95 protein-coding genes and 2 pseudogenes (1 of these 97 running past the window's edge) are annotated in these 115,343 nt (G+C 72.2%); 54 read left to right on the plus strand and 43 right to left on the minus strand.

The features are described 5' to 3' along the window. Positions 1-208: 208 nt before the first annotated feature. Positions 209-1,009 carry an alpha/beta fold hydrolase gene (locus tag K1X13_RS07265; RefSeq protein WP_221024266.1) on the minus strand — a complete coding sequence of 267 codons (801 nt, stop codon included), beginning with the start codon at positions 1,007-1,009 and terminating at the stop codon, positions 209-211. A 273-nt stretch (positions 1,010-1,282) separates the two neighbouring features. On the opposite strand from K1X13_RS07265, the gene K1X13_RS07270 reads away from it, so the two are divergent. Continuing rightward, positions 1,283-2,398, plus strand: a complete 1,116-nt coding sequence (locus K1X13_RS07270; RefSeq protein WP_221024267.1) for a DNA glycosylase AlkZ-like family protein — start codon at positions 1,283-1,285, stop codon at positions 2,396-2,398. Between the two features lie 514 nt (positions 2,399-2,912). Then, a complete protein-coding gene (locus tag K1X13_RS07275) occupies positions 2,913-3,326 on the plus strand; it encodes a hypothetical protein (protein ID WP_225914545.1) in 414 nt (137 codons plus the stop codon). On the opposite strand, the gene K1X13_RS07280 is transcribed toward K1X13_RS07275, so the two are convergent. From K1X13_RS07280 to K1X13_RS07305, 6 genes are all read right to left on the minus strand, one after another. After that, the gene (locus tag K1X13_RS07280; RefSeq protein ID WP_221024269.1) at positions 3,271-3,714 is read right to left on the minus strand and encodes a VOC family protein; all 444 of its coding nucleotides are present in this window, start codon (positions 3,712-3,714) and stop codon (positions 3,271-3,273) included. The genes K1X13_RS07275 and K1X13_RS07280 overlap by 56 nt on opposite strands. A 64-nt stretch (positions 3,715-3,778) precedes the next feature. Next, entirely contained in the window at positions 3,779-4,570 is a 792-nt protein-coding gene (locus K1X13_RS07285; protein ID WP_221024270.1) for an SRPBCC family protein, read from the minus strand. Continuing rightward, entirely contained in the window at positions 4,567-5,145 is a 579-nt protein-coding gene (locus K1X13_RS07290) for an ArsR/SmtB family transcription factor (RefSeq protein ID WP_221024271.1), read from the minus strand. Before K1X13_RS07290 ends, K1X13_RS07285 begins: the two co-directional genes overlap by 4 nt. A gap of 70 nt (positions 5,146-5,215) precedes the next feature. Further along, positions 5,216-6,175 (minus strand): prenyltransferase/squalene oxidase repeat-containing protein, encoded by a 960-nt coding sequence (locus tag K1X13_RS07295; protein ID WP_221024272.1) that lies wholly within the window; start codon positions 6,173-6,175, stop codon positions 5,216-5,218. 139 nt (positions 6,176-6,314) lie between these two features. Further along, on the minus strand, positions 6,315-6,551 hold the full coding sequence (locus K1X13_RS07300) for a DUF3099 domain-containing protein (RefSeq protein ID WP_221024273.1): 237 nt from the start codon (positions 6,549-6,551) through the stop codon (positions 6,315-6,317). Positions 6,552-6,850: 299 nt separating this feature from the next. Then, positions 6,851-8,215: a UDP-glucose dehydrogenase family protein gene (locus K1X13_RS07305; protein ID WP_221024274.1), complete on the minus strand. Its 1,365-nt coding sequence runs from the start codon at positions 8,213-8,215 to the stop codon at positions 6,851-6,853. Between the two features lie 325 nt (positions 8,216-8,540). Here K1X13_RS07305 and K1X13_RS07310 point away from each other — a divergent pair, with 325 nt between their 5' ends. Further along, the gene (locus K1X13_RS07310) at positions 8,541-9,503 is read left to right on the plus strand and encodes a UDP-glucuronic acid decarboxylase family protein (protein ID WP_221024275.1); all 963 of its coding nucleotides are present in this window, start codon (positions 8,541-8,543) and stop codon (positions 9,501-9,503) included. Between the two features lie 76 nt (positions 9,504-9,579). On the opposite strand, the gene K1X13_RS07315 is transcribed toward K1X13_RS07310, so the two are convergent. The 9 genes from K1X13_RS07315 to K1X13_RS07355 all read right to left on the minus strand — a co-directional run bounded on the left by K1X13_RS07315 (position 9,580) and on the right by K1X13_RS07355 (position 22,588). Further along, a complete protein-coding gene (locus tag K1X13_RS07315) occupies positions 9,580-10,539 on the minus strand; it encodes a phosphotransferase family protein (RefSeq protein WP_221024276.1) in 960 nt (319 codons plus the stop codon). Next, positions 10,539-13,292: an ABC transporter transmembrane domain-containing protein gene (locus K1X13_RS07320; protein ID WP_221024277.1), complete on the minus strand. Its 2,754-nt coding sequence runs from the start codon at positions 13,290-13,292 to the stop codon at positions 10,539-10,541. Before K1X13_RS07320 ends, K1X13_RS07315 begins: the two co-directional genes overlap by 1 nt. Next, a complete protein-coding gene (locus tag K1X13_RS07325) occupies positions 13,289-15,934 on the minus strand; it encodes a glycosyltransferase (RefSeq protein ID WP_308249444.1) in 2,646 nt (881 codons plus the stop codon). The genes K1X13_RS07320 and K1X13_RS07325 overlap by 4 nt, the downstream gene beginning before the upstream one ends. 98 nt (positions 15,935-16,032) lie before the next feature. Beyond that, positions 16,033-17,592 (minus strand): class I adenylate-forming enzyme family protein, encoded by a 1,560-nt coding sequence (locus tag K1X13_RS07330; RefSeq protein WP_221024279.1) that lies wholly within the window; start codon positions 17,590-17,592, stop codon positions 16,033-16,035. Beyond that, on the minus strand, positions 17,589-18,761 hold the full coding sequence (locus K1X13_RS07335) for an acetyl-CoA acetyltransferase (RefSeq protein ID WP_221024280.1): 1,173 nt from the start codon (positions 18,759-18,761) through the stop codon (positions 17,589-17,591). Before K1X13_RS07335 ends, K1X13_RS07330 begins: the two co-directional genes overlap by 4 nt. A gap of 3 nt (positions 18,762-18,764) precedes the next feature. Beyond that, entirely contained in the window at positions 18,765-19,616 is an 852-nt protein-coding gene (locus tag K1X13_RS07340; protein ID WP_221024281.1) for an SDR family NAD(P)-dependent oxidoreductase, read from the minus strand. Between the two features lie 39 nt (positions 19,617-19,655). After that, positions 19,656-20,954, minus strand: a complete 1,299-nt coding sequence (locus tag K1X13_RS07345) for an MFS transporter (RefSeq protein WP_221024282.1) — start codon at positions 20,952-20,954, stop codon at positions 19,656-19,658. A 181-nt stretch (positions 20,955-21,135) separates the two neighbouring features. Next, complete coding sequence (locus K1X13_RS07350) at positions 21,136-22,299, minus strand: PucR family transcriptional regulator (protein ID WP_221024283.1); 1,164 nt, start codon at positions 22,297-22,299, stop codon at positions 21,136-21,138. Positions 22,300-22,366: 67 nt separating this feature from the next. Next, positions 22,367-22,588 (minus strand): hypothetical protein, encoded by a 222-nt coding sequence (locus K1X13_RS07355; RefSeq protein WP_221024284.1) that lies wholly within the window; start codon positions 22,586-22,588, stop codon positions 22,367-22,369. Between the two features lie 121 nt (positions 22,589-22,709). Between K1X13_RS07355 and K1X13_RS07360 the strand changes: the two genes are divergently transcribed. From K1X13_RS07360 to xylB, 9 genes are all read left to right on the plus strand, one after another. Further along, positions 22,710-23,684, plus strand: coding sequence for an alkaline phosphatase family protein (locus K1X13_RS07360; RefSeq protein ID WP_308249445.1), 975 nt, complete (start codon positions 22,710-22,712; stop codon positions 23,682-23,684). Between the two features lie 255 nt (positions 23,685-23,939). Further along, positions 23,940-24,701, plus strand: a complete 762-nt coding sequence (locus K1X13_RS07365) for a DeoR/GlpR family DNA-binding transcription regulator (RefSeq protein ID WP_221024285.1) — start codon at positions 23,940-23,942, stop codon at positions 24,699-24,701. A gap of 66 nt (positions 24,702-24,767) precedes the next feature. After that, positions 24,768-26,141: an ABC transporter substrate-binding protein gene (locus tag K1X13_RS07370; protein ID WP_308249446.1), complete on the plus strand. Its 1,374-nt coding sequence runs from the start codon at positions 24,768-24,770 to the stop codon at positions 26,139-26,141. Between the two features lie 86 nt (positions 26,142-26,227). Next, the gene (locus K1X13_RS07375) at positions 26,228-27,208 is read left to right on the plus strand and encodes a carbohydrate ABC transporter permease (protein WP_221024286.1); all 981 of its coding nucleotides are present in this window, start codon (positions 26,228-26,230) and stop codon (positions 27,206-27,208) included. Continuing rightward, positions 27,205-28,098 carry a carbohydrate ABC transporter permease gene (locus tag K1X13_RS07380; protein ID WP_221024287.1) on the plus strand — a complete coding sequence of 298 codons (894 nt, stop codon included), beginning with the start codon at positions 27,205-27,207 and terminating at the stop codon, positions 28,096-28,098. Before K1X13_RS07375 ends, K1X13_RS07380 begins: the two co-directional genes overlap by 4 nt. A 54-nt stretch (positions 28,099-28,152) precedes the next feature. After that, complete coding sequence (locus K1X13_RS07385; RefSeq protein ID WP_221024288.1) at positions 28,153-29,166, plus strand: NAD(P)-dependent alcohol dehydrogenase; 1,014 nt, start codon at positions 28,153-28,155, stop codon at positions 29,164-29,166. Between the two features lie 28 nt (positions 29,167-29,194). Next, on the plus strand, positions 29,195-30,670 hold the full coding sequence (locus K1X13_RS07390) for a mannitol dehydrogenase family protein (RefSeq protein WP_221024289.1): 1,476 nt from the start codon (positions 29,195-29,197) through the stop codon (positions 30,668-30,670). Continuing rightward, positions 30,667-31,716, plus strand: coding sequence for a zinc-dependent alcohol dehydrogenase family protein (locus tag K1X13_RS07395; RefSeq protein ID WP_308249447.1), 1,050 nt, complete (start codon positions 30,667-30,669; stop codon positions 31,714-31,716). Before K1X13_RS07390 ends, K1X13_RS07395 begins: the two co-directional genes overlap by 4 nt. Positions 31,717-31,788: 72 nt before the next feature. Next, a complete protein-coding gene (gene xylB, locus K1X13_RS07400; protein ID WP_221024290.1) occupies positions 31,789-33,234 on the plus strand; it encodes a xylulokinase in 1,446 nt (481 codons plus the stop codon). Positions 33,235-33,253: 19 nt separating this feature from the next. Here xylB and fahA read toward each other — a convergent pair whose 3' ends face one another. Next, positions 33,254-34,498, minus strand: coding sequence for a fumarylacetoacetase (gene fahA / locus K1X13_RS07405; RefSeq protein WP_308249448.1), 1,245 nt, complete (start codon positions 34,496-34,498; stop codon positions 33,254-33,256). Between the two features lie 77 nt (positions 34,499-34,575). Here fahA and K1X13_RS07410 point away from each other — a divergent pair, with 77 nt between their 5' ends. The 8 genes from K1X13_RS07410 (at position 34,576) to K1X13_RS07445 (ending at position 45,921) form a co-directional block, all read left to right on the plus strand. After that, positions 34,576-35,808 carry a homogentisate 1,2-dioxygenase gene (locus K1X13_RS07410; protein WP_221024292.1) on the plus strand — a complete coding sequence of 411 codons (1,233 nt, stop codon included), beginning with the start codon at positions 34,576-34,578 and terminating at the stop codon, positions 35,806-35,808. Between the two features lie 73 nt (positions 35,809-35,881). Further along, positions 35,882-37,192 carry an ATP-binding protein gene (locus tag K1X13_RS07415; RefSeq protein WP_221024293.1) on the plus strand — a complete coding sequence of 437 codons (1,311 nt, stop codon included), beginning with the start codon at positions 35,882-35,884 and terminating at the stop codon, positions 37,190-37,192. 266 nt (positions 37,193-37,458) lie between these two features. Then, positions 37,459-39,063, plus strand: a complete 1,605-nt coding sequence (gene aceB / locus K1X13_RS07420) for a malate synthase A (protein ID WP_221024294.1) — start codon at positions 37,459-37,461, stop codon at positions 39,061-39,063. A 6-nt stretch (positions 39,064-39,069) separates the two neighbouring features. Next, the gene (locus K1X13_RS07425) at positions 39,070-40,626 is read left to right on the plus strand and encodes an FAD-linked oxidase C-terminal domain-containing protein (protein WP_221024295.1); all 1,557 of its coding nucleotides are present in this window, start codon (positions 39,070-39,072) and stop codon (positions 40,624-40,626) included. Next, on the plus strand, positions 40,626-41,894 hold the full coding sequence (locus tag K1X13_RS07430; protein WP_221024296.1) for an FAD-binding oxidoreductase: 1,269 nt from the start codon (positions 40,626-40,628) through the stop codon (positions 41,892-41,894). Before K1X13_RS07425 ends, K1X13_RS07430 begins: the two co-directional genes overlap by 1 nt. Beyond that, entirely contained in the window at positions 41,895-43,289 is a 1,395-nt protein-coding gene (gene glcF, locus K1X13_RS07435) for a glycolate oxidase subunit GlcF (RefSeq protein WP_225914546.1), read from the plus strand. Positions 43,290-43,330: 41 nt separating this feature from the next. Continuing rightward, positions 43,331-45,088, plus strand: a complete 1,758-nt coding sequence (locus tag K1X13_RS07440) for an L-lactate permease (protein ID WP_221024297.1) — start codon at positions 43,331-43,333, stop codon at positions 45,086-45,088. Between the two features lie 20 nt (positions 45,089-45,108). Then, positions 45,109-45,921, plus strand: coding sequence for an IclR family transcriptional regulator (locus K1X13_RS07445; protein WP_221024298.1), 813 nt, complete (start codon positions 45,109-45,111; stop codon positions 45,919-45,921). Between the two features lie 55 nt (positions 45,922-45,976). Here the strand turns inward: K1X13_RS07445 and K1X13_RS07450 are convergent, their stop codons facing one another. Then, a complete protein-coding gene (locus tag K1X13_RS07450; RefSeq protein WP_221024299.1) occupies positions 45,977-47,077 on the minus strand; it encodes an adenosine deaminase in 1,101 nt (366 codons plus the stop codon). Between the two features lie 96 nt (positions 47,078-47,173). Here K1X13_RS07450 and K1X13_RS07455 point away from each other — a divergent pair, with 96 nt between their 5' ends. Both K1X13_RS07455 and K1X13_RS07460 read left to right on the plus strand, forming a co-directional pair. Then, positions 47,174-49,543 carry an FdhF/YdeP family oxidoreductase gene (locus tag K1X13_RS07455; RefSeq protein ID WP_221024300.1) on the plus strand — a complete coding sequence of 790 codons (2,370 nt, stop codon included), beginning with the start codon at positions 47,174-47,176 and terminating at the stop codon, positions 49,541-49,543. A 205-nt stretch (positions 49,544-49,748) separates the two neighbouring features. Beyond that, positions 49,749-51,119 carry an HNH endonuclease signature motif containing protein gene (locus K1X13_RS07460; RefSeq protein ID WP_221024301.1) on the plus strand — a complete coding sequence of 457 codons (1,371 nt, stop codon included), beginning with the start codon at positions 49,749-49,751 and terminating at the stop codon, positions 51,117-51,119. Between the two features lie 148 nt (positions 51,120-51,267). On the opposite strand, the gene K1X13_RS19890 is transcribed toward K1X13_RS07460, so the two are convergent. The 12 genes from K1X13_RS19890 to K1X13_RS07515 all read right to left on the minus strand — a co-directional run bounded on the left by K1X13_RS19890 (position 51,268) and on the right by K1X13_RS07515 (position 64,785). Continuing rightward, complete coding sequence (locus K1X13_RS19890; RefSeq protein WP_443678911.1) at positions 51,268-51,369, minus strand: MFS transporter small subunit; 102 nt, start codon at positions 51,367-51,369, stop codon at positions 51,268-51,270. Between the two features lie 2 nt (positions 51,370-51,371). Beyond that, positions 51,372-52,775, minus strand: a complete 1,404-nt coding sequence (locus K1X13_RS07465; protein ID WP_221024302.1) for an OFA family MFS transporter — start codon at positions 52,773-52,775, stop codon at positions 51,372-51,374. Positions 52,776-52,880: 105 nt separating this feature from the next. Continuing rightward, complete coding sequence (locus tag K1X13_RS07470; protein ID WP_221024303.1) at positions 52,881-53,060, minus strand: hypothetical protein; 180 nt, start codon at positions 53,058-53,060, stop codon at positions 52,881-52,883. A 4-nt stretch (positions 53,061-53,064) separates the two neighbouring features. Beyond that, on the minus strand, positions 53,065-53,427 hold the full coding sequence (locus K1X13_RS07475) for a hypothetical protein (protein ID WP_221024304.1): 363 nt from the start codon (positions 53,425-53,427) through the stop codon (positions 53,065-53,067). Then, positions 53,424-55,229, minus strand: coding sequence for a hypothetical protein (locus K1X13_RS07480; RefSeq protein ID WP_221024305.1), 1,806 nt, complete (start codon positions 55,227-55,229; stop codon positions 53,424-53,426). Before K1X13_RS07480 ends, K1X13_RS07475 begins: the two co-directional genes overlap by 4 nt. Positions 55,230-55,251: 22 nt before the next feature. After that, positions 55,252-57,672, minus strand: coding sequence for a phosphotransferase (locus K1X13_RS07485; RefSeq protein WP_221024306.1), 2,421 nt, complete (start codon positions 57,670-57,672; stop codon positions 55,252-55,254). Between the two features lie 3 nt (positions 57,673-57,675). After that, positions 57,676-58,518: a glycoside hydrolase family 16 protein gene (locus tag K1X13_RS07490; protein ID WP_221024307.1), complete on the minus strand. Its 843-nt coding sequence runs from the start codon at positions 58,516-58,518 to the stop codon at positions 57,676-57,678. After that, entirely contained in the window at positions 58,511-59,599 is a 1,089-nt protein-coding gene (locus K1X13_RS07495; RefSeq protein ID WP_221024308.1) for a GNAT family N-acetyltransferase, read from the minus strand. The genes K1X13_RS07490 and K1X13_RS07495 overlap by 8 nt, the downstream gene beginning before the upstream one ends. Continuing rightward, complete coding sequence (locus K1X13_RS07500; protein WP_221024309.1) at positions 59,596-60,411, minus strand: polysaccharide deacetylase family protein; 816 nt, start codon at positions 60,409-60,411, stop codon at positions 59,596-59,598. Before K1X13_RS07500 ends, K1X13_RS07495 begins: the two co-directional genes overlap by 4 nt. Next, positions 60,408-62,756 carry a glycosyltransferase family 2 protein gene (locus K1X13_RS19630; protein WP_221024310.1) on the minus strand — a complete coding sequence of 783 codons (2,349 nt, stop codon included), beginning with the start codon at positions 62,754-62,756 and terminating at the stop codon, positions 60,408-60,410. The genes K1X13_RS07500 and K1X13_RS19630 overlap by 4 nt, the downstream gene beginning before the upstream one ends. Then, the gene (locus tag K1X13_RS07510) at positions 62,753-63,661 is read right to left on the minus strand and encodes a glycosyltransferase family 2 protein (protein ID WP_221024311.1); all 909 of its coding nucleotides are present in this window, start codon (positions 63,659-63,661) and stop codon (positions 62,753-62,755) included. Before K1X13_RS07510 ends, K1X13_RS19630 begins: the two co-directional genes overlap by 4 nt. A 533-nt stretch (positions 63,662-64,194) precedes the next feature. Continuing rightward, the gene (locus tag K1X13_RS07515; RefSeq protein WP_221024312.1) at positions 64,195-64,785 is read right to left on the minus strand and encodes a TetR/AcrR family transcriptional regulator; all 591 of its coding nucleotides are present in this window, start codon (positions 64,783-64,785) and stop codon (positions 64,195-64,197) included. 122 nt (positions 64,786-64,907) lie between these two features. On the opposite strand from K1X13_RS07515, the gene K1X13_RS07520 reads away from it, so the two are divergent. From K1X13_RS07520 to K1X13_RS07570, 11 genes are all read left to right on the plus strand, one after another. Then, entirely contained in the window at positions 64,908-66,053 is a 1,146-nt protein-coding gene (locus tag K1X13_RS07520) for an acyl-CoA dehydrogenase family protein (RefSeq protein ID WP_221024313.1), read from the plus strand. A gap of 47 nt (positions 66,054-66,100) precedes the next feature. Further along, entirely contained in the window at positions 66,101-67,318 is a 1,218-nt protein-coding gene (locus K1X13_RS07525) for an acetyl-CoA C-acetyltransferase (RefSeq protein ID WP_221024314.1), read from the plus strand. Continuing rightward, positions 67,315-68,070, plus strand: coding sequence for an SDR family oxidoreductase (locus K1X13_RS07530; RefSeq protein WP_221024315.1), 756 nt, complete (start codon positions 67,315-67,317; stop codon positions 68,068-68,070). The genes K1X13_RS07525 and K1X13_RS07530 overlap by 4 nt, the downstream gene beginning before the upstream one ends. Position 68,071: 1 nt before the next feature. Then, the gene (locus K1X13_RS07535) at positions 68,072-68,860 is read left to right on the plus strand and encodes an SDR family oxidoreductase (RefSeq protein ID WP_221024316.1); all 789 of its coding nucleotides are present in this window, start codon (positions 68,072-68,074) and stop codon (positions 68,858-68,860) included. Positions 68,861-68,933: 73 nt separating this feature from the next. Beyond that, a complete protein-coding gene (fabG, locus tag K1X13_RS07540; protein ID WP_221024317.1) occupies positions 68,934-69,695 on the plus strand; it encodes a 3-oxoacyl-ACP reductase FabG in 762 nt (253 codons plus the stop codon). After that, a complete protein-coding gene (locus tag K1X13_RS07545; protein WP_221024318.1) occupies positions 69,692-70,144 on the plus strand; it encodes a MaoC family dehydratase in 453 nt (150 codons plus the stop codon). The genes fabG and K1X13_RS07545 overlap by 4 nt, the downstream gene beginning before the upstream one ends. Beyond that, positions 70,144-71,187 (plus strand): phosphotransferase family protein, encoded by a 1,044-nt coding sequence (locus K1X13_RS07550; protein ID WP_221024319.1) that lies wholly within the window; start codon positions 70,144-70,146, stop codon positions 71,185-71,187. The genes K1X13_RS07545 and K1X13_RS07550 overlap by 1 nt, the downstream gene beginning before the upstream one ends. Further along, positions 71,187-72,416: an acyl-CoA dehydrogenase family protein gene (locus tag K1X13_RS07555; protein WP_221024320.1), complete on the plus strand. Its 1,230-nt coding sequence runs from the start codon at positions 71,187-71,189 to the stop codon at positions 72,414-72,416. The genes K1X13_RS07550 and K1X13_RS07555 overlap by 1 nt, the downstream gene beginning before the upstream one ends. Further along, positions 72,413-73,615, plus strand: a complete 1,203-nt coding sequence (locus K1X13_RS07560; RefSeq protein WP_221024321.1) for an acyl-CoA dehydrogenase family protein — start codon at positions 72,413-72,415, stop codon at positions 73,613-73,615. The genes K1X13_RS07555 and K1X13_RS07560 overlap by 4 nt, the downstream gene beginning before the upstream one ends. Positions 73,616-73,692: 77 nt before the next feature. Further along, complete coding sequence (locus K1X13_RS07565) at positions 73,693-74,817, plus strand: acyl-CoA dehydrogenase family protein (RefSeq protein ID WP_308249449.1); 1,125 nt, start codon at positions 73,693-73,695, stop codon at positions 74,815-74,817. A 285-nt stretch (positions 74,818-75,102) separates the two neighbouring features. Next, positions 75,103-76,371 carry an HNH endonuclease signature motif containing protein gene (locus K1X13_RS07570; RefSeq protein WP_221024323.1) on the plus strand — a complete coding sequence of 423 codons (1,269 nt, stop codon included), beginning with the start codon at positions 75,103-75,105 and terminating at the stop codon, positions 76,369-76,371. Between the two features lie 110 nt (positions 76,372-76,481). Here the strand turns inward: K1X13_RS07570 and K1X13_RS07575 are convergent, their stop codons facing one another. Then, on the minus strand, positions 76,482-77,108 hold the full coding sequence (locus tag K1X13_RS07575; RefSeq protein ID WP_221024324.1) for a TetR/AcrR family transcriptional regulator: 627 nt from the start codon (positions 77,106-77,108) through the stop codon (positions 76,482-76,484). Positions 77,109-77,251: 143 nt separating this feature from the next. Between K1X13_RS07575 and K1X13_RS07580 the strand changes: the two genes are divergently transcribed. From K1X13_RS07580 to lipP1, 3 genes are read left to right on the plus strand one after another with little or no spacing between them, the layout of a single operon-like run. Further along, the gene (locus tag K1X13_RS07580; protein WP_221024325.1) at positions 77,252-78,403 is read left to right on the plus strand and encodes an acyl-CoA dehydrogenase family protein; all 1,152 of its coding nucleotides are present in this window, start codon (positions 77,252-77,254) and stop codon (positions 78,401-78,403) included. Between the two features lie 35 nt (positions 78,404-78,438). Beyond that, positions 78,439-79,683, plus strand: a complete 1,245-nt coding sequence (locus K1X13_RS07585) for an acyl-CoA dehydrogenase family protein (RefSeq protein ID WP_221024326.1) — start codon at positions 78,439-78,441, stop codon at positions 79,681-79,683. A gap of 27 nt (positions 79,684-79,710) precedes the next feature. Then, positions 79,711-80,649: a LipP1 family hormone-sensitive lipase gene (gene lipP1, locus K1X13_RS07590; RefSeq protein ID WP_221024327.1), complete on the plus strand. Its 939-nt coding sequence runs from the start codon at positions 79,711-79,713 to the stop codon at positions 80,647-80,649. Positions 80,650-80,655: 6 nt separating this feature from the next. Here lipP1 and K1X13_RS07595 read toward each other — a convergent pair whose 3' ends face one another. Then, positions 80,656-81,927, minus strand: coding sequence for a PucR family transcriptional regulator (locus K1X13_RS07595; RefSeq protein WP_221024328.1), 1,272 nt, complete (start codon positions 81,925-81,927; stop codon positions 80,656-80,658). 155 nt (positions 81,928-82,082) lie between these two features. Between K1X13_RS07595 and K1X13_RS07600 the strand changes: the two genes are divergently transcribed. The 7 genes from K1X13_RS07600 (at position 82,083) to K1X13_RS07630 (ending at position 89,922) form a co-directional block, all read left to right on the plus strand. Then, positions 82,083-82,970 carry an ABC transporter ATP-binding protein gene (locus tag K1X13_RS07600; RefSeq protein WP_308249450.1) on the plus strand — a complete coding sequence of 296 codons (888 nt, stop codon included), beginning with the start codon at positions 82,083-82,085 and terminating at the stop codon, positions 82,968-82,970. Positions 82,971-82,973: 3 nt separating this feature from the next. Beyond that, entirely contained in the window at positions 82,974-83,678 is a 705-nt protein-coding gene (locus K1X13_RS07605) for an ABC transporter ATP-binding protein (protein WP_221024329.1), read from the plus strand. 25 nt (positions 83,679-83,703) lie between these two features. Beyond that, a complete protein-coding gene (locus K1X13_RS07610) occupies positions 83,704-84,582 on the plus strand; it encodes a branched-chain amino acid ABC transporter permease (protein WP_221024330.1) in 879 nt (292 codons plus the stop codon). A gap of 1 nt (position 84,583) precedes the next feature. Continuing rightward, complete coding sequence (locus tag K1X13_RS07615) at positions 84,584-85,636, plus strand: branched-chain amino acid ABC transporter permease (protein ID WP_221024331.1); 1,053 nt, start codon at positions 84,584-84,586, stop codon at positions 85,634-85,636. Positions 85,637-85,710: 74 nt separating this feature from the next. Next, complete coding sequence (locus K1X13_RS07620; RefSeq protein WP_221024332.1) at positions 85,711-87,054, plus strand: ABC transporter substrate-binding protein; 1,344 nt, start codon at positions 85,711-85,713, stop codon at positions 87,052-87,054. 166 nt (positions 87,055-87,220) lie between these two features. Continuing rightward, complete coding sequence (locus K1X13_RS07625) at positions 87,221-88,750, plus strand: long-chain-fatty-acid--CoA ligase (protein WP_221024333.1); 1,530 nt, start codon at positions 87,221-87,223, stop codon at positions 88,748-88,750. Further along, positions 88,741-89,922, plus strand: a complete 1,182-nt coding sequence (locus K1X13_RS07630) for an acyl-CoA dehydrogenase family protein (protein WP_221024334.1) — start codon at positions 88,741-88,743, stop codon at positions 89,920-89,922. The genes K1X13_RS07625 and K1X13_RS07630 overlap by 10 nt, the downstream gene beginning before the upstream one ends. 328 nt (positions 89,923-90,250) lie before the next feature. Here K1X13_RS07630 and K1X13_RS07635 read toward each other — a convergent pair whose 3' ends face one another. Beyond that, positions 90,251-91,333 (minus strand): ABC transporter ATP-binding protein, encoded by a 1,083-nt coding sequence (locus K1X13_RS07635; RefSeq protein WP_221024335.1) that lies wholly within the window; start codon positions 91,331-91,333, stop codon positions 90,251-90,253. Between the two features lie 332 nt (positions 91,334-91,665). On the opposite strand from K1X13_RS07635, the gene K1X13_RS07640 reads away from it, so the two are divergent. Both K1X13_RS07640 and pgm read left to right on the plus strand, forming a co-directional pair. After that, positions 91,666-91,926, plus strand: coding sequence for a hypothetical protein (locus tag K1X13_RS07640; RefSeq protein ID WP_221024336.1), 261 nt, complete (start codon positions 91,666-91,668; stop codon positions 91,924-91,926). Between the two features lie 71 nt (positions 91,927-91,997). Continuing rightward, a complete protein-coding gene (gene pgm / locus K1X13_RS07645; protein ID WP_221024337.1) occupies positions 91,998-93,644 on the plus strand; it encodes a phosphoglucomutase (alpha-D-glucose-1,6-bisphosphate-dependent) in 1,647 nt (548 codons plus the stop codon). 69 nt (positions 93,645-93,713) lie between these two features. Here pgm and mmuM read toward each other — a convergent pair whose 3' ends face one another. From mmuM to zwf, 4 genes are all read right to left on the minus strand, one after another. Next, positions 93,714-94,625 carry a homocysteine S-methyltransferase gene (mmuM, locus tag K1X13_RS07650; RefSeq protein ID WP_308249451.1) on the minus strand — a complete coding sequence of 304 codons (912 nt, stop codon included), beginning with the start codon at positions 94,623-94,625 and terminating at the stop codon, positions 93,714-93,716. A 92-nt stretch (positions 94,626-94,717) separates the two neighbouring features. Next, complete coding sequence (gene eda / locus K1X13_RS07655; protein ID WP_221024338.1) at positions 94,718-95,359, minus strand: bifunctional 4-hydroxy-2-oxoglutarate aldolase/2-dehydro-3-deoxy-phosphogluconate aldolase; 642 nt, start codon at positions 95,357-95,359, stop codon at positions 94,718-94,720. Then, on the minus strand, positions 95,352-97,223 hold the full coding sequence (gene edd, locus K1X13_RS07660; protein ID WP_225914548.1) for a phosphogluconate dehydratase: 1,872 nt from the start codon (positions 97,221-97,223) through the stop codon (positions 95,352-95,354). Before edd ends, eda begins: the two co-directional genes overlap by 8 nt. Next, positions 97,223-98,698, minus strand: coding sequence for a glucose-6-phosphate dehydrogenase (zwf, locus tag K1X13_RS07665; RefSeq protein ID WP_221024339.1), 1,476 nt, complete (start codon positions 98,696-98,698; stop codon positions 97,223-97,225). Before zwf ends, edd begins: the two co-directional genes overlap by 1 nt. A 141-nt stretch (positions 98,699-98,839) precedes the next feature. On the opposite strand from zwf, the pseudogene K1X13_RS07670 reads away from it, so the two are divergent. Then, positions 98,840-99,922 (plus strand): annotated as a pseudogene (locus K1X13_RS07670) (ROK family transcriptional regulator); the annotation flags it as partial. A gap of 168 nt (positions 99,923-100,090) precedes the next feature. Here the strand turns inward: K1X13_RS07670 and K1X13_RS07675 are convergent. Beyond that, a pseudogene (locus tag K1X13_RS07675) lies at positions 100,091-101,698 on the minus strand (NAD-dependent succinate-semialdehyde dehydrogenase); the annotation flags it as partial. On the opposite strand from K1X13_RS07675, the gene K1X13_RS07680 reads away from it, so the two are divergent. Continuing rightward, the gene (locus K1X13_RS07680; RefSeq protein WP_221024340.1) at positions 101,697-102,359 is read left to right on the plus strand and encodes a YceI family protein; all 663 of its coding nucleotides are present in this window, start codon (positions 101,697-101,699) and stop codon (positions 102,357-102,359) included. The pseudogene K1X13_RS07675 and the gene K1X13_RS07680 overlap by 2 nt on opposite strands. Positions 102,360-102,451: 92 nt before the next feature. Here the strand turns inward: K1X13_RS07680 and K1X13_RS07685 are convergent, their stop codons facing one another. After that, positions 102,452-103,078, minus strand: coding sequence for a TetR/AcrR family transcriptional regulator (locus tag K1X13_RS07685; RefSeq protein ID WP_221024341.1), 627 nt, complete (start codon positions 103,076-103,078; stop codon positions 102,452-102,454). Between the two features lie 119 nt (positions 103,079-103,197). Between K1X13_RS07685 and K1X13_RS07690 the strand changes: the two genes are divergently transcribed. From K1X13_RS07690 to K1X13_RS07705, 4 genes are all read left to right on the plus strand, one after another. Continuing rightward, positions 103,198-105,909, plus strand: coding sequence for an MMPL family transporter (locus tag K1X13_RS07690; protein WP_221024342.1), 2,712 nt, complete (start codon positions 103,198-103,200; stop codon positions 105,907-105,909). Continuing rightward, positions 105,906-107,960, plus strand: a complete 2,055-nt coding sequence (locus K1X13_RS19635; RefSeq protein ID WP_221024343.1) for a YhgE/Pip domain-containing protein — start codon at positions 105,906-105,908, stop codon at positions 107,958-107,960. Before K1X13_RS07690 ends, K1X13_RS19635 begins: the two co-directional genes overlap by 4 nt. A 207-nt stretch (positions 107,961-108,167) precedes the next feature. Then, a complete protein-coding gene (locus tag K1X13_RS07700; RefSeq protein ID WP_221024344.1) occupies positions 108,168-108,374 on the plus strand; it encodes a hypothetical protein in 207 nt (68 codons plus the stop codon). A 114-nt stretch (positions 108,375-108,488) separates the two neighbouring features. Beyond that, positions 108,489-108,875, plus strand: coding sequence for a VOC family protein (locus tag K1X13_RS07705; protein ID WP_221024345.1), 387 nt, complete (start codon positions 108,489-108,491; stop codon positions 108,873-108,875). 34 nt (positions 108,876-108,909) lie between these two features. Here the strand turns inward: K1X13_RS07705 and K1X13_RS07710 are convergent, their stop codons facing one another. The 4 genes from K1X13_RS07710 to K1X13_RS07725 all read right to left on the minus strand — a co-directional run bounded on the left by K1X13_RS07710 (position 108,910) and on the right by K1X13_RS07725 (position 112,485). After that, the gene (locus K1X13_RS07710; protein ID WP_221024346.1) at positions 108,910-109,920 is read right to left on the minus strand and encodes a magnesium transporter; all 1,011 of its coding nucleotides are present in this window, start codon (positions 109,918-109,920) and stop codon (positions 108,910-108,912) included. A gap of 90 nt (positions 109,921-110,010) precedes the next feature. Continuing rightward, complete coding sequence (locus K1X13_RS07715) at positions 110,011-110,373, minus strand: hypothetical protein (protein ID WP_221024347.1); 363 nt, start codon at positions 110,371-110,373, stop codon at positions 110,011-110,013. 307 nt (positions 110,374-110,680) lie between these two features. After that, entirely contained in the window at positions 110,681-111,349 is a 669-nt protein-coding gene (locus tag K1X13_RS07720; RefSeq protein ID WP_221024348.1) for an FMN reductase, read from the minus strand. Further along, entirely contained in the window at positions 111,346-112,485 is a 1,140-nt protein-coding gene (locus K1X13_RS07725) for an LLM class flavin-dependent oxidoreductase (RefSeq protein WP_221024349.1), read from the minus strand. The genes K1X13_RS07720 and K1X13_RS07725 overlap by 4 nt, the downstream gene beginning before the upstream one ends. Before the next feature lie 125 nt (positions 112,486-112,610). Between K1X13_RS07725 and folP the strand changes: the two genes are divergently transcribed. From folP to K1X13_RS07740, 3 genes are all read left to right on the plus strand, one after another. Further along, positions 112,611-113,471: a dihydropteroate synthase gene (gene folP / locus K1X13_RS07730; protein ID WP_308249452.1), complete on the plus strand. Its 861-nt coding sequence runs from the start codon at positions 112,611-112,613 to the stop codon at positions 113,469-113,471. 185 nt (positions 113,472-113,656) lie between these two features. After that, a complete protein-coding gene (locus K1X13_RS07735) occupies positions 113,657-114,985 on the plus strand; it encodes an MFS transporter (protein WP_308249453.1) in 1,329 nt (442 codons plus the stop codon). A gap of 99 nt (positions 114,986-115,084) precedes the next feature. Further along, on the plus strand, positions 115,085-115,343 hold the start of the coding sequence (locus K1X13_RS07740; protein WP_221024352.1) for a class III extradiol ring-cleavage dioxygenase family protein. The gene runs 437 nt beyond the window's last position; 259 of the gene's 696 nt are visible here — the first part of the coding sequence; its start codon is at positions 115,085-115,087; its stop codon lies beyond the right edge, outside the window.

Below are 115,343 nucleotides of genomic sequence, written 5' to 3' on the forward strand. Positions count from 1 at the left end.
GGATTTGTTAACAGCACCGGCCGCAGTCAGGAGCCGAGGTCCAAGCGGCTCCACTCCGCATCACTGCAGTCCAACCATCGCGCCTGCGCACTATGGGTCCCCACGCGCCGGCAGGTGGCGGAAAGGCGCACTTCCCGTCTGCTCTGCAAGTTCCCTCAACGCGGCAGGTCCGGGCGATTGAAGCCTTGGGACGGTCGCCCGGTGCTCGCTACCCGGGATGAGGCGCGTGGGCTCGACAGAATTCGCGCACGGCGTCGTTCACTCGCTCGGGTCGCTCGAGATTGCTCAGGTGGCCTGCGTCCTCGATCACGACGAGTCTCGTGTCCGCTATCGCCTCCTCGAACTGGTGGGCGACGGTGAGCGGCGAGCGCGCATCCAACTGTCCCCAGATCAGCAGCGTGGGCACGGATACGTGACGCAGTAGGTCGCTCAGGTCGGCCTCGGCCATGATGGCCAGCTGGCGCCCGAGGGTGGCGGGTCGGACGTCGGCGGCGATGGCGGAAAGCAGCGGCACCAGCCTCGGTGGCGGATCGGTGGCGAAGAGTCCAGGGAGCGTGGGGTCGAAGTGCTCGTGCGGCGCGGCGAGCATCTGGCGCGCGCCGGCAACCCGCGCTTCGACCTCGTCTGCGGGCAGCGATCCCTTCCAGCCGGCGTAGGTGTCGATCATGATCAGGGTGGCGACGCAGGTCGGGTGGCGACGGTAGAGCTCGAGCACCACGGTGCCACCCCAGGACAGGCCGGCGATGTGCGCGGGCCCGAGCCCAAGCGCTTCGATGAGTGCTGCGAGCACGTCCGCAAAGCCTGTCAGCCCGAAGTCCTCCGGCAGGTCTGACGACCGGCCAGCCCCTGGTTCGTCCCATGCCACAACCGTGAACTCGTCGGCCAAACCGGCAAGCTGTGGTTGCCAGATGCGGCTGTCCTCAGCTGCACCGTGGACAAAGACCAGGGGCGGCCCGGCACCGACCCGCTGGTAGGCGATCTCGAGCCCGCCCGCCTCGACAAACTCCACCATCGAACGGTACTCCGCAGAGCCCCGATGCGTGGTTCCCCGCAGCGAGGCCATTGCGACATCAGGAGGCCCGTCGGAACGCCCGCCTCGGAGGCACGACCGCGCGATCACCAGCATGACAACCAGGTCCGCGAAAAGTCTGCATGGTCGGCAGGCGCCGGTATGACGCGAGGTCAGGGTTCAGGGCTGAGTCGCCGTCGTGGCTCAGGGTATGAAAGACCTGCCAACACTCAGAGGACGCCTATCGTCCGGAATCGGTGCGAGGCTGTGGGCATGACCACTTCGACCGACTTCTCGGTCACTTGGAGCCAGGCGCTGGCCTGGCGGTTGGAGCGACACCTGCTCGACCCGGTCGGGTCCGAGTCGGTGGCCGACGTCGTACGCCGGCTCGGTGCGGTGCTGTCGATGGATGAGTCCCTCGCCGAGCTCGCCGTGCGGACCCGTCGTACGAGGTCGCGGTCCGGCGAGCTTGCGAAGGCGCTGGCGGACGGGACAGTGATCAAGGCGTTCGCGTTCCGCGGGTCGATGCACTACCTCTCGCCCGAGGACGGCGGCATCTACCTCGCGCTCCGATCGGCCGGGCGGCAGTGGGAGTTGCCGAGCTGGGTGGAGTACTACCGGCTCAACGCATCTGACTGGCCCGACTTCCGGGCGGCCGTGCGCGAGGCGCTTAGCGATGGGCCGTTGACCATCTTCGAGCTCGGTGACGTGCTGACGAGACACCGCGCGTACCGGCACCTGAAACCGGTCTTCGACGAGGGCGCGGGCACGCTGGTCAAGCCGCTGACGTGGCAAGGGGACATGAGCTTCGGGCCACCCCGCGACGGGCAGCACACGTTCCAGCGCCTCGACCTCAACCCGAGGTGGACGGGCGTCCCCGACCTCGACGACGCGGGTCCTCGGGCCATCACGGCTTACCTCCGGATCTACGGACCGGCGACGTGCGACCACATCCACTACTGGCTCGGCAACGGCCTGAGTGCCGGCCGCAAACGGCTCAACGGCTGGCTGTCTGAGCTCCGCGACCAGCTGGTCGCGGTCGACGTCGAGGGCACCACGGCGTACGTCGTTGGCGAGGATGTCGACTCCATCGTCGCCGCGCGGCCCTCGAACGCGGTGCGGTTCCTTCCGGGGCACGACCAGTGGGTGATGGGACCCGGCACCAAGGACGTCCACGTCACCCCGCAGTCCCAACGGGTTCTCGTCACCCGCAAGGCCAACTTGGTGATCGTCGGCGGTGTCGTCTGCGGGACATGGGTGCGGAAGGGCGACGAGCTCATGGTCGTCTGGCGCGACGAGCGGCGGCGACCCGAGCGGGCCATCGAGCAGGAGGTCGAGCGACTGGCCGTCATCCTCGGCCGCGACCTGCACCTGAGACTGACCTCGTAGCTGCCATCGAAGTGTCACCGGCTCCTGGTCACTTGACTGCCCGAGAGTGTTTGCGGCGGTGCTCGTCTCCAGCAGCGCGCTAGCGATGCCCGTCTAGCAGAACCGGACGCCGGTCGCGGTGACCAGTGCGGGGAGACGAGACTGCCGGAGAGGGAAGTGCGGTTGGGGGGACTCTGTCCGGTAGGTGGCGGAGTGACGCACCCATTGGTAGTGCCTGTAATCACCTGCTGCGGGGACCTGACAGCCAAACGCGAAAGGACCATCACGGGCCCCGCCGTGCATCAGAATCTGTAGTTGTGGTTAAGGGAAAGCGACGAGTTCCAGCACCGTCCGTCGAACAGGGGTCAACCCATCCGGGATGAGGCGGTGGCTGCTCGGCGGCCACAGGGTTGACTCTGGAACCGATCGCTGCGTTGCTCGACCTGACCCTGAAGGGAAGCCTGCTGTGACGACGAAGAGTGACTTTAGTGAGGACGAGTGGTCCCGAATCGTGCGGGCACCGTTGGTGGCCGGGATGGCGATCACGCTCGCCGACCCCGGCGGCCCCATCGAGGCCACGAAGGAAACGGTCGCGACGCTCAAGAGCTCTACGAACCCTCCGAGCCGTGAGCAACTGCTAGCCGAGGTGGCCCTTGAGATTCAAGCCATGACGCAGCAGAAGCGGAGTCCGCTCAGCGGGTACCGACCCGCGGCGGACGGGCCTCCCGCGGGGGTGCAGGTGCTTGAGGAACTGCGCGCCGTGCAGACACTGGTCGCCGCCAAGGCGCAACCCGACGAAGCAGCAGCGTTCGGGCAGTGGCTGGTCGCCGCTGCGCGGGCCGCGGCCGATGCCGCTAAGGAAGGCGGTTTCATGGGGTTCGGCGCACAGCAGGTCAGCGACCGCGAGGAGGCCATGCTGAACCAGGTCCGCACGGCCGTTTCCGGGTGACCCTCCCGTAGGTGAGCTTGTACACGTCCCCATAGGTCGCCACGCCGCGCAGTGGGCGGCAGCCGTGCCTCGCGGCGATCTCGAGGGCTTCGTCGATGTCGTCGACCGAGAAAGCCACGCGGTGCATGCCGATCTCGTTAGGGCGGTGGGCTCGGTCTCGATCGCGTCGGGGTGGATGTACTCGAAGAGCTCGAGACGACCGTTGCCGTCTGGCGTCTGGAGCATGGGCGATGTTGGCGTGGTTGCCGTCGAGGCCGACGGCTGTGTCGGTCCACTCTCCACTGACCGTGTCACGGCCGAGGACGGTAAGCCCGAGGTCGGTGAAGAAGGCGATCGTCGCTTCGAGGTCGCGGACGGCGATCCCGACGTTCTCGAACTTGATGGGCATGCGTTGCCTCTTACCCAGCCAGCGCGATTCGCTCAGGTCAGCTGGCGGCTGGTTCTGCCGCGGGTCAGGCCGGGACTGAGATCCCCTGCAGCCAGGCCTGCCAGGCCGGCTCTTCGCGCCGCACGTAGTCCGCTGCGTCTGCGGAGAACAGGTACGCCCGTACGCCCGCCGTCGCCTTGCCGCCGCCCTCGTCCCACGCGAAGACGCTGAGCATCCCGGGCACCGGCGCGGTGAGCCGGACCAGCGTCTGCCGCTCGTCGACGCGCTCGACCGTGCCGGTGGCGCCGCGCACCTCGACCGTCGCGCCCTCGTCGCCCAGCCCGAGTGCGTCGTGCAGGGTCGACCAGAGCGCCTCCGCGTCGCCGGGGTGGGAGGCGGTGACCTCCAGGTGTGTGGCCTCCTGGCCGGGGAAGTGCGACAGGTAGAGGCGCAGGTTGTCGAAGAACGGCATCCAGCCGGGGCCCATGGTGTCCCAGAACTCCGACTCCCAGGCGGCGCCGGTCCCGAAGCCGCTGCTGGTGACGCGCACGACGCAGGTGCCACCGGACTGTGCCTCGACGAGGAACTCCGACGTCAGCGGGCTGAGCGCATCCGGGTCCTTGCCCATGAGGGCGGCCCAGTCCTCCTCGTAGACGAGGCGGCGCGGCGGCTCCCATGCGGTGACCCGGCCGTCCGAGCCCATCTCGGGGCCCATGGTGAAGTGCAGGGAGCCGCCCTCGCGCTCCTCCATGTCGGTCGGCGCGAACCAGGCGCTCATGCCCTTGGCGGTGGCGATGGCTTGCCAGACCTGCTCCGGGGTGCCCGGGACCTCGACGCTGAACTCCAGGCGGTACGGGACGTTCGGGGTCGTGCTCATGTGCTCTCCTCAGGAAGTGGGTGGGCGGCGACGAGGAGCCGGTGCGGGCGCCCGTCGTCGTGGTGGTAGCGAGCGGCCAGGTCGAGCACCGCGGCGGTCAGGTCGTCCGCGAAGGCGGCCCGGTCGGCGGCCGAGCGGAAGCCGATCTGCGTGTCGATGGTCAGCGTCGGCAGGCGCTTGCCGGACGCGCCGGCCCGGCGCGCCAGGGCGCCGACCTCGCGCACAAGCCGACCGGCCAGCGCGACGAGGTAGCCCGCCGACAAGTGGTCGGCGTTGGCGTCCGGGTCGGCCGCGGCCGCGCTGAGGGCCGCCGGCGACACGACGTACGACGCCGCCGACGCCTGCAGCACCCGCTCGGTGATGCCCCCGTGCCGGCGCTCTCCGGACAGCGCCACCAGGCCGTGCGCCTCGAGCGCCTTGAGGTGGTAGTTGACCTTCTGGCGCGTGATGCCGACTCTGGCGGCGAGCCCGGCGGCGGAGGCCGGGACGGCCAGCTCGCCGAGCAGCCGGGCCCGGACTGGATCCAGCGCGGCGGCGGCTGCCTCCGCGCTTTCGATGACCTCGACGTCCTGCATATCGCCACCATGCTCTTGACTAGAAAAGTTGTCAAGGGTGCTTGTGGCCACGGCGGTGATGAGGACGGCGTCACTGAGTGAGGTTCACCCGACCGGCCGCGGCGAGGACCCGCAAGGCATTCAGGGTCACCATCAGGTTGGGTTCGCCGGCGCCACCCCAGTCGACTACCTCGGGAGGCTTCCTGCTGTCGCCCGTGCGCCACCACTGTGCCTGCGCGTTCCACCGTCCGTCCGGCCTGCGCTTCTTCTCGAGCAGGTCCAAGGCATCGGCTGCCCGCGGGTCGCCGCACCGGCCCCCGCGCGCGATGACGATCAGGGCGGAGAGCACGTCGTAGTGCCAGTACGACGGGTAGGGCATCGCCAGCCAACGGGCATTGATCGGCTTGTCCGTGCCGCCCCGCCGAAACACCCGATGCTGGAGGAACAGCTCAACGGCCAGCTCTGCGGCCTCGCGGGCACCGGCGTGACCGGTGGTCGTGGCGTACTCCTGCAGGCCCCAGGCTGTGCGCAGCGACTCGTGGAACGACGACCGGTGCCCGTCGGCCTGGTTGTCGCAGTTCCATCCGCCGTCTGGCCACTGCCAGGAGATGATGGCCTCGGCAAGTCGTCGGGTGCGTTCGTCTCCTGCGAGTCCGAGCCGCGTACACGCGCCGAGCGCGTTGCCATGGACGCTGGCGTGCGAACGCGGCAGCCCGTTGACCACCCGTGGCGGGTTCCTCAGACCGTTGACGACCCAGGCGAGGACATGTTCAGCGGCGGCTGCGACGCGCGGGTCGCTGACCGGCGCCGCGAGCTCGGCCAACGAGACCAACCGCCAATGCGCGCCGGTCCACTTGCGGTACGGATCGCCTCCGAACCCGCCGTCCTCCTGCTGCCCGGCAAGCAACGCCGACTGCCACGGCCCGGCCGTGGGGGCTGCTAGGCCAGAAAGCGAGTCTTCTCCCAGCAGATCGCGACGGGCCAGGTATCGCACCGACGGCTCCTCCGCCGTGAGCAGCCACGCCAACGCGTCCGCAGTCTCGGTGTCCACGGCGGCAGACTGTCAGATCACTCGACCGGTGGGGCCCACTGCTGACGAGTCCGCGGCGACCCCCCATCCGAAACGGTGCTCATCGCGAAAGCGTCGGAAAGGGGCACCTTGCAAGCGGCGCTCGAAGGTCGGGCGTTCGTTAGTGGTCCTCGCCCCAGTTGGCGATCAGTACGGCCACCGGCGGAAGCACCGCGGCGACGACAGACATGGCGACAGCCGCTGTCGTGGACCACAGCCGGACCACGTTCCACGCCAGCACAATCAGTGCCAGACAGGTGCCCATCAGGGCGAAGTACCAGCGTTGGCGGCGACGCAGGCGCGCGCCCTGCGCCTCGGCGACGTCGCTGACGGAAAGGCGCCGGCGGTCTCGTCTCATCACTCCTACCTTGCCACTCTGCCATGCCCGCCTCCACCAGAACTGGGAGCGGATGGCACTTCGACAGGAGCACGGGCGCCGGCATGGTGAAGCGGTGGGTGACGGCGCGGCGTGGGGAAACCGTGCGGAAATGGGACGGGGGAGCGGTGAACCCACAGGTCAACGAGTGGGCATCGGCGTTCGGTAGATCCGTCGGTGTATACCGACGCAGGTTCGAATCCTGCACCCTGCCACACACACGAAGGGCCCTGACCAGCGCAAGACGCGGGTCGGGGCCTTCGTCCTCGCCGGTGGCGGCGTCAGGGTGCAGGCGCGAGTACGTCTGGTCCGACGCGGTGGCCGTTGTTCCGGGCGCCCAGGGAGCGGAAGGACCAGCCGGCCCTCCGCCAGCGCTCGGCATCGAGCGTGTTGCGGGCGTCCAGGATCCGGGGCTCCGCCACGAGGGCGTGCAGCCGGTGCGGGTCCAAGGACGCGAACTCCGTCCACTCGGTGAGGTGCAGCACCAGGTGTGCTCCGTCGACGGCGGCCTCGACGTCGTCGACGTAGGTGAGGGCAGGGACGACCCTGGCGGCCGTGACGTTCGCACGCGGGTCGTACACGGCCACGTCCGCACCCTGCAGGTGCAGCCGCGCCGCGACGTCGAGCGCCGGTGAGTCGCGTACGTCGTCGGTGTCGGGCTTGAACGCCGCACCCAGGACGGCGACCCGTCGGGCGAGCACGCTGCCCCGGCACTCCTCGAGTGCCAGGGCCACCGTCCGCTGACGCCGCCTGGTGTTGATCCTGTCCACGTGGTCGAGGAAGGCGAACGCCTCCTCCGCGCCGACGTCGGCAGCGCTCGCGGTCAGGGCGCGGAGGTCCTTGGGCAGGCAACCCCCTCCGAACCCCAGCCCGGGGGCGAGGTAGCGGTGGCCTATCCGCAGGTCGTAGCCGAGGGCCTTCGTGAGGGCCAGCACGTCCCCTCCGGCGGCCTCGCAGAGCTCGGCCAGTGCGTTGGCGAAGGAGAGCTTCGTCGCCAGGAACGCGTTGGCGGCCAGCTTCACCAGCTCGGAGGTCGCGGGATCGGTGACGACCACCGGTACGTCGGCGTCCAGGAGGCCCCGGTAGATGCCCCGGAGCGTCCTCTCCGCCGCGGTCGACGTCAGCCCGAAGACGAGCCGGTCGGGCGTCAGCGTGTCGTCGACCGCGTGCCCCTCACGCGTGAACTCCGGGCTCCACGCCACCTCCACCGCGACCCCGGGCGGAGCCAGCCGGTCACAGAGCTCGCCCAGCTGCGCGGCGGTGCCGACGGGCACCGTGGACTTTCCCACCACGAGCGTCGCCCGGGTCAGGCGGGGCACGAGGTCCGCGACGGCGGAGAAGACGTGACTCGTGTCCGCAGCGGCTCCGTCCGGTCGCTGCGGTGTCCCGACGCAGACGAAGTGCACGTCGGCGTGGTCGGCGAGCTCGGCGAGGTCGGTCGTGAACCGGAGCCGGCCGGAGGAGGTGTGCCGGTACAGGAGGTCGGCCAACCGCGGCTCGAAGAACGGGAGAACACCGGCGTCGAGCGCCTTCACCTTGGCGGCGTCGACGTCGGCTGCCACCACGTCGTGCCCGAGCTCGGCCAGACAGGCCGCCTGGGTCGCGCCGAGGTACCCCGCGCCGATGACTCCGAGGCGTGCGCCCATCCGAAGACCCCCTCCGTGCTCTGTGAAGAGCCGGCGACCACCCGGGAAGGGTTGGTCGGGTGAGCACGTCTGCCCGAGCACCGTGCAGTGTCACCTCGAGTATCGGACGGCGGGGTCCGTGCCCTCAACCCGCGCGCATGACCATCTGTCGAACGACCCGAGCGGTTCACCCGGACACCGCCGATCCGGGTGGCGACGGCACCTCGCTCCCGGCTGCGTGGGTGGGCTCACACGGTCGCGCGGGCGCGGCACCATGACGCGGATGGGCGGTGGTCCTGACACGACGGCTGCGCTGTACTTGGGGTAGCCACACTCTGGGGGGGGCATGACTGGGAAACGCATGGTGGTCACGGGAGGGGCGGGGTTCCTCGGGTCGCACCTTTGTGAGCGGCTGCTCGAGGACGGCCACGCGGTGCTCTGCGTCGACAACTTCCTGACCGGGGTGCCGGACAACGTCGGCCACCTCCTCGGCGACGACGGGTTCGTGCTCCGACGCGTGGACGTGAGTGAGCCGATCCACGTCGACGGTCCGGTCGATGCCGTGCTCCACCTGGCCTCGCCCGCCTCGCCCGTCGACTACCTCCGGCTGCCGATCCACACCCTGAGGGCGGGCTCTCTCGGAACGTTGAACGCCCTGGAGCTCGCCGCGGAGAAGCACGCCCGGTTCCTTCTGGCGTCCACTTCGGAGACGTACGGCGACCCGCAGGTGCACCCGCAGCCGGAGACCTACTGGGGCAACGTCAACCCCGTCGGGCCGAGGTCGGTCTACGACGAGGCCAAGCGCTTCGCCGAGGCGTCGACCGCGGCGTACCGCAGGAGCATGGGTGTGAACACGGGGATCGTCCGCATCTTCAACACCTACGGTCCGAGGATGCGGCCGCACGACGGGCGGGCGATCCCGACGTTCATCGACCAGGCACTCGCCGGCCGGCCGCTGACCGTGGCCGGCGACGGCTCGCAGACGAGGTCCGTGTGCTACGTCGACGACCTGATAGACGGGCTCGTGCGGATGCTCGACGCCGACCACCCGGGGCCCGTCAACATCGGCAACCCTCACGAGCTGACGGTCCTCGAGCTCGCGGAGACGGTCCTCGAGCTCACCGGGTCGCGATCCGAGATCTGCTACGTGCCCCGTCCCGTCGACGACCCCGTCCTCCGACGGCCCGACATCACGGTCGCGCGTACCGCCCTGGGCTGGGAGCCGGAAGTGGGGCTCACGGACGGGCTGCTGCGCACGATCGCGTGGTTCCGGGACTGCTCCGCGGTCCTCCAGGCGGCGGCACGGTAGCCACCGGGCCAAGCCGCAGACGAACTTGCCTGTCGGTCCACGAGTGGCGCCGACCCAAGATCCTGCAGAAGCGAGCCTAAGGAAGGAAGCCCAGCCGCGCGCCGATCGTGCGAAGCTCCTCGAAGCGCCACTGAATCGAGTCGCGAGGCGTTGACCGGACCGCGATCCAGCGGAAGTGGAGATAGAGGCGTGCCATGTCCAGTCTCGACTGGGAGTCGGAGGGTGGCCCGGCAGGCCAGCGCGCATGGGCATATGCGGCGCAACAGGCTTCCACGACGTCTGGCTGCCATCGCTCGACGAGGCTGGCGAGATCGATCTCGCCGGCCGCCAGGGCAGTCGACTCCCAGTCGATCGGTCGGATGTCTCCCTCGTGCACGAGCACGTTCCGGGGGTAGAACTCCCCGTGTATGGGAACAAGCTCTCCCTCCGTCAGGAGGTCGAGCGAGCGTTCGAACCCCTCCTTGATCGGCTCCAGCTGAGCGTCGTGAGGTCCGGCACGGGCAACGGAGTCCGCTGCGCGCTGCGACCAGCCGAGGTAGTAGTCGTGTCCATGCCGTCTGGCCAGCGAACGCGGCGGCTCCAGTCGCCGTTGTGTGACGAGCAGCTGGAACTCCGCGATCCACACCGCGGTCCGCAGCAGGGACAGCCGCCAGTCCCGGGTCTCGTTGACCCGGAGGGCGTCGTCCAGGTACTCGATGACAAGCAGGGCGTGGTTCCCCGTTCCGTCGGTCCACGCCCCGTAGAAGCGTGGTGTCGAAACGCCCGCTCGAGCGAGTAGCTGCCGGTAGACCTCCGCCTCGTAGGCGACGCCGAGTCGGTGCCCGTGGGAGCCGTCGCTCGCGCCGGACTCGTGCTTGCAGAAGAGGCGCACGACCTGCTTGTCGGCCAGCCGGCACGTCACGATCTCGGCCGGGAACGTAGCTACATACGCGTTGGGTCGCCGGTCGAGGACGAGTGCCTCGGCGTCACCGAGCGCGACGCGAAGGCGGTGATTGAGCGTCCTCAGGTCCGGCAGCTGGGCTGCGGTGCCCGTCATCAGACCTCCATGCCCAGGACACGCATCGACTCACCCAGGTGGCGACGGTAGTCGCCGATCCTGCGAACACCGCGATACGGCCATGCCGTGCACAACCCGCTGCATTCCCAGTCGATCGACGCCACCAGGCGGAAGATCCGCCCGACCGTGAAGGCGAGCCTGGCGTGCTCACCTGCGGATCTGCCGCCAGGAAGCTGATCGAGTATCCACGGGATCTCCTCCCAGCGGTTCTCGACCGCAAACTCCTCCAGGTCCGGGACCGGCACCCCCCACCCCGCGGTCTCCCAGTCGAAGGCGACGAACTGAGGCTCCCCGGAGAGTCTGCGAATCCGGGCGTTCTTGGGGACGAGATCGCCGTGGACGAGGCCCGGCCGGAGACCCTCGAGCGGGGCACCGGCGATGTCCCACTGGTGCTCCAACAGCAGGCAGCGCTCCACGGCAGCCGACAGCCGCGATCTTCCTTCCGGGTCGATCCTGGGGTTTCCCTGCGCCTTCGACATCGCCTCGATCACGCTGCCCAGACGGCTGCGGTAATGAGCAGGTCCGCGGTCGGGCAGCACCAGGTCGAGGCGCATCTCGGAGGTGGCCGAGTGGAGGGCTCCCAGCCAGCGTGCTGCGAGCCCACGGTGCTCGAAGGTCGCGGGGGTGTAGACATCTCCGTCCACGTCTTCCATGAACAGCCAGCACTGGTCCTCGTCGTGGGCGGGGACGACCCCGTAGAAAGCCGGGCCGCAGCCAGGAACCGCGGGGAGGACGTGCTCGTACACGACTGGCTCGACCGCAGCTGCGGAGAGGCGCTTGGCGATGACGTCGCGTCCGCCCGGACCACAGCCGTGGAGGCAGCAGACCTCGGGCTCGTCGTGGTGCCTCTTCAGCACCTCCACGCGCCTCGGCAGCGGTGACCTCGTCCCGAGACCCCTCCAGGCGTCGGCGACATCCGCGAAGAGATCCGGAGCGGCGGGCTCGCTGACGTCGCCGCTCTTGACGACGCGGGCACGTCCTGACGACACCCCGTCGGTCATGCGGGCAACCCGGCCTCCGGCGAGCTCGATCCGCTGGTCGCACCCCTCGAGCGTGCCCAGCCGGTGCGCGATCAGGAAGGTGGTGCGCCCCTCCATGAGCCGGTACATCGCCTCCATGATCGCCTTCTCGGTGCGGACGTCGACCGCGCTGGTCGGCTCGTCGAGGACGAGCACCGGGGCGTCCTTGAGGAAGGCCCGTGCCAAGGAGATGCGCTGGCGCTCACCGCCGGAGAGGCGCACGCCGCGCTCGCCGACGAGGGTGTCGAAACCGTCCGGCAGGGCCGCGATGAAGTCGTGGGCTCCGGCGGCGGCGGCAGCAGCGGTGATCTCCTCGAACGACGCCTCCGGCCGTGCGTAGGCGATGTTCTCGCCGATGCTCGTCGAGAACAGCAGCGGCTCCTGCAGGACGACGGCGAACTGCCTGCGCAGGTCGACGAGGCGATAGTCACGCAGGTCGACGTCGTCGAGGAGGATCCGCCCCTCGGTGGGGTCGTAGAAGCGGTTGAGCAGGCTCACCAGTGTGGTCTTGCCGGCCCCGGTGGCTCCGGACACGCCCACGCGCATGCCGGGCCGGACGTGCAGCGAGACGTTCTCCAGGACGGGACGCTGGGCGTCGTACCCGAAGGAGACGCCGTCGAGGACGAGGTCGCCGCGCGCGCGGACCAGCGCACGTGCCCCGGGGCGCTCCCGCACGTCGGGCTGCTCGTCGAGCACGGCGAAGGCACGCTCCGCGCTCGCGAGGTGGCCCTGCAGCGAGCCCGCCTTCTTGCTCATGGTCCGCAACGGTGAGTACAGCTGGGCGAGGTAGGACATGACGAGGACGAGCTCGCCGACGGTGATCACACCTGCCTGCACGTGCAGTGCGCCCACGAAGAGGACCACGGCACTGCCCACGGCGGTCGTGAGGCCGACCAGGAGCGCGTAGCGGCCCGACACCACGGCGTAGTGGACGCGCGCCCACATCCCCTCGTGGAACCTCCGGGTGAACCGCTGCTCCTCGTGCTCCTCCTGACCGAAGGCCTGCACCACCCGGGTCGCCGCGAGCGTCTCCTGGGCCATGGACATCGCCCCGCTCTCCAGGCGCTTGACGCGCCGCGACTGGGTGCGGAGCCGGGCACGGTAACGCCAGGACACGGCGAGGAGGACCGGGGAGACGGCGACCGCGACGAGCGCCAGCTGCCAGTCGATCACCGCGGTCACGTAGAGCATCGACACGAGGGTGAACGTCGCGGTCAGGAACGACGGGATCGAGTCCACGGCGATCTGCTGCACGGCGAGGGCGTCGTACTGGATCCGGTACGTGGAGTCGCTCGTCCCTCTCAGGTCGTGGTAGGAGACGGAGAGCCGCTGCAGATGGCGGAACAGGCGGGTACGGAAGTCGAGCAGCAGCCGCTCACCGGTGAGGGCGCGGACGACCGCGGTGCCGAGGCTCTGCAGCTGCGTGAGCAGCGCAACGGTCACGAACAGCAGGGAGGCGGCGAGGAGGAGCGCCGTGTCGGAGCCGGCCGGGAGGACCGGCTCGAGGACCGGCGGCACGGGCTGGGCGCCGAGCACGCTGTCGACCACGATCTTGAGGGGCACCGGGGCGAGCAGCGCGAGCGGCACGGCCAGCATGCTCAGCGCGTAGAGGCCCGCGATCCACAGCCGGTAGGGCCGCAGCTCCCGCCCCAGGCGTCGGAGGAGCTGACGCTCGCCGTACGACGTCCCGCCCTCGCGCCGCGCGCCGGTCATCGTCCCAGGCCTCCCGGTGCGGCGTCACCGGCGTCACCACCGGTGCCCTTGGGAGTCGTGGCCGGCACCCGGACCGCGGCGACGGCGACGGCGGTGGCCCGTCCGCACTCGACGGCGAGGCGCAGCGCCACCGCGGTGAGCAGGACCGCCAGGACGCCCGTGGCGACGACGGCCCCGCCGGCCGCGGTCACCGCCGCCAACCCGGCGAGCGCGACGCACAGGACGACGGCGGTCCCGGAGCAGCGCGGCCACGCCAGGTAGCGGGTCAGCTGGCGTCCGCCGCCGTGCTCCTCCACCGCGATCCGCAGGCGTGCCGCCCCGAGCAGGCCGCCGCCCACGTGCAGGTCCCACCGGTCGAAGTCACCACCCCGGTGGAACGCGGCGCCGGCGGAGCGGAGCGCATCCTCGACCCGGCGCACCCACGCGTCCGGCGGCTCCCCGTGCTCGCTCCAGACCTCGAGCGAACGCCGTCGCGGCAGCGTCGGGCTCCGGCCGCCACGAGCGCGCCAGGGGGTCAGGCCGTGCCTGACGCGTCCGTCCAGCCGGGCGACCGGCTGCGCGAGGTAGAGCCCGGCGACGAGGGCGCGCAGGCGCAGCGTCTCCCAGCGCGAACGGGGAGCGGTGGGGAACCGCGCCCGTGCGGCGCCGCGGACCGCCTGCGTCAGGAGCGGCGCCAGACACGCGGCGAGGACGGGCAGGGCCAGGAACAGCGGCGGCCAGGTGACCCCCAGCAGGGAGACCGCGGCGAGCGCGGCGATCCCCAGGTACCACTCGGGCATCAGGGGGAGCGAGGCGAGAGTCCCGTCCGCCGGACGGTAGAGCTGCTGGAAGGGGCTGCTGCCCCAGGTGCCGTAGTACACCCGCCAGCGACGCGGAGGCGGGAGGTTCACACCGCGCCCGTACAGCCGACCGCTCCAGGCCAGGTGACCGGGAGCGTTGTACCGCTCGGGCCACTTGCGCTCGAGCAGCGCCTCGGCCCGGCCGTAGCCGCGCTGCTGCCGCCAGTACATCCGCAGCGAGTTGCGCCGGTGGTGCCACACGACGGCGGCGGGGTTGAAGCCCAGCGTCCAGCCGCGCTCCTGCAGTCGCCAGCAGAGGTCGACGTCGTCGCCGGCGGTCCGGAACCGCGGGTCGAAACCGCCGACCGCCTCGAGGCACTCCCGGCGGAAGGCCATGTTGCAGCCGGGGATGTGCTCGGCCTCCCGGTCCGAAAGCAGCACGTGGACCGGACCGCCGGGCGCGTTCGCCACGCAGTCCGCGATCGCGCCGTCGCCCGCGGGCGGGAGGTTGGGGCCGCCGACGCCGGCGTGGTCGGTCGTGCGGAACGTGAGCGCGAGCAGGGTCAGCCAGTCCGGGTCCGGCCGGGCGTCGTCGTCGGTGTAGGCGACGACGTCACCGGTCGCCGCGGTGAGGCCGGTGTTCCGTGCGGCGCTCAGGCCGCGGTTCTCGGTGCTGATCACCCGGTACGGGTACGCGGCGGCGATCGCGGCCGTCCCGTCCGTGGACCCGTCGTCGACCACGATCACCTCGTAGTCCGGGTAGTCGAGCTTCAGCAGGCCGTCGAGGCAGTCGCGCACGGTCGCCTCGCCGTTGTAGGTGCACACCACCACCGACATCCGGGGCCAGTCGGCGCCGGGCGCGGGCGGCATCCGGGCGAACGCCGCGCTCACCGATGCCAGCGCGGGCTTCGGTCGCCGGTCGCGCGTCGTCAGGCCGAAGTCCCAGTCCTCGATGTCGTGACCGCCGCGGTGCCACTCGTCGGTCCAGCCGAAGACGAAGGCGCCGGCGCAGCCCGCATCCGCCGCGGTCTCGACCTGCCAGCGCAGCACGCGGGCCTGCTCGTCGAGGCCGTGACGGCGGCTGTCGAGCCCGATCTCGGCCATGACCAGGGGGGAGTCACCGGCGAGGTTCTGCAGCCGCGCGAGGTAGGCCTCCAACGGCTGCCGGTCCTCGAGGTAGACGTTGAACGTGGCCAGGTCGAGGAACGGCAGCTCCAGGTACTCCGTGGTGGGGAAGTTGACGTAGGTGACGAGGCCACCCGGGTCCTCCTCCTTCGTCGCCACGTAGAGCCGCTCCAGGAACCGCTCGACCGGGCGGCGGCCGTGCCAGCGCACGATCGAGGCGGGGATCTCGTTGCCGACCGTGTAGCAGAGGATCGCGGGATGGCCGGCGCACGTCCGGACCATGTCGCGCACCCGGTCCTCGATCGCGCGAGCGCGGGCCCGGTCGTCCAGGAAGGTCACGTGCTGCTCCCACGGCAGACCGACCATCACCCGCAGGCCGTGGGCGGCGGCGCTGTCGAGCACCCACCGGGGCGGGACGACGTAGGTCCGGACCGCGTTCATCCCGTGCGCGGCGATCGCGGCGAAGTCCGCCTCGACCACCTCCGGCAGGGGGAACTCGCAGCCCTCGTCGCGCGGCCTGAAGGTTCCGTAGGTCACGCCCCGGGCATAGAACTTGTCCTCCCCGTCGAAGAGGAACTTCCCCCGGACGGAGAGGCGCGGCAGGAGGTCGTCCCCTGACCGTGGTCGGGGAGGTGACGACCCGAACATCCCCATGACAGCGCGGCCCCCTCGTGCATCGGCGACACCGGCGTCGCTGCCGGACGACCCGACGCAACCCGCAGCCCCATGCCTCCCCATTGGATCGTCCGGGAGGGCCTCACCGGAATGGCTCAGGGGGAGCCTCGATGCCGGGCGGACGGATGGCCCGACCTGACCCCCGGCGACGCGCGAACGGGTCAGCCGGCCATGGCCTGCCACGCCTCCCGGAGAGCCTTCTTGTCGACCTTGCCGTAGACGGTGAGCGGCAGCTGGTCGACCTGGTGGACGGCCTTGGGTCGCTTGTACGCCGACAGCGAGCCGCGGCACTGACGCGTCACCTCGGTCTCGTCGAGCGTCACGCCCTCGGAGGCGACCACGAACGCCACGACCGCCTCGCCCCAGTCGGGATGAGGTACGCCGACGACGGCGGCCTGCGCGACGCCCTCGACCTCACGGAGGGCGGCCTCGACCTCGCTGCAGTAGACGTTCATCCCGCCGGTGATGATCATGTCGTTCTTGCGGTCCAGCAGGTAGAGGTAGCGCTCCTCGTCGAGGTAGCCGATGTCACCGGTGCGCAGCCAGCCGTCCTGGAGCGTGCGGGCGGTCGCCTCGGGCAGGCCGTGGTAGCCGCTCATCGTGTAGGCGGTACGCGCGACGACCTCGCCCTCGGCGCCGGCCGGGCAGTCCCGGCCGTCCTCGTCGACGATGCGGACCTCGGCCATCGCAGTGGGCTGGCCGCAGCTGCGCAGCCGGTGCCGGTGCTGCTCGTCGGTGACGTGCGCCTCGCGGGTGAGCCTCGTGATGAAGTTGGGCGCCTCCGACTGACCGTAGAGCTGCATGAAGACGGGACCGAACCGGTCGAGCCCCTCCGCGAGCCTCTCCGGCGACATCGGCGCGGCGCCGTACAGGATCGTGCGCAGCGACGACAGGTCCCAAGCTCCCTCGGCGGCCCGGTCCAGCAGGCGGTAGATCATCGTCGGCACCATGAACAGGAAGCTCACCCCCTCCTCGGTCACCGCGCGCAGCACCGCGGTGGCGTCGAAGCCCCGCTCCACGTGGCTGACCGCCCCGGCCAGCAACGCCGTCTGGAGCAGGAAGCCCGCGCTGTGCGGCAGCGGCGAGGAGAGCAGCAACCGCTCCTCGGAGCGGATCTCGGTCTCGATGCGGTGCGCGAGCAGGTTCAGCGCGAGCTGCTGCTGCAGGTGTACGACGCCCTTGGGACGTCCCGTCGTCCCGCCCGTGTAGAGCATCAGCCCCACGTCGGTCGCGGAGACCTCGACCGCGGGCGGGTCTTCCGACCGTCCGGCCAGGGCGGTGGACCACGGCAGGGCGTCCGGAGGTGGCGCCTCGTCGGCGTCGAGCGCGACCACCGTGCGCAGTGCCTCTCCCGCGCGCAGACAGGACATCGCGACGTCGAGCTGCGAGCTGGACGCCACGGCGACGACGGCCCCGCTGTCGCGGAGGATGTAGGTGGCCTCGCCGGGCGAGAGCATGTCGTTGAGCGGCACCTTCGCTGCGCCGAGCTTGACGACCGCGAGGTCGGCGACCACGTACTCGGCGCAGTTGGACATCATCAGCGCCACCGGCGTCCCCGGTGCGACACCGAGGGCGAGCAGGGCGTGGGCAAGCCGGTTGGCCGCCCGGTCGAGGTCGCCGTAGGTCCAGGCGGTCCCGTCCACGACGACCGCGGGGCGCGCGGCGTGCTTGGCCAGGGCCCCGGCCATGAGGGTCTGCAGGGTCAGGGGGAGGTCGTTCATCGCAGCCGTTCCAGGATGCTCGCGTAGTTGGCGACGGCGGTGCCGCCCATGTTGAAGACGCCGGCCCGGGTGGCATCGGGGACCTGCATCGCGCCCGCGGCCCCGGTGAGCTGCATCGCGGCGAGGACGTGCTGGGACACGCCGGTGGCGCCGATCGGGTGGCCCTTCGACTTCAGGCCGCCGGACGGGTTCACCGGCAGCTTCCCGTCCCGGTGCGCCCAGCCCTCCTCGACCACGACCCGCCCCTCGCCGGGGGCGCACAGCCCGAGCATCTCGTACTCGATGAGCTCGGCGATCGTGAAGCAGTCGTGGATCTCGAGCAGGTCGAGGTCCCACACGGTGGCCCCGGCGGTGGCCAGCGCGCTCTGCCAGGCCCGGCGGCCGGCCTCGAACACGACGGGGTCGCGCCGCGACAGCGGCAGGTAGTCGTTGCGCTGGGCGATCGCCCGGACCGCGACGGCCGGTGCCTCCGCCGGAGCCGCGCCCGCGCGGGTCAGCACGAGGGCGGCCGCCCCGTCGGAGATCGGGGAGCAGTCGGTGCGCCGGAGCGGGCCGGCCACCACGGGGTTGCGGTCGGAGACGGTGTCGCAGAACTCGACGCCGAGGTCCTTGCGGAGCTGTGCGAACGGGTTGTGCACGCCGTGCCGGTGGTTCTTCGCGGCGATTTCGGCGAGCACGGTTCCGTGGTCGCCGTACCGGGCGAAGTAGGCCTCGGCGATGCGCGCGAAGATCTCGGCGAAGCCGACCGGTGAGTCGGACCCGGCGCGGTCGTAGTCCGCCCCGAGCAGCGCCCGCCCCGCGGTGCGCGGGTCGCCGTCGGTCATCTTCTCGACACCGACGACGAGCACGGTCCGGGCGTCTCCCGCCGCGATGGCGCGCACGCCCTGGAGCACGGCGGCCGACCCGGTGGCGCAGGCGTTCTCGACGCGGGTGGCCGGCGTGAACCGGAGGTCGTCGTCGGCCTGCAGGACCAGCGAGGAGGAGAAGGTGAGCGGGCTGAGCCCCCCGTTGTAGTGGCCCAGCACGATCTCGTCGACGTCGGCCGGCGCGAGGCCGGCGTGAGCGATCGCGTCACGCGCGACGGTGGTGACCAGGGACTCCACCGTCTCACCGGTCAGACGGCCGAACGGGGTGTGCGACCAGCCGATCATGTCGGCACGGCGTTCCACGGGTCAGCTCCCGTCGACCGGAGCGGTGACGCTCATCGAGTCGGTCATCGGGATCACGGCGGCCAGCCCGCCGTCGACGGGGATGTTCGTCCCGCTGATGAACCGCGCCCGGTCACTGGCCAGGAACCGGACCAGCTCGCCGACGTCCCACCCGCTGCCCTCGACCCCGCCGGCGCCGACCGGGGCGACGTTGCGGCGCCGGACGCGGTCCTCCTCGCTCAGCCCCTGGGAGTGGACCATCGGCGTGTGCAGGAAGCCCGGCACCAGGGCGTTGACCCGGATCCCCTCGGGGCCGTGCATCGCGGCCATCGCACGGGTGAGGTTGGTGACGGCACCCTTGGTGGCGCTGTAGATGACCGAGGGGTGCGCGCCGAGGACGCCGGCGATCGACGAGGTGTTGATGATCGACCCGCCGCCCCGCTTCCGCATGTGTGGGATGACGAAGCGGGACATCAGCACCATCGAGGTGACGTTGATGTCGAAGCAGCGGTCCCAGGCGTCCAGGTCCACGTCGACGACCGAGCCGCTGGGGCCGACGATCCCGACGTTGTTGAACAGCACGTCCACACCGCCCCACGCGTCGACCACCGCCGCGACGACCGCCTCGCAGTCCTCTACCCGGGACACGTCCGCGGGCAGCACGAGGCACTCGCCGCCGGCACCTTCGACCAGCTCGCGGGTCTCGGTCATGTTCTCGGCGACCGAGTCGACGAGCGCGACCTTCATGCCGGACTGGGCGAGCAGGACGGCGGCCGCACGGCCGTTGCCGATGCCCGAGGCGCGGGAGCCGGCGCCGGCGATGATGGCGACCTTGCCGGCGAGGTCGTCGGGGCGGGCCTGTTCAGGGGCGTTCATGGGATTCCTTCCGTGGTTCGGTCGGGGCGCGGGAGCGGTCTAACGGGGGAGGGGCTCGCCGTGGGTCTCGCGGAGGCTGAGGTAGGTCAGCAGGGACACGGCGGCGCAGGCCACGAGGTACCAGCCGAAGAGGGCGCCGTGGCCCGAGCTCTGCAGCCAGGTCGCGATGTAGGGTCCGGTGCCGCCGAAGACCGCCATCGCGATGTTGTAGGGCAGGCCGATGCCGGTCGCCCGGACGCGGGCGGGGAACAGCTCCGACATCACCGCGGCGGACACCGAGGACCACCCCGACAGCAGGGCGAGGCCGATGCACTGGATCAGCAGCAGGCTCCAGACGCTGGAGCTGAGCCCGTTCAGCATCGGCACGGTGCCGACCACGAAGCCGAGCGCGAAGACGATCAGCGTGGGCTTGCGGCCCACCTTGTCGGAGATGGTGCCGGTGATCGGCTGGAGCAGGGTGAAGAACACCAGGGAGACCGAGGAGACGACGAGGGCCTGGGTCTTGTCGAAGCCGACGCTGATCGCGGCGTACGTCGGCAGGAAGACGGCCCACACGTAGAACAGCACCGCGGGTGCCATGGTGATCCCGATGACCTGCAGGCTCTCCCGCGGGTGGGCCTTGAGGAACTCGAACGGGCTGGGACGGCGCACGCGGCCGCTGCGGATGTCCTCGGCCACCGTCGAGGTCTCCTGGGCGTGACGGCGGATCCACAGGCCCACCGCCCCGGCCAGCGCGCCCATGAGGAACGGCACGCGCCAGCCCCACGAGCTCATCGCCTCGTCGCTGAGCGAGGAGGCGAGCGCCGCGGCGGTACCGATCGCGGCCAGGTTGCCGGTCATCGCGCCGATGTAGATGAAGCTGGAGAACAGTCCGCGCCGGTTGGCCGGTGCGGACTCCACCAGGAAGACCGAGGCGGCGCCGAGCTCACCGCCGGTTGACAGGCCCTGCACCAGCCGCGCGACGACGAGGAGGAGCGGGGCCAGCAGGCCGACCTGGGCGTACGTCGGGGAGAGCCCGATCGTCAGGTTCGCGGCGCCCATCATTGTGATGGACAGGGTGAGGGCGGCCTTGCGCCCACGCCGGTCGGCGACCGCGCCCATGACGAGCCCGCCCACCGGGCGCATCAGGAAGCCCGCGGCGAACACGGCCAGGGCAGACAGCAGGGGCACCATGCTCGAGGCGTCGCTCGCGGGGAAGAACTGCCCCGCGAAGTAGACCGCGAGGATCGAGTAGGCGTACCAGTCGAACCACTCGACGATCTGGCCGACCGTCGCGGCGACGAGCTGCCGGCCGCGGTGGGTGACGGTGGGCGCGACGGTTTCTTGCACAGCGGACATGTGGGATCACACTCTCGGGAGGAGCGGGCCTTGCCGGTGGCCCGGTTGCCGGTCCCCGGCAATGCCTCGGTGGCACGGGCGCAGACGCCCTGCGCTGGGGTTGCCCACAACCATGCAGTGTGACCCGCATTACCGTCGACGGCTGAACCACCAACGCTGTGCCTGATCTCGTTGGAGGTTCCTACAGCGGAACGGGGCCGGTGTCCACGTCACCGACCTCGAGTGCCCACAGCAGCTCGGCGACCACCTCGGTGGACTCCAGCGTCCTGCCGGTGAGGTCGGCGAACCGTCGCAGCCGGTAGCGGAGCGTGTTGGGGTGCAGCACGAGCGCCTCGGCGGTACGGGTGATGCTCTGGCCGTGGGCGAGGTACGCGCGCAGGGTCTCCTCCAGGACGGCGCCGAAGTCCCCCGCGGCGCGCAGCGGCGTGAGGTACCGGTCGCGGAGGAACCGGGTCACCTCGGGAGCGGTGGCCGCGGCGAGCCGCCAGGTCAGGTCCTCGAGCCCGAAGACGCCACTGGGGTGCAGCCGGTGCGCCACCTCGCACGCCTGGCTCGCGGTGCGGAACGACGCCGCCACGTCGCGCAGCGAGCCGAACGGCCCGATCCCGACCACGTGGGCGCCGTCGTCGGTGGGCCGCCTCGCCACGATCCCCACGCACTCGCCGCCGTCCACGGCGACGAGGGCGGAGCGGTCGGGCAGGCTGCCGCTGCGCTCGAGCTCGCGCCGCACCCGCTCCGCCGTCCCGGGCTCGACCAGGCAGCGGACTGCGGCGTACGGCCCCTCGGGGTCCAGCCGGTACGTGGCGAGGTCGGACGCCGACTCGGCGACTCCGAGACGCCCCCGCAGCATCGCGCGGACGTAGTCGGTGCGGCGCTGGGCGTCCTGGAGGGCGCTGTCGAGGTCGAACGCGTGGTAGGCGGTGATCACGCGGGTGGTGAACGCGTCACCGACCACCCACAGCAGCCGGGAGCCGGCCAGCGCCGTGTCGGTGGGTATGCCCTCCTCGAAGCAGATCTCCACGAACCGCTCCTGGATCAGTCCGATCGAGACCCGGAAGGCACGGATGATCTCCTCCACCGGGATGCCATGGGCGAACCGCTCCCGGGTGGTCTGCTCGGCCTCGGCCAGCTCGCCGGCCACAGGAGGCCGGCCGGACCGGAGGGCGCGGACCGCGATCGTGAGGTTCCGGCGGACCGACACCTCGAGGTCCGCGGGGTCGACGGTGGCGTAGGAGTCCAGCTCGTCGAGGACGCGGGAGATCGTCACCGGGGTGAGCTGGGCGATGTCCTGGTCGAGCCGGACGACGACGGACTCCGGGATCTCGACCGGGCCACGGTCTGGCATGGCACTCCTCGTGGCGTCGAAGGTCGCGTCGATCGTAGGCGCCACGAGGAGGTCACGCCGCGGTGCGTCAGGTCAGGTTCTTCACCCGGTTCAGCATCGGGATGCTCGGGAACTCGTCGGAGCGGACCCGGCCGAGCAGCTCCTCGACGTAGGCCGGCACGTCGTCGGGGGTGAGCAGCTCCTCGATCATGTCGAGCATCGTCGACGAGGGGTACTGGTCCGCCTGCAGCTTCTGCATCAGCGTCTCGAGCATCTGAGCGCGGACGTCGTACCTGTCCTGGTTCGGCATGGGCCCTCCCTGTTTCCGGTCGTAAAGGAAGAGGTACCGCGCGCGGGCCGCGCTAAACGCTGTCCCCCTCACCGGTCGCGCGGGCGGTGTCCCTCGGGACCACGCTGCCACACTGGCGGGTGTGCGGGTAGCGAGGGCGCGGGAGGGCAGGTCGACGGGACCTGCTGGTCTCGACCGGTCCCGGCGGTACGGCGCCGGGCGGCTCCGGCTGCCGGCCGCAGGGCTGGTCGCGGGCCTCGTCCTCGCACTGCTCGGCGCGTGCGGCGCCACGACCCCCACCGCACCCGGCCCGCGCCCCACCACCCGGCCCGCGCAGGGCTCGGTGACCAAGGTGCTGGTGTTCGTCGAGGAGAACCACACCCTCGACCAGATGCGCGCGCAGATGCCCTACACGTACCGGCTGGCGACGCGGTTCGGGTACGCCGACCACTACTACGCCCTGGCCCACCCGTCGCTGCCGAACTACCTCGCGATCGTCGGTGGCCGACAGTACGGCGTCACCGACGACGACCCGCCGGCCGCCCACCCGCTGCGTGGCCCCTCCGTCTTCGGGCAGGCCCTCGCCCACGGGAGGACCGCCGCCGTCTACGCCGACGGGATGCCGGAGAGCTGCGCGCTGGAGGACGGCGGCGACGCGTACGCGGTCCGCCACAACCCGTGGGCGTACTTCGTGGACGAGCGGGCCGGGTGCGAGAAGCACGACGTGCCGGTGGGCGAGCTCGCGGACGCGATCGCGGAGCAGGCGCTGCCGAACGTCGGCCTGGTGGTGCCCAACAAGTGCCACGACGCGCACGACTGCGACCTCGCGGTGGCCGACGCGTGGTTCCGGGGGTGGATGGAGAAGATCATGGCCGGCCCCGACTGGCGGTCCGGCCGTCTCGCGGTCGTGCTCACCGCCGACGAGGACGACATGTCACGGGACAACCTGGTGCTCACCGTGGTCGCCCATCCCTCGCTGCGGGGGAAGGTGGTCAGCGAGCCGCTCGACCACTACGCGCTGACCCGCTTCCTCGAGGACGTGGCGGGGGCGCCGTACCTCGGGAACGCCCGGACGGCGACGTCGCTCGGCGACGCGTTCGGCCTCCCCGTCGGGTGACGTCTGCGGCAGCTGAGGTGTCCGGCCTCACGCCCACTCGGGCACCACTCGGGCTCCGATTGCGCCCATACGGGCACGCGAACCTGGTCATGCCCGGCTGAACGAGCCGAGAATGGCCGTGAACCGGGCGCCACTCAGGCGTCCGTACGAGGCCACTCGGGCTCGCCTGAGTCCTTGCCCTGCGCCAGAGTGACTAGTGGCGCCTGTCACACCGGAACGACCGGGAGACCTGGTCGTGTCGAGGGGAGTCGAGTCGTGGAAGCTGCCGAGCGTCAGGACCAGATCCTGCTCCGAGCCCGTGCGGACGGGCGGGTCGACGTCGGCAAGCTCGCGGTGGACCTGGGGGTGGCGGCCGAGACGGTACGGCGTGACCTGCGCCAGCTCGTGGACCGGGGCGTCCTGCAGCGGGTGCACGGCGGCGCCTACCCCGTCGAGAGCGCAGGCTTCGAGACCAACATCGCCCACCGGTCCTCCTCCCTGATCGCCGAGAAGCGCCGGATCGGGGCCGCGGCGGCGGAGCGCCTGCACGGCGCGGAGACGGTCTACATCGACGAGGGGGTCACCCCGCAGTTCGTCGCGGAGGCGCTCCCACCGGAGGTCCGGCTCACCGTGGTCACCTCGTCCCTGCTCGCGGCCACGGCGCTCGCCGAGTCGCCGTCGGTCACCGTGCTGCTGCTCGGAGGGCGGCTGCGCGGCCGGACGATGGCGACCGTGGACCACTGGGCCACCCAGATGCTCGGCGAGCTGGTCATCGACCTTGCCTACCTCGGCGCCAACGGGATCTCGCGCGAGCACGGCCTGACCACCCCGGACCCCGCCGTCGCCGCGGTGAAGAGCCAGGTGGTCGCACGCGCCCGACGGAAGGTCTTCGTCGGGCTGCACACCAAGTTCGGCGTCTCCAGCTTCTGCAGGTTCGCGCAGGTCGCGGACTTCGAGGCGCTGGTGACGGACACAGGTCTCAGCGCCGGCGAGGCACACAGGTTCGCGGTGCTCGGCCCCCAGGTCATCCGGGCCTAGAGGTCCGCCCGGAGAACGTCAGTCCACGTCGGGCCCCGGCCCGGCACTGAATCGGAGGTAGCAGTGGTGAAGAAAACGAGGCAGAGGGCCACCCTCGCGCTGGCGTTCCCGGTCGTCGCCGCCCTGGCGATGTCCGGCTGTGCCGGCGCCGGCGGCGGAGGGGGCGGCGGCGAGGGTGGCGGGGAAGGCGACTCCATCAACGTGCTGATGGTCGGCAACCCGCAGATGGTCGACATCGAGAAGCTGACCGAGGACACCTTCACCAAGGACACCGGGATCCAGGTCAACTACACGATCCTTCCCGAGAACGAGCTGCGCGACAAGGTGACCCAGGACATCGCGACGCAGGCCGGCCAGTACGACGTGGCGACCATCGGCGCCTACGAGGTCCCGATCTGGTCGGAGAACGACTGGCTGCACGAGCTCGACTCCTACGCCGACGCCGACAAGTCCTTCGACAAGGACGACCTGCTCGACCCGATCGTGCAGTCCCTGTCCAGCGAGGACGGCACCCTCTACGGATTGCCGTTCTACGGCGAGTCGTCCTTCCTGATGTACCGCGAGGACGTCTTGAAGAAGGAGGGCATCACGATGCCCGAGCGGCCCACCTGGGACGAGGTCGCCGACATCGCGGCCAAGGTCGACGGGGCCGAGCCGGGCATGAAGGGGATCTGCCTGCGCGGCCTCCCCGGCTGGGGCGAGATGTTCGCGCCGCTCACCACGGTGGTCAACACCTTCGGTGGCACCTGGTTCACCGAGGACTGGCAGGCGCAGGTGAACGCCCCCGAGTTCAAGGAGGCGACCAACTTCTACGTCGACCTGGTCCGGGCGCACGGCGAGCCGGGCGCTGCCCAGGCGGGCTTCACCGAGTGCCTCAACGCGATGAGCCAGGGCAAGGTGGCGATGTGGTACGACGCCACCTCCGCCGCCGGGTCGCTGGAGGACCCCGAGGTCAGCAAGGTCGCGGGCAAGGTCGGCTACGTCTTCGCGCCGGTCAAGGAGACCGAGAGCTCGGGCTGGCTGTGGGCCTGGGCCTGGGCGATGCCGAAGACCACGCAGAACGCCGACGCGGCCGCCAAGTTCATGCTGTGGGCCTCGAGCAAGGAGTACGAGGAGCTCGTCGGCAAGGAGCTCGGCTGGGCCCGGGTCCCCGCGGGCAAGCGGGAGAGCACCTACGAGATCCCGGAGTACAAGAAGGCCGCTGAGGCCTTCGGCGAGATGACGTTGAAGTCGATCCAGGAGGCGAAGCCCACCGACCCCGGTGTGCAGCCGCGTCCCACGGTCGGCGTTCAGTTCGTCGCGATCCCGGAGTTCCAGGACCTCGGCACCAAGGTCTCCCAGGACATCGCCGCGGCCATGACCGGCCGGGGCACGGTCGACGAGGCCCTCGACAAGGGGCAGCAGCTCGCAGAGGAAGTGGCGTCGGAGTACGCCAACTAGCAACCTCGCCGGGGTGGCCTCCGCAGGGTGGCCACCCCGGTCCCCGGGCACGTCGTCGCCGGCGTCGTGCCGTACCTGGAGGAACCATGACTGCACTCGCGCCGGACACCGAGCCGGCTGTACGCCAGCAGGAGCCACGCTCCGCGAAGGAGAAGTGGCGGCTGAGGGGGCCCCTGCTCCCCGCCCTGATCTTCACGATCATCATCACCCAGATCCCGTTCCTGGTGACGATCGCGATCTCCACGCTGAACTGGAACGTCCTCCAGCCCGGCGACAAGAGCTTCCTCGGGCTCGGCTACTACGAGTCCTTCGCCGGCCTGGACAACTACGTCACGGTCTTCACCGACGCGCGGCTGCGCACCGCGGTGGTCAACACGATCACGCTGACCGTCTCGGTGGTGGTCTTCAGCCTGCTGCTCGGGCTGGCCCTGGCGATCCTGCTCGACAAGAAGTTCCCCGGACGGGGCCTGGCGCGCACCCTGCTGATCGCGCCGTTCCTGGTGATGCCCGTGGCCTCGGCGCTGATCTGGAAGCACGCGCTGTACAACCCGGACTACGGCCTGTTCAACGGAGTCCTGAACTGGATCTGGCAGCTTTTCGGAGCCGAGCAGGGGCCGACCATCGACTGGGTGTCGTCCTTCCCGATGCCGGCGGTGATCGCCGCGCTGGTGTGGCAGTGGACGCCGTTCATGATGCTGATCCTGCTCGCCGGCCTGCAGTCCCAGCCCGGTGACGTCCTGGAGGCCGCCCGCATCGACCGGGCCGGCAGCTTCCAGACCTTCCGGTTCATCACGCTGCCGCACCTGCGCCAGTACATCGAGCTGTCGGCGCTCCTCGGCTCCATCTACGTCGTGCAGACCTTCGACGCGATCTTCACCATCACCCAGGGCGGCCCGGGGGCGGCGACCACCAACCTGCCCTACGAGATCTACCTGACCATGTTCCGCAAGTACGAGTACGGCGAGGCGGCCGCGGCCGGTGTCGTGGTCGTGATCGGCACCATCATCGTGGCCACCTTCGCGCTGCGCGTGATCTCGTCACTGTTCAAGGAGGAGGTCTCCCGATGACCGCCGTACTCGAGAACCGCTCGTCGACGACCCAGCCGCCCGCGACCCGGCGTCGCCGGCGCAAGGCCAAGGACGACACCGCAGCCTCCGCCGGAGTGCTGTGGGCGATCGGCGCCTGGGTCCTGACCCTGGTGTTCTTCGCCCCGGTCGCGTGGATGGTGCTCACCTCACTCCACAACGAGTCCGACGCCGCGACCAACCCACCGTCGGTCTTCGCGCCGGTCTCGATGGACAACTACGCGGCGCTCTTCGACCGCGGCGTGACGCCGTACCTGATCAACTCCGCGACCGCGAGCATCATCTCCACGCTGCTGGTGCTGCTGCTCGCGGTCCCGGCGGCCTACGCGCTGTCGATCAAGCCGGTCGAGAAGTGGACCGACGTGATGTTCTTCTTCCTGTCCACGAAGTTCCTGCCGCCGATCGCCGCGCTGCTGCCGATCTACCTGATCGTCAAGGACATCGGGATGCTCGACAACGTGTTCACGCTGGTCGTCCTCTACACGTCGATGAACCTGCCGATCGCGGTGTGGATGATGCAGTCCTTCCTCGCGGAGGTCCCCAAGGAGATCCTCGAGGCCGCCGAGGTCGACGGTGCCGGGCTGCTCCGGACCCTGGTGAGCATCGTCGCGCCGGTGGCCGCGCCGGGCCTCGCGGCCACCGCCCTGATCTGCTTCATCTTCAGCTGGAACGAGTTCATGTTCGCGGTGAACCTGACCGCGGTGCGCGCCGCGACGGCGCCGATCTTCCTGGTCGGCTTCATCTCCAGCCAGGGACTGTTCCTGGCGAAGCTGTGCGCCGCCGCGACCCTGGTCTCCCTCCCGGTGCTGATCGCCGGCTTCGCCGCCCAGGACAAGCTCGTCCGGGGTCTGTCCCTGGGTGCGGTCAAGTAGCCCGCACGGCTCGAGCGCGCCGGCCCTCACCGGCCGGCGCGGAAGGAGGGATCCATGCGTGTCAGCGTGCTGCGCGGAGCCGGGGACCTGCTGGTCGAGGAGCGGCCGGACCCGGCCCCCGGACCGCACGAGGTGCTCGTGCGGGTGGCGTCCGTGGGGGTCTGCGGCTCCGACGTCCACTACTTCGAGCACGGCCGGATCGGCAGCTACACCGTCGACTCGCCGCTGGTGCTCGGGCACGAGCCCTCCGGGGTGGTGGTGGACGTCGGTGCGGCGGTGACCCGGCTGTCGGTCGGGCAGCGGGTCTCGCTCGAGCCGGGCGTCCCCGACTTCTCCTGCGCCCAGTGCCTGGCCGGCCGGTACAACCTCTGCGAGGGGATGCGGTTCTTCGCGACCCCGCCGTACGACGGAGCCTTCGCCGAGATGGTCACCTCGCACGAGCTGTTCGCCCACCCGGTGCCGGACTCGCTGAGCGACGACGCGGCCGCGCTGCTCGAGCCGCTCTCGGTCGGACTGTGGGCGTGCCGCCAGGGCGGGGTGAGCGCGGGGTCCCGGGTGCTCGTGACCGGGGCCGGCCCGGTCGGCCTGGTCGCCGCCCAGGCCGCCCTCGCCCTCGGTGCCGCCGAGGTGACCGTCACCGACGTGAACCCGCACCGGCTCGCCCTCGCCCGGGAGCTGGGTGCCACCGGCACCGTCGACGTGGGCAGCACCCGCCTGGCCGAGGCCGGGGTCGAGCCGGACGTGCTGCTCGAGTGCTCGGGCCACCCGGTGGCCACGGTGGAGGCGATCCGCACCGTCGCCCGCGCGGGCCGGGTGGTCCTGGTCGGCATGGGCGGCGACGAGCTCGCGCTGCCGGCGAGTCGGGTCCAGGAGTACGAGCTCACCGTCACCGGCACCTTCCGCTACGCCCACACCTGGCCCGCGGCGATCGCGCTCGCCGCCTCCGGCCGGGTCCAGCTCGACCGCCTGGTCACCGGCCACTACGGCCTCGACCAGGTCCGCGAGGCGCTGACGGTCGCCAGGACCGACCCGCACGCCATCAAGCCCGTCGTCCGGCCCGGGGCCTGACGCCCCGTTCACCAGCACGGAGATGCTCATGAGGAACCTCGAGACGAAGACACTGGCCGAGATCGGCGCGGACCTCCCCGTGCCGTCGTACGACCGCGACCGCGTGCGCACCGGGATCGTGCACTTCGGGGTCGGCGGCTTCCACCGCGCGCACCAGGCGATGTACGTCGACGCGCTGATGAACCGGGGCACGGCGATGGACTGGGGCATCACCGGGGTGGGGGTGCTGCCGCAGGACAGGCGCATGCACGAGGTGATGAGCGCCCAGGACTGCCTCTACACGCTGGTGGTCAAGCACCCCGACGGGAGGCTCGAGCCGCGGGTGGTCGGTTCGCTCGTCGAGTACCTCTTCGCGCCCGACGACCCCGAGGCCGTGCTGCGGCGGCTCGTCGACCCGGCCACCCGGATCGTGTCGCTGACCATCACCGAGGGCGGCTACCACGTCAACCAGGTCACCGGGGAGTTCGACGCCGACGACCCCCACATCCAGGCCGACCTGCGGCCCGGCGCGCTGCCGAGCACCACGTTCGGCTTCGTCACCGAGGCGCTCGCCCGGCGGCGGGACGCAGGGACCGACCCGTTCGTGGTGATGTCGTGCGACAACATCCAGGGCAACGGCGAGGTCGCGCACAAGATGATCGGCGCCTTCGCCCGGCTCAAGGACCCCGGGCTCGCGGACTGGCTCGAGGAGCACGTGGTCTTCCCGAGCTCGATGGTCGACCGGATCACCCCGGTGACCACCGACGCCGACCGGGCGCTGCTCGCGGAGCAGTTCGACGTCCAGGACGGCTGGCCGGTGGTGTGCGAGCCGTTCACCCAATGGGTGCTCGAGGACCGGTTCCCGCACGGCCGTCCGCCGTGGGAGGAGGTCGGCGTGCAGGTCGTGCCGGACGTCGAGCCCTACGAGCTGATGAAGCTCCGGCTGCTCAACGCCAGCCACCAGGCGATGTGCTACCTCGGCTACCTCAGCGGCTACCGGTACGCGCACGAGGTGTGCGCCGACCCGCTGTTCACGGGGTTCCTGCTCGGCTACATGGACGAGGAGGGGACGCCGTCCCTGGCGCCGGTGCCGGGGGTGGACCTCGACGCGTACAAGAGGCAGCTCGTCGAGCGGTTCGCCAACGCCGAGATCCGCGACACCCTCGCCCGGCTGTGCGCGGAGAGCTCGGACCGGATCCCGAAGTGGCTGCTGCCGGTGGTGCGTCACCAGCTCGCGACCGGCGGTGAGATCCGCCGGTCGGCGCTCGTGGTCGCCAGCTGGGCGCGCTACGCCGAGGGCGTCGACGAGGAGGGCGAGCCGATCGACGTGGTCGACCGGCGCCGCGACGCGGTGACGGCCCGGGCCGCGCAGCAGCGCGAGGACCCGCTGGCGTTCCTCCGTGACCGGGACCTGTTCGGGGACCTCGCCGAGGACGCGCGGTTCACCACGGAGTACCTCGCGGCCCTGGAGTCCCTGCACGCCCACGGCGCCCACGCCACGCTGGAGCGGTGGGAGACGGCGTGACCGCGACGATGCGCAGCGTGGTGCTGCCCGGGAACAGCACCGTGGAGCACGTCACCCGCGACGTCCCCGAGCCCGGGCACGGGCAGGTGCTCCTGGCGATGAAGGCGTCCTCGATCTGCGGCAGCGACATCCGGGCGATCTACCGCGAGCACCTCGGTCGCGGGCCCGAGGCCTACCAGGGCGTGGTCGCCGGCCACGAGCCCAGCGGCGAGGTCGTCGCGGTCGGCCCGGGCTGCCACCGGCTCACCCCCGGCGACCGGGTCGTGGTCTACCACATCGCCGGCTGCGGGATGTGCGAGGAGTGTCGTCGCGGCTACCTGATCGGCTGCACCGACCCCTCCCGCGCCGCCTACGGCTGGCAGCGCGACGGGGGGCACGCGGAGTACCTCCTGGCCGAGGAGCGCACCTGCCTGCTGCTGCCCGAGGAGCTGTCGTACGTCGACGGCGCCCTCGTGTCCTGCGGGTACGGCACGGCCTACGAGGCGCTGCACAAGCTCGACGTCTCCGGCCGGGACACCCTACTGGTGACCGGGCTCGGTCCGGTGGGGCTGGCCGCCGCGCAGCTGGCCCGGGCGATGGGGGCGGGGCCGATCGTCGGCACCGACGTGGTCCGGGAGCGGCTCGACGTCGCGGTCGAGCTCGGGCTCGTCGACGAGGCACTGCCCGCGGACGGCGCCGCCGACGAGCGGCTCACCCGGTTCACCGACGGTCGGGGGTTCAGCGCCACGCTTGACGCGTCCGGTAGCGCCGCGGCCCGGCACCTCGCCCTGTCCCACACCGCGCGCTGGGGCCGGTGCGCCTTCGTCGGCGAGGGCGGTGAGGTCTCCTTCGACGTGTCGCACCTGCTGATCCACAAGCAGGTCACGCTGCACGGCTCGTGGGTCACCTCGATCGGGCACATGGAGGACCTGCTCGGCCACCTGGCCCGGTGGGAGGTGCACCCCGAGGACATCGTCACCCACCGGTTCGGCCTCGCCGACGCCGCGGCGGCCTACGATCACGCCGACCGGGGAACCACCGGGAAGGTCTGCATCGTCTTCCCGTGACCGGCCCGGGTCCGACCCCGGAGCGACACCGTGAACACGCCCGCCACCGGGCGCACCAGGAAGGAGCCGGCCATGCCGTCAGGGCAGCAGGACCGCACCCTCGTCGCGGGGGTGGACTCCTCGACGCAGTCGACCAAGGTCGTCGTGTGCGACGCGGCCACGGGGGAGGTGCTGCGCGAGGGTCGCGCCGCGCACCCCGAGGGCACCGAGGTGCATCCCGACCGCTGGTGGGACGCCTACCGCGAGGCCACGGCGGGCGGGCTGCTCGACGGGGTGGCCGCGGTCGGGGTCGGCGGGCAGCAGCACGGGATGGTCGCGCTCGACGAGGCCGGGGACGTCGTACGCCCGGCGCTGCTGTGGAACGACGTGCGCTCCGCGCAGGCGGGTCGGGACCTGGTCGCCGAGCTCGGCGGCCCCGAGGCGTGGGCCGACGCGGTCGGGCTGGTGCCGGTGGCCAGCTTCACCGTCACCAAGCTCCGCTGGCTGGCCGAGCACGAGCCGCACCACGCCGCCCGGGTGGCCGAGGTGGTGCTCCCGCACGACTGGCTGACCGCGAAGATCCTCGGCGACGGCAGCCTGGCCCCCGGGCGTACGTCGACCGACCGCGGCGACGCCTCCGGCACCGGCTACTGGTCCCCGGCCACCGGGAAGTACCGCGAGGACCTGCTCGAGCTGGCCTTCGGGCGGGTGGTGCGCACCCCGCGCGTCCTCGGCCCCGCCGAGCCCGCCGGGGTCACCGACGCGGGGATGCTGGTCTCCGCCGGCACCGGCGACAACATGGCCGCCGGCCTCGGGCTCGGCCTGGAAGCCGGCGATGTCGTGGTCTCGCTGGGCACCAGCGGCACCGTGTTCGGCGTGCACACCGAACCCACCGCGGACGCCACCGGCACGGTCGCCGGCTTCGCGGACGCCACCGGACGGTTCCTGCCACTGGTCTGCACCCTCAACGCCGCGCGCGTGCTCAGCGCCGCTGCGAGCATGCTCGGCACCGACCTGGCAGGTGTGGAGCGGCTCGCCCTCGAGGCCGGGCACGGCGCCGGCGGGCTGACCCTGCTGCCGTACCTCGACGGCGAGCGGACCCCCGACCTGCCGCACGCCGCCGGCACGCTCGGCGGGATCCGCCGCGGCAACGCCACTCCGGGCAACCTCGCGCGCGCCGCGGTCGAGGGCATGCTCTGCGGTCTCGCCGACGGCCTCGACGTGCTCCGCGAGCAGGGCCTCGACGTGCACCGGGTCTTCATGATCGGCGGGGCAGCCCGCTCCGCCGCGGTGCAGCAGGTGGCGCCGGACCTGTTCGGGGTCCCGGTCCTGGTGCCGGAGCCGGGGGAGTACGTCGCGCTCGGCGCCGCCCGGCAGGCGGCCTGGGCGCTGGCCACCCACGACGGGCGGCCCGGGCTGCCGCACTGGGAACGCTCCGCCGCCGTGGTCGCCGACCCCACCGACCGGGCCGCCGGGGCCGAGGTCCGTGCCGCGTACCGCGCGCTGCGGGAGAGCACCCACCCGGAGACCCGGGCGTAGCCGCGGGCGCCGGGGAGCGCTACCGCGCGGCCGGGAGGACGGTGCCGCGAACCTCGCCCAGGCCGATCCGGCCATAGGCGCCGGGCGCGGTGTAGCGCAGCACCACCTCGTCCCCGTCCTCGAGGAAGGTGCGCTCCGCACCGGCCACGGTGAACGGCTCGCGGCCGCCCCAGGAGAGCTCGAGCAGGGAGCCGCGCTGGCCGCGTTCGGGCCCGCTGATCGTGCCCGACGCGAACAGGTCCCCGGTGCGCAGGGAGGCGCCGTTGACGGTCATGTGGGCGAGCATCTGCGCGGGGGACCAGTACATCGAGGAGTACGGCGGCGTCGCGACGACCTCGCCGTTGAGCTCCACCTCGACGGCGATGTCGTAGCCGGCGCGGTCGCCGACCCGGAGGTACTCCAACGGCTCGGGGTCCTGGCCCGGCAGGTCGACCCGGGCGTGCTCGAGCGCGGCGAGCGGGGTCACCCACGCGGAGACCGAGGTCGCGAAGGACTTGCCCAGGAACGGGCCGAGCGGCACGTACTCCCAGGCCTGGACGTCGCGCGCGGACCAGTCGTTGAGGCCGACCACGCCGAACACGTGCTCGGCGAACGCGCCGGTGGGGACCTGCTCGCCGAGCGCGCTCGGGCGGCCGACCACGAAGCCGAGCTCGGCCTCGATGTCGAGCCGGGTCGAGGGGCCGTAGGTCGGGGTGTCCGCGTCGGGGGCCTTGCGCTGGCCGCGCGGGCGCCGTACTTCGGTGCCCGAGACCACCACCGTGCCCGCCCGGCCGTGGTAGCCGACGGGCAGGTGCCGCCAGTTCGGCAGCAGCGGCTCGGCGTCGGGACGGAAGATCCTCCCGACGTTGCTCGCGTGGTCCAGCGAGCAGTAGAAGTCCACGTAGTCCGCGACCTCGAAGGGCAGGTGGAGGGCGACCTCGGCCAGCGGCACCAGGGCCGGCTCCACGAGGGAGCGCTCGGACTCGCTGCCGAGGATCTCCACCAGCCAGGCCCGCACGTCCGCCCAGGTGCGGGGACCGGCGGCGAGGAACGGGTTCAGCGTGCCGGCCTCGAAGAGGTGCGCCGCCTCGAGCATGTCGCCGGCCGCGGCCGGTGCCAGGTCGAGCACGAAGTCGCCGACGCGGACGCCGACCCGGGGGTCCTCGTCCGGCAGCGAGAAGACGCCGTACGGCAGGTTGTCGAGGTCGAACAGGGAGCCGGCGGCACCGTCGACCCAGGTCGTCGGGCGGGCTCCGGGAGCGGGGGTGGGTGCGGTGGTTGACACCCTCCCCACCCTAACGCAGACTCGATCCAGAAACGGACGCATCTGTCCGTTAATCGAAACCCGGAGAGAACCGCGCGATGGCTCACTACCAGCAGGTCGGCACCGTCCCCGCCAAGCGGCACGTGCAGTTCCGCGACGACGACGGCGCCCTGCACTACGAGGAGCTGATGGGGGAGGAGGGCTTCTCCTCCGACTCCTCCCTGCTCTACCACCGCGGCGTCCCGTCGGCGATCGTCGACTCCCGGGTGTGGGAGCTGCCCGACCTCGCCACGACGCCCAACCACCCGCTCAAGCCGCGGCACCTCAGGCTGCACACCCTCTTCGGCGGTTCGGCCGGCGACCTCGACGTGGTCCAGGGCCGTCGGCTCGTGCTCGGCAACGGCGACGTGCGGATCTCCTACGTGGTCGCCGGCGCCCCGTCGCCGTACTACCGCAACGCGGTCGGCGACGAGTGCGTGTACGTCGAGTCCGGGCAGGGTGTCGTGGAGACGGTGTTCGGCGCCCTGACCTTCCGCACCGGCGACTACGTCGTGATCCCGCGGGCGACCACGCACCGCTGGCTGCCCGAGGGGGAGGTGCGGGCGTACGTCGTCGAGGCGAACAGCCACATCGCGCCGCCGAAGCGCTACCTCTCCCGCTACGGCCAGTTCCTCGAGCACGCGCCGTACTGCGAGCGCGACCTCACCGTGCCGGCCTACCCGCTGCTCGTGGAGGGCGCCGACGTCGAGGTCCTCGTCAAGCACCGGGGGAACGGCGCCGCCGGCCTGGTGGGCACGCGGATGGTCTACGCGACGCACCCGTTCGACGTGGTCGGCTGGGACGGCTGCCTCTACCCGTACACGTTCAACGTCGAGGACTTCGAGCCGATCACCGGGCGGATCCACCAGCCGCCGCCGGTGCACCAGGTCTTCGAGGGGCACAACTTCGTGATCTGCAACTTCGTGCCGCGCAAGGTCGACTACCACCCGCTCTCGGTGCCCGTGCCGTACTACCACTCGAACGTCGACAGCGACGAGGTGATGTTCTACGTCGGCGGCGACTACGAGGCGCGCAAGGGGTCGGGCATCGGCATCGGGTCGATCTCGCTGCACCCGGGCGGCTACGCCCACGGCCCGCAGCCCTCGGCGATCGAGGCCTCGCTCGGCGTGGAGCGCTTCGAGGAGCTCGCGGTCATGGTCGACACCTTCCGCCCGCTGGAGCTCGGGGAGGGCGGGCTCGCCGCCGAGGACCCGGCGTACGCCTGGACCTGGTCCGGCCGCGGACCGGCGGACGGGGGCGACGGCGGTCCGGCGGTCTACTCGAACAGCTGAGGCAGATGTCCGTTTCGTCCGACATGCCCGGACGGAGGGACTGCTTCCGGTCTCGGAACCCTAGACTCCGCACGTGACCGTGGACGACCGCCGCGACTCCTTCGTGACGCGCCTGCCTCCGCACCCGTCCAGCGTGCGGCGGGCGCGCATGCTGGTGCGCCAGGGACTCGCCGCGGCCGGCCGGGAGGAGCTGAGCGACGCCGCGGAGCTCGCCGTCAGCGAGGTGGTCACCAACGCCCTCGTCCACGCGGGAACGTCGATCGACGTCGCCGTCCGGGTCGTCAGCGGCGGGGTGCGCGTCGAGGTGCGCGACGGCAGCCGGCACGCACCGGCACCGCGCCGCTACGCACCCACGGCCGGCACCGGGCGGGGCCTGATGCTGCTCGAGGAGATGGTCGACACCTGGGGCGTGGTCGCCCAGGAGCGCGGCAAGACCGTCTGGTTCCAGCTCGACTCCCACGGCGAGCAGGCCGGTGACGTCGCCCCGGAGCAGGCGGGTGGCAGCGCGCCGCGGCCCCCCGGAACCGAGGCGGTCCAGCTCTTCGCCTTCCCGCTGCTGCTGCACCACGCCTGGCACCAGCACGCGGAGTCGCTTCTGCGCGAGTACCTCCTCGCCAGCCTGGACCCCGAGGGCGGGCCGGGTGCGGCCGCCGAGGGCCCCGACCCGATCCAGGTGCACGCCGACGCCAGCGAGGCGCTGGCCGTGCTGAGCGAGCACGTCCCGCGTCCCGACGTCGGTGACGACCCCGGCTCCGTGATGAGCACGGCGATGGAGCCGGACGTGTCGTGCCCCCTGGTGTCCCTGCCGGTCCAGCGGGGAGCGGCGGCGCACTTCGAGACCCTCGACCGCGCCCTCGACCAGGCCCTGCTGATGGCGGACGACGGCCTCCTCCTGACCGCGCCCACGCAGCCCGAGGTCCGGATGCTGCGCCGGTGGATCTGCGCCCAGGTGCGGACCCAGCTCGCCGGCGGGGAGGCGGAGCCGTTCTCGGTGGCGGACCAGGCGCCGCCGGAGGCGCGGCACCCGCTCGTCTTCGACACCGCCGCGGTCGACGGCTCCGCGGACCCGGTGGTCGCGGCCGACGACGCCAACCGGATCGTGGCGGTCAGCGACCCGGCGCTGGAGATCCTCGGGTACGACGACCGCAGCGAGCTCGTGGGCCTGCGCCTCGTCGCGATCATCCCCGACCGCTACCGGCAGGCCCACCTGGCCGGCTTCACGCTGCACTTCCTCACCGGCCGGGCCCCGCTGCTCGGCGCCACGGTCGCCGTACCCGTGCGCCGTCGCGACGGCAGCGAGCGGCCGGTGGAGCTGACCCTCACCTCGCACCGCGCGCCGCACGGGCGGACCGTCTTCCTCGGCGACCTCCGACCGGCGCAGTAGGGCGCGGACCGGCCGCCCGCTGCACGACGGTCGGCTCCGAGGTCTCGTCCCCCGACAGGGCGGCGGAGGTGTTCTCCGCCTGTCCGCGCGACCCCGCGCTGCTGTCCCTCGGTTACCCGGGTGTTCCGTGGGGCTGTCGAAAAAGTGAACGCACACCCATTGCGATCACCCACCAAGCGGCCCTAGTGTTCCATGAGTCAGAACTTGCATTCCACGATATGGAAACGATCCCGTTCTGGGACACCACTCGCAGCGAGGGAGCGCGCATGGACACGCCTGAGGGCATCGAGATCACCGGCCCCATGAACGATCGGTTCGACGAGATCCTGAGCCCGCGGGCGCTGGAGCTGGTCGGCCTGCTGCACCGCGAGCTCGACGGCCGTCGGCGCGAGCTCCTCGCCCAGCGCGGCAAGCGGATCGAGGAGTTCGCCGCCGGCGGCACCCTGGACTTCCTCGAGGAGACCAGGCGCATCCGCGAGGACGACTCCTGGAAGGTCGCCGAGCCCGCCCCGGGCCTGGTCGACCGCCGGGTCGAGATCACCGGGCCCACCGACCGGAAGATGACGATCAACGCCCTCAACTCGGGCGCGAAGGTCTGGCTCGCCGACCACGAGGACGCGAACACCCCGCTGTGGGAGAACGTCATCGGCGGCCAGCTGAACCTCCGCGACGCGATCGACGGCACGATCGACTTCACCAGCCCCGAGGGCAAGAGCTACGCGCTGCGCGACGACGTCGAGCACGCCACGATCGTGGTCCGGCCGCGCGGCTGGCACCTGCCCGAGAAGCACATCCTCGTCGACGGTCAGCAGACCTCCGGCGGCCTCGTCGACTTCGCGCTGTACCTCGTCACGTCCGGCCAGAAGCAGATCGACCGCGGGATGGGCCCGTACTTCTACCTGCCGAAGATGGAGTCCCACCGCGAGGCGCGGCTGTGGAACGACGCCTTCAACCTCGCCCAGGACTTCCTCGGCATCCCGCGCGGGACGATCCGCGCCACCGTGCTGATCGAGACCTACCCGGCCGCGTTCGAGATGGAGGAGATCCTCTACGAGCTCCGCGAGCACTCCGCGGGCCTCAACGCCGGCCGCTGGGACTACATGTTCAGCGTGATCAAGAGCTTCCGCACCCGCGGCAAGGAGTTCCTGCTGCCCGACCGGAACTCGGTCACGATGACGGTGCCGTTCATGCGCGCCTACACCGAGCTGCTCGTGCGCACCTGCCACAAGCGCGGCGCGCACGCCATCGGCGGGATGGCGGCGTTCATCCCCAGCAAGGACCCCGAGATCAACGAGGCCGCCTTCGCCAAGGTCAAGGACGACAAGACCCGCGAGGCCAACGACGGGTTCGACGGCTCCTGGGTCGCGCACCCCGGCATGGTCGAGGTGTGCCGCGAGGCGTTCACCGCGGTCCTCGGCGACCGGCCGAACCAGATCGACAAGCTGCGCGAGGACGTGAGCGTCACCGCGGCGCAGCTGCTCGACGTCGCCTCCACGCCCGGCGAGGTCACCGAGGAGGGCCTGCGCGCCAACATCAGCGTGGGCATCCAGTACCTCGAGTCGTGGCTGCGCGGCTCCGGTGCGGTCGGCATCAACAACCTGATGGAGGACGCCGCCACCGCGGAGATCTCCCGCAGCCAGGTGTGGCAGTGGCTGCACAACGACGTGGAGCTCTCCAACGGCCACCGGGTCACCCGCGAGCTCGTCGAGAGCATCATCGAGTCCGAGATGGCCTCGATCCGCGAGCGGGTCGGCGAGGACGCGTTCGCGTCGGGCCGCTGGGACGACGCCCGGGCCACCTTCACGGAGATGGCGCTGGCTGACGAGTATCCCGACTTCCTCACGCTGCCGGCGTACGAGCGGATGCCCTGATCCGCGATGAGTGGCACGCACGGGACGAACCGGACCGCGGGTCCGGAGACGGGGCCGGTCCCGCCGGAGGCCACCCAGGCCACCGGTGAGACCGGGGACCGGGACCGGGCCCTCGCCGCGGTCACGCAGCGGGCCCGCGAGGTGGTCCCCGAGCCCGGGGTGATCACCGACCACGCGCGGCTGCGCACCTACGAGTGCGACGGCCTGGCCCACTACAAGGTCACCCCGGGACTGGTGGTGATCCCGGAGACGGTCGACCAGCTCGCCGCCGTCGTCCGCGCCTGCGCCGAGCACCAGCTGCCCTTCGTGGCCCGCGGTGCCGGCACCGGCCTGTCCGGAGGGGCGCTGCCCCGCGCGGACGGAGTCCTCGTGGTGACCTCACGGATGCGGACGATCCGGGAGGTACGGCGCGAGGACCAGCGTGCCGTCGTGGAGCCCGGGGTGATCAACCTCGACGTGACCCGGGCGGCGGCCCCGCACGGCTACTACTACGCGCCCGACCCGTCGAGCCAGCAGATCTGCTCGATCGGCGGCAACGTCGCGGAGAACTCCGGCGGCGCGCACTGCCTCAAGTACGGCTTCACCACCAACCACGTCCTGGGCGCCGAGCTGGTCACCCCGGACGGCGACGTGGTCCAGCTCGGCGGCGCCGCGCCCGACGCCCCCGGCTACGACCTGCTCGGTGCGGTGGTCGGCTCCGAGGGGACCCTCGGCATCGTCACCGCGGCCACGGTCCGGCTGGTGCGTGCGCCGGAGGAGGTCCGCACGATCCTCGCCGGCTTCGCCTCCACCGACCACGCGGGTGCGGCCACGTCGGCGATCATCGGCGCCGGGATCGTGCCGGCGGCCATCGAGATGATGGACGCCCTCGCGATCGAGGCGGCCGAGGAGGCCGTGCACTGCAACTACCCGGCCGGCGCCGGGGCGGTTCTGGTGATCGAGCTGGACGGCGCGGCGGTGGAGGTGGAGCACGAGTTCGGCGAGGTCGAGCGGCTCTGCCGGGAGCACGAGGCGTTCGAGCTCCGGGTCGCCACCGACCCGGCCGAGCGCGCGCTGATCTGGAAGGGCCGCAAGTCCGCGTTCGCCGCGGTCGGGCGGATCAGCCCGGACTACATCGTGCAGGACGGCGTGATCCCGCGGACCGCGCTGCCCGAGGTGCTGCGCGCCATCGCGGACCTCTCGGAGTCCTCCGGGGTCCGGGTCGCCAACGTGTTCCACGCCGGCGACGGGAACCTGCACCCGCTGGTGCTCTTCGACGAGTCGGTCGAGGGTGCGGGGGAGGCGGCCGAGAAGGTCAGCGGCGCCATCCTCGACCTGTGCATCGGCCACGGCGGATCGATCACCGGCGAGCACGGGGTCGGCATCGACAAGGCGGCCTACATGCCGCGCATGTTCAACGACGAGGACCTCGACACCATGCAGCTGGTCCGCTGCGCCTTCGACCCGAACAGCATCTCCAACCCCGGCAAGGTCTTCCCGACGCCGCGGCTGTGTGGCGAGGTGCCCGGGAAGCGCAAGGGCGTGCACCCGCTGCAGGAGTCCGGTCTGGCGGAGGTGTTCTGATGGCAGCGACCACCACGGTGGACGAGGCGGCGAGGCAGGCGCTCGCGTCCGCGTGCGAGCGGGTCGAGGACGCGACCGCGGCGGACGAGGTCGACGGGGTTGCCCCGGGGCTGGTGGCCCACCCGGGCTCGACCGCGCAGGTCGCGGAGGTGATGCGTGCGGCCGCCGGCCACGGGCTCACCGTCGTGGCCCGCGGACGCGGTACCAAGACCACCTGGGGCCTACCGCCCGCGAGGGCCGACCTGGTCGTGGACCTCAGCGGGATGGACCAGGTGCTCGACCACGCGGCGGGGGACCTGATCGTCGAGGCCCAGGCCGGCACCCGGCTCAGCGACGTCCAGCAGGCCGTCGCGGGGGCCCGGCAGCGGCTCGCGATCGACGAGACCGTGTCCGGCGCCAGCGTCGGCGGCACCCTCGCCGCCGGTACCAGCGGCCCCGGCCGGCTGGCCACCGGCACCATGCGCGACCTGCTCATCGGGGTCACCGTGGTGCGCGCCGACGGCGTGGTGGCCAAGGCCGGCGGCCGGGTGGTCAAGAACGTGGCCGGCTACGACGTCGGCAAGCTCGTGCACGGCTCCTTCGGCACCCTCGCCGTGGTCACCGAGGCGCTGTTCCGGCTGCACCCGCTGCCCGCGGCCCGCAGCTTCGTCTCCGTCCCGGTCGAGGACGCCGCCCACGCGCACCGGCTGACCCAGTCGGTGGTGCACGCCCAGGTCGTGCCCGGCGCGCTCGAGGTGGACATCCCCGCCGACGGCCCCGGCACGCTGACCGTCCTGCTCGAGGGCATCGTCGAGGGGGTGCTCGGCCGGACCTCGTCCACGCTCGACCTCCTCGGCCCGGCCGCGGCGGTGTCCGACGACGCCCCGGACGGCTGGGCCTCCTACCCGTGGCCGGTGGACGCCGCCGGCGACGAGCGGGCCACCGCGCTCAAGCTCACCTTCGCCCTGTCCGGGCTCGCCGACGTGCTCGAGGCGGCCCGCGACGCGGGCACCCCGGTGCACGTCCGCGGCTCCGCGGGCACCGGCGTGGTGTACGGCGCCGTACCCGCCGGCACCGACGTGGCCGCGGTGTCCGTGGCGGTCGACCGGCTGCGCGCGACCTGCACCAGCCACGGCGGCAGCCTCGTCGTGCTCGACGCCCCCGCCGCGGTGAAGCAGGCCGTGGACGTGTGGGGCCCCATCCCGGCCATCGACCTGATGCGCCGCGTCAAGGACCGGTTCGACCCAGACCACCGTCTCGCTTCGGGCCGGTTCGTGGGAGGTATCTGAATGACACAGCACGCACAGCAGCAGCCCAGCGCCGGCCCCCCGGCCGACGGCGGGTCGGTGAGTCTCGGGATGCCCTCGCTCATGGGCGCCTTCGACGACCACAACCCGCCGGACGCCGCCCTCGTCGGCGACTGCGTGCACTGCGGGTTCTGCCTGCCGACCTGCCCCACCTACGTGCTGTGGGGCGAGGAGATGGACTCCCCGCGCGGGCGCATCTACCTGATGAAGGAGGGCCTCGAGGGCGAGCCGATGTCGGACTCGATGGTCCAGCACTGGGACGCCTGCCTGGGCTGCATGGCCTGCGTGACCGCCTGTCCCTCCGGCGTGCAGTACGACAAGCTGATCGAGTCGACCCGCGCGCAGGTCGAGCGGCGCCACGAGCGCGACGGCAAGGACAAGGCGCTGCGCGGGCTGATCTTCTCGATCTTCCCGCACCCGAAGCGGCTGCGGCTGCTGCGCGGACCGCTGCGCGGCTACCAGAAGCTCGGGCTCGACCGCCTCGTCCGGCGGACCGGCCTGCTGGAGCGGATGGCGCCCCAGCTCGCCGCGATGGAGGGCCTCGCGCCCCGCCTCGGGCGGCCCGAGCCGCTGCCGCCGCGGATCGAGGCCACCGGCACCCGACGCGCGGTGGTCGGCCTGCTCACCGGGTGCGTGCAGGGCGCCTTCTTCCCCGGCGTGAACTCCGCCACCGCCCGCGTCCTCCGGGCGGAGGGCTGCGAGATCGTCGTACCCCCCTCGCAGGGGTGCTGCGGCGCGCTGTCCGTGCACAACGGCCGGGAGGCCGAGGCGCAGAAGTACGCCCGGTCGGTGATCGACGCCTTCGACGACGCCGACGTCGAGTACATCGTGGTCAACGCCGCCGGCTGCGGGTCGACGATGAAGGAGTACGCCGACCTGCTCGCCGACGACGCGCGGTACGCCGAGCGGGCGAAGGCCTTCGCGGAGAAGGTGCGCGACGTCTCGGAGATCCTCGCCGAGCTCGGTCCGGTCGCCCCGCGGCACCCGCTGCCGATGAGCGTGGCCTACCACGACGCCTGCCACCTCGCGCACGCCCAGGGCGTGCGCAGCCAGCCGCGGCAGCTGCTCACGGGCATCCCCGGCCTGGAGCTGCGCGAGATCGCCGAGGGAGAGCTGTGCTGCGGCTCGGCGGGCATCTACAACATCCTCAACCCGGAACCGGCCCGCGAGCTCGGTGACCGGAAGGCCGCCAACATCGTGGCGACCGGGGCCGAGGTCCTGGTCACCGCGAACCCCGGGTGCCTGATGCAGGTCACCTCCGCCATCGAACGCTCCGGACACCCGATGGGCATGGCCCACACGATCGAGGTGCTCGACGCGTCCATTCGTGGGCTGCCCGCCCACGAGCTCACCGCAGCAGCACAGCACCGCCCGTAGGAAGCACCCGTCACGCTCCACTCACAACCCGAGGTAGAGGCATGTTCCAGCAGATCCTTGACCCGGTCGGTGGGTCGCTCGTACTGAGCGCCCTCTCAGCGGCCATCCCACTCGTCACGTTGTTCATCCTCCTCGGAGGACTGCGCATGAAGGCCTGGATGGCCGGGCTCATCTCGCTCGCGGTCGCGCTGTTCGTGGCGGTGGTCCTGTTCGAGATGCCGTTCGGGCAGGCCCTGCTCGCCGGCAGTGAGGGCGCCGCGTTCGGCTTCTTCCCGATCCTGTGGATCGTGATCAACGCGATCTGGGTCTACAACCTCACCGTGGAGACCGGGCACTTCGGGGTGCTGCGCCGCTCGTTCGAGCTGGTCAGCCCGGACCACCGGATCCAGGCGATCATCATCGCGTTCTGCTTCGGCGCGCTGCTCGAGGCCCTGGCCGGCTTCGGCACGCCGGTGGCGATCACCGTGGTGATGCTGCTCGCGCTCGGCTTCGAGCCGATCAAGGCGGCGGCGGTGGCGCTGATCGCGAACACCGCACCGGTCGCCTTCGGTGCGCTGGCCACTCCGATCGTCACGCTGGCCGAGGTGACCTCGGGCGTCAACAACGACCCGCGGCTCAACATCGACACCCTCGGTGGCATGGTCGGCCGGCAGACGCCGATCCTCGCGGTGATCGTGCCGCTGGTGCTGGTCCTCGTGGTCGACGGCAAGCGTGGCCTGCGCCAGACCTGGCTGCCCGCCCTGGTCGCCGGTCTCTCCTTCGGTGTCGCGCAGTTCGTGGCGGCCAACTACATCTCGGTCCCGCTGACCGACATCGTGGCCTCGCTGGTCGCCGCCGCTGCCGTGGTCGGCCTGCTCCGGGTGTGGAAGCCCGCCGAGGCGATCACCACCGCCGAGACCGAGACGACCGGTGCCGCCGGAGGTGCCGGCGGTGTCGGCGCCGAGTCGACCGTGGGCGGCCAGGCCACCCGGCACGCTGCCGCGAACGCGCCCGGTGGGACCTCCCGGACGGGTTCCGGCACGGGCGCCGGCACCGACGGCCCGGTCAGGGACGGCCGCGGCGAGGTCGCGAAGGCCTACGCGCCGTACCTGGTGATCATCGCGATCTTCTCGATCGCCAACATCCCCGCGGTCAAGGAGGCCCTCGCCCAGGAGCCGTGGACCTTCGCGTTCGCGTGGCCCGGGCTCGAGGTCGCGAACTCCGCCGGTGAGCCGCTCGCGTCCACGACGTTCAACTTCAACTGGTTCCCGGCCGCCGGAACCCTGATGATCTTCGCCGGCATCATCACCGCGCTGATCCTCAAGATCTCCCCGGCCCGTGCACTCAAGACGTACGCCGCGACGTACCACGAGCTGCGCTGGGCGATCGTCACGGTGATGGCGGTCCTCGCCCTGGCCTACGTGATGAACCTGTCCGGCCAGACCACGACGCTGGGTGTCTGGCTCGCCGGGACCGGCGGCCTGTTCGTGCTGCTCTCGCCGATCCTCGGCTGGATCGGGGTCGCGGTGACCGGCTCGGACACCTCCGCGAACGCGCTCTTCGGCGCTCTCCAGGTGCAGACCGCGGCCCAGGCCGGGCTCGACCCGGTCCTGCTCGCCGCGGCGAACTCCTCGGGTGGCGTGATGGGCAAGATGGTCAGCCCGCAGAACCTCGCCATCGCGGCGGCCGCGGTGGGCATGGCGGGCCGGGAGGGTGACATCTTCCGCAGGGTGCTGGGATGGAGCCTGGTGCTGCTGGCGTTGATGTGCCTGATCGTCTTCCTGCAGTCGACGCCCGTGCTCGGGTGGATGGTTCCCTAGCGAGGTCAGAGGTGGCGGACATGGACGGAGCTGCAGAGGTCGCGGACGCGCGCGTTCGCGCCCCGGGCTCCGTCCAGTCCGTCGACCGGGCCCTCGACGTGCTCGAGACCCTCGCCGGGTCCGACGCGCCGATGGGCGTGGGCGAGGTGGCGGAGCTGACCGGGCTGCCGCAGGGCACCGCCCACCGGCTGCTCCGCAGCCTCCAGGCCCGCGGCTACGTCCGCCACGACATCTCCCGCAAGTACTCCGTCGGCTCCGCGGCGCTGCGCCTCGGCGAGGCGGCCCAGCGGTCCCTGGCGCGCACGGCGCGCCCCTATCTCAACGAGCTCGTCGCCCTGTCCGGGGAGACCGCCAACCTCGCGGTCCTCGAGGGCGACGACGTCGTCTACGTGGCGCAGGTGCCCTCGCCGCACACGCTCCGGATGTTCGCGGAGGTCGGCCGGCACGTCCCGCCGCACTCCACGGCGGTCGGCAAGGTGCTGCTCGCCGCGCTGCCGCAGGAGCGGGCGATCGGGCTGGTGCGCCGTACCGGCCTGCCGCGCTACACCGAGCACACGATCACGAGGGTGGCCGACTTCACCGCCGAGCTCGAGCGCACCCGCGAGCGCGGCTGGGCCGCGGACGAGGGGGAGCAGGAGATCGGCGTGCGGTGCGTCGCGGTGCCGGTCGGCGAGGGCCGCAAGGTGACCGCGGCGCTGTCTCTGTCCGGGCCGGCGGAGCGGTTCGCCGGGTCGGCCGAGCCGGGCCTGGTCGAGCAGATGGTCGCCGTGGCGCAGGCGTTCGCCGCCAGCCTCGCCGGCGCGGAGGCGCGGGCGGCCACCGGGCCCGCCTGACTGGTTCCGCCCGGCGTGGAGGTTCGGCCGCCGGTCCGCGGACCGCGGAGGGGGCTCAGGCGCCGGTGCTGCCGATGCTGCTGCCTGCGGCCCCGCCGGCGGTGGTGCCCGTGGTGTGCGCGACGAGGTAGCCGTCGATCTCGGCCGACAGCGCGGCCTTGCCGGCGTCGTCCATGAACGACGCGTCCACCGCGTTGTGGGCGAGCCCGGCGATGCCGGCCTCGTCGAGGTCGAGCAGCCGGGCGGCGATCTCGTACTCCCGGTTGAGGTGGGTGCCGAACATCGGCGGGTCGTCGCTGTTGACGGTGACGGTGACGCCGGCCTGCACCATGGCCCGGATCGGGTGCACGTCGAGGTGCTCCACGGCCCGGGTGGCGATGTTGGAGGTGGGGCAGACCTCGAGCGGGATGCCGTGCGCGGCGAGGTGCTCGAGCAGCGCGGGGTCCTGCGCCGCGGAGGTGCCGTGGCCGATCCGCTCGGCGCCGAGGTCGTTCAGCGCGTCCCAGACGGTCTGCGGACCGGTGGTCTCCCCGGCGTGGGGGACGCTGCGCAGCCCGGCGGCCCGGGCCTGGTCGAAGTACGGCTTGAACTGCGGCCGCGGCACCCCGATCTCGGGGCCGCCGAGGCCGAACCCGACCAGGGAGGACGGGCCGTGGTCGAGCGCCGCGCGCAGGGTGCCCTCGGCGGCGGGCAGGCCGGACTCGCCGGGGATGTCGAAGATCCACTGGAGCGCGATGCCGTGGTCCCGCTCGGCGGCCACCCGGGCGTCCTCGATGGCCTCGACGAACAGCTCCGGCGCGATCCCGCGCAGCTCGGACGTGTACGGCGTCATGGTGAGCTCGGCGTACCGGATGTTCTGGCCGGCCATCTCGCGCGCGACCTCGTAGGTGAGCCGTCGTACGTCCTCGCCGTCCACGATCAGGTCGACCACCGACAGGTAGACCTCGACGAAGTGCGCGAAGTCACGGAAGGCGAAGTACTCCGCGAGCGCGGCGGGGTCGCTGGGGACCCGGCCGGGGTGGCGCGCGGCGAGCTTCGCGACGGTCTCGGGCGAGGCGGAGCCGACGTGGTGCACGTGGAGCTCGGCCTTCGGCAGGCCGGCGATGAACGCGGCGTACGGTGAGGGGGAGTGCGGCGTCTGGTTCGTCGAGACCATGGGGCACAGTGTGCAGCATGGTGCCCGGCGGGGTTTGAGTCGCCGTGGTTGAGGCACTAGGAAGTACTCAGAAGACGGAACCGCTCGGAGGCACCGATGACCACGCACGCACCCAGGGAAGACATCGACGAGGCAGACGTCGAGGTCAAGAAGCCGAAGCGTGCCGCAGCCGGCGCCACCGCCGTCGCGGTCTCGATGAAGCGGGCGATCAGCCAGATGGGCGTTTCGCGCACCGCCCGGACCCTGCTGCGGCTGAACCAGGCAGAGGGCTTCGACTGCCAGGGCTGCGCGTGGCCCGACCCCGACCCGTCGCACCGGCACACCGCCGAGTTCTGCGAGAACGGCGCCAAGGCGGTCACCGAGGAGGCCACGAAGCGCCGCGTCGACCCGGCGTTCTTCCGGCAGCACTCGGTCCGCGAGCTCGCGGACCGCACCGACTACTGGCTGGGGCAGCAGGGCCGGATCACCGAGCCGATGGTGCTCCGTGAGGGCGCCACCCACTACGAGCCGATCTCGTGGGACGACGCGTTCGGGCTGGTCGCGGGCCACCTGAACGGGCTCGCCAGCCCCGACGAGGCGCTGTTCTACACGTCGGGACGCACTTCCAACGAGGCGGCATTCGCCTACCAGCTCTTCGTGCGCGCCTACGGCACGAACAACATGCCCGACTGTTCGAACATGTGCCACGAGTCGACCTCGATCGCTCTCGCCGAGGTGATCGGCATCGGCAAGGGCAGCGTGTCGCTGCAGGACGTGCACGAGGCGAAGCTGATCGTCGTGATCGGGCAGAACCCCGGCACGAACCACCCCCGGATGCTCACCGCGCTCGAGCAGGCCAAGAAGAACGGCGCGAAGATCCTCGCGGTGAACCCGCTGAAGGAAGCGGGGCTGATCAAGTTCAACAACCCGCAGAAGCCGGCCGGCCTGATCGGCCACGGCACCGAGCTCGCCGACGAGTTCCTCCCGGTCCGGATCAACGGGGACCTCGCGCTGTTCCAGGCGATCGGCCACCTGCTGCTGCAGACCGGCCACGTCGACCACGACTTCGTTCAGCGGCACACCACCGGCTTCGACGAGTGGGCCGACAGCCTCAAGGAGCTCGACTGGGCGGCGGTGGAGCGGGCCACGGGCCTGAGCCGCGAGCAGATCGAGATGGCCGCGCAGATGTTCCGCGACTCCGACGCGACGGTCATCTGCTGGGCGATGGGCATCACCCAGCACCGCAACGCGGTGGCCACGATCAAGGAGATCACCAACGTCGCCCTCATGCAGGGCAACATCGGCAAGCCCGGCGCCGGCCTCTGCCCGGTCCGCGGGCACTCCAACGTGCAGGGCGACCGCACGATGGGGATCTGGGAGCGTCCGCCGCAGCACTTCCTCGACGCGATCCAGGCGGAGTTCGGGTTCGACCCGCCGCGCGAGCACGGGCTCGACACCGTCGAGTCGATCCGGGCGCTGCGCGACGGCAAGGCGAAGGTCTTCATCGCGATGGGCGGGAACTTCACGGCCGCCGCGCCGGACACCGACGTGACCGAGCAGGCGATGCGCAACGCCGACCTCACGGTGCAGGTGTCGACGAAGCTCAACCGCTCCCACGTCGTACCGGGCAAGTCCGCGCTGATCCTCCCGGCTCTAGGCCGCAGCGAGAAGGACATGACCGGCGGGCGCGAGCAGCGGGTCACCGTCGAGGACTCCATGTCCGCGGTGCACGCCTCCAGGGGGCCGCTCAAGCCGGCCAGCAAGCACCTGCGCAGCGAGGTGGACATCGTCTGCTCGCTCGCGCTGGCCACGCTGGGCGACCGCTACGACATCCCGTGGGAGTCGTTCCGTTCCGACTACACCGAGATCCGCCGCCGGATCAGCCGCGTGGTGCCGGGCTGCGAGGCGTACGACGAGAAGGTGGACCGTCCCGGTGGGTTCGTGCTGCCGCACCCGCCGCGTGACACGCGGACCTTCCCGACCAAGGAGGGCGCGGCGGTCTTCACGGTGAGCCCGCTCGACATCCTCCATGTGCCCGAGGGGCGGCTGCTGCTTCAGACGCTGCGCTCGCACGACCAGTTCAACACCACGATCTACGGGCTCGACGACCGCTACCGCGGCGTCTCCGGCGGGCGTCGTGTGGTCTTCCTGCACCCCGCCGACATCGACATGCTGGGGCTGGAGGTCGACCAGTTCGTCGACCTGGTCAGCGAGTGGGAGGACGGCTCCGAGCGCAAGGCCAACGGCTTCCGGGTGATCTCCTACGACCAGCCGAGGGGCTGCGCCGCGGCGTACTACCCGGAGACGAACCCGCTGATCCCGCTGGACTCCACCGCGATCGGCAGCAACTGCCCCACGTCGAAGTCGGTCATCGTGCGGCTGATCCCGGCCGACGAGACGCCGGGCGGGGCGATCTCGGGAGCCGGTGGTTCGCTCGGCAAGGACGAGGGGCACAAGTCCCGGGTGGCGCCGAACCAGCTGAGCTGACGGTCCGTCGGTCCTCGCGTCGGGTTTGCGGCGGGGCCCGGGAAGCCTCCGCCGAAGGGCGGCCGAGCACGTGCTCGGCCGCCCTTCGGCGTCTGTCGGAGCGTCCGCTCGCCTGGGCGCGGAGCTGCCGCCGGAGCTGCAGCGATTCCTTGCGTCCTTGTCCTCTCTCGGAGAACTGTCGGTGGTCGGCTCTAGACTCGAACACATGTTCGACACACTCGGAGGACTCGACCCGGCCGCGGTGGTAGACCGTGCGGTGGCCCGGCGGCGTGCCGCGGATGCGGCGGAGGCGGAGCTGTTGGGGTTGGCCGCGCACTGGGCGGACCTGCACCCGGTGCCGGCCGGGGACGGGTCGCCGGACCGGGTCCGGGTGCCGGGGATGGAGCGGTCGATGCGGTTGGCCGGACCCGGGACGCCGGAGGTGGCGGAGTTCGCGGCCGCGGAGCTGGCCTCGGCACTGGGCCTGTCGACCGCGGCCGGGCAGCTGCTGGTCGGCGACGCGTTGGAGCTGCGGCACCGGCTGCCGCGGTTGTGGGCGGCGGTGGCGACCGGGACGCTGCCGGCGTGGCGGGCCCGGCTGCTCGCACAGCGCACCCGGTGCCTGCCGGTGGAGGCCGCGGGCTGGGTGGACGCGCAGGTGGTCGGGTTCGCGCACAAGATCGGCACCGCCCGGGTGGTCGCCCTGGTCGAGGCCGCGCTGCTCCGGTTCGACCCCGAGCAGGCCGAACGGCGGGCGCTGGCGGCCGCGGAGCGGCGCGGGGTGTGGGTCGGCGACGAGATGACCGACGGGACCCGGTCGATCCGGATCGAGGCCGACGCACTGGACGCGGCCGCGTTCGGGGCCACGATCGGCCGAATCGCCGACGTGCTCGGCGCGCTCGGCGACGACGACCTGGCCGACGTGCGCCGGGCGAAGGCGGTCGGCGTGATCGCCGACCCCCAGAGCACCCTGGACCTGCTCAGCGGCCCCGGGCCCCAGGCCGACCAGGAAGAGAACCCGGGCGCTCTCGACACCGCGCGGACCGCCTCTCGCCGCCGCGGCGGCCGGGCGGCGCGGGTGGTGCTCTACGTGCACCTGCACGCCGACGCCCTCCGGTTCCACGGTGCCCCCGCGACCGAGGCCGGACGGGGCGGGGCGGTCGGCCGGGTCGAGGGTCTCGGGGCGGTCACCGTGCAGCAGATCCGGGACTGGGTCGGCCGGACCGACGTCACCATCACCCCGGTCCTCGACCTCGGCGACCGGGCGAGCGTGGACGCCTACGAGGTCCCGGACCGGATGCGGGAGACGGTGCTGCTGCGCAGCCCGTGCTGCCCGTTTCCCTGGTGCAACAACCTCACTCGCCGCAAGGACCTCGACCACGTCCGGCCCTACCTGCCGCCCAGTGCCGGCGGACCACCGGGGCAGACCACCCCGGGCAACCTCGCCCCGCTGTGCCGGCGACATCACCGGCTGAAGACCCACGGCGGCTGGAGCTACACCCAACCCGAACCCGGCACCTACCTGTGGCGCTCACCCCACGGCCGCCGCTACCGCGTCGACCACACCGGCACCGCACCCCTCGACCACACCGCCTGACCGCGAACCCACGCCACGGGGCGGCGGAGCCTGCCCTCCACCGCCCAGCCGGCCCGACCCTGAAGCCCAAGACCTGGTCGGGCATGCAGAAGGGGCGGCGGAGCATGTGCTCCGCCGCCCCTTCGTGGGGAGCGATTGCGCCCGGGCGTCAGCCCGCGAAGAGCGTGCTCGCCTTGCGGACGGTCTCGAAGAGGCCGTACGCCAGCGGCAGGCCGACGAGCGCCCAGCTGGCTGCGATACGTGCGGTCATGGTCAGCTCCTCACGCCGGCAGCGGCCGGCTCGGGCTCGGTCTCGGTCTTCGGCTCGTGGTGCTTCTCGCTGACCGGCTTCACCATCAGGTTGGCGAGGAACCCGACCGCGAGCAGGCACACCATGGTGAGCAGCGCCGGGCGGTACGCCTCGGCCGTGAGCTCGCCGGGGGTGCCCTGCGCATCGAGGAAGGCGTTCACGATGAGCGGCCCGGCGACACCGGCGGCCGACCACGCGGTCAGCAGGCGGCCGTGGATCGCGCCGACCTGGAAGGTACCGAAGAGGTCGCGCAGGTACGCCGGGACCGTCGAGAACCCACCGCCGTAGAACGACAGGATCACGAACGCCAGCAGCACGAACAGCGCCGTGGACGTCTGGCCGATCAGGGCCAGCGTGATGTACGCCGCCATCCCGACGCCGAGGTAGACCATGTAGATCGGCTTGCGGCCGATGTGGTCCGAGGTGGTCGACCACGCGAAGCGGCCCGCCATGTTCCCGATCGACAGGACGCCGACGAAGCCGCCGGCGACCGTGGCGCTGACGGCAGAGGTGCCGCCCTCACGGAAGAAGTCCTGGATCATCGGAGCGGCCTGCTCGAGGATGCCGATGCCCGCGGTCACGTTGCAGAACAGCACGGTCCACAGCAGCCAGAACTGCGGCGTCCTGATCGCGTTGTTCGCGGAGACGTTCGCGGTGGTGACCATCGCCCGCTCCTTGAGCTGGGCGGGATCGAAGCCCTCGGGCTTCCAGTCGTCGGCGGGGACCCGGACGGTCGCGGCCCCGAACATCATGAACACGAAGTAGACCGCCGCCAGCGTCAGGAAGAGCATGGCGACCGCGGAGCCGCTGGCGACCGAGGTCGGGTCGGTGGCGTCGTACGACGGGTCGTAGAGCGCCATGAGCCGCGAGCTCAGCGGGCTCGCCACGAGCGCACCGCCGCCGAAGCCCATGATCGCCATGCCGGTCGCCAGACCCGGACGGTCCGGGAACCACTTGATCAGCGTGGAGACGGGGGAGATGTAGCCGATACCGAGGCCGATACCGCCGATGACGCCGTATCCGAGGTAGACCAGCCACAGCTGGTGGGTGCTGATGCCGAGCGCACCGATCAGGAAGCCGGAGCACCAGAAGACCGCGGAGACGACCATCGCCGCGCGCGGGCCGTTGCGGTCGACCCAGGTGCCGAAGAACGCGGCCGACAGGCCGAGCATGACGATCGCGATCGAGAAGATCACGCCGATCGCGGTGAGGCTGGTGTCGAAGTGGGCCACGAGCGCGTTCTTGTACACGCTGGTGGCGTAGACCTGGCCGATGCAGAGATGAACCGCGAGCGCGGCGGGTGGGATCAGCCAGCGGCTGTACCCCGGGCCGGCGACGATGCGCTGCCGGCTGAGGATGGACGACATACGGGCTCCTCGGGAGTGGTGTGCGTTGGGTCACGGTGCCCAAAGTGGTGGATTTTTACACCACAACCAACCACGCCCGGGGGACCCTGCCCCGCCCGGGGCTCCTCAGCCCGAGACCATCTCCAGCACCCGCAGCAGGAAGATCACCGCCACCAGCGCGCTCAAGGTGGTCACCACCGACGGCAGCCGCTCCTCCCACGCCGCCTGAGGTGTCGCGTGGTGGGCGCGCAGCAGCGTCTGCACGACCAGGACACCGACGAGCGCGATGACGGGAAGCGACTCCATCGCCCTACCTCCCCCGCTCCACGACGGCCGGCCGGAACACCCCGGCGACGACCAGCTGTACGGCGGCGCCGCCCACCGTGACCACGGAGAGCGCCAGCAGACCTCCCAGCGGCGACCACATGTCGGTGAAGACCATGACCTGCCCCACCACCACCCCGAGCCCGATGCTGACCGCCGCGCCCAGCGCCAGCTCCAGCAGCGGGCTCCCCACCCGCAGCAACGGCACGAACGCCATCCCGGGGCAGACCAGCAGGAACCAGCCCACCAGCAGCGGCTGGAGCGGCGCCCCGAACCCGGCCACCACGCTGGTGACGGCCAGCAGCGCGGAGAGCGGCGCGAGCACCGCCCACGCCGAGGGCCGGCTCATCGGGCACCACCCGTGGCCGTCGGTTCGCCGCTCTCGACGAGCTGGGTCCGCAGGACGAAGACGCTGGCGTCCTCGTTGTGGAGGACGGCCCGGAACGCGCGTGACTTCAACAGGGCCTCCTCGATCGACTGGAGCCCGCCGCCGGGCATCTCGCCGAGGGCCTCGGTCTCGGCCTTCTGGGAGCGGGTGATGACCAGGTACGACGCCGCGTAGGAGGAGTCGCCCATCCAGCGTCGGAGCACCCGGACCGGGTGCTGCACCATCTCGAGCCGGTCCTCCTCGGCCTCCCGGGCGATCGGCACGTAGGTGAACCGGTCGTAGTTCTCGAACTGCGCGGGGTAGTTGCGCGAGCCCTCCACGAGGAGGGTGCCGGGCGGCGCCACGTCGTACACGTACTCGGCGGCGGCCACCTCGCGCTCGGTGAAGTGGTACTGCCGGTCGTTGCCGAACAGCGAGAACAGCAGACCGACCATCAGTGCGAGGCTGACGCCCAGCAGCACCCGCATGCGGTGCGGCGTGACCACGGAGCTGGGTGGCCACAGGAGCGCGGCGGCGAAGAAGGCCAGGCCCGGCAGCGCGAACAGGTACGCCCGGAACAGGATCTCGTGTCCGTACGGGCTGAACATGACGATCGTGAACGGCACCGCCGCGAGGAAGAACGCCGTGTAGCCGCGGTGCCCCCGCCGCAGTCGCGCGATGACCCCGGCCCCGGCGAGCAGCACCACCGCCACGGTCTGGGCCCGGCTCATCATCGACACCAGGAGCTGGCCGGTGCTGATCGCGTCGTACTGGATCAGGGTGCCCTCGACGTTCTCGTCCACCGCGCCGATCGCGGCGAGCGCCTCCGTGAGGGTGGTCTCGGTGAACGGCGCGGCGACGTACAGCAGCCAGCCGCCCACCAGCACCGTGACCAGCAGCGGGAGGGTGGTGGCGTTGGTGCGCTGAGTCAGCACCAGCACGGTCACCGTCAGGAGCGTCACGACCGGGGTCAGCTGGTGCGTGCTGACGATGCAGAACAGCAGCAGCAGGACCACGCCCATCAGCCCTGCGCGCCGGGCGGGGGTGGTCACCGCGTGGGTCACGCCCGCGGCCGGGCGCCCCGGGAACCAGTGCACCAGCAGTGCCACCACGAGCAGGTACCACGCGTAGCTGATCGCCTGCGGGGACCAGTAGCCCTGGCCCACCCAGTTGCCGAGCACGAAGATCCAGGCGGCCACGGCCACCGTCCGCGGGTCGTCGGTGAGCCCGCGCAGCAGCGCCACCACCGCGGCGACGGTGAGCAGGTTGAAGAAGACCTCCGCCCAGGCGGCGTAGCTCATCGCGGAGTCCAGCCCGGCGAGGTCGGTGAGCATGGCGTTGAAGGCGAAGAAGCCGGGCCAGCTGTGGTAGACGGTGAGGACGTCGATGAACGGGTCCACCCCGCCCGTCCGGTCGATGTAGTCGACGATCCCGGCGTGCTTCCAGGCCCAGGAGTACCGCGCCGTGTCGTACACCAGCGGCGGGGTCAGGTAGACCATCAGCGTGAGCGCCAGCGGGTACGCCGTGAGCAGCCGTGCGCCCGTCCCGGGGACCCGGAGCAGCGCCAGGCCGAAGCTCAGGGCCAGCGCGGCCAGGGCGACGAAGGCGGTCACCGGCAGCACCGACACCAGGCCGAGGTCGGTCATCTCCCCGGGGTCGACGCGGGACAGCGACCAGAACCACAGCGCCATCACGGCCGCGATCTCGGCGAAGGCGGTGACCGTGGCCCGGTCCGGTGTTCCTCGCGCGTGGCGTCCCGCCGGCTCGGCGTCCGTCGAGGTCACGATGGCCATCTCGTCTCCCGCGTCATGCCGAGCTGGTCGTGGACTCCTGGGGCGGGCTGCCCCACGGGGCCCAGGCGAGCCCGGGATGACCGGCCTGGTCGAGCTGGTCGAGCTGGTCGAGCACCACGTCCACGTTGCGCGCGGCCCACACCGAGCGCGGAGCGTAGTGGTCGGTCTTGGCGACGATCCCGCTGACGTGGTGCAGCCAGGTGAGCAGCACCAGCACCGGGTCGTCGAGTGGGTCTCCGGTCGGCTCGGCCGCCTGGTTCCCCGGCTGTACGGCGCCCGCCGCCCCGTCCCGCGCCCGGGGCAGCAGGTCGCACACCAGGTCGCCGAGCTCGCGGCCCTCGGTCAGCATCCGGACGGTCAGCAGGAGGTGGACGACGTCGACCTGGGGCAGTCCGGTGGACGTCGCGCGCTCCCAGTCCACCAGCCCGCACACCTGCCGGCCGTCGGTGGAGAGCAGCACGTTGCCGGGCGCGAGGTCGCCGTGCACCCAGCCGACGCTGACCTCCCGGCCCTCGAGCCCGGCCCGGAGCACGTCGCGCAGCCGGTCCAGGGCGGCGGGGATCGACCGTCCGGCGTCGGTGTACCAGCCGGCCAGGACCGCGACCGGCTCGTCCACCCAGGCACGGAGCAGCGGATCGTCGACGCGGGCCGCCCTGCCCGTGCTCGTGTGCAGCGTCGCGGCCGACGCCAGGAGGGACGCCACCCCCGCGTCGCGGGCGGCGGAGCCCAGCACCGCGCGGCCGTCCTCGCCCGGCAGCAGCTCCTCGACCACGACCAGGTCGCCCCGGGCGGTGCGGGCGCTCCCCAGCCGGCGCGGCAGCACGCACGTCCACGCCCCGAGCCGCGGGTCGCCGGCCAGGGTGTCCACGACCCCGCCGGTGTGGGTGAGCGCCTCGGTGCCCGCGGGGGTCCGGGCGTACTTCAGCAGCGCCGCGGGGGAGCCGGCGCCGAGCAGCGCGACGGACACGTCGCCCACCGTCGTCACCACGCGCAGCACCCGCCACGCCGGGTCCAGCCCGAGAGCCCGGGCGACGGCGGGGTAGTCGGAGCGCAGCAGCCGGAGCTCCCGGCGCCGGCGCACCCGCTCCCGGACACCGCGGACCGGGCGCACCAGCCGGGTCAGCAGGCGCGCGTCGAGGTGAGGCAGCCACAGCGGCAGCAGCACGGTGAGGAGCACGCCCGTGGCGGCGACCGCCTGGGTGAGCAGCCAGGCCACACCGATCCCGGCCAGGCCGTAGGTCTCCAGCAGCAGAGCGCTCAGCGCGAGCGCTCCGACGTTGACCACCAGCGTCACCACGACGAGCCGCAGCATCCGGCCCTGCACCCGCTCCACCGCGCTGTAGACCACGATCACCGCCGACGGGATCGCCGACAGGGCCAGCAGCCGGAGGACCGTGGTGGCGCCCTCGGCGTACTGGGGCCCGAAGACCCGCATCATCAGGGGTGCGAGGAGCACCGTGGCGGCGACGAGCGGCGCGAGCAGCACCCCGGTCTGTACGGCGGCGCGGTAGCTGTACTCACCGAGCCGGGCCGGCTCCGTCGCCCCCTCGACCAGCAGGGAGGTCGCCATGCCCCGGCTGACCAGGTAGAGCGTGTAGGAGATGCTCCACGCGATCGAGAAGTACGCCGCCTCCGCGTCCCCGGAGAGCTCCAGCACCAGGATCGGCAGGGCACTGATCAGCCCGGTCCCGGCCAGCGCCACGACGTAGTCGGCCGCGACGAAGCGGGCGATGGGGCGCACCGCGACCGACGCCCGCGCGGGCGCGGCGTCCGCCACCCGGCCGGCCACCAGCCGACGGAACATCAGCACGTTGCCGACCACGAGCAGCGGGACCATGGACACCGTCCAGGCGAGGAAGATCCCGGTCCGCATCGCCACCACCGCGGGCAGGAGCAGGACCAGCAGCTTGACGGCGCCGAAGACGGTGTTCTTGCCGAGGACCCAGCTCGAGCGGCGCAGCCCCGAGAGCGCGCCGTCCTGGAGGACGAAGAGCGACCACAGCGCCAGCGCCAGCATGAACCAGGCGGACAGGCGGGGGTCGCGGCTCACGAACGCGAGCTCGGGCGACCACCGCGCGGTCCCCGCGAGGAACACCAGCCCGACCACGACCGACATCCCCACGCTCGCCAGGTAGCAGCCGAGGATCACCCGCCCGGTGCGCCGACCGGCACCGGGCAGGAACCGGTTCAGCACGTTGGACAGGTTTAGCTGCGAGATCGTCGAGAGCAGGGTCAGCGCCGCGATCAGGGCGGCGTTCACCCCCACCGTGCCGACGTCGTACCTTCGTGCCGCGACCACCCAGAACGCCATGCCGAGGACCGCGGCGCTCCCGGAGTTGAGCACGAGCGCGTAGCCGTTGCGGATCAGCGGGTGGCGCAGGTGGCGCAGCAGGCGCACGCGCAGGCCGGCCGGCGGGTTCCTCGGTGTGGCCATGGCTCACGGCCTGCGTTTCCACACACGCACGTAGTCCACCACCATGGCGGCGGGGAACTCCGTGGCCGCGGTCGGCGGTCCCGGCCAGTCCCCGCCGACGGCGAGGTTGAAGATGAGGTACATCCGCTCGTCCGGGACGTACCGCTCCCGCTTGAAGGTCCACATCCGGCGCCCGTCGACGTACCAGACGAGCTGCTCGGGGGACCAGTCCAGGGTGTAGCGGTGCCACGTCGCGGTGGTGTCAGGGAGGCGTAGTCCGTCGCCGGGATTGCGCTCCCGGCCGTGCTCGTCGGTGAAGTGGAAGTGCGCGCGCACGAGCCGCGGCGTGTGCCCGAGCACCTCGACGACGTCGATCTCGGGATCGGACCGGTGGCTCACGGGCAGCATCCACATCGCCGGCCAGAGCCCCTGGCCCTCGGGCAGCCGCATCCGCGTCTCGACCCGGCCGTACCGGAACCCGAACCGCGGCGGCTTCGACAGCCGGTCGGTACTGCGGCCGGTCGTGACCATGCCGGAGGTGAAGGGGTAGATGCGCCCGTCCGAGCCGCGCACCGCCTGCCGGCGGGCGGTCAGGCGCAGCACGCCGTCGTCGACGCTCACGTTGCCCCTGCGGTACCACTGCCGCTCGTTGTTGCCGCTGTTGGTGCAGCCGTCGTCGTCCCACCAGTAGCAGGTCGTCCACCGGCCGCGGTCGAGGCTCGACCGGTCGAACTCGTCGCCGAAGACCTTCCGCCAGCCGGCCATGGCGTCGGTGGGCTCGCTCTCGGGGACGAGGCAGCTGGTGAGGCCGGCCGCGAGGACCAGGGCCACCAGCACCCCGAGCAGGCGGAGCGACGGCCTACGCACCGCGGAACCCGATCACGCGTTTGACCGCACCGCGCAGCGCGGCGTCGGCGCGGGTGAGCGGCAGCCGCTCCACCCAGTACTCCGCGTACGGCGTCGCGACCGCGCCGAACCGGCTCTTGAACTGCGACAGGCCGTCGGAGTCCCCGGACTCGCCCATGTGGTAGCTGGCGCAGCCGGCCCGGCAGGCGTCCTCGATGGCCACCTTGTGCAGCAGCCGGTTGGCCTGGGAGGGGCCGGCCAGCTCGGGGTCCATGGCGCCGCGGGTGTAGTGCGCGTTGCGGCCGCGGAGCACCAGGATCGCGGCGGCCGGCTTCCCCTGGTACCAGGCCACCGACACGCGGCACCCCTCGCCCATCAGGTCCGCGATGGTCGCGAACTTGTGCAGCGGGTCCCGCCGGTGCAGCCGCAGGTGCGCGAGCCGGGAGGGCTCGTGCTGGTGCTCGGCCCACCGGTCGGTGGACATCTCCAGCAGGCGGTAGAGCTCCGGCAGCAGCCGCCCGGTCGTGTCCGTCTCGACCTCGACGCCGAGCTGCTCGGCCCGGCGGACCTGGGTCCGGGTCTGGGAGCGGAACCGCTCCCGCCAGACCACGTCGAACCCTCCGCTCAGGTCGAGGACGTGCGCGCAGGCCGGCCGGGTGGAGACACCCGTCCGGCCCCGTGCGGCCCGGGCCCAGGCCTCCGCGTGCTGCGGGTTGGGCCGTACGTGGATGCGCAGTGCCGGTTCTCCCCGGAGGTCGTCGAGCACCGTCGCGACCAGGCCGGGTGTCACCTCCCGGTCGGAGAGGAGTCCGCCGAAGCCCCAGCCGTTCGGCATCGACTCGCGGCCCGCGGCGTGCGGGGGCCGGTGCGCCCGCCGGGCCAGGGGCAGCAGCGCGCTGCCCCCGTCGGCGGTGCGGTAGAGGCGGCTCGCGTCGACGTACCCGCCGTTGGTGCAGAGGGCGTCGAGCCACTCCGGGGACTGGGTGGGCATCGCCTGCGGGTCGGCGGCGACCAGCTCCCGCCAAGCCGACCGCGGCGCGGGGGAGACGACGGTGGGCGGAGCCCGCCCGACGCCGGTGGTGGCGTGCCGTGTGGTGCTCATGCGTGCCGCCCCTCTCGGGCGCCGGGCGAGACCGCGTGCACGCCACGGCGGACCGCACGCCACGCGCCCGTCCGCCAGCGAGACGGGTACGGCGCCTGGGGGAGGCCGTGACCCTGCAGCAGCCGGTCGAGCTCGGGCACGGTGGTGTCCGCGTGGACGATGATCCGGGCGAGGCCGAACACGTCGTCCTCGGTGGAGGACATGGCGTGACGGACCGCCGCGGCCGAACAGAAACCCGCGTCCACGACCTGCTGACGCACCCGCGGCCCGTGGTAGCCGTGCGGGTAGGCGAAGCTGCGCATCGGCCGCTGAAGGTGGTCCTCCAGCACGCGCCGGCTTCGGACGATCTGGTCCCTCGCGGCGCGCTTCCCGATCTCGTCGAGCTTGGGGTGGGTGTGGCTGTGGGCGCCGACCTCCACGCCGCGCTCGGCGACGTCCTGGAGCTCGGCCCACGTCAGCATCCGCCGGTCGCCCTCGCCCTCGCGCTCCAGCCACCGTGCGGTGCGCCCGACGTACCCGGAGGTGACGTAGAGCGTGGCGGGGAACCCGTGCCGCTCGAGGACGGGGAGCGCCGCGGTGTGGAAGTCGGCGAACCCGTCGTCGAAGGTGACCAGCACCGGCTTCTCCGGCAGGGCGGGTCCGTGGCCGGTGGCCGCGCCCTCGAGCCGGCTCACCGTGACTGGCCGGTAGCCCTCCGCCGCGAGGTGGTCCATGTGCGCGGCGAACAGCGCCGGGCTGACCGTCCAGGGACGGAAGCGAGGCGAGGCCTCGTCGGCGATGCTGTGGTACAGCAGGATCGGCACACGGCTCATCGGGTGCTCGCCGCCTTCGCGCGGCGTGCGTCCTGGGCGCCCCGGGCGTAGGCGAGGGGGCCCTGGGCGACGCCGAGCAGCCGCAGCCGCAGCAGCTCCCGCCGGCGGGCGGACGGGTCCTCGGACCCGTCCACGTCCTCGCCGGAGCGTGCAGCCCCGGACCCGGTCAGCAGGTGCCGTACGGCGCGGGGTCCGAGCCGGACGAAGTCCACGAGCACCGACGGCCGCCGTACCGCAAGCCGGGTGAGGTACGCCGACAGCCCCGCCCCGTAGTCGAGGGCCTGGGCGCGCACGGCCTCGAGCTCGCGCCGGTGGTGGTGGTGGTGGTGCACGATCGCCGCTGGCTCGTAGACCAGCGCGTACCCCGCCAGGATCACGTCGACGAAGGCGGCCAGGTCGTCGCCGCCCCGGCCGCGGCTGCCGGCCCCGAGCGCGGGGTCGAAGCCGCCGAGCTCGCGCAGCACGGAGGTGCGGAAGGCCATGTTGGCGCCGGAGCCGAGGCTGCCCGCGGTGTAGGGGAAGAGCGGGTCCGCCGGCCGCGAGCCGTCCAGGTTGAACCGGCGCCGCTCGAAGCCCTTCCCGAAGTCGCCCTGCTCCTCGATCAGCGCCTGCGCGACGGTCTCCAGCTCGGCGGGCCAGATCAGGCCGGTCACGCAGCCGACGTCGTCCGCCGCGGCGAGCTGCGCCACCAGCGCGCGGACCCAGCCGGGGTCCACGACCACGTCGTCGTCGGTGAACGCGACGACCGGGTTGTGCACGAGGCTCAACCCGGTGTTGTGGGCGCGCGCGAGCCCCGGTACGTCGTCGCGCACGTACCGCACCTGTGGGTAGCGCCGTGTCACCACGTCGTAGGTGGCCGACGAGCTCGGGGCGTTGTCCACGACGACCACGTCCAGGTCCGGGTAGCCGGTGGCGAGGACGGAGTCCAGGCAACGGCACAGCGCCTCGGGCCGGTCATGGGTCGCGATCACCACCGACGCCGCGAGCCCGCCCGGCATCGCCGCGCCCGCAGCCGTCTCGTCGGGGGAGGACTCCCCGGGTGCGGCTGCGGCCTGGAAACGGGCGCGGATGGGGGTCAGCTCCCTGGCGCCAAGACCACCCGCGACGAGATCGGTGTCCAGCACACCCACGGGCCGGCCGCCCTGACGCACCAGGACACGGCCACGCTCGTAGGTGCGGCCGGTCTCGAGGTCCACCTGAGGCGCGACCGGCCGCGGGTCGGTGAGCTCGAGCTCGACGAGGCGCACCGGTCGGAACGGCCGGGTCGGCCCGTCGGCGTCGGCCACGGGAAGCTCCTCGGCCACGGGAAGCTCCTCGGCCACGGGAAGGTCCTCGGGCACGGGAAGGTCCTCGGGCACGGAGAGGTCCTCGGGCACGGAGGCCGGACGGCGCCGGCGCCACTGCCCGTACCGGCCGTGCGCGTAGCCGGCCGCGGTGACGGTCAGCCCCAGGACGATCATGCCGGCGCGGGCGAGCCCGGCGGCGTCACGCTCGCGGACCGCCGCACCCACCCCTCGCGCGACCCCGGACGGCAGGGTCCGGGTGACGTAGGTGCGCTCCGTGCTCAGCCCGTCGTGGGCCCCGACCAGCTCGGACACGGCGGCCTTGGAGTGCCCCTCGGCGAGGCAGCGCCGGGCGAAGTACGACACCCTCTCGCGGGCCGGGGTGACCCGGTGCAGGACGCGCGCGGTGGGCTCGAAGACGATCCTCGCCTCCGGCCGGCGACGCCGGACCCGGATGCACAGCTCGGTCTCCTCGCAGCCGGTCGGCGCCGTGCCGACCCGGCCGACGGCGGCGGAGAACCGCTCACCCTCGGCGAACACCTCGGCCCGGAAGGCCATGGCGGCGCCGATGACGTTGCGGACGTCGCCGCCGTGCTCGGGGAGCCCGCGGTAGGAGCAGCCGACGATCCAGTCGAACTCGCGCGGCCACCAGCGCGGGCGCTCGCTGCTCCAGCGGGGGAGGGCGGCCCCTCCGACCGCGACCACCTCTGGCTCGGCGAACGGTGCGAGCAGCCGCTCAAGCCAGTCCGGCTCCGGGACCGCGTCGTCGTCCAGGAAGGCGATGATGCTGCCCGAGGCCGCCTCGACGCCGGTGTTGCGGGCTCCCGAGAGTCCCCTCCCACGGTCGTTCGCCACGACGGCCACGCGCGACCCCCACGCCTGCTCCGAGCGCAGCCGCAGGACGTCGTTGTGGTCGATGACGAGCACCACCTCGTCGGGACGGCGGGACTGGCTCTGCAGGGCCGCCAGCGCGTCGGTGAGGTCTCCCCAGCGATCCTCGGTGAAGGCGCACACCACCACGGAGACGGTGTGGTCCCCCGCGCCGGCCGAGGACTGGGTCACCGCTCGACCGCCGGGTGCCCGTTGCTGCTCCGCGCCCGCGCCGCGGTGGGCTGCTCGGGGATCAGCGGAGTCACCTGCGCCTGGAACGACCCGGTGGCGTCCACGACCGCGTCGTCGTGCTGCGCCACGGCCGGGGTCGGCTCGGGCAGCAGCCCGTGCACGGCCTCGCGCGGCGCGGCCATGGTGCCGTGGTAGCGCGCCGACAGCGCCGGGCTCTCCGACCAGATCCGGCCGACCACGCGGAAGCCGTCGCGGATCGCGCTGAGGTTGCTGACCCCGTGGATGCGCCGGCACTCGTAGCTGGGCACCTCCCAGACCCGCAACGCCGCCTTCGCCGCGCGCACGTTGATCACGGTCTCCACCTCGAAGCCGCGCCCGAAGGGCGATTCCGCGTCGGTGACGCCGGCGGCGCCGAGCTGGGGACGCGGGGTCTCCAGCAGGGTCAGGCAGTCTGCCCAGAACGCGTTGAAGCCGTAGCAGAGGTCGGTGTAGCTGGTGCCGTAGATCCGGTTGACCAGCCCGCACAGGGCCCGGTTGCCGAGGCGGCGCGACCGTGTGATGTCGGCGCTGCCCCCGCCCTGCGCGAACCTCGAGCCCTTGACCAGGTCGGCCCCGGCCACCAGCGCCCCCACGAACCGCGGGATCTCGGCGGGGTCGGTGGACCCGTCCGCGTCGAGCGTGACCAGGATGTCGCCCCGTGCCTCCGAGAGCCCGGTCGACAGGGCGTTGCCCTTGCCGTTGCCGACCTGCCGGACGATCCGCACGTCGGGGCGCAGCGAGCGCGCCACCTCGATGGTGTCGTCGGTGGAGCTCCCGTCGACCACGATCACCTCGTAGAGGTGCGCCGGGAGCCGCGCGAAGACGGCCGGGAGGTTCCGAGCCTCGTTCCTGGTCGGGATGACCACGCTGACGCGTGGGTGCTTCAGGTTGCGTCGAGGCCGGTCGTGGACCAGGCACCCGACGGTGTGAATCTGTTTTGTGGTGGAGTCTTCCCCAGTGTGCGCGTGCCCCATCGATACCCGCCCCAATTCACGACCAACCACGGCCGATCGCCGTTTCCCCGTTGGCCTTTCTAGATTTCTTCGACCGTACGGGCACGGCGCGATCGGCCGCTACGAAACCGAAGAAAAACATTGCCATAGTGTCGCTCGACACAGGCATTTAACGGGCAAGCCTTTACCTTTTCCGCAAGCCTCTCGCGGCTGCCGGAACCCCTGCCCATACAGGTGAACGGTGGAGGATCGATGACCGTAAGTGCTGTTCGCGACAACCGGGTAGGACTTCGGGACAAATGTCCGAAATGGCCAATGTCCGAAATGACTGTCGATGGTCGTTATCTCTTTTATCGACGGAGTGCGAGATATTCGACCTGATTGCCGCTACGCCGCGATACTCACGATTAGCCGTAATAAGGCGACGCGCGGACCGGGGTACGTCGTCAGCGTGAAATCGCGCCGACCATGTTCAGGGCCAGCTCGCAGTAGTGGGCCGCGACGTCCTCGGGGTCCCACTCGCCCTCGTCGCGGAACCACCGGGCCACGTCGATGCCCAGGGAGAGCAGGGCGAGCGCCGTCATCCTCGGGTTCGAGGTGGTGAACGCGCCGAGGCGTACGCCGTCCTCGACCACGTCGCGCAGCTCCTGCTCGATCGCCCGGCGCAGACCCGCGATCTCCTCGAGGTGGGCGGGGCTGAGTGCCGCGAGCTCGTAGTTCACGATCCGGGCGCTGGTGTGGTTGCGTGCATGGTGGACCACGAATCCGCGCACCACGGCGACCAGCCGGCCCACCGGCTCGTCCGCGCTGGCCACCCCCTCCTGGACCAGGCGCAGGGTCAGCTCGTGCCCGGTGCGGGAGATCAGGTGGAGCAGGTCCTCCTTGGATCGGTGGTGCACGTAGAGCGCGGCCGGGCTCATGCCCGCGGCGGAGGCGATGTCGCGGGTCGTGGTGCCGTGGAAGCCCTTGGAGGCGAAGGACTCGACCGCGGCCGCGACCAGCCGGTCCCGGGCGTCGGTCCTGGTGACCTGGCTCACAGGGTCACCGGTCCGCGGGGTGTTGACGGGGGAGTGGCACGTCGGGAACGCTAGGCCACACGCCGTGAGATAAGCAAGCGCTTAGTCACGCTCGTGACCGTCCACCAGCTGTGAGGTTTTCGTTGAAGCGCTCGATCTATGACTCCGACCACGAGGCGTTCCGCGACTCCGTCCGGGAGTTCCTGGACCGTCAGGTCAAACCGCACCTCGAGGAGCACGTCGCGGAGAAGTCGATGCCGCGGGAGCTGTGGCTGGAGGCGGGGAAGCAGGGCTTCCTCGGCCTGGAGATCCCCGAGCAGTACGGCGGCTCGGAGGCGGGTGACTACCGGTTCAACGCCGTGCTCACCGAGGAGCTCGCCAAGGTCAACATGGCGCTGCCGTCCTGCGTCGGCATCCACGCCGACATCGTGGCGCCGTACCTGGTGCACCTGACCACCGAGGAGCAGAAGGAGCGGTGGCTGCCGCGCTTCTGCACCGGCGAGCTGCTCACCGCGATCGGGATGACCGAGCCCTCCGGCGGGTCCGACCTCGCGGCGCTGAAGACGACCGCGGTCCAGGACGGCGACGACTGGGTCCTCAACGGCTCGAAGACCTTCATCACCAACGGCTACTCCGCCGACCTGGTGCTCGTCGCGGCCCGGACCAGCCCGGAGAAGAAGGCCCGCGGCATCACGCTCTTCGCCGTCGAGGCCGGCATGCAGGGCTTCTCCCGCGGCCGCAAGCTCGACAAGGTCGGGCAGGACGAGTCCGACACCGCGGAGCTGTTCTTCGAGGACGTCCGGGTGCCCTCGGCGAACGTCGTCGGGGAGGTCGACAACGGCTTCATCCACATGATGCAGTGGCTGCCCCAGGAGCGCCTCGGCTCGGCGGTGACCAACCTCGCCCACGCCGCGCAGATCCTCGAGGAGACCATCGAGTACGCCCGCGAGCGGAAGGCGTTCGGGCAGTCGATCGGCGCCTTCCAGCACAACAAGTTCCTGCTCGCCGAGCTGGTCACCCGGGTCGAGGTGACCCAGGCGTTCGTGGACCAGGCGGTCATCGCGCACACCCAGGGGGAGCTCACCCCGATCGACGCCGCCAAGGCGAAGTGGTGGACCGCGCAGGTGCAGAACGAGGTCCTCGACCACTGCGTCCAGCTGTACGGCGGCTACGGCTTCATGAACGAGTACCGGGTGGCCCGCGCCTGGCGCGACGCCCGCGTGACCAAGATCTGGGCCGGCTCCAACGAGATCATGAAGGAGCTCATCGGCCGCGACCTCGGTTTCTGACCCACCACCCCCACACCCGGTCGCGACGCGGCCAGGAAGGCCGGCTCATGCCTGAAGCAGTCATCGTCTCCACCGCCCGCTCGCCGATCGGACGCGCGTTCAAGGGCTCCCTCAAGGACATGCGTCCCGACGACCTCGCCGTGCAGATGGTGCGGGCCGCGCTGGCCAAGGTGCCGGCGCTCGACCCCTCGGACATCGACGACCTGATGCTCGGCTGCGGGCAGCCCGGAGGTGAGTCGGGCTTCAACATGGGCCGGATCGTCGCCGTCCTCGCCGGCCTCGACCGAGTACCGGGCACGACGGTCAACCGCTACTGCTCCTCCTCGCTGCAGACCACCCGGATGGCGCTGCACGCGATCCGGGCCGGTGAGGGCGACGTGTTCGTCTCCGCCGGCGTGGAGACCGTCAGCCGCTTCACCAAGGGCAGCGCCGACAGCCTCCCCGACACCCGGAACCCGGCCTTCGACGAGGCCGTGCTGCGCACCGAGAAGCTCGCGGCCGGCGGGCAGACCTGGTCCGACCCCCGCGAGGACGGCGACCTCCCCGACGCCTACATCGCGATGGGGCAGACCGCCGAGAACGTCGCCCAGCTGATGAACGTGAGCCGCGAGGACCAGGACGCGTTCGGCGTCCGCAGCCAGAACCTCGCCGAGCAGGCGCTCGCCAACGGGTTCTGGGAGCGCGACATCACCCCGGTCACCCTGCCCGACGGCAGCGTGGTCAGCACCGATGACGGGCCCCGCGCCGGGGTCACGATGGAGGCCGTCTCGGCGCTCAAGCCGGTGTTCCGCCCCGATGGGACGGTGACGGCCGGCAACTGCTGCCCGCTCAACGACGGCGCCGCCGCGGTGGTGATCATGTCCGACACCAAGGCCGCGGAGCTCGGGCTCACCCCGCTGGCCCGGATCGTGTCCACCGGCGTCACCGCGCTCTCCCCTGAGATCATGGGCCTCGGACCGGTGGAGGCCTCGCGGCAGGCGCTCGCCCGGGCCGGGATGACCATCGGCGACATCGACCTCGTGGAGATCAACGAGGCCTTCGCGGCGCAGGTGGTCCCGTCCGCCCGTGAGCTCGGCATCGACGTCGACCGCCTCAACGTCAACGGCGGCGGGATCGCGGTCGGCCACCCCTTCGGCATGACCGGCGCCCGGATCACCTCCACGCTGGTCAACTCCCTGCAGTTCCACGACAAGCAGCTCGGTCTGGAGACCATGTGTGTCGGCGGCGGCCAGGGCATGGCGATGGTGCTGGAGCGTCTGTCGTGACCCGCCGGTTCGAGGGCAAGGTCGCCCTGGTCACCGGCGCGAGCCGGGGGATCGGCCTCGGCATCGCCGAGCGGCTCGTCGCCGAGGGAGCCAAGGTGTGCGTCACCGCGCGGAAGCAGGAGGCGCTCGACGAGGCCGTCGCGTCCCTCGGCGGCCCCGAGCACGCGATCGCGGTGGCCGGCAAGGGTGACGACGTCGAGCACCAGGTGGACGCGCTCAAGCGCACCGAGGAGGCCTTCGGCGCCGTCGACCTGCTGGTCAACAACGCCGGCATCAACCCCGTCTACGGGCCGATGGTCGACCTCGATCTCGACGCCGCCCGCAAGATCTTCGAGGTCAACTGCCTCGCCGCGCTGTCCTGGGTGCAGCAGGCCCACCGGGCCGGCATGGGCGAGCGGGGCGGCTCGGTGGTCAACGTCTCCTCCGTGGCCGGCCTCAGGCCCGCCCCGGGAATCGGCTTCTACGGCGCCAGCAAGGCGATGCTCGCGCACATCACCGCCGAGCTCGCCGTCGAGCTCGGCCCGGACATCCGGGTCAACGCGGTGGCCCCGGCCGTCGTCAAGACCCGCTTCGCGACCGCGCTGTACGAGGGCCGCGAGGAGGAGGTGGCCTCCGCCTACCCCCTCAAGCGGCTCGGCGTGCCGGAGGACATCGCCGGCGTGGTGGCCTTCCTCCTCTCCGACGACGCGGCCTGGCTCACCGGCCAGGTGCTCGTCGTCGACGGCGGGGTCACCCTGACCGGAGGTGTGTGAGGTGGACGTTCGCGGCCGGGGCGTCGTGGTCACCGGCGCCGGGCACGGCATCGGCCGGGCGATCGCACGCCGGATGGCGGCCGAGGGGGCGCAGGTCGTGGTCAACGACCTCGACGCCGAGGCGGTGACCGCGGTCGCCGAGGAGATCGGCGGCCACGCCGTCCCCGGTGACGCCGCCACCGAGGCGGGGGTCGCCGCGCTCGTCGAGGACGCGACCGAGCGGCTCGGGGCGGTCGACGTCTACTTCGCCAACGCCGGGATCGACCTCGGCGCCGGCCTCGACACCCCGGAGGCCGACTGGGCCCGGGCGCACGAGGTCAACGTGATGGCCCACGTCCGCGCGGCGCGCCTGCTGGTCCCGCGCTGGCTGGAGTCCGGCGGGGGCCGTTTCGTGGTCACCGCGTCGGCCGCCGGCCTGCTGACCATGCTCGGCAGCGCGCCGTACTCCGTCACCAAGCACGCCGCGGTCGCCTTCGCCGAGTGGCTGTCGGCCACCTACGGTCACCGCGGCGTGACGGTGCACGCCATCTGCCCGCAGGGCGTGCGCACCCGGATGCTCGAGGCGGCAGGACCGCTCAAGGACCTGCTCAGCCACGACACCGCGCTCGAGCCGGAGCAGGTCGCCGACGCCGTCTGGGAAGCCTTCCAGGACGACCGGTTCCTGGTCCTCCCGCACCCGGAGGTCCAGGGTTACTACGAGCACCGCGCCGCGCACACCGACCACTGGCTCGCCGGGATGCGCAAGCTCCAGCGACGCCTCGACACCCCGGCCGCCCACGGCGACGGCTGAGACTTAAGGACCCGGACCACCCGTACGACCGTCGACCCGACCGACGTACACCCGCCCAGCACGAGGAGAGCACGTGAACGACCAGACCACCCGCACCGCCATCGTCACCGGAGCAGCCCGCGGCATCGGCGCGGCCGTCGCCCGCCGGCTCAGCCAGGACGGGTTCGCCGTCGCGGTCCTCGACCTCGACGAGGCCGCCTGCGGCCCGGTGGTCTCCGAGATCGAGGCCGCCGGTGGCCGCGCGCTCGCCGTGGGCGTCGACGTCGCCGACGAGCAGGCCGTGCAGACCGCGGTGACCAGGGTCGCCGAGGAGCTCGGCGCGCCGACGGTGCTGGTCAACAACGCCGGCATCACCCGCGACAACCTGCTGTTCAAGATGACCACCGACGACTGGGACGCGGTGATGAACGTGCACCTGCGCGGCTCGTTCCTGATGAGCAAGGCCACCCAGAAGTACATGACCGAGGCCGGCTGGGGCCGCATCGTGAACCTGTCCAGCGTCTCGGCGCTCGGCAACCGCGGCCAGGCCAACTACGCCGCCGCGAAGGCGGGCCTGCAGGGCTTCACCAAGACCCTGGCGATCGAGCTCGGCAAGTTCGGCGTCACCGCCAACGCGATCGCGCCCGGGTTCATCGAGACCGAGATGACCGCCGACACCGCCCGCCGGGTCGGGGTGCCGTTCGAGGAGTTCAAGGCCGCGGCCGCCGCGCAGATCCCGGTCGCCAGGGTCGGCCAGCCCGAGGACATCGCCGCGACGGTGTCGTTCTTCGCCCGCGAGGACGCCTCCTTCGTCTCCGGGCAGGTCATCTACGTCGCAGGAGGTCCGCGCGCATGAGGACCTTCCACGGACTCGACGAGCTCGAGAAGGCGGTCGGCACCCACCTCGGGTACAGCGACTGGCAGACGATCACCCAGGAGCAGGTCAACCTGTTCGCCGACGCGACCGGTGACCACCAGTGGATCCATGTCGACCCCGAGAAGGCTGCCCAAGGGCCGTTCGGCACGACGATCGCGCACGGCTACCTGACCCTGTCGCTGGTCCCGTCCCTGGTCTGGCAGATCTACACCGTCGAGGGCCTCCGGATGGGCGTGAACTACGGCTCCAACAAGGTGCGGTTCCCCGCGCCGGTCCCGGTGGGCTCGCGGGTCCGCGGCGGCGCGGAGCTGCTCGAGCTCGTGCGCGGGCCGCAGGGCGCGCAGGCCACGGTGCGGGTCACCATCGAGCTCGAGGGCAGCGACAAGCCGGCCTGTGTCGCCGAGACCGTCTCGGTCCTGGTCGACTGATGCCCGAGCAGCGCACCGGCGCCGTCGACCCGCCCGGCCTGGACCTGACCCGGTTCGAGACGTTCTTCGAGTCCGTCCGGCCGGGTGCGGTGACCGCTCCGCTGCGTGCGGAGGTGATCGCCGGCGGCAAGTCCAACCTCACCTACGAGGTCACCGACGGCGAGCACCGGTGGATCGTGCGCCGGCCGCCGCTCGGTCACGTGCTGGCGACCGCGCACGACATGGGGCGCGAGTACCGGGTGATGACGGCGCTCCTGCCGACCGACGTCCCGGTGCCCGCGACGTACGCCCTGTGCGAGGACCCCGACGTGCTCGGCGCCCCGTTCTACGTGATGGAACGGGTGGAGGGGACGCCGTACCGGCTCGCCTCCCAGCTCGAGCCCCTCGGGGCCGAGCGCACCGCCACCATCTCGGCCCGGATGGTCGACACCCTCGCGGCGCTGCACCGCGTCGACCCGGGCGAGGTCGGGCTGGACGGTTTCGGGCGTCCGGAGGGCTTCCTGGCCCGCCAGGTACGGCGCTGGAAGAAGCAGCTCGACTCCTCGCGGAGCCGGGAGCTGCGCGGGGCCGACGAGCTCTTCGCGAGCCTCTCGGAGCGCCTGCCCGAGGAGTCCGCGCCCGGCATCGTGCACGGCGACTACCGGCTCGACAACCTGCTCGTCGACGACGGCGACCGGGTGGCCGCGGTGATCGACTGGGAGATGGCCACCCTCGGCGACCCGCTCACCGACGTGGCGCTCCTGCTGGTCTACCAACGCATGGCCTCCCTCGACTCCGGGAGCGCCGTCGCCGACGCGTCCCGGGCCCCCGGCTTCCTGCACGACGACGCGATGCTGGAGCGGTACGCCGCGGGCAGCGACCGGGACCTGTCCGACATCGGCTTCTACCTCGGCCTGGCCCACTTCAAGCTCGCGGTCATCCTCGAGGGCATCCACTACCGCTACACGCACGGGCAGACCGTGGGCGCCGGGTTCGACACCGTCGGCGCCATGGTCGAGCCGCTGATCGCCGCCGGAAACGCCTCGATGAAGGAGCACCGCTGATGGAGTTCGCCTACGACGCCACGACCGAGGAGCTGCGCGAGAGGCTGCTCGCCTTCATGGACGAGCGGGTCTACCCGGCCGAGCCCGTCTTCGCCGAGCAGATGCGCGAGCTGGAGAACCCGTGGGCCTGGACCCGGGTGCCGGTCCTCGCGGAGCTGCGTGCCGAGGCCCGGTCGCGGGGGCTGTGGAACCTCTTCCTCCCCGGCGACCACGGCGCCGGGCTCACCAACCTCCAGTACGCGCCGCTCGCCGAGATCACCGGCCGCAGCGGCCACATCGCCCCGGCCGCGCTGAACTGCGCCGCGCCCGACACGGGCAACATGGAGGTGCTCGCGATGTTCGGCACCGACGAGCAGAAGAAGCAGTGGCTCGAGCCGCTCCTCGACGGCCAGATCCGGTCCGCGTTCGCGATGACCGAGCCCGACGTCGCCTCCTCCGACGCCACGAACATCAGCACCCGTATCGAGCGCGACGGGGACGACTACGTCGTCAACGGGCGCAAGTGGTGGATCACCGGGGCGATGAACCCCGACGCGCAGATCCTGATCGTGATGGGCAAGACCGACCCGACCGCCGACCGGCACCGGCAGCAGAGCCAGATCCTGGTGCCCCGCGACACCCCGGGGCTGACCATCGAGCGCGGCATGGAGGTCTTCGGGTACGACGACCGCGACCACGGCGGCCACGCCGAGCTCGTGTTCCGCGACGTCCGGGTCCCGGCCACGAACCTGATCGGCGGCGAGGGCGACGGGTTCGCCATCGCGCAGGCGCGGCTCGGTCCCGGCCGGATCCACCACTGCATGCGCTCGATCGGGGTCGCCGAGCGCGCCATCGAGCTGATGTGCGCCCGGGCGTCGGAGCGGGTGGCCTTCGGCAAGCCGATCGCCGACCAGGGCGTCGTACGCGACTGGATCGCCGAGTCCCGGGTGCGCCTCGAGCAGCTGCGGCTGCTGGTGCTCAAGACCGCGTGGCTGATGGACACCGTCGGCAACAAGGGCGCGCACACCGAGATCCAGGCGATCAAGATCGCCACCCCGAAGACCGTCGAGTGGATCCTCGACAAGGCGATCCAGGTGCACGGTGCCGGCGGCCTGAGCCAGGACTTCCCGCTCGCGTCGTCGTTCGCCGGCATCCGCACGCTCCGCTTCGCCGACGGCCCGGACGAGGTGCACAAGAACGCGCTGGCCCGCAACGAGCTCAAGCGCCAGGCCGCGGCGAGGAACGCGTGAGCGAGTCCGCCGGCCAGCTCGCCGACCTGCGCGGCCGGGTCGAGGCACTGCTCGCCGCGCACGACCCCGCGACGAGCGATCGGCTCGACTTCCTGCGCGCCCGTTTCGACGCGGGGCTGGCGTGGGTGCACTTCCCCGAGGGGCTCGGCGGGCTCGGCCTGCCGCGCAGCCTCCAGGGGTACGTCGACGAGCTGCTCGCCCGCGCGGGCGCGCCGGACAACGACCCGCGACGGAACGGGATCGGCCTCGGCATGGCCGCCCCGACCATCCTCACCTTCGGCACCGACGAGCAGCGTCGGACCTTCCTCCGGCCGCTGTGGACGGGGGAGGAGGTGTGGTGCCAGCTGTTCAGCGAGCCGGGCGCCGGGTCCGACCTCGCCGCAGTCGGCACGCGCGCCGTCCCGGACCCCCACGACCCGGGGACGTGGGTGGTCAACGGGCAGAAGGTGTGGACCTCGAGCGCCCACAAGGCACGCTGGGCGATCCTCGTCGCCCGGACCGACCCGGGGGTGCCGAAGCATGCGGGGCTGACCTACTTCGTGTGCGACATGACCGACCCGGGCGTCGACGTGCGCCCGCTGCGCCAGATCACTGGCGAGGCCGAGTTCAACGAGGTCTTCCTCTCCGACGTCCGGATCCCCGACGCGCACCGGCTCGGCGCCGTGGGCGAGGGGTGGCGGGTCGCCAACGCCACCCTGATGAACGAGCGGGTCGCGATCGGCGGCCACGCCGCGCCCCGCGAGAGCGGGATGGCCGGCGTGGTCGCGCGCACCTGGCGTGAACGCCCCGAGCTGCGCACCCCCGAGCTGCACGACCGGCTGCTGTCGCTGTGGGTCGAGGCCGAGGTCGCGCGGCTGACCGGCCAGCGGCTGCGGCAGAAGCTCGCGGTGGGTGAACCCGGGCCGGAGGGCTCGGCGATGAAGCTGACCTTCGCCCGGCTGGCCCAGGAGCTGAGCGGGCTCGAGCTCGAGCTGCTCGGCGAGGAGGGGCTGCGGTACGACGAGTGGACGATGACCCGGCCCGACATCGTGGAGTTCACCGGCCGCGACGCCGGCTACCGGTACCTGCGCGCCAAGGGCAACTCGATCGAGGGAGGCACCTCGGAGATCCTGCGCAACATCGTCGCCGAGCGGGTACTCGGGCTGCCCTCCGAGCCTCGGGTCGACAAGGACATCCCCTGGAAGGACCTCCCGCGATGACGACTCCTCCGACGAGTGCTGTCCCGACCCCGGCCGCTGCTTCGGCTGCCGCTTCGGCTGCCGGCGACCCCGCGGGTGTGGATGCCGCCGCGGCACCTTCCGGCGGCGGGCTCGACCTGCTCTACACCGACGTCGAGGACGCGCTGCGCGCCAGCGTGCGCGACCTGCTCACCGCGCGCTGCACCCCAGACGCGGTGGTCGCGGCCTACGACGGCGACCGCTCGCTCACGGCGACGCTGTGGAAGGCCCTCGCGGTCGACCTCGGCCTGGCCGGACTGCTGGTCCCCGAGGAGCGCGGGGGTGCGGGCGCGTCCGCGCGCGAGGCCGCGGTCGTGCTCGAGGAGCTCGGCCGCTTCGCCGCACCGGTGCCGTTCCTCACCAGCGCCGTGGTCGCGACGACCGCGTTGCTCGCCTCGATGGACGACGACCTGCTGGTCCGCCTCGCGGCCGGCGAGCGGACGGCCGCGCTGGTCGTCCCGCTCTCCGCGGACGCGGCCGGGTTCCGGCCGGTCGTACGCGTGCAGGAGGACGGCACCCTGCACGGACGGGTCACCAGCGTGGCGGGCGCCGTCGAAGCGGACGTGCTCGTGGTGCCCGTCGCCACCGGCGGCGGGGTCGCGCTCCACGCGGTCGAGGCGTCGGCCGCCCGGGTCGACCACGTGGTGTCGCTCGACATGACGCGGCCGCTCGCCGACGTCACGCTCGACGGGGTCCGCGGCGAGCTGGTCGTCGGTGCCGACGCCGGCGCCGACGCCGTACGCCTGGCGCTGGAGACCGGGGCCGCGCTGATGGCGTCGGAGCAGCTCGGGGTCGCGCAGTGGTGCCTGTCCGCCACGGTCGGCTACCTGCTCGAGCGCCGGCAGTTCGGTCGTGTGGTCGGCGGGTTCCAGGCGATCAAGCACCGGCTCGCGGACCTGTACGTCGTGGTGGAGTCCGCGTCCGCCGCGGCACGCCACGCCGCCGTGACGGCAGCCGAGCAGGACCCGGACCGCACCGTCGCCGCCTCGGTCGCGCAGGCCTACTGCTCGGGTGCGGCGGTACGTGCGGCGGAGGAGTGCGTCCAGCTGCACGGCGGGATCGGGATGACCTGGGAGCACCCGGCGCACCTGTACCTCAAGCGCGCGAAGGCGGACCAGATCACCTTCGGCACCCCGGGCCGGCACCGGGCTCTGCTCGGTGAGCTGGTGGACCTCCCCGCCTGACCCGCCGCTACCTCGCTGCGCCCGGGCCAGGCCAGAACCGAGCGCAGAGCTGCGCGGCAACAGTGCTCCTCCACTTCGCTGAGGCCCGGCAATGATGCGACGCCGCGCGGGGCAGCCGTGATGAAGACGGCGCTGGGTACCGGCGGCGCCGAGTCTGACCAGATCCGAACCACGGATGCGGTCGAGGCCGGCCAGAAAGCGTCCACAGACGGTGCGGTGAGGAAAGGCTCCCCAGCTCGAAAGGGCGTTCGGACAGGGGAGCGGGCGCGCTCCTAGCGTGGGGACGTGGACATCACCGAGGACGCACCCGCCACCGGGCAGGCACACGCCGTCGCCCGATGCGCGGACGCGCTCCTCGGAGCACTCGACGGCGTGGCGACGTCGCCTGCCTGGTCGATGACTGCTGCGGAGCAGAGGGAAGCGCTGGTCGCGCTGACCACCGCCCAGGCGCGGCTCACCGAGCTCCGGTTGCGGGTGCTCGCGGCGGCGGAGAAGAACGACGTCGGCGCCGGCACGGCCGCCTCCTCCGCGGCGGCGTGGCTGGCCCACAGAACGAAGGAGACCAGGGTCCGGACGGGCTCCGACCTACGGCTCGCGGAGCACCTCGACACGTCCTTCGAGACGACGCGAGCTGCCCTCGCCCGAGGGCGGCTGAACGAGGAGCAGGCTCGGGTGATCGTCCGGGCAGTGCTCGACCTGCCCGACCGAGTCCCGGCGCATGACCGGGGGCGCGCCGAGGCCCACCTCGTCGCCCAGGCCGAGCATTTCGACGCCAAGGCGCTGCGGATCCTGGGCCGCCGGCTGTTCGAGGTGATCGACCCGGACGCGGCCGACGAGCAGGAGGGCAAGAAGCTCGAGGACGAGGAGCGGGAGGCCCGCCGCACCGCCCGGTTCTCCCTGCGGGACAACGGCGACGGCAGCTGCACCGGCAGCTTCAAGCTCCCGTCGCTGCACGCCCAGATGCTGCAGAAGGCGCTGCACGCACTGACCTCGCCGCGCAGGATCGGTCCCGAAGGCCGGGTCGACGCCGAGGGGCAGAAGATCCCGCACGCGACCCTGCTCGGGCACGGGTTCATGGAGCTGATCGAGCACCTGCCGACCGACACACTTCCTCGCTGCGGCGGACTGTCCGCCACCATCGTGGTCACGATCGACTACGCCGACCTCGTCTCCGGGCTCGGGGCGGCCGGTCTCGACACGGGCGGTCGCATCTCGGCCGCCGAGGCCCGCCGCCTCGCCTGCGACGCGGGCATCATCCCGCTGGTGCTCGGCGGTGACTCGATGCCGCTCGACGTCGGCCGCGAGCGGCGCTTCCACACGCGGTACCAGCGACTCGCTCTTGCCCAGCGCGACGGCGGCTGCTCCGCCGAGGGCTGCGACCGCCCGCCGGGGTGGACCGAGGCGCACCACGAGACGCCGTGGGCAGGCGGCGGCGCCACGAACGTCGCGCAGGGGCGTCTCCTGTGCTCATGGCACCACCACGTCGCCCACGACCGCGGGTACACCGCCCAGCGACAACCCGACGGTCGGCTCCGCATCCACCGACGGACGTAGGTCGGCTCCGCTTCCATCGACGGACGTAGGCCCTGGACACGGCGCAGCCACGCTGCAAGCACGTGCTCAGGTCGAGGCTTCCCCCGGAGGACGTAGGCCACCGCCGATGATCAGGCGACGGAGCGGTAGACGTCCTCCAGGCCGCGGACCAGCGCGTCCAGGCCGAGCTCGAAGCTGTCGTGGTCGATGCGCTCGGCGTCCGCCCGGAGCCGGTGGGCCTGGGTGAGGTTGGGGTAGCGGTCCAGGTACACCTGCACGTCGTCGGCGAAGCCGCTCGCGAACGGCGTCGAGGCGGCGCCGATCACCAGGTACTTCACCGAACCCGCGATCATCGTGGCGTAGCGGGGCGGCCAGCCGGCCTGAACGAGGCCGCCGTGCACCGCGTTCGCCATCGCCAGGAAGTCGTCGCGCTGCCCTGCCCCGGACGCGACCAGCGGTACCGCGTTCGGGTGCGAGGCGAGCGCGTCGCGGTAGGAGCGCGCCCACGTCCGCAGCCCGGTCCGCCAGTCGCCGTCGGCGAACCCGGAGGCGTCGACCTGCCGGGTGAGCAGGTTCGCGACCGCGTCGAGCACGTGGTCCTTGGTGGGGTAGTGGCTGTACAGCGAGGCCGCCTGCACCCCCAGCTCGGCAGCGAGCCGCCGCATGGACAGCGTGTCGAGCCCGTCGGCGTCGATGAGCCGCAACGCCGTGTCGCGGATCCGGTCACGGCTGAGCAGCGGCGTACTGGGGCGCGGCATCGCATCTCACCTCTTGTGAAAACTAACGGCGTAAGGTTAGCGTGGACACCAACCTAACACCGTTCGGTAAGTTCCGGCGTCCAGGTGGAGCCGCGCCGGCCGGACGGCGCACCAAGACCCCACACAAGCTCGGAGGAAGCCACATGGACCTGGCCCTGACGGAGGACCAGCGCAACTTCCAGGCGCTCGCGCGCGAGTTCCTCGACAAGGAGGTCGTGCCGCACCGGGCCGCCTGGGACCGCGCCGAGTCCGTCGACACCGCGATCATCCCCGCGCTCGGCGAGATCGGCTTCTTCGGGCTGACCATCCCCGAGGAGTACGGCGGCCTCGGTGGCGACTACCTCACCTACTGCCTCGGCATGGAGGAGCTCGGGCGCGCCGACTCGTCCGTGCGGGGGATCGTCTCGGTCTCGATGGGTCTGGTCGGCAAGTCGGTCCTGGCGCACGGCACCGAGGAGCAGAAGCAGCGGTGGCTGCCCGGCATCGCCGCCGGCACCCTGCTCGGCTGCTTCGGCCTCACCGAGCCCGACACCGGGTCGGACGCCGGCAACCTCCGCACCCGCGCCACGCGGGACGGTGACGACTACGTGCTCAACGGCGCCAAGATCTTCATCACCAACGGCACCTGGGCCGACGTCTGCCTGGTGTTCGCGCGGACTGGCGAGGCGGGACCCAAGGGCGTCTCGGCCTTCCTGGTCCCCACCGACACCCCCGGCTTCGGCCGCACCGAGATCAAGGGCAAGCTCGGCCTGCGCGGCCAGGCCACCGCCGAGATCGCCCTCGACGACGTGCGCGTGCCGGCGAGCGCGATGCTCGGCGCCGAGGGGGAGGGGTTCACGGTCGCGATGCAGTCGCTCGACAAGGGCCGCGTCTCGGTCGCCGCGGGCTGCGTCGGGATCATCCAGGGCTGCCTCGAGGCGGTCGTCTCCTACAGCACCGAGCGCACCCAGTTCGGCCGCCCGCTGGCCTCGTTCCAGATGGTCCAGGACATGGTCGCCGACATCTCCGTCGACGCCGACGCGGCGCGGCTGCTCACCTGGCGCGCCGCGGACCTGATCGAGCGGGGCGAGCCGTACGGAGTCGCCGCCTCCAAGGCGAAGCTGTTCGCCTCCGAGGCCGCCGTCCGCGCCGCGAACCTCGCCATCCAGGTGTACGGCGGCTACGGGTACGTCGACGATTACCCGGTGCAGAAGTACATGCGCGACGCCCGCGTGATGACGCTCTACGAAGGCACCAGCCAGATCCAGAAGCTCCTCATCGGGCGCGCCGAGACCGGCGTCAACGCCTTCCTCTGACCGCTGCGTTCCCCTCCTCGAAAGGCAGTCCCCCTATGGCTCGCAAGACCCCCCAGTCCCCGCTTGGCCTGTTCGGTACCGATGCGTTGGTCGGGGAGGAGGAGCTGGCGATCCGGGACACGGTGGCCCGGTTCGTGGAGCAGCGGGTCCGGCCGGAGGTGGCGGGCTGGTACGAGGCGGCGGCGTTGCCGGTGCGGGACCTGGCCAGGGAGCTCGGGTCGTTGGGGGTGCTGGGCATGCACCTGGACGGCTACGGCTGCGCGGGCACCTCGGCGACCGCGTACGGGTTGGCGTGCATGGAGCTGGAGGCCGGCGACTCCGGGCTGCGGTCGCTGGTCAGCGTGCAGGGGTCGCTGGCGATGTATGCGATCTACCGGCACGGCAGCGAGGAGCAGAAGCAGGCGTGGCTGCCGGCGATGGCCGCCGGTGAGGCGATCGGCTGCTTCGGGCTGACCGAGCCCGACTTCGGGTCCAACCCGGCCGGGATGCGCACCCGCGCCCGCCGGGACCCGGGCGGGGACTGGGTGCTGTCGGGGTCGAAGATGTGGATCACCAACGGGTCGGTCGCCGACGTCGCGGTGGTCTGGGCCCAGACCGACCCCGACGACGACACCGGCGACGGCACCGGCGACGGCAACGGCACCGGCGACGGGCGGGGTGGGCCGGTGGTCCGCGGGTTCGTGGTGCCCACCGACACCCCCGGGTTCTCCGCCCCGGAGATCACCCGGAAGATGTCGCTGCGCGCCAGCGTCACCTCCGAGCTGGTCCTGGACGGGGTGCGGCTGCCCGCGGACGCGGTGCTGCCCGGGGCCAGGGGGTTGTCCGGGCCGCTGTCGTGCCTGAACGAGGCCCGGTACGGGATCGTGTTCGGTGCCCTGGGCGCGGCCCGGGACTGCCTGGAGACCACGATCGCCTACGCCGGCGAGCGCGAGATCTTCGACAAGCCGCTCGCCGCCTACCAGCTGACCCAGGCCAAGCTGGCCGACCTGACCCTCGAGCTCGGGAAGGGGATGCTGCTCGCGCTGCACCTCGGCGCTTTGAAGGACGCCGGGCGGCTGCGCCCCGAGCAGGTGTCGCTGGGCAAGCTGAACAACGTCCGGGAGGCGATCGCGATCGCCCGGGAGTGCCGCACCATCCTCGGCGCGGCCGGGATCACCCTGGAGTACCCGCTGATGCGGCACGCCAACAACCTGGAGTCCGTGCTCACCTACGAGGGCACCTCCGAGGTCCACCAGCTCGTCATCGGCCAGGCCCTCACCGGCCACGGAGCCTTCCGGTAACCGTCGCGACAGATCGAGAGGAACCCCATGCCCGTCGACCCGCACCTCGCCGGACTGCTCCAGATGATGGAGACCGCGGCGGCGCCCCCGATGTCCGAGGGGACGCCGGCCGAGGCCCGCGCCGCCTTCCGCAAGCTCTCCGTCGACGCCCGCCAGGCGCACCAGGTGGTGCCGGTGGCGAGCGTCGAGGAGGTCGCCGTCCCGGGTCCCCCCGGCGACCTCGCCGCCCGGGTCTACCGCCCCGAGGAGAGCGGGCCGGTGCCCACCGTGGTCCTCTTCCACGGCGGCGGCTGGGTGGTCGGCGACCTGGACACCCACGACAACGCCGCGCGCAGCATCTGCCGCGACGCCCGGGCGGTCGTGGTCTCGGTTGACTACCGGCTCGCCCCCGAGGCGCCGTTCCCCGCGGCCGTGGACGACGCGGTCGCCGCCACGGCGTGGGTCGCGGAGCACCTCGCCGACCTCGGCGGGGACGACCGGCTCGCGGTGGCCGGCGACAGTGCGGGCGGCAACCTCGCCGCGGTCGTCGCGCAGCACGCCCGGGACACGGGCGGTCCCGCGATCGCCGCCCAGCTGCTGGTCTACCCCGCGGTCGACGTCCTCGGGGAGTTCCCCTCCCGCGCCGAGAACGGCACCGGCTACTTCCTCGACCTGCCCACGATGGCCTGGTTCATGGGCCACTACGCCGGCGGGCACGACCGCCTCGACGACCCGCGGCTGTCCCCGCTGCGCGCCCAGGACCTCGGCGGGCTCCCGCCCGCGGTCGTGGTCACCGCGGAGTTCGACCCGCTGCGCGACGAGGGCGAGGCGTACGCCGAGCGGCTGCGTGCGTCGGGGGTGCGGGTCGACGTACGGCGGTTCGACGGGATGATCCACGGGTTCTTCGACATGGGGCTGTTCTCCCCGGGTGCCCAGAAGGCGGTCGACGAGACCTGCGAACGGTTCGCGGAGCTGCTGGGGGGTTGAGGAGGGTCAGCCGTCGGCGTCGGCGGCGCGACGGGCACCCACCGCGACCAGGCCCAGCGCCAGCAGCAGCCGGTCGCGCGCGTCGGCCAGGCTGCGTCCGGTCAGCGCCTCGATCTGCTTGAGCCGGTAGATCACCGTGTTCCGGTGGCAGAACAACGCCTCCGCGGCATGCGTGGGGGAGCCGTTGTGGTCGACCAGCGCGCCCAGCGTCTCCAGCAGCACCTCGGCCTGCTGCGGGGGCAGCGCCAGGACCGGGCCGACCGTGACCGAGAGCAGCACCGAGGTGACCTCCGGGCTGCCGCTGAGCAGCACCTCGGGCAGCCGCTCGGTCACCGACACCAGCTGCTGGGCGCCGCGGGGGACGGTCTCGGCGGCTCGCGCGGCCAGCTGGTAGGCCGTCGCGAACCCGGCGACCCCCTCCGCGGACGGGGCGACGCCGACCCGGCCCGCCACGCACGGCTCGAGCAGGGTCACCGTCTGCCGGACGCCGTGCTCCCCGGTGGCGACCAGCCCGAAGTAGGTGCCTCCGCGCACGTGCCAGTGCGAGACCACCCCGGCCCGTTCCAGCCGGTCCTCGGGCGCCCGCAGCGGCTCGTCGAGCGAGCCGTCGAACGGCGCCACGACGCAGACCACCGGCTCGTCCACGCCGACCCCGAGGATGTCCCGCGCCTCGCTGGCGAAGCCGGGATCGGCGCCCCGCCCCTCCACCAGGCCGTCGAGGAAGCTCTGCTGGCGCTGCAGGTCGCGACGCTGGAGCCGTGCGCTCTCGCGCCGGTAGGACTCGACCAGGGTGGCGTTCTGCACGTCGAGCGCGTTCCACACCCGCTGGCCGGCCATCAGCAGCACGTGGTCGTCGACGTGCAGCCGGTCGGCGCGGCTCTGCTCGAGCAGCGCCTCCCACAGCACCCGGGTGCCGAGGCTGTAGGCGTTGAGCACCAACTCCATCGGGACGCCCTGCCGCGCACGCCGCCGCCCGGTGTCGCGCCAGACGTGGACCGCGCGCTCCTCGGGGTCGGCGATGCCGGCCATGGTCCGGATCCCGCGGCGGACGTGCTCGCGGGTGTTGGAGCGGACGTCGGCGCGCAGCTCGGGGCCGGCCTTGTCGTACCACTCCCGGTCCTTCTCCAGCAGGGTCAGCGCGATGTCGTCCGCGATCGCGTCCGCACTGCCGAGCAGGGACGCCCAGGCGTTCCTGATCTGCTCCTCCAGCTCCTCGTCCACGACCGGCCGGGAGCCGCCGGCGGGCCTGGCCCCGGTCGAGGCGCGAGAGGGTTCCATGGGGACAGGTTCGCACCGAGTGCACAGTTCGACCAGCCTCCGACCACTATTTGGGGCGTTTCGCACGACCCTTCCTGTGCGCTGCGTCCATATCGCTTTCTGTGCGCAGAGACCAAAGTGGTGCCGGTCACAACCACCGGATCCCGGGAGATCGTGTGAGCGAGCAGGCCGTCACAGCCACGCAGCAGGACACCACGAGCGCCTTCGCCATGACCGGGGTCGACGTGGCGTTCGGTGGCATCAAGGCTCTCACCGGGGTCTCCCTCGACGTCGCGCCGCGGCAGGTGCTCGGGGTGATCGGTCCGAACGGCGCGGGCAAGACCACGCTGTTCAACGTCGCCTGCGGCTTCGTGCAGCCCGACGCCGGCACGCTGCACTGGCAGGGCCGCGAGCTCACCGGGCTCCGGCCCCACCAGCTCGCCGGCCTCGGCATCGGCCGCACCCTCCAGGGTCTCGGGCTCTTCGACCGGATGAGCGTCCTCGAGAACGTCATGGTCGGCGCCGACCGGCACGCCCGGTCCGGCTTCCTCTCCGCGCTGCTCGCCCTGCCGCGCAGCGGCACGGAGGAGCGGGCCCTGCGCGAGCGGGCGCTGGCCGTCCTCTCCGAGCTCGGCATCGCCGACCACGCCGCGCGGCTCCCCACGAGCCTGCCCTACCCGGTCCGCAAGCGCGTCGCCCTCGCCCGTGCCCTGGTCAGCGAGCCCGACCTGCTGCTGCTCGACGAGCCGGCCAGCGGGCTCTCCAACGATGAGATGGACGAGCTCGGCGCGCTCATCCGCGGGCTCGCCGGTCGGATGTCGGTGATGCTCGTCGAGCACCATATGGACCTGGTGATGAGCGTCTGCGACGACATCGTCGTCCTCGACTTCGGCCGGGTGATCGCCCGTGGCGGTCCGGAGGAGGTCCGGCGGGACCCCGCCGTGCTCGCCGCCTACCTCGGCGACGAGGTCGGCCACCACGAGGACGCCCCCGCGGACGGACCTGCGGACGGACCGGCCGCCACCGCCGGGCACCCCGGACACAACGACCCGGTCGGAGGCTGAGCCATGCTGCAGGTGCAGGACCTGACCACCTCCTACGGGCCGGTGAAGGCACTCGACGGGGTGTCCTTCGAGGCCCCGCGCGGCAAGATCACCGCCGTGCTCGGCGCCAACGGCGCGGGGAAGACCACGCTGCTGCGCACCGTCTCGGGGCTGATCCGCCCCGCCCGCGGCGCGGCGTACCTCGAGGGCGCGGACCTGACCCGCACCCCCGCCGAGGCCATGCCCGGTCTCGGGCTCTCGCACGTCCCCGAAGGCCGCGGGGTGATCACCGAGCTCACCGTCGAGGAGAACCTCCGTCTCGGCGGGCTGGCCCGGGCCGACCGCTCCCGGCCCGCCGACCTCGAGCGGGTCTACACGCTGTTCCCGGTGCTCAGCGACCGGCGCCGCGCCCTCGCGCACGTGCTCTCCGGCGGCGAGCGGCAGATGCTCGTCATCGGCCGGGCGCTGATGGCGACCCCGAAGGTGCTGCTCCTCGACGAGCCGTCCCTCGGGCTCGCGCCCCGGATCGTGGCCCAGATCTTCGACCTGCTGCGCGGCCTCGTGGAGTCCGACGGGCTGACCGTCGTCCTCGTCGAGCAGAACGCCCGCAGCGCCCTGTCCATCGCCGACTTCGGCGTGGTGCTCAACCTCGGCCGGCTCATCGTCCACGACGACGCGGCCACGCTCGCCGCCGACGAGAAGCTCCGCCACGCCTACCTCGGATTCTGACCGCACCGCGACCACGGGAGACCTCGTGCAGCAGTTCCTCACCACCGCGTTGACCGGGCTGACCCTCGGCATGGTCTACGCCGCCTTCGCGCTGGCGCTCGTGCTGATCTGGCGCTCGACGCGGATCGTCAACTTCGCCCAGGCGCCGATGGCGATGATCACGACCTACGTCGCGCTCGTCGTCATCGACGCCGGCTACTCCTACTGGATCGGGTTCGCGGTCGCGCTGGTCGCCGGCCTCGTGCTCGGCGCGGTGGTCGAGCGGGTCGTGGTCCGACCGGTCGAGGGCAAGTCCGAGATCAACGCGGTGATCCTCACGCTCGGCCTCTTCATCGTCATCCACGCGCTGGCGGCGGTGATCTTCGGGTCGCGCTACCGGTCCTTCCCGGCGCCGTTCGGCCTGCGCGGCTTCCAGGTCGGCGACCTGAACCTCGCGATCACCGGCTTCGGGATCTTCACGATCGTGGCGGTGCTGGTCGTGATGGCGCTGCTCGTCGCGCTGTTCCGCCTCACCGACCTGGGGCTGATGATGCGGGCCTCGGCCTTCAACGCCGAGGTCGCCCGGCTGCTCGGGGTGAAGGTCGGCCGGATGCTCACGCTGGGCTGGGCGCTCGCCGCGCTCGTCGGCTCGCTCGCCGGGCTGCTCATCGCCGGCGGCAGCCTGGTGCACCCGTCGTACATGGACTCCGTCGTGGTCTACGGCTTCGTCGCCGCGGTGCTCGGCGGGCTCGACAGCCCCGCGGGCGCGGTGGTCGGCGGGCTGCTGCTCGGGGTGTCGCTGAGCTTCGTCAGCGGGTACGTCGGCTCCGAGCTCGTCGCGCTGGCGGCCCTGGTGATCCTCATGCTGGTGCTCCTGCTCAGACCCGGTGGCCTGTTCTCCCACGCGGCCGAGCGGAGGGTCTGACATGCCAGCGCTGCCCGCACGCCTGAGCAGGGTCTCCGAGTCGACCCTGCTGCGCCACCTCGTCCTCGCGCTCGCCGGGATGGTGGTCATCGTCCTGGTGCTCGAGAGCACCAGCGCCTTCCGCAACGGCCAGCTCACCGCGATGGCCTACCTCGGCATCGCCGCCGGCGGGCTCACCGTGCTCACCGGCCTCAACGGCCAGCTCTCGCTCGGCCACGGCGCCTTCATGGCGATCGGGGCGTACACCACCGCGCTGTTCCTCCAGGACACCGAGCCGGCGCTGCCCGTCGTCGGTGTGCTCGTGGTCGCGACCCTCGTGACGCTGCTGGTCGGCGCGGTCGTGGGTGTGGCCGCCGCCCGGCTGCACGGGCCCTACCTCGCCGGTGCCACGCTGGCCCTCGCGGTCGCGGTCCCCGGGATCGCCGTGTACTTCACCGACACCCTCGGCGGCGAGCAGGGGCTCAACGTGCTGCTGCCCGAGATCCCCGACTGGTTCGCCGACGCGGTCTTCTTCCTCACCGCAAACGACATGACGACCACCCGGTACGTCGCCTACATCGGCTGGATCGCGCTGGTCCTCACCTTCGTGCTGCTCGCGAACCTGTCGCGCAGCCGGGTCGGCCGGACCTGGCGGGCGGTCCGCGACGACGAGGTCGCCGCCGAGATCGCCGGGATCAACCTGGCGCGCGCCCGGGTCCTCGCCTTCGTCGTGAGCACCGCCTGTGCGGGGCTGGCCGGCGGTGTGATGGCGCTGGCCGTGCGGATCACGGCGCCGAGCGGCTTCATGCTCACGCTCTCGCTGACCCTGCTCACCGCGGTGGTGCTCGGCGGCCTCGGCAGCCTGCTCGGCGCGCTGATCGGCGCGGCCCTGCTCACGTTCCTTCCCCAGGTGGCCACCGGCTTCGGGGCCGACCTGGGGCTCAGCGACGTGCAGTCCGCCGAGCTCGCGCCGCTGGCCTACGGCCTCGTGATGATGCTCGTGATCCTGCTCGCCCCGGCCGGGATCGTGGGCAGCGTGCGGGGGTGGTGGGCCAGGCGGGGGACGTCGGCATGACAGGTCGGGCAGGGCGGCTCCGTCGTACGACGGGCCGGCACCACGGGATCGCACACAACAGGAGGCAGGACACCATGAGGAGATGGACCAGGAAGCTGACGCTGGTCACCGGCGTCGTCACGGCCGGAGCGCTGGTCGCCGCGTGCGGCGCGGGCAGCAGCCGCGAGGCCAGCGGCGGGGAGGCCGGAGGCGCCTCCGACGTCGGGATCACCGAGGACACCGTCACGATCGGCGCCCACTTCCCGCTGACCGGTGTCGCCGCGCCCGGCTACAGCGAGATCCCCACGGGCATGAAGGCCTACTTCGACTACGTCAACGCGCAGGGCGGGGTCGACGGCCGCAAGATCGAGTTCGTCGTCCGCGACGACGGCTACAACCCGACCAACACCAGCCAGGTCACCAACGAGCTGGTCCTCAAGGACGAGATCTTCGCGATGGTGGGCGGCCTGGGCACCCCCACGCACGCCGGGGTCGTGGACTTCCTGAACTCCGAGAAGGTGCCGGACCTGTTCGTCTCCTCCGGGTCCATCCAGTGGGGTGACGAGCCCGACGTGAAGCCCTACACGTTCGGCTGGCAGCCCGACTACGAGAGCGAGGGCAAGATCATCGGCCAGTACGTCGCCGAGAACATGCCCGACGCCAAGGTCGGGCTGTTCCTCCAGGACGACGACCTCGGCCGGGACAGCGAGAAGGGCGTGCGGCAGTTCATCGACGACCAGATCGTCGCGGTCGAGCGCTACACCTCCGGCAACACCGACGTCGCGCCGCAGATCGCGGGCCTGCAGGCCAAGGGCGCCGACCTCGTGCTCAGCTTCAACACCCCGTCGTACACCGCGCTCAGCCAGCTGGTCGCGATGAAGCTGAACTACCAGCCGCAGTGGTTCTACGCGAACATCGGCTCCGACCCGACCCTGGTCGGCTCGCTGCTGTCGAAGTTCTCCGAGGGCGCCGTGGACGGTGCGAGCCCGCTCGACGGCGTGCTCACCACCGAGTACATCGCGGGCGTCGACTCCACCGAGGACCCGTGGGTCAAGCTGTGGCAGAAGGTCTGGGACGAGCACGGCGAGAACGGCGAGCTCACCAACTACCGGATCTACGGCATGGCGAAGGCCTACGCGTTCGTCCAGGCGCTGATGGCCGCCGGCCCGGACCCGACGCGCGACGGCATCGTCGAGGCGGTCGAGCAGTGGGACCCGGCGACCCCCGGCCCCGAGCTCGCACCGTTCCGGTTCACCGCGGACAGCCACATGGGCATCGCCGGCATGCAGGTCGTCGAGCTCAAGGGCGGCGCCGGCGAGCCGCTGACGCCGGTGCTGACCACCGACATCGGCGACGCCCCGATCGAGGAGGACACCTCCGGACAGGCGGACGACGCGCCGCCGGCCAGCGGTATCCCCGAGGTCGAGCCGGTCGGCTGACCGAGCCGCACCCGCGGGTGGGCCGCGCCGGACCGGCGCGGCCCACCCAACGGACAACCCGACGGACAACCCGGCCCACCCGGCAGACAGCCCGGCACGCCCCCACGCCCAGAACTCCCGCAACCGCCCACACCGACCCCGCACCCACGTCCGGTGGAGGACCTCGATGACCACCCTTTCGCTCGCCACCGTGCTGGCCGAGTCCGCACGCCGTACCCCGGAGAAGGTGGCCCTCGTCGAGGGCGACCTCCGGCTGACCTACGTCGACCTGTGGCGCGACGCCCGCGCGTACGCCGCCGCCCTGCACGCCCGCGGGGTCCGGCCCGGCTCCCGCGTCGCGCTCCTCGCGCCGAACGTCGCCGACTTCGTCCGCGCCTACTACGGCATCCTCGCCGCGGGTGGCGTGGTGGTCCCGGTGCCGACCCTGCTCAACGCCGACGAGGCGTCGCACATCCTCGGCCACTCCGGCGCCGAGGTGCTGCTCCACGAGGCGAGCTTCGGCGCGGTCGCCGGCCCGGCGGCCGAGCGCACCGGCATCCCCGCGTGGGACGTCGCCGGGTTCGCCGACGGGGTGGAGCCGCTGCCACGCCTGGTCCCCCGCGAGGCCGAGGACCCGGCGGTGATCTTCTACACCAGCGGTACGACGGGCCGCCCCAAGGGCGCGGTGCTGACCCACCTGAACCTGGTGCTCAACGCCACCGCGAACGCCTTCGACGCGAACCCGTTCCTGCGCGACGACGTGGTGATGGGCTGCCTGCCCCTGTTCCACACCTTCGGCCAGACGGTCTCGATGAACTCCACCTTCCGGGTCGGCGCGACGCTGGTGCTCCAGCCGCGGTTCGACGCCGCGCGGGCGATCGAGACCATGCGCGCGGAGGGCGCCACGCTGTTCTTCGGGGTGCCCACGATGTACGTGCAGCTGCTCGAGGCGGCCGCCGGCGCGGATGAGCTGCCCCGGCTCCGCGACTGCGTCTCGGGCGGGGCGTCGCTCCCGGTCGCGGTGCTCGAGCGGTTCGAGGAGGTCTACGGCACCACCGTGTTCGAGGGCTACGGGCTCTCGGAGACCTCGCCGACCGCGTCCGTGAACCAGCCGTGGTTCGGCACCCGGGCCGGCACCGTCGGCCACCCGATCTGGGGGGTGGAGGTGGAGATCGCCGACGAGACCGTCGAGGACCGGGTCGACCTGCTCCCCGACGGGCAGCTCGGCGAGATCGTGATCCGCGGCCACAACGTCTTCGCGGGCTACCTCGACGACCCCGAGGCCACCCGGCAGGCGGTCGTGGACGGCTGGTTCCGCACCGGCGACATCGGACGCAAGGACGCGGAGGGCTTCATCTCCATCGTCGACCGCAAGAAGGACCTGATCATCCGCGGCGGCTTCAACGTCTACCCGCGCGAGGTCGAGGAGGTGCTCGCCCGGCACCCTGCCGTCGCCCAGGTCGCGGTCATCGGCGTACCCGACCCCGAGCGCGGCGAGGAGGTGTGCGCGGTCGTCGTACCCACCGCCCCCGACGCCGTCGACGGGCAGGACCTCCTCGCCTGGGCCCGCGAGCAGCTCGGCCGGCACAAGTACCCGCGCCTGGTCGAGGTCGTCGACGAGCTGCCGCTGGGCCCCAGCCACAAAGTCCTCAAACGCGAGCTGCGAGCGCAGTACGCCGGGATCGCCACCAGAGAGAAGGCACAGTCATGGACCTGACCCTGTCCGAGGAGGAGCGCGAGATCCGGGAGTGGGTGCGCACCTTCGTCCGCCGGGAGATCATGCCGCTCGAGCCCGAGGTGCTCGCGCGCGAGCGGCGGAACGAGCGCGGGCTGAGGGCCGAGGAGCTCAAAGCCCTGCAGGACAAGGCGAAGGAGTCCGGCTTCTTCGGGGTGCACACCCCCGAGGAGTACGGCGGGATGGGGCTCGGCGCGGTGATGAACGCGCTCGTCGAGGTCGAGCTCGGCCGCTCCTTCGTGCAGTTCAAGTTCGGCGGCGACGCGGACAACATCCTCTACTCCGCCAACGACGCCCAGAAGGAGCGCTACCTGCTGCCCACCATCGCGGGGGAGCGCAAGAGCTGCTTCGCGATCACCGAGCCCGGCGCCGGGTCGGACGCGCGGGCGATCCGCACCACCGCCCGCCGCGACGGCGACGAGTGGGTGATCAGTGGCGAGAAGACCTTCATCACCGGAGGCGACGAGGCCGACTTCACCATGGTCTTCGCGGTCACCGACCCCGACCTGCACCGCGAGGGCCGCACCGACGAGTCGGTCACCTGTTTCCTGGTCGACCGGGACATGGGCTGGAAGTCGGAGTACATCGACACCATGGGGGAGTGGGGGCCGGCGTCGCTGGTCTTCGACGACGTCCGCGTACCGCACGAGAACATCCTCGGCGAGGAGGGCAAGGGGTTCGCGCTGGCGATGCAGTGGATCGGCAAGGGCCGCTACCTGCTGCCGGCCCGTGCCCTCGGCGCCTGCGAGCGGCTGGTCGAGATGGGCATGGAGCACGCCCGCAACCGGGTCACCTTCGGCCAGCCGATCGCGGAGCGTCAGGCGATCCAGTGGATGGTGGCCGACTCCGCCACGGAGATCGAGGCGCTGCGCTGGCTCGTGCTGGCGGCCGCGTGGCAGGTCGACGCGGGGCTCGACTCACGGCAGTCCCAGTCGATGGCCAAGCTGTACGGCGGGGTGAAGGCCAACGAGATCGTGGACCGGGTTCTGCAGATGCACGGCGGCATGGGCTACACCCGCGAGCTCCCCGTCGAGCGGTGGTACCGCGAGCTGCGGCTGCTGCGCATCTACGAGGGGACCGACGAGATCCAGCGCCGTACCCTCGCCCGGAACCTGCTCCGCGGGCACGCCTCCGTCCGGGGCCACCTGGGCTGAGTTTCTGCAGGATCGTGCAGTGCACGTTCATGAGGGGCCGTTCCGGTCCCGTTCGGCTGCGCGGTGCCACACACTTGAGTCACCGGCCCGCACAGAGTCGTGACAACTGAACAAGCTTGAGACGAGGACGGACCCGTCAAACCCCCCCATGTGACGGTCCCTCCCAGTGCCAATCCCCCCCAGGCCCGTCTCAACACGCGAAGGCCGTCCATGGTTTCCATGGACGGCCTTCGCGTCTTGTCGTGCCGGACCTCTCGCGGCTGCTCCCGGGCGTCCCGGGACCGGCCCGGACGGCCCGGACGACGTGCGCCGCCCGGGCCGTCCGCGCTCACTCGGAGAGGCGCTCGCCGGACTCGGTGTCGAACACGTGCACGTGGTTCGGGTCGGTGGTCACGTAGATCATCTCGCCCTTGTGCAGGTTCTTCCGGGCGTCGATGCGCACGACGATGTCGCTCGGGGTGCCCTCCACGCCGCTGGTGCCGTAGACGTAGGCGTCGGCGCCGAGCTCCTCGACGACCGTCACCTTGACGGGCATGCCGCCCTCCTCCTTGGTGGTGATCCGCCACGCCTCGGGGCGGACACCGACGGTGATCGCGCCGCGCATCTTCGACGAGGCGGTGCGGTCGACCGGGACCTCGTACTCGCCGATCCGCGCGGCGCCCTCGCCGGCCTTCGCCTGCACGAGGTTCATGGCGGGGGAGCCGATGAAGCCGGCGACGAACAGGTTCGCCGGGCGGTCGTAGAGGTTCAGCGGGGTGTCGACCTGCTGGAGGATGCCGTCCTTCATCACCGCGACGCGGTCGCCCATCGTCATCGCCTCGACCTGGTCGTGGGTGACGTAGACGGTGGTGATGCCCAGGCGCTGCTGCAGCGCGGCGATCTGGGTACGGGTCGAGACGCGCAGCTTCGCGTCGAGGTTCGACAGCGGCTCGTCCATGCAGAACACCTGCGGGTGACGCACGATCGCGCGGCCCATCGCGACGCGCTGGCGCTGACCGCCGGAGAGGGCCTTCGGCTTGCGCTCGAGGTAGTCCTCGAGGTCGAGGAGCTTGGCGGCCTCCGCGACGCGCTGCATCCGCTCCTCCTTGCCGACCTTGGCCATCTTCAGCGAGAAGGCCATGTTGTCGGCGACGGTCATGTGCGGGTAGAGCGCGTAGTTCTGGAACACCATCGCGATGTCGCGGTCCTTCGGCGGCAGGTGCGTGATGTCCCTGTCGCCGATCAGGATCTTGCCGTTGGTGACCTCCTCGAGGCCCGCAAGCATCCGCAGGCTGGTCGACTTGCCGCAGCCCGAGGGGCCGACGAGCACCATGAACTCGCCGTCCTGGATCTCCAGGTTGAGGTTGTCGACCGCCGGCTTGGTCGACCCGGGATAGAGGCGCTCGGCGTTCTGGTAGGTGACTGAAGCCATGCTGGTTCATTCCCTTCACCGGCAGGTACGTGCCGGACGATCCGTAGTAAAGGTTTCGGCCCTCGCCAATCGGCGAGAGTGCCACATGTTGTGAGTGACTCTAGTCACAAGCCCCATCTGGTGGAAGGGCGGGGCCCCGGGCGGCGCTGCCGCCCCCGGCCTCGCGGGCCCCGCAAAAGGCTGGTCGGCAGGGCGCCGCTGGTCCTACTCTGGTCGGGTGGACGCGGGGCGCGAGCCCCATGGGGCGGATCATGGTCCACGCACAGGTCGGTGCCGTGCGGGCGCAGCCGGGGAGCTGCGGACGGACGGTGTCGGAGGAGGAAGGCCGCCCCATGGCGCACCAACGCTGCACGCTCTGCCGCAACCCGATCCGCTCGCTCGCCGTCTCCCGGTCCGACGAGGACGGGGAGGCGTGGTTCCACACCGACTGCTGGGCCGACGTCCGCCTCTCGGAGCAGCGGGACTACGAGGAGCTCGTGCGCGCCGTCGGGATCGACGCGCTGATCGCGCCGTACGTCTGGCCCACGCCGCTCCCGGCCGGCAGTCGCCGACCGGTGGTGACGCTGGTGGACCAGCGCCGGGCGACCTCCTGACCCGTCACCTGACCGAGGGGCTCCCTCCGCGGAACCCGGGTGGGGGCGGCGGCCGTGAGTAGCATGCCCGCATGACCGATCCTCGCGCAGGCACGCCCGCCCAGCCCTCGGACCTCGTCGACGTCGCGCACCTGGTCACGGCGTACTACACCGGCGTCCCGGACCCCGCCGACCCCGACCAGCGGGTCGCCTTCGGCACCTCCGGGCACCGCGGCAGCAGCCTGCGCAACGCCTTCAACGAGGCGCACATCCTCGCCACCACCCAGGCGATCTGCGACTACCGCCGGGAGCAGGGGTACGACGGCCCGCTGTTCCTCGGACGCGACACGCACGGCCTCTCCGAGCCCGCCTGGGCCACCGCCCTGGAGGTGCTCGCCGCCAACGACGTCACCGTGCTCGTGGACGACCGGGACGGCTACACCCCGACCCCGGCGGTCTCGCACGCGATCCTGCGCGCCAACCGCGGCAAGCGTCCCGGCGCCTCCGGGCTCGCGGACGGCATCGTCGTCACCCCGTCGCACAACCCGCCCGGGGACGGCGGCTTCAAGTACAACCCGCCGAACGGCGGCCCCGCCGACGGTGACGCCACCTCGGTGATCGCCGACGCGGCCAACGCCTACATCGAGGCGGGCCTCCAGGGGGTGCGCCGGGTGCCCTTCCCGCGCGCCCGCGCCGCGGCCGGGTCCTACGACTTCCTCGGCACCTACGTCGACGACCTGCCCTCGGTGGTCGACCTGGACCGGGTCCGCGAGGCGGGTGTCCGGATCGGCGCCGACCCGCTCGGCGGCGCCAGCGTCCACTACTGGGGCGAGATCGCCGACCGGCACCGGATCGACCTCACCGTGGTGAACCCGCTCGTGGACCCGACGTGGCGGTTCATGACCCTGGACTGGGACGGCAAGATCCGGATGGACTGCTCCTCGCCGTCGGCGATGGCCTCGCTGATCGAGCGCCGCGCGGAGTACGACATCGCCACCGGGAACGACGCCGACTCCGACCGGCACGGCATCGTCACGCCGGACGCCGGGCTGATGAACCCCAACCACTACCTCGCGGTCGCGATCGGCTACCTGTACGGCGGTGCCCGCCCGGGCTGGGCGGCCGACGCCGCGATCGGCAAGACCCTGGTCTCCTCGTCGATGATCGACCGGGTGGCCGCGTCGGTGGGGCGGACCCTGACCGAGGTCCCGGTGGGCTTCAAGTGGTTCGTCCCCGGCCTGTTGGACGGGTCGATCGGGTTCGGCGGCGAGGAGTCCGCCGGGGCGTCGTTCCTCCGCTTCGACGGCTCGGTGTGGACCACCGACAAGGACGGGATCATCCTGGCGCTGCTCGCCTCGGAGATCCTCGCCGCGACCGGTTCGTCCCCGAGCCGGCACTACGCCGACCTGACCGCGAAGTACGGCGACCCCGCCTACGCGCGCGTGGACGCGCCCGCGACCCGGGAGGAGAAGGCGAAGCTGGGCGCGCTGTCACCGGCGGACGTGACCGCGGAGACGCTGGCCGGCGAGGCGATCACCGCCCGGCTCACCGAGGCCCCCGGCAACGGCGCGAAGATCGGCGGGCTCAAGGTGACCACCGAGAACGCCTGGTTCGCCGCGCGTCCCTCGGGCACCGAGGACGTCTACAAGATCTACGCCGAGTCGTTCAAGGGCAGCGACCACCTCGCCCAGGTGCAGGCCGAGGCCCGTGAGGTGGTCTCCGCCGCGCTCGGCTCCTGACCACGCGGGGCGTCGCGGACGCGCGACGCGGATGGCCGGCCCGAGGCCGCGCCGGGGGTGCGGGGTTGCTCAGCCGGCGAGCGTCGCGGCCAGCGCGGCGATGTCACGAGGGCCGACGCGGCAGCAGCCGCCGACGTACGACGCTCCCGCGGCCACCCAGGCCGGTGCCAGGGAGACGTCGTACGACGTGTGGCCGCTCCACGTGTGCGTGCCGCTGTCCCAGCCCTCGCCGCTGTTCGGGTAGGCGACGCCCGGCCGGCCGGTGACCCGTGCCGCCACCTCCAGGGCGGCGCCGACCTCCTCGGGGGCGCAGCAGTTCACCCCGGTCGCGACCGCGTGCGGGCTGTCCGCCACGACGGCGTACGCGTCCTCGAGCGGCTGGCCCGCCCGCGTGCGCAGCCCGTCGGTCGAGTAGGACAGCCAGTAGGGGAGGCCGACTTCGTCGAGCAGCGGCACGAGCACCGCGGCCTCGTCGGCGTCGGGGATGGTCTCCACCGCGAACAGGTCCGGGCCGGCGGTGGCGAGCAGCTCGAGCCGGGGCAGGTGGAAGTCGCGCAGCGCGGCGGGGGCGAGGCCGTAGCGGCCGCGGTACTCCGAGCCGTCGGCGAGCACGGCGCCGTACGGGCCGACCGACGCCGCGACCAGGCGGGTGACACCGTCGCCGGACAGCTCGTCGCGCACCTCGCGGGCGACCTCGACGCTACGCCGGACCAGCCGTTCGGCCTGGACCTTCTCGAGCCCGGCGCGGACCAGCCCGGGCACGCTGGCCTGGTAACTCGCGGTCGTGGCGACCTGCGCCCCGGCGAGGAAGTAGGCGCGGTGCACCGCCGCGATCTCCTCGGGGGCGGCCGCGAGCAGGGCCGCGGTCCACAGGTCGGAGGAGAGGTCGTGGCCGCGCTCCTCGAGCGCGTTCGACAGCCCGCCGTCGAGGATCACCGGTCGCAAGGGGCGGGTCGTCAGGTCGGGGCGCGGGGTGGTCACCGGCTCAGGATAGGTCGGTCGCCCCGGACCCTCGCCGCGCGTCGCCCGGCTGTGGACGCCCGGGGTGGCGCGGGGTCCTCGCCGGCCGGCGCTCAGAGCGCGGCGGCCGCCCGGGCCAGGTCGGCGACCCGGTCCCAGTCGCCGGCCTCGAGGGCGTCGGCCGGGGTGATCCAGGAACCGCCCACGCAGCCGACGTTCGGCAGCGCGAGGTAGCCGGGGGCGTTGTCGGGCGAGATGCCCCCGGTGGGGCAGAACCGCGCCGCCGGCACCGGCGACGAGACCGCCCTGAGGAAGCCCTGGCCACCCGAGGCCTCGGCGGGGAAGAACTTCATCTCCTGCCAGCCGCGCTCGAGCAGGTCGAGGACCTCCGACACGGTGGCGACCCCGGGGAGGCTGGGCAGGCCGGTGTCGTCCATGGCCGCGAGCAGCGACGGCGTGCTGCCCGGCGAGACCAGGAACTGCGCACCGGCGTCGGCGGCCTCCTTGGCCTGGCGCGGCGACACGATCGTGCCCGCGCCGACGAGGATCTCCGGCACCTCCGCCGCGATCCGCTCGACCGCCTCGAGGGCGGCCGGGGTGCGCAGGGTGAGCTCGATGACCGGGAGGCCGCCGGCCACCAGGGCCCGGGCGACGGGGACGGCGTGCTCGACGTCGTGGAGGACCACGACGGGGACGACCGGGACGCGGTCGAGCAGCGTCGGGGCGGTGCCCGCGGGGGTGGTGTTCTCAGACATGCGATGCCTCCTGCGGCACGAGAGCGGTGGGGAAGACGCTGGCGCCCTGGTCGGCGGGGCCGACCGCGGTGCGGAAGCTGGCGAACAGGTCGCGTCCGGTGCCGACCCACTCGCCGGCGCTGGGCGCGCGGCCGGTCGCCGGGCGTGCGGCGAGCTCCGCGTCGCCGACGTGCAGCTCGAGCAGGCCGCTGGCCGCGTCGACGGTGACCAGGTCGCCGTCCTGGACCCGGGCCAGCGGGCCACCGGCGGCGGCCTCGGGGGTCAGGTGGATCGCCGCGGGGACCTTGCCCGACGCGCCGGACATCCGGCCGTCGGTGACCAGCGCGACCTGGTGTCCGCGGTCCTGGAGCACCCCGAGCGCGGGGGTCAGCTTGTGCAGCTCGGGCATGCCGTTGGCGGCGGGCCCCTGGTAGCGGAGCACCGCGACCAGGTCACCGTCGAGGGTGCCCTGCTCGAACGCCGTGAGGAAGTCCGCCTGGTCGTCGAAGACCCGCGCGGGCGCGGTGACGATCCGGTGCTCGGGCTTGACCGCGGACACCTTGATCACGCTGCGGCCGAGGTTGCCGGCCAGCATCCGCAGGCCACCGTCCTTGGAGAACGGGTCGTCGACGCCGCGCAGCACGTCGGTGTCGTGGCTGGCCTCGGGGCCGTCCACCCACGTCACCCCGCCGTCGCCGTCCAGGCGGGCCTCGGCCGCGTAGCGGGACAGGCCCGGGCCCACCGCGGTCCGCACGTCGTCGTGCAGCAGCCCGGACTCGAGCAGGGTGCGCACCACGAAGCCGAGACCGCCGGCGGCGTGGAAGTGGTTCACGTCCGCCTGGCCGTTGGGGTAGATCCGGGCCAGCAGCGGCACCACGGCCGAGAGCTCGGCGAGGTCGTCCCAGGTCAGCGTGATCCCCGCGGCGCGGGCGATCGCGACCAGGTGCATGGTGTGGTTGGTGGAGCCGCCGGTGGCGAGCAGCGCGACGCAGCCGTTGACGATCGCCTTCTCGTCGACGACCTCGCCGACGGGGGTGAAGTCGTCGCCGAGCGCGGTCAGCCCGGTGACCCGGCGACCCGCCTCGGCGGTGAGCGCCTCGCGCAGCGGGGTGCCCGGGTTCTCGAAGCTCGCGCCCGGCAGGTGCAGGCCCATGACCTCCATCAGCAGCTGGTTGGAGTTCGCGGTGCCGAAGAAGGTGCAGGTGCCGCTGGAGTGGTACGACGCCGCCTCGGCGTCGAGCAGCGCCGCCCGGTCGACCTTGCCCTCGGCGTAGAGCTGGCGGACCATCGCCTTCTCGCCGTTCGGCAGTCCCGAGGACATCGGGCCGGCCGGCACGAAGACCGTGGGCAGGTGCCCGAAGCTGAGCGCGCCGATCAGCAGGCCGGGGACGATCTTGTCGCAGACGCCGAGCATCAGCGCGGCGTCGAACATGTCGTGGGAGAGCGCCACCGCGGTCGCCATCGCGATCACGTCCCGGCTGAACAGCGACAGCTGCATGCCGTCGCGGCCCTGGGTGACGCCGTCGCACATGGCGGGCACGCCGCCGGCGAACTGGGCGATCCCGCCGGCGCGGACGACCGCCTTCTTCAGCTGGGCGGGGTAGCTCTCGAACGGCTGGTGCGCGGAGAGCATGTCGTTGTAGGCGGAGACGATCGCGACGTTGGGCTTGACCAGTCCGCGCAGCGCCTCCTTGTCGGCGGGGCCGGAGGCGGCGAAGCCGTGCGCGAGGTTGGCGCAGGCGAGGCGGCCGCGGGCGGGGCCGCGCTCGGCGGCCTCACGGATCCGGGCGAGGTAGGCCTGGCGCTCGGGTCGGCTGCGCTCGGTGATGCGGGCGGTGACCTCGGCCAGGACCGGGTGCACGGGGGCGGGTGTGGGTGTGGTCATCAGATGCTGCCTTCGTACCAGGCGCGTCCGTCGCGCTCGATGAGGGTGGTCGCGGCGGTGGGACCACTGGTGCCTGCGGGGTAGCGGCGCGGGCCGTGCTCGGCCTGCGCCCAGTTGATGAGGATCGGCTCGACCCACGCCCACGCGGCCTCGACCTCGTCGCGGCGCATGAACAGGGTCGGGTTGCCGCGCACGACGTCCATGAGCAGCCGCTCGTAGGCGTCGGGGGAGCGGCGCTGGAAGGTCTGCTCGTAGTTGAGGTTGAGCGAGACCGGGCGGAGCCGGATGCCACCGGGGCCGGGCTCCTTCGCGGTCATGTGCAGCCGCATCCCCTCGTCGGGCTGGAGCTGGATGACCAGTCGGTTCGGCTCGCTGGTGCCGTCGCTGCCGGGGAACATCGGGTGCGGGACCGGCTTGAACTCGATCACGATCTCCGAGCAGCGCCGGTCCATCCGCTTGCCGGTGCGCAGGTAGAACGGGACACCGGCCCAGCGCCAGTTCTGCACCTCGGCCTTGATCGCCACGAACGTCTCGGTGCGGCTGTCGGGGTGCTCGACCTCCTGCTGGTACGACGGGACCGCCGACCCCTCGGCGAGGCCGGGGCCGTACTGTCCCGCGACGGTCAGCCGGCCGACATCCTGCTGGGTCATCGGGCGCAGCGCCTGGAGGACCTTGAGCTTCTCGTCTCGCACGGTCTCGCGGTCGACGTACGTCGGCGGCTCCATCGCCACGAGGCAGAGCAGCTGCAGCAGGTGGTTCTGCACCATGTCGCGCAGCGCGCCGGAGGCGTCGTAGTAGCCGCCCCGCGTGCCGACCCCGAGCGACTCGGCGACGGTGATCTGCACGTGGTCGATGCAGGCGTTGTTCCACAGCGGCTCGAGGAACGTGTTGGCGAACCTGGTGACGAGCAGGTTCTGCACGCTCTCCTTGCCGAGGTAGTGGTCGATCCGGAAGATCTGGTACTCGTCGAAGACCGCCCCGACCGCGTCGTTGACCTCGCGTGCCGAGTCCAGGTCGTGGCCGATCGGCTTCTCCAGCACCACCCGCGAGGCCTCGGTGACCAGGCCGTGCTCGGCGAGCCGGGCGGACACGGGGCCGAACAGCTGCGGCGAGCAGGCCAGGTAGAAGACGCGGACCACGTCGGGGCGCGGCTCGAGCAGGTGGGTGAGGTCGGGCCAGCCGTCCTCGTGGGCGAAGTCGACCTCGACGTAGGAGAGCCGGGCGATGAACCGGTCCAGCGCGGCGTCGTCGATCTGGTCCGCGGGCACGAAGCGGGGGATCTCCCCGCGGATCTTGTCCCGGTAGCCGGCGTCGTCGAGGCCGGCGCGGGCGGCGGCGACGACCCGGGTCTCGGGAGTCAGCTGGCCGTCGCGGTCACGGAGGTAGAGGGCGGGCAGCAGCTTGCGGACGGCGAGGTCGCCGGTCCCGCCGAAGACGACGAAGTCGCAAGGTGCCACGGAGGTGGTGGCGGGCATTCGGTCTCCCGGAGGGCGCGAGGGTGGGTCGACTCACCACCGTAGAGATACTTATGCTCTTTGCCAAGCACCACTTCCGCATTTTGAAATGCAAAAGTGAGAAGGGGTGTCGGAACGGCAGGAGGTGGTTCAATGCCCCACATGCCACTGCGCCCCTCCCTCGTGCCCGCCACCGCTGGTGAGGTGTTCGCGCTGATCCGGGAGGGCCGGGTCACCACCCGCACCGACGTCGGACGGCTCACCGGTCTCTCCCGCACCGCGGTGACCGCGCGGCTCTCCTCGCTGCTCGAGGCCGGCCTCGTCGTCGAGGACGACGAGGGCCCCTCGACCGGGGGTCGCCCGCCCGCGCGGCTCCGCTTCGACACCGACGCCGGGGTGGTGCTCGCCGTGGCCGTCGGCCGCAGCCGCACCCAGCTGGCCGTGTGCGACCTCGCCGGCGAGGTGCTCGTGGCCGAGGACGTGGACCAGGAGGTCGGCGTCGCCCCCGACGAGCTGATGCCTGAGCTGGCCAAGCGGCTCGGGCGCCTGCTCGAGCAGGCCGGCCGGCCGGTCGCCGACGTCAAGGGCGTCGGGGTGAGCATCCCCGGCACGGTGGACTACGAGCGCGGCGCGAGCCTCGACTCCCCGATCATGGTCGGCTGGGACGGCGTGGTGCTGGCGCCGTACCTGACCGGCGGCGCCGTCGGCATCGAGGCGCCGGTGTACGTCGACAACGACGCCAACGTGATGGCGCTCTCCGAGCGGCACGGGCACCTCGAGCGGCTCGACAACGTGCTGCTGGTCAAGGCGTCGACCGGCCTCGGCGCCGGGATCGTGTCCGGCGGGGTGCTCCAGCGTGGCGCGCTCGGGGCCGCCGGCGAGATCGGGCACACGAAGACCCCGGCCGCGGAGGGTGTGGTCTGCCGCTGCGGCGACGTCGGCTGCGTCGAGGCGGTCGCCGGCGGCTGGGCGCTGGTCCGGGCGCTGCGTGAGCAGGGCCGCGAGGTCGGCCACATCCGCGACCTGGTGGCGCTCGCGCTCAACGGCGACGCGGAGGCGCGGCGGCTGCTGCGCGAGAGCGGCCGCCGGCTCGGCGAGGTGATCGCGGGGGCGGTGAACCTGCTCAACCCCGAGGCCGTGGTCATCGGCGGAGACATGGCGCTGGCCTACGACTCGCTCGTGGCGGGTCTGCGCGAGACGGTCTACGCGAACGCGACGGCGCTGAGCACCCGGCAGCTCGACATCCTGCCGACCACGCACGGCGAGCGCTCCGGCGTGGTGGGCTGTGCGGCGATGGTGCTCGAGGAGATCCTCGCGGTGCGCGCCGTGGGGCGGGGGGGGGGCGCCCCGGGCCCCGCGGAGCGCGGCGGCGCAGGCGTAGGGGTCGGCGATCCCGGCGTACCGGGTCTCGAGGTACTCCTCGATCCCCTCGAAGCCGCCCTCCCGGCCGAGGCCGGACTGCTTGACGCCGCCGAACGGCGCGGCCGGGTTCGACACCACGCCCACGTTGACGCCGAGCATCCCGGACTCGATCCGCTCGGTCAGCCGCACCGACCGGCTCAGGTCGTTGGTGTAGGCGTAGGCGACCAGGCCGAACTCGGTGTCGTTGGCCATCGCGATCGCGTCGTCCTCGTCGGTGAACGTGACGATCGGGGCGACCGGCCCGAACACCTCCTCGGTGAGGATCCGCGCCTCGCCGGTGACGCCGGTGAGCACGGTCGGCGGGTAGAAGTAGCCGGGCCCGTCCTGGGGCTCGCCCCCGGTGGTGACGGTGGCGCCCTTGGCGATGGCGTCCTCGACGAGCTCGTGCACCTTGGTCCGGCTCTTCTCGTCGATGAGCGGGCCGATCTTGGCGTCGTCCTCGGTGCCGCGCTTGACGGGCAGCGTCCTCATCTTCGCGGTGAGCTTCTCGGCGAACTCGTCGGCGACGTCGGCGTGCACGATGAACCGGTTCGCGGCGGTGCAGGCCTCGCCCATGTTGCGCAGCTTGGCGAGCATCGCGCCCTCGACGGCCTTGTCGAGGTCGGCGTCCTCGAAGACCAGGAACGGCGCGTTGCCGCCGAGCTCCATCGACGTCCGCAGCACCTGGTCCGCGGCGCCGCGGAGCAGGCCGCGGCCGACCTCGGTCGACCCGGTGAAGGAGAGCTTGCGCAGCCGCGGGTCCTGCAGCAGCGGGCCGGTCACGTCGGAGGCCTTGCTGGTGGGTACGACGTTGAGCACGCCCTTGGGCAGGCCGGCCTCCTCGAGCACCTGGGTCATGAGCAGGGTGGTGAGCGGGGTCAGCGTCGCCGGCTTCACGACCATGGTGCAGCCGGCCGCGATGGCGGGCGCGATCTTCCGGGTGGCCATCGCCAGCGGGAAGTTCCAGGGGGTGATGAACAGGCAGGGCCCGACCGGTCGCTTGTGCACCAGCACCCGCGTCCTGCCGTCGGGGGCGACCGAGTAGCGCCCGGAGATCCGGGCCGCCTCCTCGGAGAACCACCGGAGGAACTCGCCGCCGTAGGCGACCTCGCCCCGTGCCTCCGCGAGCGGCTTGCCCATCTCCAGGGTCATCAGCAGCGCGAAGTCGTCGGCCCGCTCGGTGACCAGGTCGAAGGCCCGGCGCAGGATCTCGGCCCGCTCCCGCGGGGGAGTGGAGCCCCAGGAGGCCTGCGCGGCCGCGGCGGCGTCCAGGGCCGCCATCCCGTCCTCGGGGGTCGCGTTGGCGACCGTGGTGAGCACCTCGCCGGTGGAGGGGTCCTCGACGTCGAAGGTGGCGCCGTTCGAGGCGTCCCGCCAGGTGCCGTCGATGTACAGGCCGGTGTTCAACCCGGCGATCAGCTTCTGCTCGTTCTCAGCGGTGGGCACGACAACCTCGCTTCGTCTCGTCGGTGGTATCGCCAGTCTGTCCCCTCGGCGGCCCCGAGCAAACTCCCGGCGCGGTCCAGACAGACCCACGGCGAACACTTGACGGTTCAAGTATCTAGGCGTACTGTTACTTGAAAGTTCAAGTTTGCCTACGTACTCCAGGAGATCTGTCATGGGACTGTTCAACCGCAACAACAAGGCCACCGCCTCCACCGTGCTCGCCGGCTCCGCTGAGTCCGGCTCGGTCGCGACCGCCGAGCGTCCGGTCTTCGACGCGGGCACCTCCGCCGTCGACGACATCAGCGGCGACTACACCATCGACCCGGCGCACACCCGGATCGGCTTCTCGGCCCGCCACGCGATGGTCACCACCGTCCGCGGCCAGTTCGCCGAGCTCGAGGGGTCCGCCCACATCGATGCCGCCGACCCGGCCGCGTCCTCGGCGAAGGTCAGCATCCGCACCGCCAGCATCAGCACCGGCCAGGCCGACCGCGACGGCCACCTGCGCTCGGGTGACTTCTTCGACGTCGAGACCTTCCCCGAGATCGCGTTCGTCTCGACCTCGGTCGCCCGCAAGGACGCCGTGACCTGGACCGTCACCGGCGACCTCACCATCAAGGACGTCACCCGCCCGGTCAGCATCGACTTCGAGTCGACCGGCTCGGCGCGTGACCCGTTCGGCAACCTGCGTGTCGGCTTCGAGGGTGCGACCACGGTCAACCGCAAGGACTGGGGCCTCACCTGGAACGCCGCGCTCGAGACCGGCGGCGTGCTGGTGAGCGAGAAGATCAAGCTCGAGTTCGACGTCTCCGCGATCGCCGTCCAGAACGGCTGACGCGAGGTCGTCCCGGCGTCAGCGCCCGGACTCCTGTGGAGGAGCCCGTCCCCGTCGAGGGGGCGGGCTCCTCGCGTTGCGGGAAGTCCGGCTCAGCCCTCGGTGGGGCTCGACAGCCCGAGGACCACCTCGGGGAGCACGGTGTCGAGCAGCTGCTGCGGGCGCAGGGTGCCCTCGCCGAGATGCTCCTGGGCGATGCTGTGCATGTAGAGCGCGACCGCGGTCTCGGTCATCTGCTCCAGCGGGATCTTCGGGGTGCGGCCGAGGCGCGCGATCACCACGCCGATCACGTCGACGAGCTCGGCGTGGAAGCGTCGGGTGTGCTCGTTGAGCACGGTGCGGGCCTCGTCGTTGCGCAGTGCGAGCAGCACGAACTCGGTGTGGATCAGGTACCACTGCCGGCCGTACGGGTGCAGGCTCTCCAGGATGAGCCCGAGCGACTCGAGGGAGAAGTCACCCTCGGGGATCGACTCGATGACGCCCCGGACCGCGGCGAGCATCCGGCTGGCCTGGTCTTCGAAGACCGCGAAGAAGACCTCTTCCAGGCTGGAGAAGTTCGAGTAGAACGCCCCGCGGGTGAACCCGGCGGCGGCGACCAGCTCGTCCACCGTCACGCGCTTGACGCCCTGCTCGGCGAACACGTCGAGCGCCGCGGCGAGCAGGCGTGCGCGCGTGTTCTCGCGTCGGCGCACGGCGGCGGAGGCGGGTACGGCGGGCACGGCGATCACCTTAGTGCGCGGAGCCGCGGCCCGACGCGGGCGTGGGCGGCCGGGTGTGACGCGGATGACGACCTCCCGTTGGATACAGGTGTGTATCCAATACGCTAGCGTACTGAACCATGTCGTCCTCCCTCTACCGCCTCGGCCGCCTGATGGCGCGGCGTGCCCGGCTCGTCCTCGTGGTCTGGCTGCTCGCGGTGCTCGGGGCGGGGCTCGTCGCGGTCGGCGCCGGGGGGACGCTGCAGGAGGACCTGACCATCCCCGGCACCGAGTCGCAGCACGGCCTCGACGTGCTCGAGCGGCAGTTCCCCGAGGTGGCCGGCACGTCCGGCCAGGTGCTCTTCCGGGCGCCGGCGGGGGAGCAGGTGCGCGGCTACCGCGGCCAGGTCCGCGCCGTCCTGGACAGGGTGGAGCGGGTCGAGCACGTCGTGCTCGCCACCGACCCGTTCGGCAGGCAGCAGCGCCTCTCCCTCTCCGAGGACGGCCGGCATGCGCTCTCCCAGGTCCAGCTCGACCTCCCTCTCGACCGGCTCGACGACGCCACGGTCGCGGAGATCGAGGAGGCGGCCCGGAGCCTGCCCGGGAGCAGCGACCTCGAGGTGCACCTCGGCGGGACGATCTTCACCAGCACCACCGTCCACGCGAGCCTGACCGAGGCGCTCGGCGTGGTGGTGGCGCTCGTCGTGCTCGCCGTCACCTTCGGCTCCCTCCTCGCGGCCGGGATGCCGATCGTCACCGCGGTGCTCGGGGTCGGCGTGGCGATGGCCGGCATCCTCGCCGCCGCCTCCGTCACCGACATCAGCAGCTCGACGCCGACGCTCGCGCTGATGATCGGCCTCGCCGTCGGCATCGACTACGCGCTGTTCATCGTGTCGCGGCACCGCAGCCAGCTCGTCGAAGGCCTCGACGCCGAGGAGTCCGCGGCCCAGGCGATGGCCACCGCGGGCAGTGCGGTGATCTTCGCCGGGACCACGGTCGTGATCGCGCTCTGCGGCCTGGTCGTGGCCCGGATCCCCTTCCTGGCCGTGATGGGCGTCGCCGCCGCGGTGGCGGTGGCCGTCTCGGTCCTCGTCGCGCTCACCGCCGTACCGGCGATGCTCGGCCTGGCGGGGGAGCGGCTACGCCCCCGGCCCGGGTCGCGGGCGGCGCGGCACGCCCTGGTCGAGCACGGTGACACGCACACCCTCGGCGCGCGCTGGGTCGCGCTCGTCACCCGGGTGCCGGCGCTGACCGTGCTCGTGGTCACCGCGGGGCTGCTCGTGATGGCGCTGCCGGCCAAGGACCTCGCGCTCGGCCTGCCCGACACCGGCACCGCCCCGGCGGGGTCCACGGAACGGGTCACCTACGACCTGGTCGCGGAGGCCTACGGGCCGGGGTTCAACACCCCGCTGCTGGTCACCGTCGACATCATCCGCACCACCGACCCGATCGGCGTGATGGACGACCTCGGGCGCGACCTCGCCACGCTCGACGGGGTCGAGGCGGTCGCGCTGTCCACCCCGAACCGCAAGGCCGACCTCGGCATCGTGCAGGTCGTCCCCGAGGCCGCGCAGGCCGACACTGCCACCGCGGAGCTCGCCCAGGAGATCCGCGACCGGGCCGGCGCGCTGGAGGAGCGGTACGGCGTCACCGACCTCACCGTCACCGGGCACACCGCCGTCAGCATCGACGTCTCCGCGCGGCTCGCGGCCGCCCTGCTGCCGTTCGGGATCGTGGTGGTCGGGCTCTCCCTGGTCCTGCTCGCGATCGTCTTCCGGTCGGTCGCGGTCCCGGTCAAGGCGACGCTCGGGTACCTGCTCTCGGTCGGCGCCTCCTTCGGCGCGGTCGCGGCCGTCTTCGAGTGGGGCTGGCTCGCCGACGAGCTGAACGTCGCCCGGGTCGGGCCGGTGATCTCGTTCCTGCCGATCATCTTGATGGGCGTGCTCTTCGGGCTCGCGATGGACTACGAGGTCTTCCTCGTCTCGCGGATGCGGGAGGAGTTCGTCCGCACCGGCGACGCCCGGCGCGCGGTCACGAGCGGGTTCACCGCCAGCGCCCGGGTGGTGACCGCGGCGGCGGTGATCATGATCAGCGTCTTCGCGGCGTTCGTGCCGCACGGCGACGCTTCCGTGAAGCCGATCGCGCTCGGGCTCGCCGTCGGGGTCTTCGTCGACGCGTTCCTGGTGCGGATGACGCTGGTGCCTGCCGTGCTCGCGATGCTCGGCGACCGGGCCTGGTGGCTGCCCGGGTGGCTGGACCGCCGGCTGCCCGTGCTCGACGTCGAGGGGGTCGGCCTGGGGCGGCACCTCGCCCACGACGCGTGGACGCGCGAGCACGGGGCCGCCGTGGTCCGGGCGGAGGGCCTGCGGGTCGAGGACAGCGACGGCTCGGTCGTCCTGGACGGGGTGGACGCCGTCGTACGCCCGGGGGCGCTGGTCGTGGTGCACGCCGAGGACCGGGTCGCCCGCCGCGCGCTGCTCGCCGCGGTCGCCGGCCGGCTGGACGCGTCGTCCGGGACGCTGGTCGTGCTCGACCGCGTGCTGCCGGAGGAGGCGGCCGCCGTACGACGCCGGGTCCCGCTGCTCGAGCGCTTCCCCCGGCTCGACGAGCTCGAGGCGCTCGGTGGGCGTCGCCGGAACGACGACCCCGTGCTCGTCGTGGTCGACGGCGTGGACTTCTTCGCCAGCGACGACGAGCTCGACCGGAGGTGGCAGGCACTGCGCCGGCTGACCGAGCGCGGGGTCGCCGTCCTGGCCGGCGCCACGCACCTCCCGGCCGACGGGGTCACCGGGGTCGCACGCCTGGACACCGCGGCCACCCCGACCCGTACCGATGAGGAGGCCTCGCTGTGAAGCGACCCCACCCGACCCGTGTCCTCGTGGCCGCGGTCCTGCTGCCCGTGCTCTTCGGGTCGCTCGTGCTCTGGTCGCTCGGCGACCGGGTGGAGCGGCTCGACTCGGTCCCGGCCGCGGTGGTGAACCTCGACGACCCCGTGCGGACCGGCAGGGGCGAGGACCGGCAGACGGTCGCGGCCGGCCGGCTGCTCGCCGCGGGCCTGACCTCGCCCACCGACGAGTCCGAGCAGTCCCTGGGCTGGGAGCTCACCGAGGCCGAGGACGCCGAGGCGGGCCTGCGCGACGGCAGCTACTACGCGGTGGTCACGATCCCGCGCGGCTTCTCGCGGACCGTCGCGGGAGTGTCCGGGGCCGACCCCGAGCGTGCCGAGATCACGGTGCGCAGCAACGACAGCTCCAGCGCCCTCGTGGGCCTGCTGAGTGACCGGATCGGTGACGTCGCGGCCGCGCGGCTGAACCAACGGATCACGGCCACGTTCGTCGAGGGGGTGTACGCGCAGACCGGCGAGCTCGAGGCGTCGCTCGGCAGGGCCGAGGACGGCGCGGACCGGCTCGCGGACGGCGCCGCCCGGCTCGGCGAGGGCACCACCGCGCTCACCGACGGCGCGGGCTCCCTCGCGCACGGACTCGACCGCCTCGCCGAGGGAGCCACCCGGCTCCGGTCAGGCGCGACGAGACTGGCCGACGGCGCCGCGCGTCTCTCCACCGGGACCGGGCGCCTGGCCACCGGCGCCGACGACCTCTCCGACGGTGCGCGCGAGCTCGCCGGCGGGCTCGGCACGCTGCACGAGCGGACCGAACCGCTGCCGGGGCAGACGTCGCGCCTCGCGGACGGCGCCGGCCGGGTCGCCGACGGGGTCGACGGCTGGTCGCGGGTGCTGCTCGCGTGGAGGTCGGCGTGCCAGTCCGACCCGGTTCTCGCCGGCAGCCACGCCCGGCTCTGCGCAGCCACCGTCCAGGCGGTCGGCGCCGATGGCGGCAACGCGGAGGCGCTCACCTCCGGCTCGCGTCAGGTGGCGGAGGGAGCCGACACGCTGGCCGCGGGTACACCGGCGCTGGTGGACGCGGTGGGTCGTGCGCAGGACGGCTCGGCCCGGCTGGCGGGCGGCGCCGACCGGCTCGCCGCCGGAGCACGCAGGCTGGACGCGGGCACCGGACGCCTGGGTCAGGGCGCCGGGCGGCTCGGGGACGGTGCGGTGCGTCTCGCCGCAGGTGCCGCCTCGGCGAGCGAGGGCGCCTCCCGCCTCGCCGACGGGTCGACGCGGCTCGCGGACGGGTCCGCCCGGCTCGGCAGCGGCTCCCATGAGCTGGCCGACGGGCTGGCGCAGGGCGCCGACCGGATCCCGTCGTACACGCCGGAGCAGCGCAGGCAGATCGCCGACGTCGTCGCGCAGCCCGTCGCCATCGAGGCGGACCGGCTCAACGAGGTGCCCTCCGGCGCGTCCAGCCTCGCTCCCGGCGTGCTCGCGCTCGCCCTGTGGCTCGGTGCGTTCGTCACCTACCTGGTGCGGCAGGCGTTGCCGGGCCGCGCGCTCGCGGCGGCGCGCCCGGCGTACCGGGTCGCGCTCGCCGGCTGGCTCCCCGCGGTCGCGATCGGCGCGGCGCAGAGCGCGCTGCTCTTCGCGGTGCTCGGCGCGTTCGACGTGGTGATGGACTCGCCGGTCGGGGTCGCGGCGTTCCTGCTGCTGCCGGCCGCGGTGTTCGCGGCCGTGAACCAGGCGTTCGTCGCGGTCCTCGGCCCTCGGCGCGGGTGGATGGTCTCGATCGTCCTCGCGGTGCTCCAGGCGGTGTCCCTCGGCGGGCTGGTGCCGATCGACACCGCACCGCCGGTCCTGCAGGCGTTGAGCGGCTTCCTGCCGGTCTCGCTCGCCGCGGAGGCGGTCGGTGACCTGACCCTGGGAGGCCGGGTCGGTTCCGTGGCGTCGGCGGCGCTCGCGCTGGTGGCCTGGGGAGTGGTGGCGCTGGCGGTGACGACTGCCGCGGCACGGAGGCGGCAGCGGCTGAGCGTCGCCGACGTACGACGGCACGTCGCGACGTCACCCGGCTGAGGTCGCTGGTCCGGGCCGCGGGCGAGTGCTCAGGTGCGGCCGTTCGTGGGTCTGCCCGGCGCTTCTGAGGTACCTGCGCGGACGGTTGCCCGCGCGGGGCTGTCTGCCGCAGCAGCGACTAGGGATGACGTCCGATGTGTGTCGCCCGTCTTACGGCGAGTCTCGAGATGTCGACAAGGAGTCGACGCACGAGACCAGGAGACAGCGATGTACCCGACCAACGACCCTGCCGCCGCCATCCGGATCGCCAGTGACCGCATCGACGAGCGCGTGGCCCAGGCCGCGCAGCGTCGTGCCGCGAAGGCGGCCTCGAAGCGAGCGGTACGGGAAGAGGCCACCCGGGTCCGGCTGACCTTCCGGCACGCCGGAGGGCGCTGGGTGGTTCCGTTCGCCCGCGACCCGCTGACCCGCTGAGCCGGTCGACCCGCTGACCTGCGGCTGTGGGCTGTGCCGCTACCTGTCACTCCCGCGGAGTGCGGTGGCGGATCGCTCTTGCCTGCCTGAACGGTGGCGCCCTAGGTTCCACCCATGCGCTCTCGCACCGAGGACATGTGGTGGGGCACCGCGATCGAGGCGCCCGATCCGGGCGCCCTGGCTGCGTTCTACTCCCAGCTGCTCGGTTGGCCCATCGGTCATCAAGAGCCGGGCACCGCCATCGTGGCGGCGCCCCAGGGGTCGATCTATCTCGTCTTCCAGCAGGCCGAGGGCTACGTGCCGCCGGTGTGGCCGCCCGTCGACGGGCAGCAGCGCACGATGATGCACTTCGACTTCCAGGTCGGGGACCTCGACTCCGCGGTAGCCGACGCGGTCGCCCTCGGGGCCGAGCTCGCCGACGACCAGCCGCAGGAGCATGTCCGCGTGCTGCTGGACCCGGCCGGGCACCCGTTCTGCCTCTGTCGCGACGACGAGCAGTGAACCGAGGTCCCACCGTGACCGGCGCGCGACCGCCTCACCCGAGGACCGCGGACGCGATGGCGAAGTAGATGACCAGGGACAACAGGTCCTGGACGACCGTCGCCAGCGGGCCGCTGCCGAACGCAGGGTCCCGGCCCAGCTTCGCCATCAGCCACGGCAGGGACATCGCCACGACGGTGGCCACGGTGCAGGCAGCCATGAGCGACAGGCTCAACGTGAGTGCGAGGTCCGCCGAGCCGAGGATCAGCCACACCGCGGGCACGGTCACCGCCGCGAGCACCAGCCCGACCAGCAGGCCGGTGAGGGACTCGAGCCGGAAGACCCGCCGGATCGGTACGCCGACCGAGAGGCCGCGGATGACCAGCGCCTCGGTCTGGGTGCCGACCGCGTCCGCCATGTAGACGATGCCGGGGATGAAGAACGCCAGCCGTACGTCGGACGCCAGGTCCTCCTCGGCCCCGCGCACGAGCATCGCCGCGCCGGCGGACCCGAGGAGGCCGAGCACGAGCCACGGGAGCCGGTGCCACAGCCGCTCCCCGATCGGCTCGTCCATGGCATGACGTGCCGACGCGGACGAGGTGAGGAAGCCACCCAGTCGTGCCAGGTCCTGGTCGTGCTCCGTGAGCAGCACCGCGAGCAGGCGGGACGGTGGCACCAGGCCGCGGAAGGTCCCGTCGGCGTCGACCACGGCGAGGCTGGACTCGCCGTGGTGGGCCGCTTTCCAGGCGGCCTCCTCCTGGTTCAGCCCGGGCGCCACCACGGGCGGGTCCGTGTCCATGAGGTCGCGGGCTCGCAGGTGCGGGTCCGCCGCCAACGCCGTCTCGAGGGGGATCAGCCCGAGGAGCCGGTGGGCGGCGCCGTCGCCGTACGTGCACACCGCGACGTCGGCGGCCGACTGGAAGCGCCCACCGACCAGCATCGCCTGCAGGTCCCCCGCCGTCGTGTCCGGGCCGCACAGGGGTACGTCGGTGACCGTGTAGCTGTCGACCGAGCCGGGCAGGAGCGGTTCGGGCCGTCCGGGCAACGGTGTGAACGGGACTGTCACCTCGTCATCGTCCCAGCGCGGGACTGTCCTGCGGGGCGATTGCGCGACCTGCGGCCGGTGGCGGGCGTGTGGTGCCGTCGACGCCGCGCGCTACTCGGCTCTCGCGCTCGACCGGCAGTCGTCCTCGTCGGCGTAGCCCGGTAACGCGCAGGCACCGTCGAGCAGCGCCCGGCCGCGGAGCGGCGAGGAGAGCCGGACCTCGAACCGGTACAGCTCGTTCGCCTCGCTGCAGGAGAGCGCCCACGTGCGCGTGCGCACCGTGACCACGACCTCGTCCGGGCTCTCGTCGACGTCGATGTCCGCGCTGTCCTGGCAGGGGCTGTCGACGTACGACAGGCGCACGAGCTGGCCGTCGACGTCGGCGGGCTTCACCCACGGGCGGGGCTCCCCGCCCCCACCGAACTGGCTCCATCCGATGGCGGAGGCCACCACCGACGCGCCCGCTGCGGTCACCACGGCGACGATCGCCGCCGACCCGCGTTGCCTGGCCCTGGCCACGTGCTCCGTCCCCCGTTCGTGCTTCGACCGCCCGGCCGCGACCCGCCCCGGCCGACCGGCTCACCTTCGACGTTCGACCGGAACGGGAGCGTGGTCAACCGGTTTCCGGCACCTGTCGCCGTTTCGTTGCGAAGCCCTGACCGGGACGGGACCCGATACCCGCCCACACCGCAGATATCGGGCGTGGCAGCCGAAAGATGAGCCCTTCCTGCCCACGACGCCGGAGCGGCACCCGGGGGACCGGACGGGCCCGCACGAGCGCTCAGCGACCGGCGAGCAGGTCCTCGAACGACGTGGGGGTCTCGAACGGGTCCACCCGCTCGGTGCGCGCGGCCGGGGGAGCGGCGGCGACGAGGCGGGCCAGCTCGCCCGAGGCGCGGTCGATGCGCTCGACGAGGCCGCCGTGCGCGTCGCCGCGCGATCCCCAGTCGTCGGTCGCCGCGAACACCGCGGTCGGCACCGTGACGGCGTGCAGGTAGGCGAACAGGGGCCGCATCGCGTGCTCGAGGGCGAGTGAGTGGCGAGCCGTACCTCCGGTCGCCGCCATCAGCACCGGCGTGCCCGACAGCGAACCCTGCTCGACGACGTCGAAGAACATCTTGAACAGGCCGCTGTAGGAGGCGTTGAACACGGGCGTGACCACGACCAGCCCGTCGGCCTCGAGCACGAGGTCGATCGCGCTGCGCAGCCCGGGACCGGGGAACCCGGTGAGCAGGTTGCCGGCCAGCGCCTGGGCGTGCTCGCGCAGCTCGACCACCTCGACGTCGACCGCCTCCCCGCCGAGCTGGGCGGAGAGCTGCCGGCGGACCGACTCGGCGAGCCGGTCCGCGAGGAGCCGGGTGGAGGACGGCTGGCTGAGACCGGCGGTGACCACCGCGATCCTGCGCGGGACTCCGGCACCGTGGCCCCCGTTCGTGCGAGCGGCGGTCATCGGGCGTCCTCCGCGGTCCGGCCGGTCACGTCGTCGGTGGCGTGCACGCCGCTGTCCCGCGCACCGCCGGCCGCGGCGACGAGGCTGGCGTGGTTCGGGGCGTCCGGCACGTGCGCGGGTCGGAGCCGGGCGAACTCCTCGCGCAGCACCGGCACCACCTCCGAGCCGAGCAGGTCGAGCTGCTCGAGCACGGTCTTCAGCGGCAGGCCGGCGTGGTCCATCAGGAAGAGCTGCCGCTGGTAGTCGCCGACGTACTCCCGGAAGCCCAGCGTCTTCTCGATGACCTCCTGCGGGCTGCCCACGGTCAGCGGGGTCTGTGAGGTGAACTCCTCCAGCGACGGGCCGTGGCCGTAGACCGGCGCGTTGTCGAAGTACGGCCGGAACTCGCGTACGGCGTCCTGGCTGTTCTTGCGCATGAACACCTGGCCGCCGAGCCCCACGATCGCCTGGTCGGCGGTCCCGTGGCCGTAGTGCTCGAAGCGGCGGCGGTAGAGGCCGACCATGCGCTCGGTGTGCTCGGCCGGCCAGAAGATGTGGTTGGCGAAGAAGCCGTCGCCGTAGTACGCCGCCTGCTCGGCGATCTCGGGGCTGCGGATCGACCCGTGCCACACGAACGGCGGGACCCCGTCGAGCGGGCGCGGCGTGGAGGTGAAGCCTTGCAGCGGCGTGCGGTACTTGCCCTCCCAGCTCACGACGTCCTCGCGCCAGAGCCGGTGGAGCAGGTGGTAGTTCTCGATCGCGAGCGGGATGCCGTCGCGGATGTCCTTGCCGAACCACGGGTAGACCGGGCCGGTGTTGCCACGGCCCATCATCAGGTCCACGCGGCCGTCGGTGAGGTGCTGGAGCTTGGCGTAGTTCTCGGCGATCAGCACCGGGTCGGTCGTGGTGATCAGCGTGGTCGCCGTGGAGAGCACGATCCGCTCGGTCTGGGCGCCGATGTAGGCCAGCGTCGTCGTCGGCGCGGAGGCGATGAACGGTGGGTTGTGGTGCTCGCCGGTGGCGAAGACGTCGAGCCCGACCTCCTCGGCCTTCCGCGCGATCGCGACGGTCGCCTTGATGCGCTCGTGCTCGGTCGGCGTCCGCCCGGTGGTCGGGTCGGGCGTGACGTCGCCGACGGTGAAGATGCCGAACTGCATGGGAGTCCTCCGAAGGGCTGCGGGGATAGTTTCCACTTCAACTATCTGCCGTCTCAACGATGCCAGGGGCCGGCCTATTCCGCCACCTCCCGGTCCCGTCGCCGCGCCCGGCTACTGTCGCGGGTGTGCTGAAGCTCGGACGCCGCGAGTTCGCCGACACCGACCTGCTGGTGATGGCGATCGTGAACCGCACCCGTGACTCCTTCTACGACCGGGGCGCGACCTGGGAGGAGGGGCGCGCCCTCGAGCGCGTGCGCCAGGTGGTCGCCGAGGGCGCCGACATCGTCGACGTGGGCGGCGTCAAGGCAGGCCCCGGCGAGGACGTGGACGCCGCCGAGGAGGTCCGTCGTACGGCGGGCTTCGTGGCCGCCGTGCGCGCGGAGTTCCCCGACCTCGTGATCAGCGTCGACACGTGGCGCGCGGAGGTCGGCCGGGCGGTGTGCGACGCCGGGGCGGACCTGCTCAACGACGCGTGGGGCGGGTACGACCCGGTCCTCGCCGAGGTGGCGGTGGAGTACGACGCCGCGCTCGTCTGCACGCACACCGGCGGGCTCGCCCCCCGCACCCCGCCGCACCGGATGTCGTACGACGACGTGGTGCGCTCGGCCATCGACGACACCGTCGCCCTCGCGGAGCGGGCGGTGAGCCTCGGGGTCGACCGGCGCAGCGTGCTCATCGACCCCGCCCACGACTTCGGCAAGAACACCTGGCACTCCCTCGAGGTGACCCGCCGGCTCGACGAGATGACCGCGACCGGCTGGCCCGTCCTGGTCTCGCTCTCCAACAAGGACTTCGTGGGGGAGACCCTCGACCTGCCGGTCGGCGAGAGGCTCGCGGGGACCCTCGCCGCGACCGCGGTGAGCGCCTGGCACGGCGCGCAGGTCTACCGGGTGCACGAGGTGCGGGAGACCCGCCAGGTGCTCGACATGGTGGCCGGCATCAAGGGCACGCGGGCACCCGCCCGGGTCGTCCGCGGCCTGGCATGACGAGCGTCACGGCTGTGTAACTCCCTGTTTCCCTTTGTCCCGATCGGGTAGGCGGACGAACGGTCTGAAGTAAAGGAGACGCGATGACCGACTCGTCCGCACCCACACCCCCGACCGGCAGTACTTCGCCCCACACGCCCGCCGGACCACCCGGAGGCACGGCCACCAGGGCCGAGAGGTCCTCCGTGCTGCGCCGCGCGATCGGTGCCTCCGCGATGGGCAACGCCACCGAGTGGTTCGACTACGGCGTCTACGCCTATGCCGCGGTCTACATCCAGCAGGTGTTCTTCCCCTCCGACAACGAGAGCACCTCGGCGCTGTACACGCTGCTGGTCTTCGCGGTCTCCTTCCTGGTCCGCCCCCTCGGCGGCCTGGTCCTCGGTCCGCTCGGCGACCGCCTCGGCCGCAGCCGCGTGCTGGCCGCCACGATCGTGATGATGGCCGCGGCCACCTTCTTCGTGGGCGTCCTGCCCGGCTACGAGACGGCCGGCATCTGGGCGCCGATCGCGCTCGTCGTGCTGCGCATGGTCCAGGGCTTCTCGACCGGTGGTGAGTACGGCGGCGCCGCGACGTTCATGGCGGAGTACTCCCCGGACCGCAAGCGCGGGTTCTTCGGCAGCTTCCTGGAGTTCGGCACCCTCGCCGGCTTCACCCTCGGCGCGCTGGTCGTGCTCGGCACCGAGCTCGCCGTGGGCAAGGAGGCCATGGGCGAGTGGGGCTGGCGGATCCCGTTCCTGCTCGGCGGCCCGCTCGGCCTCGTCGGGCTCTACCTGCGGACGAAGATCGAGGACACCCCGGTGTTCACCGAGCTCGCCGAGAGCGGGGAGGTCGAGGAGCAGGCCACCACGACGCTCAAGGACCTGGTCCGCGACTACAAGCGCCCGCTGCTCGCGCTCGGCGGCCTCGTGGTCGCGCTCAACGTCACCAACTACACGCTGCTGGCGTACATGCCGACCTACCTCGAGCAGAAGATCGACATGAGCTCGACCGCGTCGCTGACCCTGATCATCATCGGTCAGCTGGTGATGATGCTGGTGATCCCGTTCTCGGGCCGCCTCTCCGACCGGCTGGGCCGCAAGCCGATGTGGTGGGTCTCCCTCGGCGGCCTCTTCGTGATGGCCGTCCCGATGTACCTGCTGATGGCGCAGGGCTTCGTCGCCGCCCTCGTCGGGTTCGCCGTGCTGGGCCTGCTCTACGTGCTGCAGCTGAGCACGATCTCGGCCACCTTCCCGGCGATGTTCCCCACGCACGTGCGCTTCGCCGGGTTCGCGATCGCCTACAACATCTCGACCGCGCTGTTCGGCGGCACCGCCCCGGCAGCGAACGAGAAGCTGATCGCGATGACCGGCAGCGAGCTCGTCCCGGCCTACTACATGATGGCGGCCTGCGTCGTCGGCGCGGTCGCGCTCCTGTTCGTCCCGGAGACCGCCCGCGCCTCGATCCGCGGCACCGGCGTGCCCGGCGTCGACACCGAGGTCAAGCCGCTGCAGCCGGCCCCGGCCGCGCGCGCCTGACCCGGCGCCCGACGCCGCGAACCGCTCGACCCGTCGCCCGGGTCTCCCGCCGTGCCCGTCACGCGCGAGGAGGCCCGGGCGGCGGCGTACCCTCGCGCTGTGATCGTCGCCGCCGTGGTCAGCCCGCACCCGCCGCTGCTCCTGCGCGAGCTCACCGGACGCGTGGACGTCGCGGCCGGGCTCCGCGCCACCGCGGTCTCCGCCCTCGCCGGGGCGACCGCCTCCGCCCCCGACGTCGTGGTGGTCGTCGGCGGGGACCACACCGGCGGCGCCTGGGACCCCGGTCTCCCGCTCGACGTCCGCCGCTTCGGTACGACGGGCGCCCGCCCGAGCCCCGGCACCCCGACCCTGCCGCTCA

It is taken from the genome of Nocardioides jiangsuensis (assembly GCF_019679455.1).
Classification (GTDB): Bacteria; Actinomycetota; Actinomycetes; order Propionibacteriales; family Nocardioidaceae; genus Nocardioides_C; species Nocardioides_C jiangsuensis.

Excerpts from the sequence above, each read along its gene's own strand:
- K1X13_RS07440 (WP_221024297.1), top strand. The coding sequence starts at position 43,331 with ATGTTCCAGCAGATCCTTGACCCGGTCGGTGGGTCGCTCGTACTGAGC.
- K1X13_RS07320 (WP_221024277.1), bottom strand. The coding sequence starts at position 13,292 with ATGACCGGCGCGCGGCGCGAGGGCGGGACGTCGTACGGCGAGCGTCAG.
- K1X13_RS07475 (WP_221024304.1), bottom strand. The coding sequence starts at position 53,427 with ATGAGCCGGCCCTCGGCGTGGGCGGTGCTCGCGCCGCTCTCCGCGCTG.
- K1X13_RS07575 (WP_221024324.1), bottom strand. The coding sequence starts at position 77,108 with ATGCCGCGCCCCAGTACGCCGCTGCTCAGCCGTGACCGGATCCGCGAC.
- K1X13_RS07315 (WP_221024276.1), bottom strand. The coding sequence starts at position 10,539 with ATGACGGGCACCGCAGCCCAGCTGCCGGACCTGAGGACGCTCAATCAC.
- K1X13_RS07545 (WP_221024318.1), top strand. The coding sequence starts at position 69,692 with ATGAGGACCTTCCACGGACTCGACGAGCTCGAGAAGGCGGTCGGCACC.
- K1X13_RS07460 (WP_221024301.1), top strand. The coding sequence starts at position 49,749 with ATGTTCGACACACTCGGAGGACTCGACCCGGCCGCGGTGGTAGACCGT.
- K1X13_RS07615 (WP_221024331.1), top strand. The coding sequence starts at position 84,584 with ATGCCAGCGCTGCCCGCACGCCTGAGCAGGGTCTCCGAGTCGACCCTG.
- K1X13_RS07700 (WP_221024344.1), top strand. The coding sequence starts at position 108,168 with ATGTACCCGACCAACGACCCTGCCGCCGCCATCCGGATCGCCAGTGAC.
- K1X13_RS07345 (WP_221024282.1), bottom strand. The coding sequence starts at position 20,954 with ATGTCCGCTGTGCAAGAAACCGTCGCGCCCACCGTCACCCACCGCGGC.
- K1X13_RS07585 (WP_221024326.1), top strand. The coding sequence starts at position 78,439 with ATGGCTCGCAAGACCCCCCAGTCCCCGCTTGGCCTGTTCGGTACCGAT.
- K1X13_RS07625 (WP_221024333.1), top strand. The coding sequence starts at position 87,221 with ATGACCACCCTTTCGCTCGCCACCGTGCTGGCCGAGTCCGCACGCCGT.
- K1X13_RS07470 (WP_221024303.1), bottom strand. The coding sequence starts at position 53,060 with ATGGAGTCGCTTCCCGTCATCGCGCTCGTCGGTGTCCTGGTCGTGCAG.
- K1X13_RS07595 (WP_221024328.1), bottom strand. The coding sequence starts at position 81,927 with ATGGAACCCTCTCGCGCCTCGACCGGGGCCAGGCCCGCCGGCGGCTCC.
- K1X13_RS07455 (WP_221024300.1), top strand. The coding sequence starts at position 47,174 with ATGACCACGCACGCACCCAGGGAAGACATCGACGAGGCAGACGTCGAG.
- K1X13_RS07285 (WP_221024270.1), bottom strand. The coding sequence starts at position 4,570 with ATGAGCACGACCCCGAACGTCCCGTACCGCCTGGAGTTCAGCGTCGAG.
- K1X13_RS07580 (WP_221024325.1), top strand. The coding sequence starts at position 77,252 with ATGGACCTGGCCCTGACGGAGGACCAGCGCAACTTCCAGGCGCTCGCG.
- aceB (WP_221024294.1), top strand. The coding sequence starts at position 37,459 with ATGGACACGCCTGAGGGCATCGAGATCACCGGCCCCATGAACGATCGG.
- K1X13_RS07620 (WP_221024332.1), top strand. The coding sequence starts at position 85,711 with ATGAGGAGATGGACCAGGAAGCTGACGCTGGTCACCGGCGTCGTCACG.
- glcF (WP_225914546.1), top strand. The coding sequence starts at position 41,895 with ATGACACAGCACGCACAGCAGCAGCCCAGCGCCGGCCCCCCGGCCGAC.
- K1X13_RS07495 (WP_221024308.1), bottom strand. The coding sequence starts at position 59,599 with ATGAGCACCACACGGCACGCCACCACCGGCGTCGGGCGGGCTCCGCCC.
- K1X13_RS07390 (WP_221024289.1), top strand. The coding sequence starts at position 29,195 with ATGAGGAACCTCGAGACGAAGACACTGGCCGAGATCGGCGCGGACCTC.
- K1X13_RS07300 (WP_221024273.1), bottom strand. The coding sequence starts at position 6,551 with ATGAGACGAGACCGCCGGCGCCTTTCCGTCAGCGACGTCGCCGAGGCG.
- xylB (WP_221024290.1), top strand. The coding sequence starts at position 31,789 with ATGCCGTCAGGGCAGCAGGACCGCACCCTCGTCGCGGGGGTGGACTCC.
- K1X13_RS07430 (WP_221024296.1), top strand. The coding sequence starts at position 40,626 with ATGGCAGCGACCACCACGGTGGACGAGGCGGCGAGGCAGGCGCTCGCG.
- K1X13_RS07640 (WP_221024336.1), top strand. The coding sequence starts at position 91,666 with ATGGCGCACCAACGCTGCACGCTCTGCCGCAACCCGATCCGCTCGCTC.
- eda (WP_221024338.1), bottom strand. The coding sequence starts at position 95,359 with ATGTCTGAGAACACCACCCCCGCGGGCACCGCCCCGACGCTGCTCGAC.
- K1X13_RS07485 (WP_221024306.1), bottom strand. The coding sequence starts at position 57,672 with ATGGCCACACCGAGGAACCCGCCGGCCGGCCTGCGCGTGCGCCTGCTG.
- K1X13_RS07290 (WP_221024271.1), bottom strand. The coding sequence starts at position 5,145 with ATGCAGGACGTCGAGGTCATCGAAAGCGCGGAGGCAGCCGCCGCCGCG.
- K1X13_RS19890 (WP_443678911.1), bottom strand. The coding sequence starts at position 51,369 with ATGACCGCACGTATCGCAGCCAGCTGGGCGCTCGTCGGCCTGCCGCTG.
- K1X13_RS07635 (WP_221024335.1), bottom strand. The coding sequence starts at position 91,333 with ATGGCTTCAGTCACCTACCAGAACGCCGAGCGCCTCTATCCCGGGTCG.
- pgm (WP_221024337.1), top strand. The coding sequence starts at position 91,998 with ATGACCGATCCTCGCGCAGGCACGCCCGCCCAGCCCTCGGACCTCGTC.
- K1X13_RS07525 (WP_221024314.1), top strand. The coding sequence starts at position 66,101 with ATGCCTGAAGCAGTCATCGTCTCCACCGCCCGCTCGCCGATCGGACGC.
- K1X13_RS07275 (WP_225914545.1), top strand. The coding sequence starts at position 2,913 with ATGGCGATCACGCTCGCCGACCCCGGCGGCCCCATCGAGGCCACGAAG.
- K1X13_RS07705 (WP_221024345.1), top strand. The coding sequence starts at position 108,489 with ATGCGCTCTCGCACCGAGGACATGTGGTGGGGCACCGCGATCGAGGCG.
- K1X13_RS07720 (WP_221024348.1), bottom strand. The coding sequence starts at position 111,349 with ATGACCGCCGCTCGCACGAACGGGGGCCACGGTGCCGGAGTCCCGCGC.
- K1X13_RS07305 (WP_221024274.1), bottom strand. The coding sequence starts at position 8,215 with ATGGGCGCACGCCTCGGAGTCATCGGCGCGGGGTACCTCGGCGCGACC.
- K1X13_RS07550 (WP_221024319.1), top strand. The coding sequence starts at position 70,144 with ATGCCCGAGCAGCGCACCGGCGCCGTCGACCCGCCCGGCCTGGACCTG.
- K1X13_RS07425 (WP_221024295.1), top strand. The coding sequence starts at position 39,070 with ATGAGTGGCACGCACGGGACGAACCGGACCGCGGGTCCGGAGACGGGG.
- K1X13_RS07340 (WP_221024281.1), bottom strand. The coding sequence starts at position 19,616 with ATGAACGCCCCTGAACAGGCCCGCCCCGACGACCTCGCCGGCAAGGTC.
- K1X13_RS07630 (WP_221024334.1), top strand. The coding sequence starts at position 88,741 with ATGGACCTGACCCTGTCCGAGGAGGAGCGCGAGATCCGGGAGTGGGTG.
- lipP1 (WP_221024327.1), top strand. The coding sequence starts at position 79,711 with ATGCCCGTCGACCCGCACCTCGCCGGACTGCTCCAGATGATGGAGACC.
- K1X13_RS07410 (WP_221024292.1), top strand. The coding sequence starts at position 34,576 with ATGGCTCACTACCAGCAGGTCGGCACCGTCCCCGCCAAGCGGCACGTG.
- K1X13_RS07350 (WP_221024283.1), bottom strand. The coding sequence starts at position 22,299 with ATGCCAGACCGTGGCCCGGTCGAGATCCCGGAGTCCGTCGTCGTCCGG.
- K1X13_RS07725 (WP_221024349.1), bottom strand. The coding sequence starts at position 112,485 with ATGCAGTTCGGCATCTTCACCGTCGGCGACGTCACGCCCGACCCGACC.
- K1X13_RS07330 (WP_221024279.1), bottom strand. The coding sequence starts at position 17,592 with ATGAACGACCTCCCCCTGACCCTGCAGACCCTCATGGCCGGGGCCCTG.
- K1X13_RS07355 (WP_221024284.1), bottom strand. The coding sequence starts at position 22,588 with ATGCCGAACCAGGACAGGTACGACGTCCGCGCTCAGATGCTCGAGACG.
- K1X13_RS07270 (WP_221024267.1), top strand. The coding sequence starts at position 1,283 with ATGACCACTTCGACCGACTTCTCGGTCACTTGGAGCCAGGCGCTGGCC.
- K1X13_RS07325 (WP_308249444.1), bottom strand. The coding sequence starts at position 15,934 with ATGGGGAGGCATGGGGCTGCGGGTTGCGTCGGGTCGTCCGGCAGCGAC.
- K1X13_RS07690 (WP_221024342.1), top strand. The coding sequence starts at position 103,198 with ATGTCGTCCTCCCTCTACCGCCTCGGCCGCCTGATGGCGCGGCGTGCC.
- K1X13_RS07450 (WP_221024299.1), bottom strand. The coding sequence starts at position 47,077 with ATGGTCTCGACGAACCAGACGCCGCACTCCCCCTCACCGTACGCCGCG.
- K1X13_RS07380 (WP_221024287.1), top strand. The coding sequence starts at position 27,205 with ATGACCGCCGTACTCGAGAACCGCTCGTCGACGACCCAGCCGCCCGCG.
- K1X13_RS07445 (WP_221024298.1), top strand. The coding sequence starts at position 45,109 with ATGGACGGAGCTGCAGAGGTCGCGGACGCGCGCGTTCGCGCCCCGGGC.
- K1X13_RS07680 (WP_221024340.1), top strand. The coding sequence starts at position 101,697 with ATGGGACTGTTCAACCGCAACAACAAGGCCACCGCCTCCACCGTGCTC.
- K1X13_RS07385 (WP_221024288.1), top strand. The coding sequence starts at position 28,153 with ATGCGTGTCAGCGTGCTGCGCGGAGCCGGGGACCTGCTGGTCGAGGAG.
- K1X13_RS07280 (WP_221024269.1), bottom strand. The coding sequence starts at position 3,714 with ATGCCCATCAAGTTCGAGAACGTCGGGATCGCCGTCCGCGACCTCGAA.
- edd (WP_225914548.1), bottom strand. The coding sequence starts at position 97,223 with ATGACCACACCCACACCCGCCCCCGTGCACCCGGTCCTGGCCGAGGTC.
- K1X13_RS07310 (WP_221024275.1), top strand. The coding sequence starts at position 8,541 with ATGACTGGGAAACGCATGGTGGTCACGGGAGGGGCGGGGTTCCTCGGG.
- K1X13_RS07500 (WP_221024309.1), bottom strand. The coding sequence starts at position 60,411 with ATGAGCCGTGTGCCGATCCTGCTGTACCACAGCATCGCCGACGAGGCC.
- K1X13_RS07605 (WP_221024329.1), top strand. The coding sequence starts at position 82,974 with ATGCTGCAGGTGCAGGACCTGACCACCTCCTACGGGCCGGTGAAGGCA.
- K1X13_RS07555 (WP_221024320.1), top strand. The coding sequence starts at position 71,187 with ATGGAGTTCGCCTACGACGCCACGACCGAGGAGCTGCGCGAGAGGCTG.
- K1X13_RS07375 (WP_221024286.1), top strand. The coding sequence starts at position 26,228 with ATGACTGCACTCGCGCCGGACACCGAGCCGGCTGTACGCCAGCAGGAG.
- zwf (WP_221024339.1), bottom strand. The coding sequence starts at position 98,698 with ATGCCCGCCACCACCTCCGTGGCACCTTGCGACTTCGTCGTCTTCGGC.
- K1X13_RS07465 (WP_221024302.1), bottom strand. The coding sequence starts at position 52,775 with ATGTCGTCCATCCTCAGCCGGCAGCGCATCGTCGCCGGCCCGGGGTAC.